The following is a 115,343-nucleotide window of genomic DNA, read 5'->3' as shown; positions in this document are numbered from 1 at the left end:
CTGAGATGTTCTGATCTCCTCCACCCATGCATCAATGCTTTCATCCAGCAATTGGTGGCTGATATTTTTCAAAGGCAGGCTGCTGATCACAGCACCTTCTTTCTGGAATGCATTCAGGGTATCGTACTCGCAGTTTGTTCCCGGAAATACAGGAGCAAATACTTTCGGCTTGGCAATTCCGTGTTTTTTAATGACAATATTTCTTGGATGGATTGAGTTTGATTTCTCATCAATTTCAACCGTCAGTTTTTCTTTTTCCTTGGTTGGGAAAAGGTTTTCGAATGTTCCGGTATACGCTGCCAGAAGATCCAGGATAGGAGATTCCATACCATTTATCATTAAAATACCTGAGTCTTTTACTTCACCGATCTGCTGAAGAGAAGCATTACTCAACTCTTCTTTTGCTTCGATGATTAGGCTACCGATATTCTTAGCCAGTAAAGCATTTTCGTCAATACTGATTTCTGCTCCAAGCCTGTTTCCAAAGCTCATTTTGGCTAAAGCTACCGCAGCACCTCCTTCTTTAACAGTTTTTACCGAAACAATTTTTCCGGCTTTGATGTTTTCAAAAATAAATTCGAAAATTCCTTTTAAGCTTTCATAATGAGGAAGTCCGTTTTCCTGGGGAATATGGTTGAAGAAATATATTTTGTTTCCAGCCTGTTTGAATTCCGGTGAAATTACATTTTTCTTTTCACCGTTGGCACAGGCAAATGAAATCAAAGTCGGCGGAACATTCAGATCCTGATACGTACCGCTCATAGAATCTTTTCCTCCGATTGCCGCAAGACCTAAATTGATCTGGGCATCATAAGCTCCTAAAAGAGAAGCTAAAGGTTTGCCCCATTTCTCTGGATTCTGGCCCAGTTTTTCGAAATATTCCTGGAAGCTTAACCTGATATTTTTGTAATCACCTCCCATGGCAGCAATTTTAGCAACACTTTCTACTACGGCATAAGAGGCTCCCAGCAATGAATTTTGTTTTGAAATTCCGGTATCGAATCCCCAGCTTGCGAAGGAAACAGTTTCAATATCTTTTGCTCCTAAGATTGGTAGCGTCTGAGCACTCCCTTCCATCAACGTCTGCTGGTATTTTCCACCTAAAGGCATCGCAACAGTAGTTGCACCGATGGATGAATCAAACATTTCCAGCAATCCTTTCTGGGAAGCTACATTTTTATCGCTTAATATTTTAAGGAAGTTCTCTTTTGTAAAAGATGCTTCTTCTTCTTTTACTTCTTCAAGATGAGTAATTTTTACATCCTGTGATTTTGAACATCCGTTGGTATCTAAGAATTCTCTTGAAAGATCAACAATTTTATCGCCTTTCCAGAACATCTGCATTCTACCTGAATCCGTCACTTTTGCTACTTCTACAGCCACAATGTTTTCATCTTCACAGAATTTGATAAATTGCTCTTTATCTTTCGGATCAACTACAACCGCCATTCTTTCCTGAGATTCGGAAATAGCAAGCTCAGTTCCGTTTAATCCTTCATATTTTAAAGGTAAAACATCAAGATTCACTTCTAAAGAATCTGCAATTTCACCGATGGCTACAGAAACACCTCCTGCTCCGAAATCATTAGATTTTTTGATGAGTTTTGTTACAGCAGGATCTCTGAACAGTCTCTGGATTTTACGTTCTTCAACGGCATTTCCTTTCTGAACTTCAGAGCTCATCGTATGAATAGAGGTTTCGTCCTGCTCTTTTGAGCTTCCGCTTGCCCCGCCAACACCGTCACGACCTGTTGCACCTCCTAAAATAATGATGGAATCACCATTTGCTGGCTTCTCACGTCTCACCCAATCAATAGGAACTGCTCCGGTAACGAAGCCTACTTCCATTCTTTTGGCTTTGTAACCTTCATCATAGATTTCCGAAACCATTGTAGTGGCCAGACCAATCTGGTTTCCGTAAGAGGAATATCCGTTGGCAGCCTGTTTTGTAATGGTTTTCTGAGGAAGTTTTCCCGGTAAGGTTTTATCAACCGGTTCTAAAACATTGGCAGCACCAGTCAATCTCATCGCCTGGAATACATATGATCTTCCGGACAAAGGATCTCTGATAGCACCTCCCAAACATGTTGAAGCACCTCCAAAAGGTTCAATTTCCGTAGGGTGATTGTGGGTTTCGTTTTTGAATAATAAATACCACGGCTCTTTTTTACCGTCGTACTCAGCTTCGATCTGGATGGTACATGCATTGATCTCGTCTGAAACAACAAGATTCTCCAGGTTACCTGTTTTATGGAAATATCTTCCGCATACTGTTGCCAGATCCATTAAAGAGATCGGCTTCAGCTCACGGCCTAAGAATTTTCTTTTTTCAATATAGTCATTGAAAATGGTTTCCAATGTATGTTTAAAATCTCCTTCAAACTGGATGTCTGACAATTCTGTTTCAAAGGTGGTATGACGGCAGTGGTCACTCCAATAGGTGTCTAAAACTTTCAGTTCCGTTTCGGTAGGATTTCTTTTTTCTGTTTTAAAGTATTCCTGAATAAATTTCAGGTCATCCAATCCTAATGCAAAACCGTGATTATTGTAAAAATTTTCAAGCTCAGCATCATCGAAACTGATGAAATTTTCGTGGATCAAAACTTTTGTCGGAATTTCATCTGCAGGAATATTTAAGGTAGAAAGATCTTTTTCCTGAGACTCCACTTTATTGATCAGAAGATCCTTGATTTTTACAAGCTCTGCTTCAGAAACTCCTTCAAACCGGATCAGTTTTCCGCTTCTTACTTTAGACTTTTCATTCTCCGTCAATAAAGCAATACACTGTTGTGCAGAATCTGCACGCTGGTCATATTGGCCCGGCAAAAACTCCATGGCAAAATAAATTCCTTCGGCAGGATTTTCTTCATGTAAAATATCAGTAACCGGATCTACGAAAGTGCTGTTGACCACCTTTTCGAATTCACCATCATTCAAATTGAAAATATCGTACACATTGTACACTTTCACACTTTTGATTGACGGCACAACCGCTTTTACTTCATCAAAAATTTTTGGACTTTCTACATCGAAAATACCTCTTTTTTCTACGAAAATTCTTTTGTTATTAGACATTAGATGTCAGATTTTAAATATTAGATTTATTACTTTCTTTTTAGTTTTTCAGAACCAAATACATGATTCTTTATATTTTATAACTTTAACGTCAGATTATTGTCATCCGCTTTATTTCCCTTTCCTTTATCTATTTCCCCAAAATGTTTTGTATACATTTATTCTCTTTCCCTATTCCGACCGATATGGAATAAGCCCCTGATTTTTCTTTTAATTTTCCACATTAGCCATCCATGATGGCGTATATCTCTTTCTGGTTTTCAAAAACTTTTCACAGACAGAAAAATCAATAAAAAATCGAAAGTTTTTTCATTATAATGACGTTCATTTATAATTTATTTGGGTTATCGAGATGTTCTTTCTGAAACTGTTCGGCCTTTTCTGTCTCATCTTTCAGCCATTTCTGAAAAGGAATTTTTTCATTTTCAAATTCAAGTGCAAAAATATTTTTACCGTCTTCTGAAACTATAAACTTAAAATCCGATATTCCTGCTTCCGTTTTTCTATAATCATACGTATTTACCTGATAGAATGGAAAATTTTCTTTTGGTCTCTCTACAATTTCAAAAAATAATTTCTTTTCATTATCAGAGAGTTTTGTATAATGATTTACATAATAGATTTCTGAAAGCTTTTTGTTTTGTGCATTGAAAAACTGAAGAATGGTCTTCTCTTTTTCATTATAATTAAATGGGTTTGGAAAATATTTCCCTCCAACTTCTACTGCATTTTCTGATTTTGAAACGGGCTTTACAATTTTCCCTTTGAAATCCATTACTCCCCATGTTCCGCCAACGATTGCTTTGTGCTCATCTTCTTTTTTTTCCCAGTCACAGCCGTCGCAAAAAGCAGCGTAGCCATACTTGAAAGGCGATGCAAAATCATGACTTGGTTCTATAACAACTTTTCCATTTCTGTCTGCAAAACCTACTTTTCCATTTTTAACGAATCTTCTTAAACCTTCGGAAAAATAATCTGCTCCATTGTCGTAAAAGAAAGGCCTGTAAAGGAAATTCCCTTTTTTATCATAGACATATCCCCATGCATTTTTCTCTTTTGCTTCTCCTGTTTTAAACCCATCAAAATAAATGGTCTCCCCTTCAACTAATTCTCCATTTTCAATGTTTGAAAAAATTTTAAACTGGGCCGGAACAATAATTTCATCTTTCTGATTTTTAACTCCAACCAAAGAATCTTTTGAAATAAAATATTTTAAGACCTCTTTCTTCTGGGAAAAAGAAAGGATGGGTATCAGGGAAATGAGTAGAAGAGTTTTTTTCATGTTGAATATAAAATAAAAAATGCAGCCCAAAAGGACTGCATATGTTTATACTTTAAGATCAGCCTCCAATCCTATCAGGTCTTTATTTCTATCCAGAATCGGCTGAACTTCATTACTGATGAACTCCTCTGTCTGGATCGGTGCGAAACCTATAAAGTTTTTAGGATCTAAAACTTCTTTTAATTTTGATTTATCTAATTTTAAAGAATCATCATTTAAGATTCTTTCAATAAGGTCATTTTCTTTTCCTTCTTCTTTCACTTTTTTAGAAGCTTCCATAGAATGAACTCTGATCACTTCGTGAATTTCCTGACGGTCACCACCAGCCTTCACTTCTTCCATGATAATGTATTCCGTTGCCATGAAAGGAAGCTCTTCCATAATATGCTTGTTGATTCTGTTCGGATATACAACAATTCCGTTCATGATATTATTCCAGATCAATAGAATAGCATCAACAGCAAGAAATGCCTGAGGAATCGTCAGCCTCTTGTTGGCAGAATCATCCAGTGTTCTTTCAAACCATTGGGTAGAAGCTACCATCGCAGAACTTGTCGTCAAAGACATTACATATTTTGCCAATGCTCCGATTCTTTCACTTCTCATTGGATTACGTTTGTAAGCCATTGCTGATGAACCGATCTGGTTTTTCTCGAACGGCTCTTCAATTTCTTTAAGGTTTTGAAGAAGACGTAAATCGTTGGTGAATTTATGAGCAGACTGAGCAATATTCCCTAATAAAGCGACTACTTTAGCATCAATTTTTCTGTCGTAAGTCTGACCAGAAACACCGAATACTTTTTCAAAACCGAATCTTTTTGAAAGCTCTTTATCTAAATGTTTTACTTTGGAATAGTCACCATTGAAAAGTTCTAAAAAACTTGCAGCAGTTCCTGTAGTTCCTTTTACTCCTCTGAAACGAAGTGTTTCCAGGAAGAAATCCAGTTCTTCAATATCAAGAACCAAGCTCTGCAACCAAAGTGTAGCCCTTTTTCCAACAGTCGTCAGCTGAGCTGGTTGGAAATGAGTAAATCCTAAGGTAGGAAGATCTTTATACTGAATGGAGAAATCAGCTAAGTTTTTCATGACGTTAACCAGCTTTTTCTTTAAGATTAAAAGCCCGTCACGGATCTGAATAAGGTCTGTATTGTCACCTACAAAAGCTGAAGTAGCTCCCAAATGGATAATTCCTTTTGCTGAAGGCGCCACATCACCATAGGTATGAACGTGAGCCATTACATCATGGCGGAATTTTTTTTCATACTCAGCTGCTTTATCATAATCGATATTTTCAGCATTAGCTTTCAGCTCAGCAATCTGCCCGTCTGTAATATCAAGACCTAAGTCTTTTTCAATTTCAGCCAAAGCGATCCAAAGCTTTCTCCAGGTACGGAATTTGTTATTATGTGAGAAATTAAACAACATTTCTTCACTGGAATAGCGCTCTTCCAATGGATTTTTGTAGGAATTCATTCTTTCTTTTACTTTTTAGATGTACAAAAATAAGGATTTTCAGTGAGAGATGAAAATTGTGGATGCTGTTTTAAATTTTAGTTAAAGTTAGTCATTTTATCCTGCATTTTTAAGCAAATTAAAGCCTATTTCTAAAGATCATTTTTTAAAGTAACATGCTTAAATTTAAATCACTTATAATAGCAAAAACCGTTCTTCCGAACGGCTTTTCTTTTGTTTACAGAAGCAAAGAGTGATTACTATAGAGCAAGTCCACACTCTGTCCCTACAGGTATGCATTTTTTCACAAATGAACACCAGAAATAGCCTGGCAAGCACATAGGAATACCTCCCTGAACTGTTTTCAATTCTTGTTTTGTAAGTTTTTTTAGATTTTTCATATAGTATTTTTTACACTTTCCTACTCTATAAGCTTTTCGGATTCCGCTATGATTTGGTCACAGCAATATACATTTTTTAGTTGAAAGTGTAATTTAATATTTATTATTTATTTTTTTCAAATTATCAAAGAGTATTTTTAATTGACAGACAAGTCAAAATCCACCCTGGTTTCATAAAAAAAGCCACTCTTTTCCGAGTGGCTTTTGTGTATTAAAATTGGATCACTGATAAATCACAACATTATCTTTTTTAAGCTGATATCCTTTTTTCTTAAAAGGAACCAAAACATAAGCTTCTTTAATATAGCTTCCACTTTTCCACATTTTGCTTTTTCCTTCTCTGGTAAGGATGATGCTTTTTGCGTTTCCGTCCGGGATGAAAATTTCAGCCCTTTTCATATCTTTACTGAAAATAACAGCTGTCATAGAAGTGTAACTTTTATCTGAGCTCACTTCCTTTAATTTGATTTTCTGTTCAAAAACCCTCACACAATCATTTTTGATCTGTGAATACGTATAGCCTGCTGAACCTATACAGCCATGAACATCTCTATCACCTCCTAAAACTGGAGATTTTTGTTGGGTAAAGGCTAAAGAACTGACGAATATTGCGCCCAATAAAATAGTTTTTCTCATAGTAAAATATTAATGGTTTTAGTTTTATACAATAACAATAGTAACAAGGTATTAGCTAACCTAAGATACAAAAAAAACACTTATTTTGAAGGGTTTACAAAATATATTATTTAGTTATGTATTTCCTAGATATTATATCACCAGAGCTGGTTCCGATCATATTATACAATTCTCCAGGCTCCTAGTAGAAAATATATGTTCGTAGAATCACACTCTGTATTCAATTAAAAAAAAGAGACTGCCTTAACGGACAGTCTCAATTGTATTTTATAAATCTGGATTTACTGATAAATCACAACATTGTCTTTTTTAAGCTGATACCCATTCTTTTTGAAAGGAACCAATGCATATCCATCTTTTTTCCAGATTTTACCTTTTCCTGCTCTTGTAAGAATCAGGCTCTCTCCATCCGTATCCGGAACAAAAACTTCGGCTTTCTTCAAATCTTTACTAAAAATCACGGCAGCCATTGAAGTAGAGCTTCCTTTAGGGGCAACTTCTGTTAATTTAATCTTCTGCTCAAATACTCTTACACAATCTTTTTTGATCTGGGAATAGGTATATCCTGCAGAACCGATGCATCCATGTGCATCTCGATCACCACCTTTGATCTGTGCGAATATAAAAGAACCCAAAAACATTGCGCCAAGTAAAATCGTTTTTTTCATAATTATTATCTTAAAGTTATAACTGTGCTATTAAAAATCATGCCAAAAAAAGGGAAAAAGCCATTCAAAAGAATGGCTTTGGTTATATTATTTAGTCCAGTTGATCTTTGAATGTTTCACATCATCAGAATTGGTTCCGATCATGATATCAAATTCTCCCGGTTCCCAGTCAAATTTCAATTCTCCATTGTAGAATTTCAAGCTTTCTGGTGTAATATCGAAAGTTACTTTTTTAGATTCTCCTTTTTTTAGGAAAATTTTCTGGAATCCTTTCAGTTCCTTTACCGGTCTGGTAATGCTGCCTACCAGGTCTCTGATATACAACTGCACCACTTCAGCCCCGTCATAATTTCCGGAATTAGTAACCGTTACTGAAGCCTGAATCGTTTGATTTCCTTTTGGATTCGGGTTTGAAACTGACATATCGGAATAGCTGAATTTAGAATAACTCAGACCGTAACCGAATGGATATAGTGGTGTATTACACTCATCCATATAATTGGAACGGAATCTTTCATATACACATTTATCGACTTTATCCTGACTTAACGGGCGTCCAGTATTTTTTGCATTATAATAAATAGGAACCTGCCCTAAGCTTCTCGGGAAGGTCATCGGAAGTTTCCCTGAAGGATTTACTTTCCCGAATAAAACGTCTGAAATAGCATTTCCTGCTTCTGATCCGGCAAACCATGCGTTCAGGATAGCATCAGGTGTATCTTTTACATTGGTTAAAGCTAACGGTCGTCCTGTGTAAAGTACCATCGCGATCGGCTTTCCGGTCTTTTTCAGTTCATTTAATAAATCAACCTGTGACTGGGGAATGGTAATTTCTGTTCTTGATGAAGACTCTCCGCTCATTTCGGCAGATTCTCCAATTGCCAGAACGATAACGTCTGCTTTGTTGGCTACGTCAACTGCTTCTTTCAATAATTCTTCTTTAGAACGATTATCCCTGTCTGTTTTTTTACCGTGAGCTGCATAGATATCTTCTAATTTAGCATCGTAATCAATATTAGCACCTTTTGCGGAAAGGAATTTCACTTCTTTTCCATAATTAGCCTGAAGACCCTGCATTAATGAAACTGAGGCAGCATGTTTTGTGGCAACACTCCATGTTCCCGCCATATTCAGTGAGTTATTAACCAATGGTCCGATTACGGCTACTGTACCGGATTTTTTCAGTGGCAATACACTATTCTCATTTTTTAATAAAACCATAGACTGGGCTGCTGCACTTCTTGCTATGTTACGGTTTTCCATATTGTAAACCTCTTTTGCAGCCAGTTTTGCATCACCGTAACGGTAAGGATCATCGAATAATCCAAGATCGTATTTTGCTTCAAGAATTCTCCTTGCAGCCATATCGATCTCAGCTTGCGTAACTTTTCCTTCGTCAAGGGATTTTTTCAGGGTTGTTAAAAATCCTTCTCCTACCATATCCATATCTACTCCGGCCTTCAGGGCTAAAGCAGATACCTGCTGAAGGTCTCCCATTCCGTGTTCTGTCATTTCATTGATCCCGGTATAATCGGTCACTACGAAACCTTTGAAGTTCCACATTTTTCTCAGAACATCAGTCTGCAGCCATCTATTTCCGGTTGCCGGAACTCCGTCCACTTCATTGAAAGAAGCCATTACAGAAGCCACTCCTGCATCTACCGCTGCTTTATATGGAGGAAAATATTCGTTGAACATTCTCACATGACTCATGTCCACCGTATTGTAATCACGTCCGGCTTCTCCCGCTCCGTATAGTGCGAAATGCTTTACACAGGCTAAAATGGTATTACCGGCGGAAAGATCTTTTCCCTGATAGCCATAGACCATATTTTTAGAAACTTCGCTGCCTAAATAAGGATCTTCTCCGGAACCTTCGGAAACCCTTCCCCATCTCGGCTCACGGGAAATATCTACCATCGGCGAGAAAGTCCAGTTGATCCCGTCTGAAGAAGCTTCTTTCGCAGCAACTCTTGCAGACTGCTGTACCAGGTTCATATCCCATGAAGCAGCAAGGCCTAATGGAATCGGGAAAGTGGTTTCGTAACCATGGATGACATCCATTCCGAAGATCAAAGGAATTTTCAGACGGCTTTTTTCTATAGCAACCTTCTGAACAGCTTTGATTTTATCAGCTCCTTTTATATTAAATAATCCTCCTACTAATCCCTGCTCTACTTTTTTTCCGATATCTGAACTTTGAGCCTGTCCGGTTGTAAAATCTCCGGAGGTAGGCAGGTTGAGCTGGCCAATCTTTTCATCTAAAGTCATCTTAGACAAAAGATTCTCTACGAAAGCTTTTCTTTTCGCCTGATATTGGGCTGTCTGGTAAGACTGCACCGGCTTGGTTACCATTTCCTGTGCGGAAAACACAGGTGAAAGTGCTAAAGCTGCGAGTACAATTAACTTTTTCATAAATCTATCTTCTTAAATTATAGTTCTAATTTTATTTTATTGTTTAACCGTGAGGTCTTTTTTTGTTGGATAATGCAAAGGCGCTATTTTTTTAAGCTTTATGTTTTTTAGGTGCAAGGATTTTATCTGCGATAAAATTGATCATATTATTATCTCCCCCTTTTCTTTAAACATTTTTGATTTTTGGTTCTGCATTATTCACTAAAAGCTCTATTCTCCTTTTTTCTTAGACAACATCCATTCGTACAGTTTAGGGTCTGAATAGGTGGAATCCCATGAATTGTGATTGTCATTAGGGAAAATAATCAATTCTGCTGACGGGTTTACCGGATGTAATCTCTGGTAGAAGTTAAATGCATTTTCAGGCAGAACGATATCATCCATTCCTCCATGAAAAATCTTCATATTCAAATCTTTATATTGGTTGATATTTGCATACATGATCATATCTGTAGGTGCACAAACCGGCACTACTGCTGCAAACATTTCAGGATGTTCCATGGCGAGTTTCAAAGTTCCCCAGCCTCCCAGGGAAAGTCCTGTAAGGTAAATTCTTGAAGCATCAATTTTATATTTTTTCTGAATTTCTTGGATCAGGTTATAAATTGTCACTGTATCCCACCATGAATCTGCAGGACACTGCGGCGCTAAAATGGCTACAGGTTCTTTGATCAGGCTTTTATATGTAAACGGACTGTGTACCTTGACTGCTTCAAGATTGTTACCTCTTTCTCCTGATCCATGAAGGAACACGATCAGCGGAACATTTCCTTTTACCTTTTGAGGGTAATCGAGAATATAAGATATCTTTTCTGTTCTTTTAATTTCTTTATTGAGTTCTGCTTTTATTTCCTGAGCATTCACGTGTAATGAAAGCGGAAGGAGTAAAAGTGGAAGGTGTTTTAGTTTTAATTTCATATTGTTAATCAGGGTTTGGTTAAAGCCGTTTGGTGTGTTACTTTGTATTTGAACGGACTAAAGTCTGTTTCTATTCATGAAAATCCTGCTGAAGGTAAGATTTATAATTATTTAATGCCATATTTTTCAGACTGAAAACTTAATTTCTTGAGTCCCTGTTGAATTTCAGGGGCATTCATAAATAATTTCCAAAGGAATCCGGTCCTGTAGTTTTCAATCATAGGTGCTATTGTGCCCTGATCTATGGCTAAATATCTTGGTGTAAACCAATTGTTGTAATTCACTGAAGTAGCATCATATGGTCCTGCCGAGCCAATAAACTCCGGTTTCTCAGTATATAGGAATCTCAAAAAGTTCATCGATTCTTTTGGAGTATACGGGAAGCTGCTCAGTGCTGCTGTAGGTGTGATCACTCCGTTGTCATTGCCAGGCATGTGGGCAGTGTATCCTGTACTTCCGTCTTCATTTCTTGTATATCCGGCTGTCAGACCCCAGTAATTTGGCCCGTAACCTTTCCACTGTTTTGGATTTTCAACACAGTATTTATAGTCGATAAGGACTTGATTTTTGTTTAAGTCAAAATAGTTTTTCACCAGCTTGTCAGAAAGTCCGGTAGGATCCAGACCGATGTAGGAATATTGTGACCAGAAAAGCGGCCCGCCGTATTCTTCGGCATAATTGTGTTTTACATATAGAGGAAGTCCATATTTTGTTTTATCTGTAAGGTATTTTCCATTTCTCGTCCAGCCTTTGTAATAGGTTTCAGCATCGATTGGATGGGTAGGCGATGAAGCGGCTAAAATGTAGGTGATAAGACATTCGTTATACCCTTCCAGCGGAAAGTTCATTTCCCACTGATACTCTGGTGACCAATGCCAGTAAAGGACTTTTTCGCCTCCTTTTGTGTACCAGTTCCACTGAATTCCTTTCCAAAGCTCATCGCATTTTGCAGCAAGGGCTTTTTCTTCGGCATTTCCGTTTTTAAAGTATTCACGGACCATCAGAATTCCGGAAGTAAGAAATGCGGTTTCAACCAGATCTCCACCGTTATCTTTTTTTCCGAAAGGAACAGTTTTTCCTGTTTCTCCATTGATCCAGTGGGACCAGGCACCTTTATGACGGTCTGCTTTAGCAAGAAAATCCATCATATGGGTCAGCCTTTTTACCGCGTCCTGTCTTGGAATGAATCCTCTTTCCACTCCTACCAGAAGCGTTGCCAATCCAAATCCTGAGCCGCCCGTTGTCACTACATACTTATCATTATCCGGATAGATATTGTCTTCATGGTAACGCTCTCTTCCCAGCATGGATTTGGGTTCCGCATAGTCCCAAAAATATTTTAATGCATCTTTCTGAACTCTGTCCATAAGCTGTTCATCAGTAATGTTGCTTTTCACGGCTTCATTTTGAGTAATTTCCTGTTTCGGAGATTTGGAGTTTTTGCAAGAGTATGCAAAGAATAAAGAGGTTACAGCAATTGATAATACGGTCCTTTTCATGAAATCTTTTTTACCTGTTTTTACTAAAAGAAGAGGAGAACTTTCATTCTCCTCTAAGTTTTTATGGCTGATTTTAATAGCCTGGGTTTTGGGTTAAAACTCCATTACTTTGTCCTATTTCTATAAAAGGAATCGGGAAAAGTTCGTTCTTTCCAGCTTTGAATCCATAAGGAGCCAGCACTGTAGCAGCCTGTCCTGTTCTTACTAGATCCACAAAACGGTCACCCTCCATAGCAAGTTCAACTCTTCTTTCATGCCAGATCGCTGTTCTTAAAGCAGATTGAGAAGATGCTGTAGTATTTGGCAACTGGGCTCTTGTTCTTACTTTATTAAGATTTGTAATTGCTGTTGCGGTATTTCCCAGTTCATTTGCAGCTTCTGCATTGATTAACAAGACTTCAGCAAAGCGTAAAACCCTGATATTTTGAACAGACCCATCGTCACAAGCTGTATTTTGCTGACTTTTAGGAACATAAGCTTTTTGATTATACGTATTAACGGACGTTGGATTGGCATTAATAAGATCACCTTCCGGTGTAATTTCTCCATTTCTCAGAATTGTTAATTCTTTACGAATATCACCAGGCTCAAAAGCATTCTCCAGTGCTTGGGAAGGGGTAAAAAAGCCCCAGCCAAACTGATCTTTTGCCCCCTGCACCTGTGAATACTGGCTTCCTTTGTACTGCCCTGTACAAGCACAGTCAATTTCGAAAACCGATTCAGTACCAAACTCTCCTGCCACTCTAAATAAATGGTTGAAATTGGCATCTAATGAATAGCCCATTGCAATCACCTGGTTAGAAGTATCATAAGCCTTCTGCCAGTCTTTTTTATATAAAAATACTTTTGACAACATACCTAATGCAGCACCCTTAGTTGCTCTACCTAGATCTGAAGCACCATATGACTGGGGTAAAACCTGCGAAGCCGCTGTTAAATCAGAAATAATAAAGTTATAGACTTCATCTGTTGTATTTCTGGGAATATTATAATTTTCCTGAAGACCATCAAAAATCGGAACGCCTCCATATATTCTTACTAAGTTGAAGTAAAAATAGGCACGTAAAAATTTCGCTTCGGCTAAAAGCCTGTCTTTTAGAGCAGTATTCATTTCAATAGCAGGAACTTTTGAAATTACCTGGTTACAACGCGCAATTGCCTGCCATTGGCCAGCCCAGTATCCTCTAACGCCTTCATCACTGGAAGTAAAAGTAAACTGATCATATGCGTTAATGAAAGAAGCATCTCCAGGGTTTGAGCCTTTTAATACATCATCAGCCGGCACTCCAAAAAGATATTGGTATGGAAATGCTGAATTATCCCAGCTTCTTAAAAAATTATAAATTGCATTGGTAGCCTGTATAGCATCACTTTCTGTTTTAAAGAATTCTGAAGCATCAGTTCTTCCTTCAACAGGTATATCTAGATAATCACTCTTACAGCTTAAAACTGCAGAAAGCATGAATATGGAAAATATGATTTTTTTCATGATAAAATTAAATTAAAAAGTTACGTTAACCCCAACCGTATATATTGCAGATATAGGATAAATATTATTGTCTATACCCATTTGTACTCTATCCGTATTCAAAATTTCCGGTGAGAAACCATGATATTTAAAGCTTGTCCAAGGGTTTTGAGCACTTGCATAAAAACGTAACTTCTGGATTGCTGTCCCTAAAACATCTTTTGGAATATTATACCCTATCTGAATATTTCTGATTCTGAAAAAGCTTCCGTTTTCTACATAAAAACTGCTTGGAACAATAACTCCCTGGTCATTGGTGGTCATAGCATATGTATTTGAAGTGCCTTCTCCATGCCATCTGTTATTGTAGAAATCTAGATCCCAGCTTTCATTACCAAATCTCTGTTCTCTGTTATAGTTATAAATTTTGTTTCCGGATACTCCCTGGAAATCCATTGCCAGATCAAAATCATAGATATTCACATTAAATCCAAATCCATAAGTAAATTTCGGAATCGGACTTCCTAAAAATGTTTTATCATTAGCATCTATCACACCGTTTCCATCTCTGTCTTCAAACATAAAACCTCCCACAGTTTTTTTCACAGACGAATAAGTAGGTGCTGCAGCTACCTGCGCATCGTTTTGGAATACTCCGATTACATTATATCCATAGTATGAGCCTACAGCCTGCCCTTTTTCAAGTCTTATGATAGGATTTCCAAATAAGCTTACTCCAGGCTGATTGTATGAATCTGCATACACACTTGTAATTTTGTTATCCAAAGTAGTAATATTTCCAAAAACGCTGAACTTAATATGTTCGTTCACTCTTGCATCATAACTAACAGATCCTTCAAATCCTTTATTGTTGAAAGAATAGGCATTTGTTACAAAATTATTAGCATTACTGGCCCCTGACGTCGTTGGCTGATTAATTCCGTAAACTACATCTTTAGAATCTTTGTCAAAATAAGTTGCTTCAATTTTTAGTTTATTATTAAGCAAAGCCATTTCAATCCCTAAATCACGACCAGTAGTAGTTTCCCATGTAATAGTTGGGTCTACAATTCTAGTAACAGTTTGTGCAGGATTGCCAATCCCACCAAAATAAGCCCCACCTGTAAGAATACTAGTAAGATTATCATAATCTCTCGAAACTTCCGGATTACCAAGTTTGCCCCAGCTTGCTCTTAACTTCAGTAAATTAAATACATTCTGATTACTCATAAATCCTTCTTTCGAGATTACCCAACCTATACTTACTGCTGGAAATACTTTATATCTGTCATCAGAAGAGAACCCTGTTGCTCCATCCCTACGAACCGAAGCATTTAAAAGATATTTACCTGCGTAATCATAATTAAGTCTTCCAAATGTCGATTCAATTCTTTTTTTATAAGGAGTAACAGCACGAGGATCATCGGGTGGGCTTATAGTAGTTCCATAGATTTCATTTCCTGAGGAAATATCAAGACTACTATCTTTACCATTAAATACAATATCTCTGGCTTCCAGATAATTTTCACGATAATAATTTTGAGTACGTGAAAAACCGGCAAGTAATTCAATATTATGAAGACCTAGTTTTTTCTTCCAGGACAATGTGTTATCCCACACATAATCTCTGTTTCTGGAATCTCTTGTTACCAAAAGAGACCTGTTTGGTAGAGGAATATAGGTTGCAGTAGGAGTAAATTCATACTTACTGGTATTTGTATTATCAGAAGTATAGCTCACTCTCAATGTAAAGTCTTTAAGAAACTTATACTCAGCCCAAATATTATTCAGCATACGTTGCTGCCTAGTTTTTGAGCGAAACAAATCAAGCATTGCTCTTGGATTCGTTACACTCACTAAAGTAATATAATCATAATTATTGGTAGTAGGATCAATCGGATAGAATACTGGTGGAGCATTATAAGCTGTCAATAATGGATTGTTTGCATTATTATTATGAATATCAGCCCAGGTAAAGTTATCCCCAATCGTTAAATTATCAGTAATCTTATAGGAAAGATTAATTCTAGTATTTAATCTTCCAAAATCATTTCCCGAGTTCATACCACGTCCGGCTTCTAAAGTTCCCTCATCTTTTAAGTAACCTAAACTTAAGAAATAATTCAATTTACCTAGATTACCTGAAGCAGAAATATCAGATGAGCTGATAATTCCTTGTGATAACACTTCATCGAACCAGTTTGTATCTGCCGGAAATTGGGATCTTGATATAATTTTTGTAGGATCGAATGTCTGTCCACCAACACGTATATCATTCATATACTTTTCATTATATAACTCAACGTATTGGTCGCCATTAACCATTTTCGGAACGTTAGTTACCTTTTTAACTCCAAGATATGAGTTGAAATTAAAGGTTGGTTTTTTACCCTTACCCGTTTTTGTTTTAATAATGACTGCTCCATTGGATGCTTTAGCTCCAAAAATGGCTAAACTGGATGGATCTTTCAATATGCTCATTGATTCAATATCCTGCGGATTCAAAAATGAGATATCATCTGTAATCATTCCGTCTACAATAAATACCGTTTTCCCAGTTATGGATCCAATACCTCGAATATCTACTCTTGGTGATGCCCCAGGTGCACCGGAGTTAAGAATCTGAACACCAGATACTTTACCTTGGATAGAACTGATGGGATTTGAGTTAGGTCTGTCTGATATGTCCTTAGCACTAATTGTAGCAATGCTTCCGGTCACATTCTCTTTTTTCTGAGAGCCATATCCTATCAAAACCACTTCCTCGATCTTCTGCTCTTTGAGAGTGTCCTTCGGTGTAGTCTGCGCATTGACGTTCATACCGAAGTACAAAACCGCAATGAGGCATGAATACTTTAAATCACGTTGTTTCATATAGTTCAATTTTATTCGTACAATCTAATTTTAAAAACATGTCCTTCTTAGTGGAGTTATTTAAATTCTCAAAAAAAGACATTACTCAAAAATAGAAAAAAAATCGAACAATGTTAACATATTGTAAAAATTTAAAAAACTCAGATGAATCTTATACAGAAAGCTAAATAATTCACATTAGAATAACTAAATTACATTATAAATATGAATTTACAACAAAATACCTAATCGAAAACCTTTTACTTTTAACAAAAAAATCCCCAAATACGTAATAAGAATTTAATATTTTGTTAATACGGTTATAGTGTTTACCTTTGGCGCAATATTTGGAAAAATAAGAAAAAGATCAATGAAAAAATACATTATAACAGCAGCATTATTAATTGGAACCGGTACATTAATTTTTACCAGTGTTCAATCCTGCACAACCATGGCGACATCCGACCTTGGATTATCTATTATTAAAAGAGTTTTACTGAACGGTATAGATAAAGGAATGGGGATTTACAGCAACAAGGAAGCTTTCCTTCAAAATAATATGGTGGATAAGGCTCTTCCAAAAGAGCTGAGAGACATTAATTCTACCCTTGAAAAAATTGCTCCTTCCCTGGTAGCTAAGGAAAGAGATTTTATTGCACAGGCAGCAGCATATACCGTTAACACATCAAAGCCTATTCTACAAGGGGCTGTAAACAGTTTGAATGCACAGGATGTGACAAGAATTATTCAGGGTACAACAGCAACACAGATCTTAAAGGAGAAGACCTCTCAGCAGCTCGTTGCTGCCATTGCTCCCAAAGTGGATGAGAAACTGAATGAATATGGAATTGCAAAAACAATCAATACCGCTCTTTCAGGAAATAATCTTTTGGGAAGCCTTCTTGGTGGAAGCAACAGTAATGTAAACACCGGTGGCTTGAGCAGACTTGCCTCTGAACAACTGGTGAACGGACTGTTCAATATCATTGAAGATTACGAGCATCAGAACTCTAAAGCACTGCTTGGACCACTTGGAAAATAGAAAAATTTTCGCTATATTTATATATAACTTAACAACTGCAGATGGACATATTACAAGGAAACCAACACGCTAACCCTGAGGATTTTTATAATTCTCTGAAGGAGAAACTGGAAGGTCACCATGACTTTCCTGAAGATTATTTATTTAAATTTATCATTCCCACAGATCAGGCAAAACTTACTGAAATTTATAAAGTTTTTGATGGCATCAAGTTTACATTGGGAAACCGCGAAAGCAAAAACGGAAAATATACTGCATGTAATATCAATGCATTTGTTCTGGATGCAGATCAGGTGGTGAATATTTATAAAGATGTCGCTAAAATAGAAGGCGTCATTCTATTGTAAAAGAAAAGTCAGCTAAAAGCTGACTTTTTTTATTATTATTTTTCAATAAAGAATTTTACATTCTCAATAGGTCTCCCCAGCATGGCAACAGATCCTTTGATCAGGATAGGCCTCTGTATCAGGGAAGGATTCTCAGACAGGATTTTAATCCATTCTTCTTCAGAATAATTTTTATCAGCATAATTTTCCATATACAGCTTATCTGCTTTACGGATCATATGAAATACACTCTGATTCAGCTTTTTCAATACTGTTTTGATTTCCAGGACGCTCAACGGATCTTCCATGATGTTGATGATCTCGAAAGGCACACCGTTTTCATCAAGATACTCAAGTACAGCATTTGATTTAGAGCAGTTCCCGTTATGTAAAACCTTAACCATCATAATGTTACTATTTAAAATTGAACTTTCTCCTTAAAGTTAGGAAGAATAAACGGAGAGCTTCTCTTAAATTCTGATAAAAATTTGTTAAAATAAGCCGTTCAGTTCTGCTTCTATCTTTTCAAGAATAAACCCAAAGTCTTCGGGCTTTTCTACAAAATCCAGGTCATCCACTTCGATTACCAGAAGTTTTCCTTCAGTATAATCGGAGATCCATTTTTCGTATTTCTGATTGAGTTTTGACAGGTATTCAATACTGATCGATGCTTCATATTCCCTTCCTCTTTTGTAGATCTTTTTCACAAGATTCGGAACATCAGATTTAAGATAAATTAACAGATCCGGAGCAGAGACGAAAGACTTCATCAGACCGAAAACAGATACATAGTTATTGAAATCCCTGTCTGAAAGAAGTTTCATGTCATTTAGGTTTTCAGCAAAAATATGGGCATCTTCATAGATCGTACGGTCCTGTATAATATTCTTACCGCTTTCTCTGATCTCTTTAACCTGACGAAATCTGCTTCCCAAAAAGTAAATCTGAAGTGCAAAACTCCATTTGCTCATATCCGCATAAAAATCTTCGAGGTAAGGGTTGTGATCTACATCTTCAAACTGTGCATCCCATCCGTAATGCTTGGCAAGCATCGTAGTTAATGTTGTTTTACCGGCACCAATATTTCCTGTAACTGCAATATGCATTCTCCTTAATATTTTTTATTTAATCCTGACTAAACACCTGCAGCCTGAACCTCGGATGTGTCTTCCATCAGCTTTTGTAGAGTATTATCCGGAGCTTTTTTATCAGATTCCGTCTTTTCTACATCAGTTTTTTCCACTTCTGTTCCAACTGGCTGTTCAGATGGTGGTTCTGGAGCTGGCGGAGCAACCTGCTTGGTTTCGGGTTCTGTCTGCAGTTTAGTTTCCTTTATTTTTTCAAGGCTGTAAAGATAGAGTTTGTTCGCTTTGATTTCAAAATAAGAAAGGATGTTTTTATCCACAATTTGTGCGTCTTTATCTTCAAAAATTTTAATCATCCCTTTTTCCGGGTCATATTTCAGGATCGAATTGTCCGCGACCACCAAAATAACATCATTCTCCCGTCTGAATCTTTTCCCGTTTTCAAGTGGAGCTTCAAAGAGCTTTTCAAATTTCAGCGAGTATATCCGGATATGTTTCCGGGTTAAAATATAGACCTTATTTTCAAATACAAGCAGATCCATCATATCATCAAAACTGATATCAAAAGGATAAGAATTAATTGTTGTATCGTTTCTGAAGTTATACTGAATCAGTCGTTTCGTACTGTCATCCAGAAGCCACAGCTGCTGAAGATCTTCGGCATAGGCCATTTTGATAAACCCGAACTTCTGTCTGAAATCTATTTTCTGGATCTCGTTCATATTCTGATCGACAAATTTCATTTCCTGGGCATTTTCTGAGAATAATGCCAGGCTCAGCGGGTTCTGCACAGACTGTACTTTATATGGCACCGTAAGCATCATTTTTCCAAGCTGTTTTCCTAAAGAATCGTATTTGGTAAAACTGAAATCTTTGTTTTTATAGATATAGAGATTGCCGTAGTCGTCCGCCAGCATATCTTTAGCTTCCTTCAGCTTTAATGTATCTAAAGGAAGGGACTTCTGTGCGTTTACTGTACAGAAAAAGAAGATAAATATGATGTAAAATAATTTCAAAATCTATTTTGGTAAAGATAATTTTCCTATGCGGAACGTCGGCAATTTACACACTTTTATTTAAATTTTAAAAATGAATTATTAATAGTAATCTTATCCATTTTAGCTAGTCTTTTAGTTAAAAACAGCGCTCCTGAGGAACGCTGTTTTTTATAGATAAATCTTCATTCAGATTATTTGATCTGAACTTCATAGATTTTAGGCCAGTTTTTACCGGTTACGAGCATATTGTCACCTTTGAAAGCAATACCGTTCAATACGTCATCACTTCCTTTGGTATTCTGTTTTGCAATATCTGTAAAGTCAAATGTACCTACTACTTCTCCCGTTGCAGGATTGATCTTTAATACGACAGGTTTCTGCCATACATTCGCATAGATAAATCCGTTGTGGTATTCCAGTTCATTCAGCTGGTCATAGATCTGGGAACTTCCTGCTACTGCAACATATTTGATCAGTTTTGAAGGATTGTTGGCATCCAGGAAGTATAAAAGCTTGCTTCCATCCGATGCAATCAGGTTTTTTCCGTCATACGTAAGTCCCCAACCTTCGCCCAAAACATTCGGGTAAGCAAATTCTGAAAGCAGTTTCAAAGAGCTTTTATCATAAATATAGCCTTTTTTGCTCTGCCACGTCAGCTGATATACTTTATCACCTACAATAGTGCTTCCTTCAGAGAAATCTTCCTGAGCCTGCTTTGTAGAGGCAAGCGGGGTTGTAGTTCCTAATGTATATTTAAGGATCTGTGAAGAGCCGTTCTGCCCGTCACTTTCATAGATTGTATTTCCTTCGATCTGGAAACCCTGAACAAAATTCTTTGGATCGTGCGGATATTCAGCTATGATCTGATATGCCATGGTTTTTTCAGGATTTTTTGCAAATACATTGATGGTTGCATCCTGATTAAGGGTTTTTCCGCCTTTTGTTTTGATATTAAAAGTAACAGCATTATCACCTAATGTAAAGAATTTAGGGTCAACAGTTAAGCTTGAAGTTTCTTTATCTCCAAAACTGATACTGATGCTTTCGGCATTTTCCGTCACCTCTTTCGGAAGTTCAAGTTTATCCCCAAAATGATATCCTTTTTCTACCATTGAATTATTATACTCATTCAAAGTGTTCAGGATTTTCTCATCTTTATTACAAGACGCCAACATCATAACCACCGCCAAACCAACTATTATATTCTTTTTCATTGAATTTCTAAATATTTCCCCAAAAATAGCAAATTTTATTCCGTATTGCCAATATTATCCACAGGCTATCCAAATTGTACTATATAACCGTTGTGGTCATACACCGTAAACTCCCTCCTATTCTATTCAAAAGTCCTGATCTTACAACAGATTTTACTTTTGTTTTAAATCTTTTAGGAACGCAGCGCAGTAAATGTTGTCATTATTCCAGGGATTCAAAAGTATCCGTATTAATTTTCATATTAATAGAAATCCATAGCTCGTTATCGATGCTGACTTCGCTCATGACACCCGGATCAATCTCAAATCCTACTTTTTTATAGCATTCAATGGCTCCGGTATTCCAGTCGTATACATTCAGCTCAGCTGTTTTTCTATCTAAATGACTGAAGCCATATTTCAGCAGCTCCTTTACAATTTTCTTTCCATAACCTTTTCCCCGATTGTTTTCATCCCAGATCAGGATTCTTCCAAGCAGGAAAGTATGGTTTTTCAAAAAGATTTGAGCATGACCGATCACATTGTGCTCTGATGTATCAAAAACCCTGAACATAAATCGGTTTTCGTTTTTCAGATCATCTTCCAGCTGTTCTTTTGTAAGAGGAAAATGATAAGCAGGACCGGCAAACTGAAGAAGTGATCTTTTGTCTTTTATTTTAGAAATCAGTTCAGGAGCATCTTCTGCTTTAAAAATCTGCAGCTCAATCATATTCTTATTTTTCCAGGTATTCTTTCATACTTTTTCCGATAATTCCGTTCCAGCCTTCGGTAAAACTTTTCTTTGAAAAATTTTCGCCCAAACTATCGAAACCTTCAATATCATCATGAGTCAATGTTACCAACGTTCCGGTGTCTTCTTTCTGAAGATCCCATGTTACGGTAGTTACAGCATCAGAAAGTTCAGGATATGACCATGTATGTTTTAATTTTTGATTGGGAATAATTTCCAGAATACGGCACTGATGGTGATATTTCTTAGCTTCACCCGGCTCATAGAAATTAAATTCTTTTCCTGCTTCCAAAGTAAAATCATGGATATCAAAATACCAGGATTTCATTTCATTTTTATCAGTTAATGCTTTCCAGACTTTTTCTGCCGGAGCATTTATTTTGTACTGAACAGTGATTGGGTTGTTCATATCTTTATTTTTTAATTAAAAAAATTTAAATACTTGAATTCAATTTTTCCAATATCTTTTCTTTTTCCATTTTCCAGCGTTCTGATAACTCTAAAATCAATTCATCTGAAAATCTTATTTTCACATCATCGCCACCAAACCTTTCCTGATGTATTTTAAAGCTTTTAATAGCTTCCTCAAACGGTTCATCGTCTACAACCTCAACAGTACAGTTTTCGATTTCTAAAATATTTTTGGCAAATGAACCTACTGCCGTCTCAATTGTTCTGAGGTCAATTTCTTCATCAGGATGCCAAATATCTATGAAACGCGGTTTTACTCCTTTTTCATTTTTGGGAGCATCATAAGATACTTCCTGGAAATCTTCATCCTCAGGCTCGTCATAATAGAACCAATAATGACAGGCATTATCTGATAAATATTTCTGGACTGCATCAAAGAATTCTTTTTCGCTTTCCTTGTTTGATAAATTTCTTAAATATCCTTTTGTATTTAAACAAACTGCTCCAATTCTCTCGCCAGATTCATAAAATAGTTCCAGATCTTCCCAACCGGCCTTATCACAAAGCCCATAAATTCCCCACCATAAATTGGAAGATTCTGTTTTTACAATAATTTTTTTCGCATCCATTGTCTAAATTATAGCTTACCCATGAGAAAATCCGGTAATTTTCGCTTCATCAAAATCCAGCTGCATCTCAATGGTTCTCATGACATGGTCATCAAAAATTTTCTCCTTCTTCATCCGGTGCAGCTCATTTCTCTGTGCCTGGATGATCTGGCGGAGCACATCTTTATTTTCATTGATCGCATTAACGTAATCTCCTGTAGAAGCCATACACTGGGCTTTATCTGCCATCAGCATCATTTCGGTTTCCAGCTTATGTTTCTGGTGGCGAACCAAAGTATTTTTTTCTGCCAGCTCAGAAAAATCATTTTCCATTTTGTGCAGTGCTGTTTCTTTAAGCTTACGCATAAGGATCACTTCCTGTTTTTCTTCAGGCAGCTCACTTCCCGCATCATCTATTTTTAACCATTTTAAGATCGGAGTCAGAAGAAGCCCCTGTCCTACCAGCGTGATCAATATAATAACGAAAGTTACGAATAAAATAATGTTACGGTGCGGAAAAGCTTCTCCATTTGGCAAAAATGCCGGAATCGAGAGCGCTGCAGCCAGTGAAACAACTCCTCTCATAGCCGCAAAACTGATGATAAATGGTTCCCGCCAGTCCGGTTTGGGAACTTTTAACCTTAATTCTTTTGAACAGAGTCTCGGGAAATACATGACAGCATAGCTGTACAATATCCTTGTAAAAATAATAGCCCCTCCAATTACAACGCTGTAAAAGATTCCTTCTGAAATGGTGTAATCTTTCATAGCAGCAACGACCACCGGAAGCTCAAGACCAATAAGAATAAAAATAATAGTATTCATAAGGAATATAAGTACACTCCAAACATTTCCGGACTGTATTCTTGAGGTATGACTTAAGTAGCAGTGTGAATTATACGACATCAAAAGACCTCCGGCTACCACAGCCAATACTCCTGAAAAATGGAAGTGTTCTGCCCCTACATACATAATGTACGGAACAATCAGCGTAATCACCGTATCAATATTGGAGTTGGAAGGAATAATCCTCAACAAAGCCCCAAACAAGAGTCCTGTAGCTATACCTACTGCCACTCCACCTACTGCCATCAGAAAAAAGTCCTGAATAGCATCTCTCCATATAAACTGTCCCGAAATAACAGCCGCTAAGGCAAATTTAAAGACAATTAAACTGGAAGCATCGTTGATGAGACTTTCGCCTTCCAGAATACTCGTAATCTTTTTAGGGATTTTCATGTGTTTCAATACGGAAGTGGCTGCTACTGCATCGGGTGGGGAATTCACCCCTCCAAGAAGGAATCCCATTGCAACAGTAAGTCCCGGGATAATGGAAGATGAAAGATAGGCCACTACAACTGAAGTTAAAAATACAAGCCCAAAAGCCATTGAGAAGATCTGCTTTCTCCACTTGTGAAAATCCTGCCATGAAGTAAACCATGCCGCTTCAAAAAGAATTGGAGGAAGGAAGATCAGAAATACAAGATCCGGCTCTATTTCAATATGTGGCATTCCGGGGATTAAACTGATCAGAAGACCGGCAATAACCAGGAAGATGGGATAAGCTACTTTCAGCTTTTGCCCTATCATCACCAATATCATTACAGACAAAAGGACTGCAATGGATATGATAACATAACTGTGAATCATTTTGATTTGTTTTTTTAGTTGTTTTTTGATTTTGAGGTTGACTAAATACGGATACGCTAAGTTTTTAAAAACCTTGCTTTTAGGCGCAAAAGTATGACACTTAACTAAGGCTGGCTTTTAAAGTCTATCTTTTTTAAAACCTTATAAGTTGTGGAAACCTATAAGGTTGGAAGTTCTGTTTTTATTTAAAATTCTATCGACTGATTAGCAGTATATATTCAATCTACCCTTTATTTTAAAGTACAATATTGTTCTTTGGAGTAATGGCTGGCGGAAGTTCAGTTTCATCCAGCATATCTCTCATATCAATCTCTATGGTACGGCTGATCTGGGTGATTGGCACGTCATTCGGGCTTCCTTCAAAAGGGTTTACCGAAGCTTCACCTACACTGTCCAGTGTATGGAAACACCAGGTAACCATCAATGAAAATGGAATATTAAACCATATGGTCCAGCCTTCCAAAACGGTTCCTTCACCTAATTTATCCAGTTCTTTCAGTAGTCCAAAAGGTACGAAAAGAATAAACAGCAGTAAAAGATACGTGGTAATGGATGAGAAGTTTCTCGGGTAAGGAAAGTTCTTAATCCTTTCTGCTTTTCCCTGGTCATCTGTAAATTTTACCAGCTGCTGGTTGATCTGTGTCCATTGAAAATCATTGATATCTCCTTTTGCATAAGCTTCGGATAATTCTTTGCTCTGGCTGGCCATCAGCTGTGTTGCCCTGTTTTTTTTGCTTAAAATGTATTGAAGTTCGGTTTCGGAAATATACTTTTTCAGCTCATCGTCCAGCTGGGTCAGTCTTTCCGGTATATCATATTTTTTAGCATATTCATCATATTGTGCGGTTCCCATATTCTCCCAGGCTCTGGGCTCTCTCAGTTGGAAACGGAGTGCTGTAAGCCATGCATAATGACGGGAAAACATTTCTTTTACTTTTTTCGGATCTTTTGCAGAAAGGGAGTCTCTCAGAATGTATCCGAAGCTACGGCTGTCATTGATGATGGCACCGTAAATCTGCCTGGCTTCCCAAAGCCTGCTGTAGCTGGCATTGTTTTTAAAACCAACAATAAAAGCCACTGCAGTTCCCAAAATAGCAATGGGCTGCCAGGGAACGGAAACAAATTTCCAGCCTAAAAAGTACAATACAGTAGGTATTGCCGATAATATCGTTAGAACATAGATACTTCGTCTTGTCCAGGTAGCGAACTCAAGCGCACCAAATCTTTTTCCTGAATGCATATGTGTTATTTATTTTTGATCTGTTGATTCTATTTTCTAAACTAACAGTTTTTTTCTTCATCAAGGCATCCGGCAAGGACTGTTAATATTAATTTTTGTTAAAAGGAATATTATTATAAAAACCGATCTGGATCTGCCCCCGGTTTCTGTTTTCCTGGATCTGATTCATATAACCGGCTTCTATCCGCATATTTTTATTGATAACATATCCTAAAGCTCCATATACTCTGTTCCTGTCGAAAACCGGACTGTCAAAATGCAGAAAGATCTCATTATATACTGAAGCATAAAGAGATTTCGGGAGCATTTCTTTTTGGGTAATGGGTATATTCAGTCCGATCATATAGCGGAATCTCATCCTGAAATCATCCTGCAGAAAACGTTCTTCCAAACGATATCTGTGCTGCAGATTAAAACGTCCGAACTTCTGTTTCGTAATAAACTGCTGGAAAATCCTGTGCTCAATATTCTCTTTTTTCTCACCGTTTACATAAGGCCGGCTTAAAATAAAACCGTAACCCAGCAAAACGTTATTGTTATTTTCCGTCAGATCATACCCTATTCCCGTACGGATCAATAGCTGTTCGAGGTCTCCTACTGCATCAAAACTCCGGTACTGGACTTCGTTGTGCCAGTTCAGCTTCTTGCTGATCTTATTATTTCCAAAATACATGTACCATGCTCCTAAATCATTTTTCTGCGCAAATGTCGTTATCGACCCCAGACTTAATACTGTAAATACCAGCTTCGTGAAAATCTTTCTCATGTTATTCAATTACTATTATCTATCGTACAGAACAAAATTAATAATTTAAATCAATAATAGCAAACAATAATGAATGGAGAATTCAATTGAAGATATTTTAAATTAATATAGGTATAGTTCTTAATTAACCGGGAATTTGCCTTAGCAAAATCTCATTGCCTTCTGTATCAAAATAATGCATGTCATGACATTAAGATCCATTTTCCTGCCTTTTATTCCGATCTCTGAACAGTCTATTCCTCCTCTGGAATGGAAACCGTATACACCGAAACTCCAAAATTCTTTATGACCTGGATATACTTCGGAAAATCTGCTCCGCTTTTCACTTTTGGGTGCCGCTTTAATCTGTTCAATTGTAAATTTCATCACTGCTTTTTTATTTGTTTTAATTATCCATATCCCGATCTCTTCCTACACTCTAAATTATGTTTTTTGGAATGAAAATATAAAATAAAACCGGCAGATCTCTCTGCCGGTTATTTTTAAACTTTATTTCGTATAGAATCTTAAGGATGCTGTTGCATTTTCGCAGGATCATCATAGTTTACCATCCAGTTGATTCCGAATTTATCGGTAAACATTCCGAAGTATGCTCCCCAGAAAGTATCTGCCATAGGCATTGTCACCTGTCCTCCGGCAGAAAGTCCACCGAATAGCTTATCTGCTTCTTCTTTGGATTCTGCATTGATGGAAATAGCGAAATTATTTCCTGCTTTGAAATTGGAAGACCATTCACCACCTGTATCACTTCCCATTAAAATGGTTTCTTTAGATATTGGAAGAGAAACGTGCATAATTTTGTTTTTATCTTCTTCAGAAGTTTCTTTGCCTTCCATTGGAGGCATTTCCCCAAAAGTTCCGATGTAAGGATATTCTCCTCCGAAAACTGATTTATAGAAGTCGAATGCTTCTCTGCAGTTTCCATTAAATGTTAAATAAGTGTTTACTGATGCCATTGATTGTTTTTTATGAGTTAAGTTTTAATGAGTTTCTGTTTAAGGTTTTTCAGATAATTCTTTTAATCTCGAAAGTCCTTTCTGGTAATCTTTTCCAATAGCATCTTCCATATTCATAAACAATTTCATTACTGTAAAAGGATAAGGTATTTTTGAGGTAAGTCCCCAAGTGGCTTTGCTTCCACTGCCTTCCGGAACAATTTTTACATAAGCATTGGCCTCACTTTCATACGGTGTTAAAAATTTAATCTCCGTATCTATTCTTTTGCCTGCTGCATCCACTTTTTTTACTTTCTGACATCCTTTTCCGGCAGCATCTTTTTCACTGTCCCAGCATACTTTTTCACCGGGTTGCCCTGTAGTTCCGGTCCAGTCTTTTTTCATAGCCGGATCCAGATCATTCCAGGGGCTCCACTGATCCATAGCTCTTAATGTATTGGTCTGCTGCCATACTTTTTCAACGGGCGCATTAATCGTTATTGATTTTTCATAGACACAGTCTCCTGAAACCAGAGCAGCCACTACCATCCATAAGATAAGGATAGAAGCCAGGACAAGGATAATTCTTTTTAATATTTTCATAATTTGGTTTTTATCTGTGTTGGTCAATTAAGATCATGTTTCCGTCCGGGTCTTTCAGGAAAATGTGTTCAGGGCCAGAAGTGGTTTCATCTGCTGTTTTTTCAAGCGTCACTTCATTTTCTTTTAAATGTTTCTGAATGTCACGTACATCATCAAAAGATTCCAGGTTCCGGGCATTTTCATCCCATCCAGGATTGAAGGTAAGCATATTACCATCGAACATAGCCTGAAAAAGACCGATCAGGGTACTCCCATTCTTCATGATGAGATAATTCTGCTCCATACTTCCGCCCATAGCGGAGAAACCCAGTTTTTCATAAAAATCTTTAGACTTCTGAAGATCTTTTACACTTAAACTGATTGAGAATGCTCCTAATTTCATATGTGTTTTATTTTTTTAAAGCCAATTTACTTCCTACCAATACCAATCCCCACACAAAAATTCCTAAGATCCAAAACCAAACCGGAGTAGGCAGGGAGAACATCATATATATAGTTATGAACAGGAAAATAACTCCACAAACTATGGCAGAAGTATGTTTTCCATTGCTAGCCACTTTTGAGGCTGTGAATCCTGAAACGAAAGCTGCCAGCGCATATCCGATAATTACAAAGAAAAGCGCCATAAAGGGAGCATGGGCAACATATTCTTTCATGGCTACCATATCACCACTTGCAGCTCCGGCAGGAGGCGGATACAGCTGATGCCCTATTTTTTCAATGATGGTAATGCAGATAATACCTGCAATGAGCCCAGCCGGAACGGCCAGTATTCTTCTTAACATGGTTATTGATTTTTTAAACGGGTTTTAAAGTCCAGTTTTCCATCATAACTTTTCCAATCTCCAATTAATTCTATATACTGTCCTTCTATTTTTTCAGTTTTTTTATTCCACTTGAAGGTATAAATAAATTTACCTTTAAAAATACCGATATGCTTACCTGTGGGTTCTTCCGCCAGTTCATAATCTCCAAATACTACACCTTTTCTTTTGGTGTCCCTATATTTTGTAATGGTTATTTTACCTTCATATTTTGCATAGCTATCATTCACAAGAGAATAGCCGGAAATAAAGTATTCCTGGTCATTTTTCTTATTCTGTTCGGAAATATTGACCTTGATTTTCAGTTCCTGTCCGCGGTCTCCTATTGTTCCTGTATAAGGTTTGCTGTTGTTCAGCCAAACTGTTGAAATATCCGGCATCTGCCCCCATGCAAAATTGCAGGCAAGAATGAGGAACCATAAAAGTTTTTTCATAATGTGTAATGTTTAAACGCCAAATTGGGAAAGATGATGGTTCAGATGCTTGGCAAACATATTGTTCCATTGCTGCGAAGTTAATTTACCAAAAGAAAATGATTCTTTTCCATCGAAAGCTTCTGCCCCCAACTGCTGTGTTTTTTGGATAAAACCGATCAGCCTTTTCTTCTCTTCGTCAAAGTTTTCCCTTCCGGTAATTAAGAACTGGGGAGCTGTAGGGGAATCTCTTGGATAAGCCTTTTCTCCAACTACTTTAGGTTTTACAAAAGTCTTTAAAATAAATTTTGCAATGGAGCCCGGTTTTTTATGTTTTTCAGGTTCATATACCATTTCATAGGATACGCTGCAGTGGGCAAGCATCTGATCAACCGTCATTTTTCCCCACAAACCGTGGGTATCCTCTACCAGCTTATTTATCCTATCAATATAGTTCTGAGCATCTTTTGCATCAAATACATTTTCCATAATATGTCTAATTATCTGAAAGCAAATATATCAGTTTTTTCTTTTGATTTTACAGGATAATGAAAAAAACGGTGTCGTATTTTCGGAATGTGTTTTTTAAATTCGGAATGTAGGTTTTAGCATAAGGTTGCCCGTTGTAAGCTGCTGGTTACGATGTCAATTGTTGAAAAAAGCTGTCGTTTAATAAATATTTTGACCTTATTCTCAATAATTCTTATCCCTCTCAAACACTCTCAGCTTCCTTCTTTGCCGTATTTTTAAAAATAACCCAAAGCTTAATCTTTAAGGCAATCCAGCCAAGAACAGCATAAACCAGAAGTAGAATACTTAAATGCTTTAAATAGGGAAATGTAAGCTCTACAGAGCCTTTCTGGATCAGTAAAATTTTAAAGGCCTGCAGAAAGGGAGTCAGGGGAATAATATTGGCGATATATTGAACAAAAGCAGGCATTGCGCTTAACGGCCATGTAAATCCGCTGATGATGAATGCCGGTGAGGCAATAACCATTAAAATCTGTGTTGCCTTCAAAGCATCCGGGATCAATATACTGATGAAAACGCCTAGAAACGAAGCGGAACCAACAAATACTGCAGTCAGAAGAATAAAATTAAGTATTCCTTCGGGCATCGGAACCCGGAAAATCATATGCATAAAGTAATAGACCCCGACAATAAGAATGGAGAAAACCCATATCGGGATGACTTTGATCAGCATGGTCGGGAAAGCCCATTTTTTCATTTTAATGTATTCTTTTGCAAAGGAGCCTCTTTCAAACTCAGCAGCAAAACTTACCGCCATTGCCAGGAGAATAACCTGCTGAAGAACTACAGCCAGCATTGCGGGCCACATAAAGATCAGATAATTTCCTGTGGTGTTGAAAAGTGTGATATAGTTGGCCTTGAATGGCTCATATTGCGTTGCAGCCTTTGTAGCGGGCATTCCGGCTTTCTGCAAAGCTTTGATTGATGCTCCGGCAGAGAAAGTTCCTATGGTAAGCTGAAGTGCTTTGGACGCAAAATTGGCAGTAAGAACATTTCCTGTATTAACGTACACATTCAGTTCGGGATATTTTTTCTGGAGCATATCAGCTTCAAACCTTGACGGAATAATCACAACAGCCGCTGCTTCATGCCGGATTACCTCGTCTTTTATGCTTAAAGGTTCCTGAGCATATTTAATGATGCTGATGCTTTTATTATCATCCAGCATATCGGTCAGCTGGCTGGACAAAGGTGTATTATCCCTATCAATAACAAGTACCGGGGTATTTTCTACTTTTCCGCTTTTGTAGACGAAACCCAGCAATGTAGCATAAAATACCGGAGCCAGAAAAAATACGGTCCTCAGGGTAGAATTGCCGATAAAAAGCTTGAATTCCCGTTTTAAAAGCCGAAAAAATTCTTTCATGATTATTTCAGGATAACGTTAGCATTTACCAATATACTTTTAGCCTTATTCATGTCTGCAGGCTTTACTTTGATCTCGTAAACAGCATCCTGCAACTGGTAATCAGGATAAGCGGTTGTAATATCCGCATATCTTGTAAGCTGTTTGATGTATACAACTGTTCCGGTGAGGATTTCCTTATTATAAACGACCTGCATACTTACCTCCTGCCCTTTCTTGTATCTGGCAATAGCACTTTCAGGAACTGTAAATCTGAAATAGGTGCTTTCGGGGATATATCCGTTAAACAATGCAAAACCAGCTGTGGCCAACTCACCTGTATTCAGGCTGATGGTTTCTATTTCCATATCATTGGTGGCAATAATATATCTTTCGGAATAGGCTACATTAGCTTCCTGAAGGGCACCTTTGGCCTGTGAGGCCTGTCCTGCCGCCATTTCCACTTTTTCGAAGCGGGTTCCTCTTTTTACATCATCCAGTTCAGCGACAACGGCATCATACTGCGCTTTAGCACCCTGAAGCTTGGCATATACCTCATCATATGCCTGGGGAGACATGAGACTGTCACGGTACATATTATTAGCTCTTTTAAAAGATTTTTGGGCAAATTCATACTGCTCCTTCAAGCCTTTATATTTAGCCTGAAGCTGCCTTAGTTGATCCGCCGTAGCTCCGTTTTTTGCCATCTGTTCCTGAGCTGTTGCAGCACTTACTGCTCCCTGAGCCTGTGCAATTTTTGCGGAAACCTCCGGGACATCAAGTAAGGCAAGGGTATCTCCTTTTTTCACAGTCTGGCCTTCCGTTACATATATTTTGAGGATTCTTCCGGTGACTTTAGGTGCAAAAGAGATCACATCTTTTTTGGTCTTTCCTTCGGAATCATTCAGATTTTCTTTTTTTTCGCTGCAGCTCCCTACTAGAAAAAGAACAGCAAAGAGTATGAGTATATTTTTATGCATCATTTTAATGGTAAGGATTAATACAATTTAGTGATATCAAGCTCCTGAGTCGATCTCATCAGCTCTATTCCGGCTCTTCTCTGGTTGAAAAGGGCATTTTGGTATTCAAGCTCTGCAACCTCCAGATCATTTTCAGCATCAATAAGCTGTGAAGATTTGCTCATTCCGTATCTGAATTCTTTTTCAGCCTGAACCAGAGCATTTTTGGCCAATTCTTTTTCTTTGGCTTTTAAAGCAATCTGGGCAGTGGCAATATCATAGTTGGTCTGATTGTTAGCCAGATTCAGGGTTAATTTTTTTAAGGCATCTTCTTTTTTATTCTGCAGGACTTCTTTTCCGACTTTTGCGGTTTCTTCTGCGTGTTTTCCTTCTTTTCCGTCAAAGATCTCCCATTTAAAGCCCACTCCAGCCGTCAATAATGGAAGTATATTGATATTGGTAGGTCTCCAGTCCAGTTTTGCGCCTTCATAACCCAAGGCAGGAACTGCAGGAATTACATTTTCGGAAGTTTTGATACGGCTCCCGTAAAGCCCGATATAGTATGCAGAGGCCATCAGCTGTACTTTCGGGATCATCCAGGTTCTTTCGGCTTTTATTTTGTAATCTGCTGCTGTTATTCCATGTTCCAGGGCACGAACCTCAGCTCTTTCCTCTATTCCTTTTTCTGAAGATAAAAGTTCTACGGGAGAAAGCACAGGGTCAATCATTCTGAGACGTTCTTTACTGATACCTGTCAGAATATAAAGCTGGGTAAGAAGAAGCTCTTTTTTGCCTTCGTATTCCACCATTTTAGCATTCAAAGTGGCCTGTGCCAGTTCTATTTTTTTATGGTCGTATGGCGTAATCAGGCCATAACCGAGAGCTTTATCTGCTGTTTTCCGGTTAATTTCCAGTCTTTTTTTACTTTCATCCAATACTTTTTTAGACTGATGAATCAATGCCAGCTGATCGTATGCCTTGGAAATATTAGCCACCACATCATCTTTGGTTTTTTCAAGGAGAATATCTTCAGAAATTTTCTTTTCTTCATTGGCTTTTTTCAGGTATTTTACTTTTCCGCCTGAATAGAGAAGCATTTTGGCATCTGCTTTAGCAATTCCTGAAAAGCCTGAGACATTGAGATTATTATTGAAACTTCCTTCGGGAATATTGATAAAAGGTGCAAGGTTAATTTCTGGCGACGTTAATCTTGTGGTCGCATTCAGATATCCTACCTGCCCGCTTACTTCCAGAGTGGGAAGAAAGATGTCTTTCAGTTTGTGTCCGTCAAGGTCTGTGAGTTTGTTCTGCGTTATCTGCATTTTGAGATCGGAATCCCGGACCATAGCGCTGTCTAAAAGTTCTTTAAAGTCCGGCGCAGACTGTGCCCAGCAAAAAGCAGGAAAAGCCAAAAAACTAAACGTAAAAATCAATAAATTGTTTTTCATGGTTTATGTTTACAACAAATATAATGCAAAAATTTGTTAAATCCACGAAGATAATTCGTCAGTATAGTGAATTTAAAGTATGTTTAAAAAGCGTTTAGTTTTAATCCTCTATTTTTGATGATTATAACGGAGCCGTTTAAGTTTAATTTGAGGGATGTTTTAATTGAAAAAAGTTGAATTTTCTTTTATTCATGGGGATTTGCCTTTCTAATTTTATTAAAATTCTTTTTTTAAACCTTCACTCATCTTAATGGTTCAAAGCTTTCAACATATCTGTGATAAAAAGCTCTCGTTTACAGCATCATACCTGTTGTCACAAACAAAAACTCCCCACAAATGTGAGGAGTTGTTATTTAAAAATCATTCAGATTATCTCTGAACCGCTGATTTCATTTTAGCATCAGGACGTAAAATTCTGTAACGAACTTCAAGGTCTTTCGGCACGTAGAATACCAAAGGCAGCTTGCTGTTGTATCTTACGATTTCAGGCTTAAGCGTTACAAACTTCTTAGTTTTCTTCTGATCCGGGCAGGCCATTAATGTACCTCCTGCTTCACCGTTGGACTCTACTTCATAATAGTTGTAGCCCCAACCCTGAAGATCCTGTGTTTTCACTTCTCCCATCAGGAAATATTTATTACAGTCCAGCATCTTTTCAGCGCCTACAAAAAACTCAACTTTTAAATCGTTTTCGTTTTTTGCAACAGGCAGCTGAATATATACCTGCTTAAATCCTTCTTTAGCTTTTGGGAACATCTCAATTTCCAGCTTCTCAAACTTTTCTGCCTTCTTTTGTGCGAAAGCATTTACACCTGCAAACATAATCAGTCCCGTCATTAAAGTTTTTGAAAATCTCATCTTATTTTATTTTAAAAATTTTTACTACTTCCCTATAGCCAAAAATCATTCCAAAATCTGAACCTGGGTTCCTTTTGTATGAGCATTCATCTGCGGAGCATAGTAATTCTGCATCGTAGTGATCCCGTTGGAGAACTTACCGGCTGCATTGGAAACAAGGTCATATTCAAAAACATATTTTCCTTTCGGCATGTACTGGATATAGAAATTCGTGGAAGCATCTTTGGTAGACTGATAATAACCTAAGCTGTTTTTCCACTGGTATCCTGACATCGCATCAGTTGGTTCAAATCCTGCCGCACGCATATCTTTAATATGAATAAATTCCATAGCTCTATCTGTATTCAGGATCATTCTTACGGTTACTTTATCGCCTACTTTTAAAGGCGTATCCGCTGAAATTTTCTGAAGTTCTTCTCCATTCACTGTTTTCACTTTTTTGTAAAGTTCCTTGGTGATAGAGATATAGTTTTCAGAAGATTTAATCTTGTCTAAATCTTCATAATACTGCCAGAATAATCCACCCTGAACAATTCCCGGCCCCGGTTTGGTAACGGTAACAGTTCCTAAATTCTTATTTACTGCATCAGTTTTCACTGTTGATTTCACATAACCTGTAGCCTGGGTTTGTGGCACCAATTCTTTTCCACCCCAAACGATCGTTGCTTTATCACTTTCAGCGCTTGTCCATGATTTTCCTGAGTTTAAGATCGTAAAGATCACTTCTGAAGTTCCTCTTGAGCTTCCCCATGAATTCACTTCTTTCTGTGTGATCAGCCAGACCTTCATGTCTTCAATGAACTTCTGATCATTGGATTTTAATGTATTGAATGCTTCTAAAGCTCCTGCATGATTTACCACTTTAGATCCGAACCAACCCCAGTCGTTAAGGTTCTGTTTCCAGTAAACGCCCTGAGTTTTGGTATCGGTAGAGGTTTCTTTTAGGTAGTTCATTAGTTTATCTGAAACGTCTTTTAAGCCGTAATTATTCATCAGTAAAGCAGTACGGTGAAGTCCGAAGAAAGTGAAATCCGTGATTTTAGCCGTTTTTGCTTTCTGTTTTACCAGTGTTTTCAAAGAGGCTCCTTTTCCTTTAAGAGGATATTCTTTTTCCCAATAGTTTCGGGTATCAAGATAATCAATGGCCCAGTTGTTCCAGATATTATCCTTTTTCACATCCCAGTATTTGTCGATCTCGTTGTCTACATACTTAACCAGTTTGGTTACAAACTCTTTCTGTTCTGTTCCCTGATAATCTTTAGCATTATCTTTTAACCATTTGTTGATCTTACCCAGGTTTTTAAGGATGTACAGTGATGTTCCGTAAGAACTTGGATATCCGGGATACCATGAGAAGCCTCCATCAGGATTCTGAAGCTTTCTAAGATCATCCCAGTCCTGACTGATTGAATTTCTCATTGTATTGGCATCAAATAACAGAGCCAGTTTCTGCATCTGCTCGTCTTCATTTTTACTTTCCAGCACCCAAGGAGTCTCTTCCAGTAAAAGCTGTTTCAGTTCCTGATTTTTTTCAAGATTTGAATTCAGCAGTCCTTTATTCTGATATTCTTCGAAAACAGTTTTCATTTTCGGATTGGCTTTGAATATCTCAGAAGCCAGTACATCTGCGAACCATTTGTTGAAGATCACATCAGCTGAGCTGTTCTGATCATTTTTCAGACTTGGTAATGCAAACATGATTTCCCAGATCGGATTGGTGGTCAGTTCCAGGGTATTGGAAACATTCGTGATGGTCGCAGAGTTTGTATTGGTGAGGTTATCCAGAACAAATGTCTTGGTTTCGCCTTCTTTCACAAACACAGGTACCGCATCTGTTACCAGCATTCTGTTCGGAAGTACAGCAACCGCCTGCTGCTCTCCATCTGAGTAAGCTCCTGCTTTAGCCACCACTTTTAAAATGATAGAAGACACATTATTCGGAACTTTAAGTTTCCATGTTAATGCACTGTTTCCTTTTTCATTTAAATTAAAATTCTGCGTTCCTGCACTGATTCCAAATTTAGACGAAATATTTTCATTCGTAAAAGCATCCAGGATCTGAAGTTCTGCTGACCCGCTTAATTTTTTATCGGTAAGATTAGAAAGTTTTGACTGAAGATTCAGCTCATCGCCTTCTCTTAGGAATCTCGGATAATTTGGTGTTACGGAGAATTCTTTCTGTGTCACTACCTGCTTTTCCAATACTGCTACTCTGGCATCTTTGGTGTGAGCTAAGAACATCAGTTTCCATTTCGTTAATGCTTCCGGAGAGGTGAATTCAAAGCTTACATTTCCTTCTGCATCTGTTTTCAGATCGGGATAGAAGAATGCGGTTTCGTTCAGGTTTTGACGTACTGGAACTTTTTCCAGGTTTTCTTTTGAACCTTCTTTATCTAAGGCTTGATCAGCCTCAGTATCCTGAATTCCAGCAGCATTAGATTTCATCACTTTTTTGGCCTTATATCCTACTGCCACCACCTCTTCAATGCTTGCTGCTCTTGCATTAGCAACCGGAGCTGGCATTGCCGTACTTTCTAACTGTATTCCTGCCGCTCTTCCTCTCAGGCCATAGCTGTCAAAATCACCATCAAACCAGTTAAAGTTCGGTATCTCTACATATTTTCCATTGTAATATTTCAGCCTTTTCTGATAGTATTGCTGAAGCAGATATTGCCTGATATCGTAAGATGTAACAATAGAATATGGCGTATATAAATTCTGCCAGCTAAAACTATTCACAGCAAACTGATCCAATGACATATCGTACATATTGGCCAATACTTCAGCATTGATTTTTTCTTTATCGTTTCCTGAAACTTTCACCGTCCATTTTTCCTTTGAGTTCGGCTCCAGCTTATCTCTGAAAGTAACGGTTTCAATTTTTAAAGGCTGCTCAGTATTTTTTATTTTTAAAGTAACAGTTTGGGTCTGCACATCATTGAATGCCGCAATCTGGAACTGGATATTCAGTGCTGTCACGCCCTTGTCTTTCGGAATATCTGTTGTGTACTCTAAAACTCCGTTTTTCAGAGGGTGTACTTCAGAAACTGTTTTTCCTGAACCGTCCTGAACAAATACATTGACAAGCGCATCCGGAATTGCAGAATACACATACACTTTAGCCTTCTCTCCTCTTGAAAATTGATTTTTAGGTTCAATAACCGTCAGGAAGGTTTTTTGTGAAGGTTTTAAAGCTCCTTTATCCCAGATACTAAAATTCTGAGAAGATTTTATCGTGTCTTTTCCTTCGATATTATACAGTTCTAGCTGGTAATCTCCTGCTTCCAGTTTTCCAAGGTCTAATTCTGTAGAAGGCTGCTGTTGTTTTTCAGAAAGTACTTTCTCTGTTTTCCAATTTTTCGTTTCGTCATTTTTATCAAACAGGTCGTGCGGAAATTTGCTGATGAATTCTTCTTTGGAATATTTTGGAAGATTCTGAACTTCTGCAGCAAAGTTATCCCTGAAAATCCTGTTCGGTACCGCCAGTTTTGACAGTTTTACGTTGTATGATTTTTTAAGATCCTGCTCATTGTAATTCAGGGTTTCTACTTTTAATTTTACATTTTCATCACTGAATGTATTCTTGATTCCTTCAGCTTTAATAAAGTGAGAAACTGAAGCTACTTTCAGTTGGGTATTGGCAGACTGTGTTTCCCCATTGATATCCGTTACCGAAGCATTGATTTCATAGTTATCAATCTGGATTCCTTCCAGTTTTTCATCTTTTTTAAGATCAAGACGGATCACAAATTCTCCTTTCTCATTGGTTTTAGTTTCTCCAAGAATGGAATTTTCATTATCGTCACCCTGAGGGTACCACCAGAAATACCTCCACCTGATATTGTGCTTCCTGATCTCGTAGTTAACGGTTGTATTACTAAGAGCTACTCCTGAGAACATAGTTGCTTTTCCTTTCAGCTCTATGGTTTGTCCGTATTTGTACTCTTCTTTTACCGGATCAAAAGTCACTTCAAATTTCGGTCTCTTGTATTCTTCAACCCTGATGTCTTTATACCCTTGGGATCCCTCGTCTGTTCTCAGGTAAAAAACTCCGTTCAGCTGACCTTTAGGAAGGATAAAGCTTCCATGGTAAGAACCGAATTCATTGGTTGAAAAATTCTGAGAAGAAACTTCCTGACTGTTGGCATCCAGAAGTGTGATTTTCTGTTTTAAACCTGAAATTACAGCTTCTGTTTCTTTATCTATCTTAGTATTGATTACTTTGAAATAAACAGTCTGTCCCGGTCTGTAGATCGCTCTGTCTGTAAAGATCTGTGCCAGGGTGCGGGTCTGCTTGTTTGGGTTATAATCTTCTGCATTTCCGTTATTTCCATACACCTGCATGATCTGGAAATCGTTGGTCTTTGGCTGACGGATCAGGAAAGTTCTGTAATATTCTTTGCTGTCCGTGGAAGGAAATTTGAAAACGCCGTTAGCATCAGTTTTTTCGTCAACTTTATTTAAAGTTTTATTAGCAACAAATTCATAGAAAGTAAGACTTTCATTCGCTGCAGGTTTACCGTTTTCACTATTGACCAGCTTCAGCGTATTAGAAAGCTGGTTTCTGTCTGTTTTTGTCTGGTAAATTATTCTGTTTCCGGAAACCAAGAAGTAGAAATTCTGTCTTGAATCACTGTCTTTCACCTCAGATCCTGCAACAGCATATTCCACAACGTAAATTCCAGAAGGCAAAGGTTTGATCTCCAACGAAGTTTTATGAACCTGATAGTCTTTGGAATCGCCAAGTTGAAAGGTTTCTTTCCTTATCAGACTTTTTTTAACCTTTCCAAAGGTATTATTGTAAGAATTCTGTACATACTGCATTAATGTTGTAAAATCTTCTTTTACTTCATAGATATTCAGTGAAAATTCTGCCACGTTTTTATGGTCCGCTACAAAATGGATCGGTACATTATTTTGAGTCTGTTGCTCATATTTAATGGTAAGAAACGGATTGGTAATCTGGTTTTCTTTATTTTTTATGTTCTCGATGAATGAAGATTTCGGATACTGATTCTTGGCCTGGGCTGCAATGGCCAAAGCCTCTTTATCTTTCTTTTTAGCAATAAGTTCATTCATAACATCTTCCATAATGAGCACTTTATAATCTCCTTCTGTATCAGACTTTAAAAGGCTCTGAAGCTGTTCAAGCTTATCTTTACACTGACTGTAGTTACAGTTTTCAGTAAGTTTTTCCCTCATAAAAAACAGCTTGGGATTTCCGCTGTTCTGCGCAATCAGTTCATCAAAAGTAGCATTGATCTGTGTTCTGTTCTCAGTAAGTTCATTTTTAGTAAAAAGTCCATTTTCAGACAGGAAACCGATCTTTTTCATAGAATACCATTCAAGTAAAGTCGGGAAATAAGTAATATCCTTGACCTCTGTAAAAATATTTTTGTACTTCACCAGAGCGATTTTCTTCATATCCGGTTTCTGCTGATCAAGAGTCTGATAGCTTTTTGTCAGATAATTTTTGAAATCCAGTTTGCTCCAGGTTTCTATTTGAGACAGATCCTGAGAATTAACATTCGTTCGCCCCTGTATTTCCCAAGAATTCTGGTTGTAATAATCCATAAAGAATCCGTTCAGAAGAACGTCGTACACGAGTCTTTCTTCGCCTTTAAGCTTAGTTTGGGCATCTTTAAGTTTGGTGAAAAACTGAGAGGCTGCATCATTTTTATCGTCATCTCCGGTGAGATTCACAATACTGAATTCTGCCTTCAGGGAACGGATAAGCTGGATCGCATTATTTTCTTTCATTGCGTGGTTTTGGATGTCTAAAATAATGGGTAGATTAGATTTATAAGCACCTTTGGTACTATTTTCACCGACTTTCTTCCATTGGTCGTCATAATATTTCTGTGCGGAGACCGCCGAAAAGCTCAGCATTAGAAGCAAAAGCATAAAAATCTTGGAAAATCTTTTCATAAATGTTATTTTTGATAAATGAACTTCTTAAAAATACTGAAAAAAACTGTCATTGACAGCCAAATTTATGTCTCCATTATGGGAACTTTATTTGCAGTATTTTTCATGAAAGAGCAAAACACATTCCGTTTCCCCACTATCTTGTTAATTTTCATCACTTATTTCAGCGGTTATCTTTACACGAAATACCAGTATACCAGACACTTTTTTAAAATACTGATTCTGAATGCAGCAGCAGGCATTGTCTGTGCTTTTCTCATCATTCATAATCATAATGAAATAAGACTTCTGAAATGGTTTATTATTGTGGTCCTGGGATTACTTTACAACAGTTTTTTCCTGGAGGTGTATATCCGGAAGATTCCATTGCTGAAAGTATTTTATGTTGGTCTGGTCTGGGCATTGGTCAACTGCTGGCTTACACTGCCGGAATTCAGTTTTCCTATTTTTCTGATCAGCTTCTTTTTTATAACAGCACTCGTCCTGCCTTTCGATATCCGGGACATGGAAAGTGATACGGTACAGACTTTTCCAAAGCTGATAGGCGTTCAGAATACAAAATACATTGCCTACGTGCTTGTCTTTATCAGCATGCTTATTGCCACATTTTACCTTAGACCGGTTTACGGGACTGCATTTTTTCTATCGGGAATCATGACCTTTATTTTGATCTATTTCTCTGAAAATAAAAGAGATGACGCATATTTTTCTTTCGGGATAGAAACCTGTTCTGCACTTCCTTTTTTATTTTTACTAATAATGGAGTATTTTTGACGAATGATTATCAAAAAGCTTTCCCTTTACAATTTCAAAAACCATTCGGAGAAGAAGTTTGAATTTTCTCCGCAAATCAACTGTTTTGTGGGAAACAACGGCGCAGGAAAGACCAATATCCTGGATGCGCTGCATTATTTATCGGTAGGCAAGAGTTTTTTAGGGAATACTGATTCTAACAACATCAAAAGAGAAGAAGATTTTTTCACTATTGATGCTGAAGTCCAGAATGAGGACAGTGAAGATACTATCAAGATCTCTCAGCCCAAAGAGGCTAAAAAGATCATTAAAAAGAATGATAAAAGCTATGACAGGCTTGCAGACCATATCGGCTATCTGCCAAGTGTAATGATCTCACCATATGATTCCAACCTGATTTCAGATTCGGGGGAAAGCCGGAGAAGATTTCTGGATTCTATGATATCCCAAACCGATTCGGAATATCTTTTTGACCTGATTCAATATCAGAAAACGGTACAGCAGAGAAATGCACTGTTAAAATATTTCGCAAAAAACAGAACCTGGGACAAGGATTCTCTGGAAATCTATGATGCCCCGATCTCAAAATTCGGGACCAATATTTTTGAGAAAAGAAGAAATTTTGTCGAGAAACTGGGGCCTATTGTTCAGAATTTTTATAAAATTATTTCCGGAGGAAAAGAAATGGTTTCTGTTTACTATCAGTCTGATTTAAGTGAAGGCTTTGACTCCGCTCAGCCTGAGAAAGCTTTTCAGACACTTTTAATGGAAAGCCTTGAAAGAGACCGGATGCTGACTTATACTTCAAAGGGAATTCACAAAGATGATCTTCTGTTTGAAATGGATCATGTGCTGATCAAAAAAATAGGTTCACAGGGACAGCAAAAATCTTTCCTGATCTCTTTAAAGCTGGCACAAATGAGTCTTGTGAAAGAATTGACAAAAAAAACTCCGATCCTTCTTCTTGATGATATTTTCGATAAGCTTGATGACACACGTGTTTCCCAGTTGATTGAGCTGGTTAATCAGGAAAGTTTCGGGCAGATTTTTATTACAGATACACACAGGGAACGTACCGAAAGTGTGGTGAAGAAAATTAATGAGGAAAGTATAATTTTTGAGGTTTGATAAAGTTTTAAGATTATTTCTCGAATATCAGATGCCAAGCCCCAAACCCAGAAAATCACCCTATGAAGAAGAATAAAAAACGTGAATTTCAATCCTCAGAACTTGTAAAATCTTTTGCAAGAATTCATGGTTTTGAACATAAACTGATCGCTTTTGAAATTAAGGATTTTTTGGAAGATTATCTGGATGAAAGCCTTTTTAAGGAGATCAAGAGCGTTAATATTGAAGATAAATGTATTATGATCAGGATTGATTCTCCTTTGCTTAAACATGACTTTCAGATGCGGAAAAGTTTTTATCTTAAAAAGTTTCAGGATAAGTTTGGAGAGGATAAATTCAATGATATTCGCATTTTATAGGTTATTTACCAAAAATATAATTAGAACAACCCGCTAACTTTAGAGCATTTGCTGTGCATGCTGGACACAACTTCCAACAAAGTGTCCAAGATGCTTTAGTCAAAAAAATTAGTGTTCTTCCGGTTTATTAGCAATGGTATTGCTCATCAAATCATCTGCTTTTTTATCCAATCCTGAACTTAAAGGTAAGAAAAACTTAAACGGATGCTTTACAAAATACCTGAAAATCTCCCTGTAAATTTCACTCACCTGTCCAAAGTTCATTTTCCTTGATCTGAACGCTAAAAACATAGACAAACTAAAGCTTACCAGAAAATTGAAGAATCCAATCAGGAAAACGGTGAAGAACGATATCCAGAAGGTATAGGAATCCACTGAAAAGTCTTTTCCGTAAAGTCCTAAAGCAAAATTTCCGGCAGCAAAAGTAATATGCCTGATATCAAGGTCCAATCCGAAAAATAACCCCACCGGAGCTGTTGCCCCTAAAAATACCCCAAACCAGAAGTTGGAAACGATTCCCGGCCAGTTTTTAGCATAATATTTAGATAAGCTTTTCGCAAATTTCTTTCCTAAAAAGCTTCTGATAGAGAGGTTTTTTGCAATTCTTTCCGGAATCTGGTAAAACACGGAATTGTTTCCTATATTCCCTGAAATGATCCCTGAAATAAACAGGTAAAATCCAGCAATACTGGCATGTAATATAGCTTTTGACTTAAACGGATCAAGGTCTTTTAATAATTTATCTGATCGTTCTACAGCTAAATTCTGAGAGAAAAAAACATCCAACCCATAAATGATCGCCAGCGCAATCGGAAATGAGAGAAGCACGTTGCCCACAAAGGCAATGAACTGGCTCCTGAAAAGCTTTGATACAAGATGGGCAAATTCAGTATTATTACGTTTGCTGTTGCCCTCTTCTGACAAGACTTTGGTCATCGTAGCAGCAGTCATTGCGGGCTGTTTTGTTGCCAGCGTAAAACCCATCAGATAGATCATGATGAACCCCATAGCGTAGTTCATCGAATATAAAAATGCATGTGAAAAATCGCTTCCGGGAATATAACCGTAAAGCATTTTCAAAACACAAAGCGCACCAACAATAATTCCACCTCCACTGGCTTTATAAAACATGGTCATATACTCCTTCCGGGTAGATGTAATGTAATGGGTACCGGTTTCTGCCGTATGATTGGTAATAAGATGCGAGAGCAGACGTGTGCTGTCGTTAATCAGGTCTGCAATATTATTTTTATGGGATTTGTAGTTAAGTATATTAAAGATCAGCTGTTTAGATTTTATAGTAATATCCTGTTCATTATCAATCACTAAAAGCTGTACGATCTCATAGATCCTTTCGGTCTGCTGACGGATCTTCAGCAGCGACTGATTGATCTTTCCGGAAATCCCGTATTTAGCAGAATTTTTAAAAGCAATATTAACAAATTCATGACAGTGCTCTGTATAGATCTTGATCTGCTTGTAGCGGCTGTCTTTGGAATGAAGCTGCAGCCCCGGATCATTTTTAAGGTCTTCGGTGAGTGCTTCCAGCTCATTCTGAAGTGCCAGAAAAGGATTATCCAGATTTCTGTACTGGGGCGCCATTCTTACGACCTCAACTTCCATAGCCATCCCTGTAACACGCCAGGAAAGAATGCTCATAGAGAAGATCAGTTCTTTCTTGACATTCGGTTTAATGATAAAATCTGTAGCTCCAAGAAGATTTAAAAACTCATCAATTTCATTCTCCGGAAGGTTGTGTAGATATTTCAGATCGCTTTTGGGCCTGAAACTCACGTTATCAATCATGTACCACACCGTTTTTTCATTTTCTACGGGCGGAAGTATTTTATTAAGGATTCTTTTTTTAAGTTCCGGAAAGAAAGCATTTTCTGACAGAATATTGGCTTCAGTAAGGGAAAGGTTAAAAGGTCTTCCTTTGAAAATATTATGGATGTAGTGTTTAAAATTCTCAGCAAAATCCGGATTATTTTTCAGAAAATTAAGGACATCTGTAAAATCTGCCCTTTTAATGCTCTCTAAAAACTCGGCAAATGGTTCTAAAGAAATAGTCTCGTTCTTAAAAGAGAAATATTTTTTAAGAACTGACTCAAAATTTGTGCTGGAATTAAAAAATTTCATTGGGGCAAAGATACTATTTCAAACTCACATTCCTCATCTGTCTCATGATCCAATTGTGTTTCTTTCTTAAATAAGGGGATGGATTTTTAGGATCATATTTCTTTGGATTAGGCAATACGGCAGCAATCCATGCTGCATCCGAAGCACTTAAATCTTTGGATGATTTTCCAAAATAATACTGAGCCGCAGCTTCTACTCCAAATACGCCCTGTCCCATTTCGATGGAATTCAGGTATCTTTCTAAAATGATATCCTTACTCCATACTTTCTCGATAATGAAGGTATAAACAGCCTCCAGCCCTTTTCTGAACCAGCTTCTTCCCTGCCAAAGGAAAATATTCTTTGCAGTCTGCTGAGAAATGGTGCTTCCGCCACGGATCTTCTTTCCTTTCTCGTTATTCTTCATTGCCTTCTCAATGGCTGTATAGTCAAAGCCGTTATGAGTAAAGAATTTCTGGTCTTCTGAAGCAATGACCGCTTTTTTAACATTATTCCCCATTTCATCATAGGAAATATAATCCCTGTGCAGCTTTCCAAATTCAAAAAGACCTCCAATCTGCGTGATGGTAACCGGCGGATTAAAGAATCTGCCCCAAATAATAAAAACCACATTCAGGACAAGAATAATAAAGATAGCCTGTTTAACTTTTTTCCACATAATTTTGTTTAAAAAGAACTGCAAAAATAAGCAATTCGCCCGAGTTATTGAAGCTCTTTCATATAGGTTAACTGATATTCCGGAAGAAGTTCGGGATGGAAGATTCTGATGTAATCTTTCAGGACAAGATCGGCCCGTACAGCACCTCTTTCGAAAAAGTCATTGGCTTTCAGTTTTTCTTTTCCGGCAACGGTATAGATTTTTCCTTTGTTGAATACCTCCAGCTTTCCGTAGAAAGGATTGCCGGCCAACATTTCTTTTTTTGAAGTGTGATTACCTGCATTTATCCAATACTGTACCTGGCCTGATTTGGCATATACTTCTTCAAAGCTCATCGTGAGAGACTTTTCTTCTTTATTATCTTTCATGATGTAGGAAGCATTGGCATCTGTAATATAGTTGGCCACGGAGGTTTTTCCGCCAGGAAGATACCATACATCTCCGTACATTTCATTGGCCAGCACCACAGGTTTTTCTTTTGCTTTCAGTGCCAGCTGCTTCAGGTGATTATAATTCTTTTCAATTTCCTCATATTTAGCTTGAGCTTCTTTTTCTTTTCCGAAAAATTCTCCAAAAATCTTGATATAGGCTGCTTTTTCTAACGGAAGCTGCTCCATATATTCATCCAGAAAAACCACCTGAATGCCATTATTTTTCAGGAGTTGATAGGCGTTGTCAAAACTTGCGATATAATTGGTGAAAACAGCATCCGGCTTCATGGAAATGATTTTTTCCACATCATATTTCTGTTCACTCCCTACATTCCGGATCTTACCCTCTTTTAACAGATTCTGAATTTTCTCTGAATAAATGTACTCCGGACTTGAGACTCCGACAATCAGATTTTCGGCTCCCAATTCAGAAATGTATCCTGCCATGCTCGCATTTAAAAGGATAATTCTCTTAAACGGAGTCTGACTTGATTTAAAATTATAGGTGAAATTTCCTGACTTCAACTCTAAAAGGCCGTCATGCTCTTTAAATTGGGTCCGACTGGATACGTTGGTCCAGTCCGAGGACGAATTTTTTTGTTCTCTTTTACAGGAGATTAGCGCTATAACCGTAAATAAAAGTAAAATTCTCTGTTTCATCTTTCAAAGAAAAGAAAAAAGTGCTATATTTGCAAACCTTAAAACATCAAGGAAACGACGGCCTCGTGGCGCAACTGAATAGCGCATCTGATTACGGCTCAGAAGGTTACAGGTTTGAATCCTGTCGAGGTCACAAGACGGGGATTTAGATTTTTTGAATTTAAATTCCCGTTTTTTTTGTTGAGATAATTCCCCTCTAATCAATAAGATAGCATGAACAAAAGGGTTAATTTTGGTAGTTTGAAAATAGCTTCCATTAAAAATTATCTTTTCAGGGTATATCAAACTCACGATCGCTCGTTTATCCATAGTGCTAGCTTTTATATATATACTTGATGCGGAGTTAGATTCTCATCTGGATAATGAAAAACCCAGATAGCTGTCCAGATAATCGGTTATGTCGGCTACTGTATAGCAATCTATAATTCCACATTCTGATTTAGGACTTATTTTCTGAAGTTTCGTTCTGTTGGCTCTATATTCTTTATTTTTCTTTAAATCAAGCTATCAAAAAATAGTATGTGGTCCGAAGTTACAAACTTTGCAAAGCTGTGAAATTTGTTTGATCAATATTCCAATTAATTTCATCTGTAATCAGCCAACTCACAATGTTATTCTTAAGAGCTATTCTGCAAGATATTTAGTCATCAAAGTAGTATTACCAGCCTAATTCATTTACAATTCAAAAACAGACTACCCACCCTTTCAATTTAATTGTATCCCATTCATGATTTAGTAGATTTGTTATTGCCCTAAATAAACAAAATAATTAGTGTTTAATGCTGCCGGCTGTATGTTGATAGGAGTTGCAGTTCCTCCGGTGCTCACCGTATAAGTATGATTATGTCCGATTGATGAAGAAGTTATATTATAGAATCCCCCGCCTCCGACAACCGTTCCTGCGAGCCAGTATACATGGATATTATTTCCGCCGCCAAACGCGGTAGTAGTTCTGATCCTTTGATAAGTCATTGTATGGGAATGCCCCGCTTCCGCATCGGCTGTATAGCTGAGGTTGACATTGGGTAGATTGGACCTGGTAAGAGTTGCCGTACTACTTCCTGAAACTGCACCGGGAGCTGCTGTGGTTCCCATAGAATATCGACCTGCCGCATTGGGCAGCAACGTGGTTATTCCTAATATATTTGATGCATTATTTTGGGCTGTTTCCGGAAGTGTGCTAATATTTCTTCCGTCCAGCAGATACCACCCATCATGATCGGCTGTAATCAATGAAGGTTTTACATCTCCCACATCAAAAAAGTCAGGATTATGCATAAGTACACCCTGCGCAGTAGATATAACACCGGCTACCTTGTTAAGAGTTTGAATTCTGACAGTACCGTCTACATCAATGGTTTGAGTGGGAGAAGTAGTAAGTACTCCCATAGTAGAAGAGGTTCCATCCAGATAAAGGAATCCCGGACCTATATTAAGTTGTTTTCCATCCTGATTGACTTGCCGGTTTGATGTTAAAATCCCGTTTACAGTATAAATGTTTTCATTATTACTCCCGTCTCCTGTAAGAGGAAACCAGGTTCCTGAACGAAAATACCAAAATCCCTTTCTGGTAATTATCACTCCGTTATCTGTTAACGAATAAGCCAGCTCTGATTCATCAGGATTTTGCATGCTTTCAATCTGAAAAGCGGCTTGACGGGGAATTAAGATTCCGTTATTAGTGGAAACTATATCCAATACTGTTCGAGGATTAGCCGTTCCTATTCCAATTAATGGCTTTTGCGCTAGAGAAGGTATAGATAATCCTAAAGAAAAAATAAATAGTATAATTATTCTTTTCATTGATTTAATTTTATTGTCCTAAGTAAATAAAGTAGCTGTATGATATATTTTGCGGCACAATAGTAAGGGGAGTTCCGCTTCCGCCCGTATTAACAGTGCCGGTGTGGCTGTGTGCACCGGCAGCAGGTAAGGTTATCGTTGTAGTTCCGGACACCGTTCCCCTTCCCGCTCTAAAGACATACGCGTTACCAGCTGCATTTTGAGCAAAATTGTATCCGCCGGCAGTTAACGAATGCGAATGTGCTGCTGCTGTCGATGTTACTCCTGTTAAATTAACATTAGGAAGGTTAGCTCTGGTCAGTGTTGTCGTATCAGAACCTCCTGCAGTAAATGGAGTTCCTTGTTTCATAAGTCTTCCATTGGTATTTACCAACGTACTGCCAAGTCCTATTGCTGAAGCATTACTTTGTGCAATGGCTGGGAGTGTCGTTACAGCCCGGCCGTCAAGTTTATACCAGCCATTGTGGTCATTTAAACGCAGAGATTCTTTAACAGTGCCATAAGCTACTTTAGGGCCAACAGATAAAGTTCCGTCTGAGAGAGCTTTTACATTTCCGCCTGTAAGACTTCTAACACGCATATCTCCATTTACATCTACCGTGTAACCCGGAGTATTGTTTCCAATTCCTATTCTCTGTTCCACAGAGTGAATCGAAAGCTTATCTGTATCAAATGATAAATTGCGCCCGTTCATTGTTACGGTACGATCGGAAGTCAGAGTGCCATTATTATTATAAATGTTGATAACTGGCTGAGAGCTTCCTCCCAAGGGACGCCATACTGTATTGTCATAATACCAGAAGCCTGTTTTATTAATAACAATACCGTTGTTTGTAGTTACGTAAACCAATTCTCCTGTAGCAGGCGTTGTAATGGATTCCGCCTGTAGGGCAGTCATTCTGGGGATGAGTATGCCTTGTGTAGTGGAGCTGACATCCAATGCTGCATTGGGATTGGCTGTACCAACACCTACACGCTGTGCACTGGCCGGAAGAAAAAAAAGAAGATTGAGTATAGATATAATATTAATCGAAGTTTTACTAAACATAATTTAATTTTTAAATTCCTAAATAAATAAAGTAATTAAGCTGTATGTAGTCAGGATTCAGCGCGATAGCAGCTCCAGTTCCTCCGGTAGGTATAGTGACGGTGTGATTGTGTGCTCCCGATGCTGAACTTGTATAAGTTCCCTCAGAAAGTATTGATCCCACTATTGCCCCTCCCGCCAATTCCCATGAATTGGCATTACCATTAACAGTTTGTAGAATATCCGTTCCTCTTACTTGTGCTGCACCCGGGCTTACCAGAGGATGAGTATGATACAAAGTTGTTGTATTTCCGCTAAGAACAAAATTGGGTAAATTAGCTCGGGAAAGAACTACGCTTGCCGCTCCGCTCAGTGTTCCGGGAGGACCTTGTTTAATATATCTTCCTGTAGCATTGGGAAGACTTCCTGCAAGCCCAAGAGCTGTAGCTCTTGATTGAACACTTACTGGTAATGTAGAAAGTGCTCTGCCATTAAGCAAATACCAACCTTCATGATCTGTAGGAAGATAGGAATATTGGATATCCCCATAATGGTTAATCAACCCTATATCAAAAGACAGTAAACCATCTCCCTGGGTGATCACATTTCCTTTAAACAGACTACGGATTCTCATTCCTCCGTTAACGTCTAATTTTTCTGTTGGAAGATTGGTGTTAACTCCAATATTACCTGTACTTCCGGATATAAACAGTTTGTCGGGTCCGATATTCATATCATGATTGTCGAGACCGACAATTCTGTTACCTGCAAGGCTGCCATCAGAATTATAAATATTCTCACCTATTGAATTATTGGCGGTAATGGGGTTCCAGGTAGTGCCGTCAAAATACCAAAATCCGATAGTATTAACCACACTACCCGTATTAGTTGTACTGAAAACCAGCTCCCCTTCAGTTGGTGTATTGATTTGTTCTATTTGAGCGGCAGTCATTCTGGGAATTAAAACTCCACTTTTATCCGACACAATATCTAAGGCCGCATTGGGCTTATCTGTGTTGATTCCTATTTGAGCGGAAATCAGGGATGCAGTAAGCACTCCTAAAGTGGTCAATAATTTTTTCATGCCTTAATGTTAGTTTTATGTATACTTATTTTTGTAATTGTTTTATTACCTGAAATAAAAAAAGGGTAAATAAAATGCATGATTACAAAACGGTTTTGTTGATTATTTAAAATTGCTGAGTATGCAGATAAAATAAAATATGGACAAAAGTAGAAAAGTATAGGGCTGGTAAAAAGATAATATCTTGTCTTTTTCGGGAATAAGTTAAAATATAATAAATATATAAGTATTTGTTTTGTAATGTGTTATATTAAAAAATAACTTTTGTAACAAAAGCTTTTTACAAAGTTACTTTAAGATAAATTTAATGATTGACTAAGACAAAACATTCCTGAAAACAGAATTTTGAAATTACTTCTTTGTTGCGAGGATCTTTCCAACCATTTACGGAACTAATTCAGAAGAATTATAAGTGCAATCTATTGCAAATCAATATTATTATAGCAAAAAAACAAATGGTCATTTTCCTGAAAATGACCATTTGTTATATTTCTGCATAACATAATGAAAACTACTTTTGTGATCTTTAGTAGGAAATCTTTCAAATGAAATTACAATTTATTTCATTCTGATTTTTTAAGAGGAATGCTATCTATAGCGCAAGTAGATATTCATAGTATTAATCAGGAAAATAAGTAAAATATCATGTTTAATACAGTGAAATCAGATGTTTTCGCAGCAAATAAGAAATTCAACTTCATATAAATAGTATAATTATTAGTTTTTAGGTTATTATGAAAAACAACATTCTCCTTTTAATGTTTCTGGTTGCAGGCAATCTGTTTGTAACAGCTCAGGTCGGTATTCTGACCTCAAACCCACAAGGCCCTTTACATGTTGATGGTGCAAAAGATAATCCTGCTACAGGAACTCCGACTACCATTCAGCAGGTAAATGATGTAATAATAACTCCGGAAGGAAGTCTAGGTGTGGGTACCATTGCTCCAGATTCCTCCTCCTCTGTGGAGGTTAACACAACCAGTAAGGGGTTTCTTCCTCCACGAATGACTAATACTCAAAGAGATGCTATCGCTTTACCGGCAACGGGATTAATGATCTATTCAACTACCAGCAAATGTCTGCAGACAAATATTGGTACCCCTGCTTCTCCCAATTGGGGATGTGTAGCGGTACAAGGCAGTACAGGTGCCCCGGTTGTACAAGTAAATTCTTATACTCCTAATACACCGGCTGGATCTGCGGCAAGTGAAACCTGTCTTGGAAGTCTCTGTGTGAGACACAATGGTAACGCAAGTGAAGGAAGTATTTTGTTAAGAAGTAATACGGGTGCATCAATTCCTAATTCAAGTATAGCAGGATTTCAGGTTGCTACCAGCGGGATTAACATGGGGGATACTGAAATTGTAAGTTTAACTACATCTTATACCCAATTCTACAGGGGAGGCGCCAGTGGTGGCGAATTTATCAACTATCAGGTGTGCACAGGTACTGGTGAGAATTATAGAATTTTTTTGACAATGGTGGCACCGGTACTTAATCCAGGTGCAGGAAACGGAATGTATCTTCTCAATCTTGAAAAAGTAAGATAATACCACATAAAGCATTCTTAAAGTCGGTCTTTACGATAATTGGCAGATGTGAAACCAATATGATAAAACGCACCTGCTTATCAGGTGCTTTTTTAGCAAAGTAATTCTTGGTGGCATCTAAAATTTTTTTTATTCTCAATAGAGAGTAGTTTATAGCTGTTATCTCAAACAAAAGCTGGTTGTTGCATAAGATAAAGCCTTATGACTGTTAATTTTGTTGAATCAATACTACCTTTGGTTTTTGATCAAAGGCTGATTATCTAACTTTTTGTATTTTCTCTGAATCAATATGGATATTAACTTTATTTAAAAAGAAAATCAAGTTACTTGTGATAGCAGAACTCTGCATATTTATTCACACTTTCTACATATCCAACGACATACCACCTGTAATATCAAAGTTTATATATTCTCTTCCATCGTGTAAGAGTATTCCTGCTGAGCTTAAAGTGCCGGGCTACCTGGCTGTTGTTGAGGCTGTTTTTATCCTGATACTCTAATATTTCCAGAATTACTTTTTCATTGTATGATCTGTGTGCCTGATTAAAATGATCAAACTCTTTTTCTATACTTTTAAAAAGAATTTTTTCAAGGTTAATAACATCCAATGGCGAAAGATTGTCCTTTGACAGTATTGTTTGGCATTTCCATTTCTTTTCAGGATATTTTAGTTCAATAAGATCTGTATATATTTTTATATAGTCTGGGTTACCTTGTTTTTCCAATAAAAATAATTTTAAGTATTATCAATTTTTTTGTATTTGCTGATCCATTTATAAAGGGTAGTTTTTGGGATTTTATATTCGTCAATGACCTGCCGTATTGTTTTTTGTTCTGTACTGATAAGTTCCAGAATAAAATCAATCATTACTTTGGTATAAATATTTTTGCGGAATTGAGGGAGTTCAGATTTTCGGTCCGGCTCTTCCTTATCAGGTGAAACAGGAGGTGAAAAAAGCATCAGATGTTGGGTATAGATGCGGAAAAAATCATATTTCAGCAATTTGCTCCATTTTAGAAGAATACCTGTATTCATATCTTTTTGTTTATACATTTCTTCGATATCTTTCTCAATACAATCAAAAAAATTGCATATGCGGGATACTTTTATATTGCATTCCGATACTCTTTTTTCAATAAGGTTACCGATGTGTATGTTTTTATAAATGATTGACATAGAACTCTTTTTTTAAAGGATCATTTTTTATTGATAGAATTATGCTGAGATATTATTTAAGTAATGTCAATGTAAAGCTATTCTGAGAAAAAGAACCTCTTGAGGTGTTTGTAGTACAGCCTGGAGAAGAAGACCCTCTTACTTGCATATAATATGTTCCGGCTGTCAGGTAAGCGATATTCGAAGTATAAATAAAGTCATAACTACTAGAACCGGTAGGTACATGGATATCCTGCGCAGGAAATGCAACATTTACTGCTGCCGTTGAGCTTTTGCTCAAATTATAGGCAAGAAAAGCTCCACAACCCGCTGGGCTTTTATCGGTAATAAGACGCGGTGAAACAATATAATACCCTGGAGTAGTAACAACGGCGTTTGCTCCAAGGTAGGTCATAGCCGCAGGGATATTTACACTGGTACCTGTTGTAGAGTTAATAACAAGTGCAGAACCCGTAGTGTCACGCCAAGTGGCTACACCACTCGCATCAGAAACCAGAACTTTACCTTCAGCCTGTGTTCCATCTACAATTTTTATTGCTCCCGGAGTACTTCCGTTGTCAATATCTAATCTTGTAGCAGGAGCTGTCGTTCCCAATCCTACTCTGTTATTTAGGGCATCGATATTGAAAGTAGTATTGTCTACCTGAAAATGACTGGTTCCTGCAGTGGCAGAAGAAGTAAAAGAAAGAGTTTTGTCGCTCATCGTTACCACTCTGTTTGATTCAAGTGTTCCATTGTTTTTGTAAATGTTGGTGTCCTGATTTATTTTTTGCCAAATATTTCCATCGAAAAAGTAATATCCCTCTTCTGTAATGTTTATTGTCTTTGGTGATACTATACTTACGGCCGAGGTAGCATAGATGATGTTCCCTTTTTGATCCATCGTATATTGTGCATCTCCGGCTTTGATCTGATCTCCAGCAAGTCTTGGTGCAAGAAGTCCTTCCGGTCTGCTGCCATCAGTTGTTTTTGCCGTTACATCGAAGGTTGATTTTGAATTGCTTGTGTTGATCCCTATTTGGGAGAATAACAATTGAGTACATAGGAAACATAATAGTAGATTGATTTTTTTCATTCTATAAAATTTAAATATGATGTATGAATCTGATAACGACCTGGATATGCTTATTAAAAACGATGTAAAAGTAGATGAATAGTGTATTATCGAAAAAACAATATCTTATTGTTTTCAGGAAAATGACAAGACATAAAAATGGTATAAATGTAAATATATCAATACTTTGTAATTCATTTTTAAATTTATCATAAGCGCTGTTTCTACAAAAAAGAGAAAATGATTTAAGATGAATTTTAATGAGTAACAAGAACATAAACATGGCCGGTTCTTCGGCCATGTGAGTAACCTGCAGATAAAATTGAGGGATGTTCTGCATCGTTAAAAATCATATGTGCTTTCAGAATCATCAAAGAAGTTAATCCGTTAGTTCATAGATAGGAATTTTCAAAAATTTATGAGCTTATTGTTTTGATGTCTTGCTTAACGCCTAACAATAATCAGTTGTTGTGTTGTTAATCCTAATAAGAATAATATATTATCTTTGAAATTCTACAAAAATATATCCTAGTGCTCCAAAGCCAAGTCCATCTCCATCTGCTATATGAAAACTTACTCTATAGAAGGTTTTATCTACATAAGAAAAGAATGTAAACTCTGCGTGGCCATCCTGCGTACAATTGATAGGAATCAAAGCTGGATTAGGATTGCTTGGTATTCCGGCTCCTATATTCGCAAATGCCGGAGTTATGGTTAAGGGAACACTGTTAATAAATCCGGAACCATTTTGTGCAGTTCGAGATATTCCGTGGATAATCCCCGTATTATTGGTTCCTGTTGTTGTTCTTACCTGCATATAAGAATCCGTATTTGTACAGGTCGTAGATGGATATCGAAATTCTAAAGATCCTATAGCCACAGAAGAACTTGTGGGAGTCGTTGCATTAATATTAAACGACCTGAATGAGGTGGTTATGGAGCTCTGTACCACAACATTACCATTAGCATCAATTCCCAGTGGTGACGTATTTGATGAAGGTGTAGTTGTATTGTTCATATTGGTAAATTTCAATCCTGAAGATCCGTCTACACCAGATTCAATTTCCATTTTTGCCGTTGGCGTGCTGGTTCCTATTCCTACCCTGTTATTGGCAGCATCCACAGAGAAAGTGGCGCCGTTTACAGAGAAGGCATTGGTAGATGTCCCGTTAAAAGCCAGGGTGTGATCCGCTTGTGTCACTGTTCTGTTTCCTGTAAGTGCTCCGTCTGAACTATAAATATTAGCATTGAGTTTCGTCCAAGTTGTTCCATTGAAAAAGTAAAAGCCCGTATTATCAATATTAACGGCATTCCCGGTTTGTGTTCCGGTTGATATATCATTAACATAAATAAGGGCTGAGGTTGGGATGCCGGTCATACTCTGGGCTCTTTGCCTGTTGATCCTCGGAATCAGCATTCCGTCTACTGTTGTTATTGTTCCTGTTGCTTCTTTTGCTGCAACTTCAAAAGTTGCAGAAGGAGTTGATGTATTGATGCCGACCTGGGCAAAAATTCCGTAAGGAACTAAAAAAAGCAATAGTAGTTTTTTCATTTTTTTACTCTGGATTTAATTAAAAATGTTTGGGAAATGAGATCAACTTAATTTATGCAATAGCTTTTATCTCAACCAGGATATTAATAGAGTGATTGTTTTTCCTGATTGTGTGGCAAAAGTATCCCGTCAATTGTTAGGGAAAAAGAAAATACCTTGCTTTTTTCAGGAAAAAGACAAGGTATATTTGTGTAGTAAAATTCTGATTAATAATACTTAATCTTCTTTTTCTTGAGTTTCTTCCTGCAGGTATTTTATAAATAGCGAAGGAGATAAAGAAGTCACTTTCTTGAATATTTTGCTGAATTTGCTATGCGAAGAAAATCCCACCTCATCTGCTAATGAGGCCAATTTAAAGTTCCGGTATTGAGGATCATTTTTGAGTTTTTCAATAATGTAATTAATCCTCAGCTCATTAATATAATTATTAAAGTCTTTCTCTTTATGAGTATTGATAACATAAGAAAGATATTTGGTATTGGTTTCAAAACGGCCTGCTAAAAAGGGAAGGGAAATATTTTTATTATTAAAGAGATTTGTTTTTTCAAATTTATTCAATTTTGCAAGCAGTTTTTCTTCTGTTTCTGAACTCATTAATACAACGGCCTCATTATTTCCTGCTTGATGAACCGATATATCAATTTTTTCTGAGGCGATAAGACTATCAGTACTGTTTTTTATATTGGATTTTCGAAGTATCTGTTTAAATTTTTCAATATTTTTCCTTTGTTGTATTTTAGATCTTATATATAATGTAAGGATAAGAATAAGCAGAAGTCCGGTAATGAATATAAGATAGTTTTTCTGAATACTTTTTTTCTCTGTCTTTATTATTTTTTTGTCAAGTTTGGTATAGGATTCATCGATAAACTGACGAGTTTTTGACTCTATTTTCTTCTCTAACGTGTCTTTTCGTTGGTCTGTAACCTTTAGTTTTTCAATATTTTCAGTCTGTAAATAATATTGTTTCTCTGTAGTGTAAATCTCTTTTTTTTGTTCAAGGTTTTCTGTTTTTTCAGATACTTTTTTGGCGAGATCCAGATATTGTTTAGCTTTTGACAGATTTTTTTTTTCTAAATATACATTAGCAAGGCCAATGTAAATATAGCTCGTAGTTTCATTTTCGGGAAAATCTTTAACTAAGTTTAGAGCCTTCTTATAATGATATAAAGAAGCATTAATATTTTTCAGATTGTAATAATTAGACCCAAGCATCTGTTCGTTATCAGTAGTAAAAAAATCTTTTTCTTTTATAACATTGAAATGAAGCTGAGATTGTTGAATATACTGATTGGATTTCTTGTATTTTTTTTGATCCATTTCGTAATAGGCCATTTCCTGCAGAATTAATCCCTGGATTTTATGTGCTATTAACGTATCCTTAATCATTTTAGCTGTTTTGAGAGTTTTTTGAGCGTATTTTTTTGACTGGCTGTAGAGTTCAACACCACGATATTGGCCAGCTAAAAAAAGAGAAATCCGTGCTTGCCAGTTTAAATTATCCGTATTCTCAATAATTGTTTCAGCTTTTTCAGCATACGATAAGGCTCTGTTAAAATCTTTCGCATCTCTGCAAAGGTTAGCAGAAAGCATTAAACTTTTTGCCTGAAGGGTCGGTGTTCCAGAAATCTTATATAAAGAATCAGCAATATAGAGTGCTTTTTTGAAATCTTTGGAAGCGGTTTCTAAATAGGTTTTGTTATATAATTTATTATATGCATCTAAATCCTGGGCATTAACAAGCGCACACGCCACAAGATACAGAAGAACTAATTTTTTTTTCATTGATTATTTTTTCTTTAAGGAATTCCGATAGTATATAAAAGTGAATTATAAAGTTCTTTTTATCCAAAATAGCAAAGACATAGAATAGTTAGTTGACATACTTTAAAATATTAAAAAAAATAAAGATTAAAGAATATGGTTAAATTATATTTCAAAAATGAAGAATAAAATTCATATTTCAATATATAGATTAACAATAATTTTCGCGTCACAAAATTATAATTTTTGGAATCATGATAAAAGCTATTATTACTGATAGATCCAAGCAGGATTATAAACGGTAAATTTATTATGACCCAATTATTGAATATTGCTGAAACCTTCAAAATATTTAGCCAGACGATAAAATTTGCCACTATTGAGGTATATAATCTATGATTATAGTCACTAAGTTGTGAAAATTTATTTCTTAACTTGATTTTCTTTCAAATAGAAATCAACACAGATAAGCCAATGTAACCTTGGACAGTGTATGAGATAAAAGCGGAATTCTAATTCCCAGAAGATGCTGCTCAAATAGAACATATAATTCCCATAACTGATCTGGCTATGGGGATATGTGTTCTAAAAGTATTTTTGGATAGTGGACAAGAAAAACGACGCATAAATCACAGAAATAAAGCAAAGCATTCATTGATATTGAGTAGAACAATTCAGTAATGTCTGCCTTTTTTAAGGCTAGGGTTAATTAAAAAACAGGTCAGGATCCATTTTGTGATATTATAATCATTTCAAAAAAGTGAAATCGATCATTCTTTTTATAATTTCGCTGTTGATAAGCGGTGCAGCGGGTGTTCCTGTATTTAATGATATTCCTTCCCTTAGATTCGCTGCGTTAGGATTAGAATTATATACGATAAGTCCGGTTGCCGGATTTGTTATTGTCAATGCGTCAGTACGGGAAGTAAGATTAACCCGAGGTGGTAAAAATCCTGCCGGTTTATCTGGTTTTGCCTGTATATCCAATGCTGCTGAGGTGTCTGGACTGCTTGTATTTATACCTACTTGTGCTTCAGTATATATTATGCTACTGAATAATAGCATAAAAAAGATTTTAGCTTCCATTTTTTTAATTTTTTCTTATCAAAGTATTTGTTGAATGAGAGTAATGATATCTCTGTAATTTTTCAATACACAGCTGTTATAAAGTCCAAATGATATTGAATATCTTGTCCTTTATTTTTACCGCCGCAAGGTATATTTAAAATCAGGCGGTGTAAAGCATTTGGCTGATCGTATTCAGGAATATGACAACACTGATTGACTGGAAAAATGCATCAAACTAATGGTATATGTTTGGCCCTAATCAATGTAAATTAGTGAGTCCGGCTTGACAATTCTGAGCAAGTTAAATCTGTAGAAATTCTCATCTTTAATATTTGATAGCAATGTATTGTTCTTAAATTATGGGAAGATCTCTGTTATTGAGATTGAGTTGCTTCCATAAAAACATTAGTGTATATTTAAGAATCTCATTCATCGATCATAAAAAAAACTATCATGAAACACATTTTAGCCCTATTTATAATATCATCTATATTATCTTGCGAAAGCAAAGAACAAAAAAAAGAGAGAATTTTAAAGGAATTCGAGAAAGAAGCTAAAGAGTTACAAAAAAATCAGATTGATTTTTCACTCAATGCAAGGCCCAGATATTTTTCAGCTAAAACAACTAATGGTACTGTATTCAATTCACAGAATTATAAAGACAAAAATCTCGTGGTTTTCATATATGACAAGTCTTATTTAAAAAAGAGCGAGTCTTATGATATGGCAGAAGAGTTCAATACTCTATATACGAAGTATAAAAATGACGCTTATTTTATTGGTATTGTAGAAGGTTTTATAGAAGATGAAAAAGAGCTAAAGGATTATCTAAGTCATTCACAAGTTCTGTTTGAGCAGATCGACAATACCAAATCTTACAGTAAATCAGAAAAATTAAATTACAATCTATTTTGTAGTCCTGCAAAGGTTCTTATTGGTACTAATGGAAAGGTTATACACTCTTCTTGTGGCGGTGGCAACAATATGATGATCGAACAGAAGCTCGACAGTATAAGGGCTATTGTAAAATAGTTAAAATATTGCCTATGTTATAATATGATTGCAATTGTAGGAAATTTGCTTTTCAAATAATTAAATTAGACCATAAAATCAAAACTGTCGGCAGAAATTCTGCTGACAGTTTTTTGAAAGTAAAAAATGTAAAATTAATATCCCTCGTTCTGAACCAGATATCCAGGAACACTTGATGCTCCGTCAATTGTCGATTGCGGAATCGGGAAAAGCCTTTTTCGTACATCAGTATTTGTTTTAGATGTATAGGTATCTTCATAATGACCAAAACGAATCATATCTGTTCTTCTGGAATATTCCCAGTAAAACTCAAAACCTCTTTCTCTGTATAAAAGATCCAGATTCATTGTTGTCAGTGCGGGAGGGGTAACGTTAGGTCTGGCTGTTCTAGATGCTCTAACGAGATTAACATCCGCTAAAGCTGCTCCTGCATTTCCTTTTCTTAGCTGGGCTTCTGCTCTCATCAGATAAATGTCCGCTAAGCGTAAAAGGACAATGTCTGCATTTCCTCTGTTTCTTCCTGTATCTGAAGTTCTGCTGAACTGGTATTTTGAAACTCGATATCCATCGGTGTAATCTTTATTGTTGGGATTTTCTAAATCGATATCCAGCGTGTGATTTACGTAGCTTACAAATCCATTTCTCTGCTCTATGATAGGATAAATTTTATATTGTCCGTTCAGAGTTTGGAAGGGCTGTCCATTTGATGCATTTCGCAACCCCCACTGAACTCCTCTCTGAATTCCTCTGTTAATTTCATAAGTAGCACCATTCACAAGGAAATAATGATTCCCATCATTTGCAGGAGTCACTCCAGTCAAATCCTGTAGATTTGCCGGAACACTAAAGTTTTCTTTATAAAATCTGGCATCTGCCTGAGCCGGATCAGTGCTTCCATAAGCCTGAACCCATGTCTTATAAAAATCAGAAGTTATCGCTGGGCCATCTGTTCCGTTGGCTTTAGGAAATGCAGCCAAAGGATATTGACTTCCTGACAAAGACCAATAACCTAATCTGTTGTGTGATGTGTTAAGGTCCTGACGCTGGTCAATTGCAAAAATTAATTCTTTATTTGAATGGTTATTGTCGTCAAATATGGCAAAATATTCCGCAGATAAACTAAATAACCCGCTATTGATAACTTTGTTAGTATATTCAATTACCTTATCCATATCTCCCGCTGCAAAAGAAGGAGTTCCGTAAGGGTTTCTGTAAACCGCTGCATTAAGGTAAAGCTGTGCTAAAAATCCGTTTACTGCTGCTTGAGAAACTCTTCCCGGACCTTTCGTGTTGTCTAGGCTATTTACAACAGCTAAAAACTCACTTTCAATATAAGAAACAGCTTCCTGCCTTCTTAGAACTTCAGAATTTTGCCCCGTGTTATCTTTTTTGAATGCAATTCCCCAATAATCAAGTATCAACATATTGTAGTAAGCTCTCAAAGCACGCATTTCGGCAACAGCTTTAGCTGCATTGGGATCTGTTGCAGCAATGGGTTGTAGCTTTTCGATTGCTGTTACAGTTCTTGAAAGCATTAATCTCATTGCATCCCAGGTTTGCTGTACAACAACGTTTGTAGTTGTAGTGGTGTGCTGATGAAGTTCGATGTATTTTCCGCCATCATACCAGTCGTTCCCACTTCCTCTTGGAGGTAGAATGGCTTGGTCTGAACTGATCAGCTGAAGCCCATAATTTTTGGTATGGGTAAATGCATCTGGAAGCGGGCCGTAAGCCGGAGCGATGAAAGATTCAACAGGCGTTGTTGTTTGTGCATCAAGTGATTCGTCGATAACCGATTCTTCAAGATCTGTACATCCTACAAGTGCCAAAACACTTAGACTAAAAATAGAGGTTAAAAATTTATTTTTCATTTTTTTTCTTTTAAATATTAATTAAAATGCTACGTTTACACCAAATACAAAGCTTCTGGCTTTAGGATAAGTAACATAATCAATTCCGAAAGACTGAATTCCGCCCTGAGATAAACCGGTATTGATTTCAGGATCGAAACCTGAATATTTGGTAATCACGAATAAATTCTGAGCCGTTACTGAGAATCTGATGTTTCTGATATGCTCACCAATTCCAAGGATTTTCGGATTCAGATTGTAACCTAAAGTGGCATTATTCAATCTGAAAAAGTCTCCCTTTTCAAGGTATCTTGTTGAAATTACATTGGTATTGTTTACACTTTCATTAGGAAATTGTGTTGCAGCATCTGTTGTGTTGTGAGATAATCCCAATCTTCCTCTCGAAAATAACGTAGAAGCAGTATTGTTATAAATCATATTGCCTGAAACTCCGTTGAAATTTAATCCTAAATCGAAGTTTTTGTAAGCTGCCTTCAGGTAAAGATTATAAGTAAAATCCGGTAAAGCGCTTCCTGCAGCAACTCTGTCATTGTCTGTAATAATTCCATCTCCGTTTACATCTCTGAAGATATTGGTGCCGTTTTCGCTTAATCCTAGAAATTCTCTTACGTAGAAAGTTCCGATTGGTTCATTATTAATGTATCCATTGATAACAGCATTAGTTGTTCCCGGTCCCTGTGCCTCTCCTGTGGAAATTACTTTGTATGGAGAATTTTTTACTTCATTTTTAATAAAAGAAGCATTTCCTCCAATGCCATATGTAAATGCTTTATTCGGATCGCTGTTGTAGTTTAATGAAATTTCCCAACCCGTATTGTTGATCTGCATATTCGGGATATTCTTCCACATTGTTGGAGCTGGTTCTATAGGATCCACAGTATTTATTACCGAAATAATGTTATCAGAAATTTTTCTGAAGAAATCGACAGTACCCGTTAATCTATTATTTAAAATTCCAAAGTCTAATCCAATATTGGTTTGCGTCGTTACTTCCCATTGTAGATCCGGATTGTCGGCTCTTACCAAATACACTCCTATAGGATAATTTCCACTGTCATTTAGAGGATAAGTGGCTTGTGCAGTTCCGCTAGCATCGGCTTGGTAGCTTTTTTTTGTTACCTTACCCGGGATTTCCTGATTTCCTGTTTTACCCCAGCTTGCTCTTAATTTCAGATTGTTGATCTGCTCTACATCCGAAAGAAATTTTTCTTTGCTGATGTTCCATCCTGCAGCGACTGACGGAAATATTCCGTATTTGTTATTTGCTCCGAACTTAGAAGATCCATCGGCTCTTAAAGTTGCTGTTAAAAGATATTTATCCTGAAAATCATAATTTACCCTTCCAAACCAGGACTGTAATTCATTTTTATTAGCAATAACAGACGTTGTTTGATTCGTTGCCCCTGCAGCAGGAATCTGATATTGCGGCTCGATTCCGTTGATTGGGAAGTTCTGATAATACCATCCTCTCGATGTCAACATTAACTTTTGATAAGAATGTCCTGCCATTACATTAAAATCGTGACTGTTGATTTTAAATTTATACGTTAAAGTATTTTCTAAAAGAGTATTGTTATTTGAATAATTGCTTAGGTTTAAAGTTCCGATCTCCAGAGGAATAGCATGCGGAATATTCTGGATAACTCTTTCCGCTGTAGAATAATCAACCCCTAAATTCAGCTTATAAGTCAATCCTTTAATAATTTCCACAGAAGGAGAAATGTTGGCTAAAATTCTGTTATTTGTTGTGAAATCCTTGTAAATCTCGCGACGAATTAATGGGTTAAAAGCCCCATTATTAAAGACAGTAGTTGGTACCCCATCGGTATATGCAGGATACGTCGGATTCCATGTAAGCATATTGGAAACTACATCTGTTGAATTCGGTCTGTTATTTTCGGTTCTTGTTCCGTTTAAATTGAAGTTTATGCTTACTCTTCCGTTAAACGCTTTTTGTGAAGCATTGATACGACCGGAATATCTTTTTAGATTACTGTTGTGAAGAATTCCTTCCTGATCTTCATATCCTAAAGCAGCATAATAATTTGAAGTATCTGTCGCTCCTGCTGCTGAAAAATTTACATTTTTAGAAACAGCTGTCCTGGTCAACTCATCCTGCCAATCGGTATTTCCTCCCATATCATCCAATTTTCCTCCGGCTGCAGTTACCTGCCTTCTGAATTCGTCTGCTCCAAAAACATTCATTTTGTTCGCAAGATTGGAAATTGTAAGATTGGAAGAAAGACTCATCTGAGTTCTACCTTTTTTACCTTTTTTAGTCGTGATGATAATCACTCCATTGGCTCCTCTTGCCCCATAGATTGCAGCTGCAGAAGCATCTTTTAAAATATCCAATGATTCAATATCATCAGGATTAATAAAGTTCATGGGGTTGTTAGCTGTTCCGGTGTTGCTGTTATCGATTACAAACCCATCGATAACGTAAAGTGGTGTTGTGCCGGAACGTAAACTTCCGACTCCTCTGATGATAATATTTTGGTTAGCTCCCGGTTCACCACTTACATTCGCAACATTTACTCCGGCAACTTTTCCCTGAAGCAATTGCCCAACATTAGCAACCATTCCTTTATTAAAATCTTCGCTTTTTACAGAACCTACAGCTCCGGTTACATCAGATTTTTTTTGACTCCCGTATCCTATCATTACCACTTCTTCAATGTCTGTCAATTTGTTCTCATCCTTGAGCGTGTCGGATTCTTTTTTTTGTGCAAATGTTAAGCTGACACAACTCATCAAAACTGTCGGCACGAGATAAATACGTTTCATTCCTTATTATTTTCGTGCAAAATTAGCTCGATAAAATGCCGAAAACTGTTAATTTAACATTAAGTAACCGGTTTTTAAAATTAATAAAACGTAAATATTTTTGTCAAAAATTAAATTTATGAAAACTTTATGTAAACAAACTTTTTTAAAGTTCTTAAATTCAATTATTTCCCTGTTAACATTGGATTTATAGTTTATTATTGAAATTTTTGAAATGATATTATATCTAATTTCGCAGCTTATTTCATACTTATAAAATTATTAAAAATCCAATCATTATGAATTATTTCTGTAAAAATGTTAATTTCAAGGCAATCGCAGCTTTCTCGTTGCTTCTTTTTGTAGCCATGTTATCAGCTCAAAAAAAACAAAAGCCTCTTAACGTCATTTTTATGATTGGTGATGGAATGGGCGTTTCACAGGTTACTTCTGCATTCTATTTTGGAAATTCAGAACCCAATTTTCAAAAATTTAAAATTGTAGGTCTGTCTGAAACATCTTCAACCAGCGATTGGGTTACAGATTCTGCTGCCGGGGCAACCGCTTTATCAACAGGTGAAAAAACTTACAAACGTGCGATTGGCGTAAATAGAGATTCGATAGCACTTCCAACGATATTAGAACAGCTGCAGAAAAAAAATTACCAAACCGGGTTGGTTAGTTTAACGAGTATTACTCATGCAACACCTGCTTCTTACTACGCTCATGTAAAAGACAGAGATCTTCATGAAGATATTGCGCTTGACCTTGTAAAAGCAAACGTTAATTTTTTAGCAGGCGGAGGTTTAAAATTCTTCAATAAAAGAAAAGATGGAAAAAATCTTCTGAATGAATTTAAAAAGCTCAATTATAATATAGACACGCTGAAACTTTCAAAACCCATTCAAAATAAAAACAACTTTTATCTTTTGGCGCAGGACGAGCTCCCGAATAAAGTTCAGGGAAGAGGAGATTTTCTTCCCGAAGCCACACAAGCCGCTCTAGATTACTTATCTAAAAACAAAAAGCCATTCTTTTTGATGGTGGAAGGCTCATTTATAGATTGGGGCGGTCATGCTAAAGATGGCGAAATGATGGTAAAAGAAGTTTTAGATTTTGACAAAACCATCGGTGTGGTGATGGAGTTCATCAAAGAAAACCCGAATACACTGTTGGTAGTCACAGCAGATCACGAGACAGGCGGTGCAAGCATCGGAAAATTCATGGAAAAAGATTCAACAGGAAAAGAGAAGAACATCAAAGACAAAGTACAGGTGAATTTCATCGACAATCAACACACTGCGGCTTTAGTTCCCGTTTTTGCAATGGGAAAAAACCAGGAGCTTTTCTCTGGCGTATACCCCAACAACACCATCTATCATAAGCTTGCTGAAGCTTTGAAAAAAAGTGGAATCACTATTAAATAATTTGAATTTTACTAAATCTTATGCGCTTACATTTAAAAAAAATTACAGGCTTTATCACTCTGCTTTTTGTTGCAACTGTTTTTGGTCAAACTACAAGAGTACACTCTCATAATGATTATGAACAGAAAATCCCATTTTGGTATGCCTTAGGTTCTGATGCAAATTCAATTGAAGTAGATGTTTTTCTTGAAAACAACGAACTTTTTGTAGCCCACAACAAAAAAGACATTACCCATGAACGAACATTTGAAAGTTTATATCTGAATCCTATTGATAAGGCATTAGGAATGAATATGATTAAACAGGAATCTCTACAGATTCTGATTGATATTAAAACAGATGCTAAAACAACTTTAAAGCAGATTGTAAAAACAATTCAGAAATATCCGGCCATTACAGCTCAAAAAAAAGTACGTTTTGTTATTTCAGGGAATCAGCCAAAACCGGAAGAATATACTTCTTATCCCGAATTTATTTTTTTTGATTATCAAAAACTGGATAATTTAACAACAGATCAATGGAATAAAGTTGCTTTGCTTAGCTTAAGCTTTCCGCAATATTCTAAATGGAACGGTAAAGGAGGCTTAACGGAAGAAGATTTACCTAAAGTAACCGAAGTCATCAAAAAAGCAAAATCATTTGGGAAACCATTCAGATTCTGGGCGATTCCCGACGGGAAAACTTCCTGGGAGTTTTTTGCAAACAACGGTGTTGATTTTATTAATACAGACCATCCGAAAGAATGTGTAGAATATGTAAATTCTTTGCAGAAAAGAACTTTTAAAAATAATCTGTTTTCAGAAGTTTATCAGCCTAAATTTTCCTATCTGAATAAAAATGTTCCCGTGAAAAATGTTATTTTATTAATCGGTGACGGAAATGGTCTTTCACAAATTTCTTCATCCGTTTTAGCCAATAAAGGACAATTAACGTTAACACAATTGAAAAATATTGGTTTAATTAAAACTTCTTCGACTGATAATTTCACCACAGATTCTGCAGCAGGAGCAACTGCTTTTGCAACAGGAAAAAAAACAAAAAACAGATTTATCGGAGTAAGTTCTGAGGGGCAAAAAACGGCAAATCTTACTGAAATTCTATCAGAAAAAGGTTTCAGCACCGGAATTATTACAACTGACGAAATTGTAGGAGCAACACCTTCTGCATTTTATGCTCATCAAAAAGACCGTGGTATGGAAAAGGAAATTGCCAAAGATTTACCAAAATCAAAACTTAACTTTTTTGCAGCGGGCGGAAAATCTAAAATTTCCGGCCTGCATGATTTTAAATTAGCCGAAAACCCAATGGAGGTTGCAGAAAGTAAAGCCAACCGTTTGGCGTACTATCTTTCCGATAACGGTGTTCCGCAAGTTTTGAAAGGTCGCGGGAATCTTTTGGCTGAAACTGTAGAAAGTGGACTGCAATTTTTAAAAAGCAAGAGAAAACCATTCTTCATCATGATTGAGGCAGCGCAAATTGACAGTGGCGGCCACAGCAATAATGTAGGAACCATCGTTACTGAAGGTATTGATTTCGACAGAGCAATTACAAAAGCAGTACAGTTTGCTGATCAGAACCCCGGGACTTTGGTGATAATTACTGCAGATCACGAGACAGGAGGTTTTAGTATTCCTCATGGCGATCTGGAAACAAGCACTATAGAAGGTGATTTTACGACAGACGATCACTCAGCTACATTAATTCCTGTGTTTTCCTACGGCTCAGGCTCAGAAATTTTTACGGGAGTATACGAGAATAATGAAATTTTCCATAAAATATTGAAAGCTTTGAAAGTAAATTAGTTTTACAATTATTTTTTCTAAAATACATACAGCTTTGAAAAAACATTTTTCTATTCATCTATTGATCGCTTTACTGCTTTCGTTAAACGTATTTGCGCAACATAAAGCCATTCAAATAGCATTTTTGGCAGATGTTCATTTTCAGGATCTTTACGGAAATTTTTCAGATAACGCATTCAGAGGAGTAAAAAATCCAAAAACCCAAAAGAAAACCTTATTGAGAACAATGGATTCGCAGCTCCACTCGACAAGAATTTTTAATGAAAATTATTTTGCTTTTCTGGCGGCTTTGGATGATGTGGCAAAACGGGGGATTAAAATCGTCGCACTTCCCGGTGATTATACTGATGACGGACAAGCCTACAATTTGAGAGGATTGAAAAAGATTTTAGATGAGTACCAAAAAAAACATGGAATAAGGTTTTTTATTACCACAGGAAATCATGATCCGGTAAGCCCGTTTCTGAAAGACGGCGGGAAATCTGATTTTTTAGGCGAAAATGGAAGCCCTGTTAACATTTTTAGTAATAAAATTTCAGTTGAAGATAATGGTCAGGAAACTTTCATTACCAAAGATATTGCGATGTCTGGCTATTTTGAAATTATGAAAGAGTTTAAAGAATTTGGATTTTGCCCTTCTGAAAAAGATCTGTTTTGGGAGACTCCGTTTAATCATAGTTCTTTTGAAAATTATAGTTTTAAAAAGGCTTTAAAAAGTTCAGAATATTCCAACAGAATGTATGAAGTCAGTCCGGGATTTACTGTTCCTGATTTGAGTTATCTGGTAGAACCCGTAAATGGAATTTGGCTTTTGGCAATTGACGGAAATACCTATTTGCCAAAAAATATTAATGGAAATCCAATAGATCCAGATAATTTTCATAGTGCTTCCGTTGGATACAATAATGTGCTTTCAAATAAAAAACATTTGATTGATTGGGTGAAAAACATTTCAAAAGAAGCAGAAAAAAAACACAAAGTTCTCATTGCATTTACGCATTATCCGATGCTTGATTACAATGACGGTGCTTCTGAAGATATTAAAAATTTATTAGGCAAAAATAAATGGCAGCTCGACAGAGTGCCAGATGATCACGTTGCTAAGGTTTTTGCAGATGCAGGGGTGAAACTTCATTTTGCGGGCCATATGCACATCAACGACACCGGAATCAAAAAGTTTGAAAACGGAAAAATGCTCGTCAATATTCAGGTTCCTTCGTTGGCAGCTTATCTTCCGGGATATAAAATTCTGACAGTGAATTCTCCCGCTGATTTTGATGTCGAAACGGTTTCTATTACTGATGTGCCACGTTTTGATGAGCTATTCCCTTTGTATAAGAAAGAATTTGGAGTCTTAAAAAATCAGACCAGAAAAGATCTTTGGAACGTTGAAATTTTAAAAACAAAGAATTATCACGATTTTACATTATTTCATTTAAAAGAATTGGTAAGGCTAAGATTTGTTCCTTCAGATTGGCCTAAAGATTTTATAGAAAAAGCCAGCCAACTTTCAGGAGAAGATTTACTTTATTTAAGTATTGACATGGACAATTCAACTGCAATAAATGCAGGAGAATTTAAAATATGGAATTTTGAAGATGCTTTATTGGATCTTTATCAATTACAGTCTGCAGACGAATTAGCAAAAAAAGATATTCCTGAAAAACGACTTTTGCAATTCAAATTTTTGCATGAAAATTTCGAAAAATTAAATACAAAAGATGAATTTCTAAATCAGCTGAAATTATTTTTCAGAGTTTTAGTTAAGCTCTCTTCGGGAGATCCTGCAGACCATTTCAAAATTGATTTTGAGAAAGGGGAAATTTTGAAATTGAAATAATTGCTGCTTTATCAAAAAAAATAATATTGTTCAAACAGAAATCTTAACAAATTCCTCCATCAAGAATACCAAAGCAACACTATTTTCAAAGATACTTCTGAAATACAAATCATTGCAGCTTTTTATTTAACTTTCAAAATATTTCGAAAAATCAAAATGAATTTTGACATAAACTTGAGAATTTCCAGAAGAACAAAAAACTAAAGCATTAATCAAACAGCAGGAATTGGATTGGTGACTGGAATTTACAATAGTAATCTGTGATACAATATCAAAATTTTAAGCAAAAAATCCCGGTTAATCCGGGATTTTAATTTCTCATATTTACATTTATTTTATCTCTACAGGAACTGAGATTTTATCCCAATCCATTGTGAATCCATTATTGTTTATTTTATAAACTAAAGTTTCCTGTGTTGCTGGTAAAGCCTTGGTTTTTACATCAACACGTAAAGCATCTTTTGCTTGTTCGTATTTATAAGCTCCCCACTGTTTTGGCTCTTTGTTAAAAATTGCAGTCCAGGTTCCAGACTCTTTTGGGATTAAGAAAAAGCTATATTTACCGGCAGGTAGTGATTTACCCTGAACGGTAATATTTTTATCGGTTTCGAAAGTAGTTGCTTCATTGGCACCTGCACGCCAAACTTTGTCATAAGCTTCTAAACCACCCCAGATCGTACGCCCTTTTACAGAAGGACTGCTATAAGCTATAGTAATGGTTGCATCTTTAATTTTTCCCGTAGCAGTAGCCGGAGGGCTGGCAGGTTTTTTAGTGTCCTGTGCAAAGGCATTCATGGAGATTGTCATTGTCGCAACAAGTACGGCAGCAGATTTAATGATGGTTTTCATAATATTTTTGTTTGTATGTTTATTTTGTCTGTTTACGAATTTACTGCTTTCTGTTTATAAAACAGTAATCCGATTGCTGAAAATATAATGACTGCTGCTGCCCCAATGACGTTAAGCCAAAGGAAAGAAACAATATCAAAATTATAAACGGCAATAACCACAATTTCTGATAAAATGGCAGCAATAAATACATTGGAACCGGTGATTTTTTTATAGTAAAATGCAACAAGAAAAATCCCCAATATCGGGCCGTAGAAGAGAGAACCTAATACATTAACCGCTTCAATAAGGGAACCCATTTGAGTGGCAAACATGGCTACCCCAATTGAAAAAATACCCCAGGCTAAAGTATGCAGGCGACTGTACTTCAATTCGGTTGCATCATCAGGAATTTCTTTTTTAAATATCAAATGAACATCTTTTAATGAGCAGGCGGCAAGGGAATTCAGTGCTGCAGAAATTGAACCCCAGCTGGCCAGAAAAATGACGGCAAACAGTAAGCCGATCATTCCTACAGGCAAGGTATTTTTTACGAAATACAGGAAAATGTAATTCGTATCCGTTTTCTCCGCATTATAGTTTGAATGATTGATCGCTTCCTCTACCCTTCCGTGCAGTGCTTTTACCTGTGTTTGTGTGTTTTTAAAATCCTGAATTGTTTTTTTGAGCTGAGGAGAATGAGTTTCTTTCAGTTTTAGAATTTCTTTCGATTCTGCATTAAATTTTAGTTGTAAATCCTGATGTTCTTTTTCAAAAACCGCAGCCTGTTCAGGTTTTGTTTCCTTTAAATGTTGATAAGAACGTTCGTTAAAATAAATCGGAGCCGGTTTTAGAGAAAAGAAAGCGAAAAGCAAGGCACCGATCAGGAGAATAGCAAACTGCATCGGAATTTTAACCAATCCGTTCAACAGCAAGCCCATTTTTGCATTGGTATTGTCTTTTGCAGTAATATACCTCCCGACCTGGCTCTGGTCTGTACCAAAGTAAGAAAGGGCCAGAAAAAAACCACCAATCAGCCCGCTCCAAATATTGTATTTATCTTTCCAATCGAATTCTGTGGTGATTACATTAAGCTTTCCGGATTTCCCCGCCAGATAAAGCGCATCGTTAAAACCAATTCCATTCGGCATATTCTGAATAAGTAGGTAACCTGCAAAAGCCATGGTTCCCATAATAATGAGAAACTGTAATTTTTGGGTGTGAGCGATCGCTTTTGCACCGCCAACATAGGTGTAAATCAACAGAATACCCCCTGTTAAAACATTAGTTAAATAAATATTCCAGTTTAAAACGCTTGATAAGATGATACTCGGAGCGTAAATGCTGATTCCTGTTGATAAGCCTCTGGAAAAAAGAAAAAGTAGTGAAGTGAGTACCCTTGTTTTTTTATCAAATCGGTTTTCCAAATATTCATAAGCCGTGTACACATTTAAGCGCTGAAAAATCGGGATGAAAGTGATACAGATAACAATCATCGCCAAAGGCAAACCAAAGTAATACTGAACGAAACGCATGCCATCTGTATAAGCCTGACCCGGTGCCGAAAGAAATGTAATGGCACTTGCCTGCGTGGCCATAATCCCTATCAGCACAATGTACCAGGGCATTTTATTATCTGCTTTCAGGTAGGATTCGTTGCTTTTTTGGCCACGGCCGATGAATACGCCGTAAACCACCACTGCAACAAGTGTAAAAATAAGAACTGTCCAATCTATAGTACTCATGCCCAGAATTTAGTAAACAAATAATAAAATGCGATCTGCAATACTAATGCAGCTGCTAATAGTATGTACCAGGTATTCCAATTTTTAAGTGGTTTGTTCATCAGTTTTTCTGTGCAGATAAAAAGTTAAAAAATAAACGTGCCGCCCCCACATTTCCCGCAGGCAGCTGTCTGAAAAATGCCAACGGTGTGTAGATAAAATTACCCTTCCCATATTTAGCATATAAAGTTGATCCCTGGAGTGGCTCTTCATCTGTGTCGTGCATTTCAAAAAGCGGTTCATACGCTGCATCCCATTGAGCAGGGAAATAGGCGCCGCGCTCCTGCACCCAGCCTTTAAAATCATCCGCAGTAATTTTGTTCGGAAAGTTCAGTAATTTATGATTTGGATTTAAAAATGTAACCGCTGCATTTTCTTCGGTAACACGCTTATTGGCAATACTGAAATTGTACATCCCCAATTTGTCAACGGTTGTATCCTGGTTGGTGTTATACTGCATCACCAAATTACCTCCGGCTTTTGCATAAGACCATAAAAAAGGCATCCAGCGACTCAACTTTTTCTCTGTATTATTGGCACGAACGCCAAGTACGATGGCATCATATTGCAATAGCTTGTTTTGACTGCCGTTTCCAGCAGATTCATCTAAGTTGCCATAAAAATCTTCGTCTTTCAAAACATCTACCTGAATACCTGCAATGCGTAGGAACTCAGGAATGAAATCGCCCGCACCTTCTATGTAACCCACTTTTTGAACCTTCGCCTGAATATCGCCTTTCATTACGATGGCAGTTGCAGGTGAAAAATATTGTAAGGAAGGTAAATGCGGGTACTGAATTAATATTTGCTTTTTATTATAAGTGACTCCATCTGCAACAAAATTGGCATCTAATTGCAAACGAGATGAATGTATTGCGGCAAGCTTAGTTTTTGGAATAACGTAATCGATGGTAGCATCTTTTCCATTGAGCGAACTTACATCAGCACCACCTAATCGTTCTCCGTTATACATCAGGTTTACTTTACCGTTACTGTACTGTCTGTTAGAATTAACCTTAACATTTAAACTCAAATGTAAATCTTCATTTTCCTTGACCTGATAAAGGGGTTGTGTAAATTTCAGTTCCAATGCAGGAACAATGCGCAGAGCTTCGACTACATCACCACGCACCGGATCTAATTTCTTGAAAGATAAAGGAAGTTTAACCTGAAACTTTTCCGAACCGATTCTTAAACCAAGCAAAACATTCAGTGGCGATTCTGCCTCTGGCAAACCGATTAAAGTATCATTCGGAACAGAGAAAGTTGCTGCGTTCGTGGGAGATTTTGCCAACCAGTAAGGTTCTGTGAGTGCTGCATCTGCAGGAATCTGAATGTCATGCTGAATGGTAATTAAAGAATCTTTTGATAGTTCTCTGTTGAAGCTTTCTGATTGACTTAACCATTTTACATCTTCTAAAACGACAGGATTTTCAGCTCTTGAAATCAAATTTAACCTGAAATTGTAATTGTCTCCGGCAACAGCTTCAGCCTGATTGGTCACTACCTCGCCCATAAATCCGGCACAGCTTAAAATGATATTGTCAAGAGATTTAATTTTATCCTTTTTTAGATCTCCATCCTGAAGAGCCACAACCTTTTTTCGCAAAGCAAGCAAGGCAGGTAAGCTGAGATCAGGTTGATTAAAATTAAAAGAGGAAATAATTTTATCTAATGATTGGTCAATATCAGCGCTTCCTTGTGAAGTCCAGGTTTTAGTTATTCCGTCAAAAAGTGTTGCTTTTGCAGGCTCGCCAATAACGTGGGCAAAATATTCAGTTCTGATGCCGGCTACAGACTGTGTTCCCGCACCCTGGCTTTTATGTAAACTTCTGCTTAATCCTGCCAATTCACCATAGCCCATGCCCAGTTGCGCATCATATTGCCCAACGGTAACTTTCAATTGATTTTCAGCTGTCGTATTGACCCCACCAAAGCGGAAAGTATTCCACAATACGCGTTTTGGTTGCCATGCATTAACATATTTTAGTTGATCTGGGAAAGCCGTTTTATCGCCTGCCAGCTTAAAAGCTTTTTCCGCAACCACAGCCGAAGCTGCATGTTGTCCGTGGCCTGCAGCAGCATTAGGAGGAAAACGACAAATGATAACATCAGGACGGAATTTACGGATGACCCAAACTACATCCGCTGTAATGCTATCTGCATCCCATTGTTTAAAGGTGTCGGTCGTATTTTTAGAGAACCCGAAATCAATCGCCCGGGTAAAAAACTGTTGGGCGCCGTCTAACTTTCTTGCTTCTAAAAGCTCATGCGTTCTGATTAAACCCAATGCAGCACCCTGCTCAGTACCTAATAAATTCTGACCACCATCACCTCTGGTTAAAGACAAATAGCCCGTTTCTACATTTTGATCGTTGATTAGCCAGGAAAGTAATCCTGTGTTTTCATCATCAGGATGAGCCGCAAGGTATAAAACTTTAGGCAGCTGTTTAAGGGTTTTGAGTTCACGGTAAATTTCAGATGATTTGGAAGGCCGGACCTGTTGGGCCGAACAAAAAACCGTATAAAAGCCAAGGATACATACAGTGCTTACTTTTTTGAACATTTAGATTTGCTTTGCGAGCAAATATAAGTAAATCGTTTTTTCTTTTAAACTTAAATTAGCAACTCCAAAAATTGTATTATATTCTTCGTAAAATCTTTGTGTGAAGGTAAAAGGAACCAAAGGCTTGATAATCATGTATACATTTTTTTCAAATAAAATTTAAACAGGTATTTATGTTTTTCTAATCGTATTCCGCGTAAGATAGATATAATTAAACATGCAAAATGTGGCTACCGCCCCAAAAGTATGCCATAAAAAGTGTGTTCCGAAACTCAACCATTCCCGTTTATCAATGATCCGGAAAGTGAGTGCGAGCGCAAACGACAATAAAGCAAAGCCTACCCATTTGCCAGCTTTCCATTGGGTATAAATTAAATAACGTAATACCGAAAAAAGGACAAATGAAGCCATGATTGCATAATTTACGTTGATAAAGAGAGAAGTGTTATCTGTCAAAATCCAATTTCTCAAGCCCAACATAAGTACCAGATATGCAAGAACCATTACAACAGCATAGTACCATCTGGTGCTCTGAGCTACAAAATAAAATCCGGCAGACAAACAGAGCAGCATAATGGGCATCCAATCCATCATGATAAATACCGGCCATTGTCTGAATGCATGGTAAACAGTTCCCCCAATGGCACCAATATATAACAACATTAAGCAGTAGGTTAAAAAAGGATATTCTTTAAAATTACCCTTCATTTTAAGGGTCCAAAAAATAGCTATAGCTAAAAATAACAGAGCAGTTATTGCATTGAATGGCTCAGGGAAAAACTGGGCCATATCTGTTTCTTTATATAACATGCCTCCGTCCGGAGGTATTCGGTTTATTGGCATTCTCTTTTTTTATATTATATTTATATACCTGTTCTAAATATAGAAAAATTATGGTATTAAATAGACTGGCAAAACTCTATACAATGGACGCTCAAAAAACAGGCACGAAAATCTCGTACAATCCTTTTGGATTATAATATAAACTGAAATATGAGAATTGCAATAATCGGCGCTCACAAAGTCGGTAAAACTACATTGGCAGAAGAACTTCTGGAGAACCTTCCCGGGTACACCCTTGAAATAGAACCCTACTACCAGATGGAGTCTTCAGGGTATGAATTTTCAGAAGAACCTCATCCTGACGATTTTCTTGAACAATTTAATTATTCAGCCAAACTGGTCTTCAAAAGCGGAGATGATGTCATATTTGACAGATGTGTCATTGATATCTTAGCTTATCTTCATGTTCTTGATTCAGGTCGAAATATCCAGTTTCTCTTTGAAAAAGTTCAAACCATCATCGATGAAATTGATGTTTTTGTTTTTGTCCCTATTGAAGAACCCGATCTGATATCCAAACATCAAATAGAGCTGCCAAAACTCAGGCATAAGGTTAATGAGTTACTTTATGACTGGATTGAGGATCTTGGAATAAAGGTCATTAAAGTAAGCGGAACTTCATCGAACCGAAAAGATCAGGTGCTGACCGGAATTTTATCCTAGGATCTGAGGTGGGTAACTTCTGTAAGGCTTTAAAAAGGTTACAGGTTTGAATTCTGGCATTATGCTCAACTTTCTTATCCTGAATTGGTATCAGCCATCTCCTTTTCTCTCCTTCTTTGAAGAATAAGGTGTGCGGCATCCAGCATTTTAACCGTATGAATGTAGGGCATAACGATATTCCTTTCCGGTAAATTTTCATAGACGCCCATGGAGAAATAGACGATTCCGGACATAAAATAATCAAATTCTTTGATGCTGTATTCCCTGAATGCTTTTATGAAAACCAGCAGAGGATTCCGGTATTCCTTCTCCGAAAGCAGGCCAAGAACCCACGGGGAAATCTTTTCTTGTTGGGTATCGACAGTCCATTTCTTTTCCTTCAGCATGATGAGATACCCTGCCCGGATCAGCGACCTCATCGACTGATGAAACTGAAAGATCACCGCCGGATCTTCATTGATCCAGCTATTCCTCTTTACTGCATAATTCATAATGTTGCTGAGCCTTTCTTTGGAAACATCCAGCTCATTGAACTGAAAGAAAGTTTCCATCAGCTGCAAGCCGGAGCGCTTCTTACCTGCCCGAAACCAAGTATCAAAATCTGTTTTTATCTTTTTCATTGTTTGTATTTTTTATTGTTGAAATTTTTCTGAACCATTAAGATTTTTTAAGGCTTTAAGAGTTATTAAGAACATAGCTAAAGCTATTTTTTAAGCGAGATGCTTCTTCCATCTTTGATGGAACTTAACTTATCTTATTATCTTCATTCTTCTTAATGGTTTATATAAAACCGCCAGCCTACCGATGTACGCTGAGTTTTATGGTAAATGATGAATAGAAATAAAATCTGTGTTCCCGTGAAAGCCCTGAAGCCGCAATGGATTGTACACTCCATTGTATCCTATCATGATACTTTATGTAGTGAAGCAGCTTAGAAAAAGATGATTGTAGAAAAGCAGAACAGCATAAAATAAAAACGGCATGGGACTCTACAATATCCGATCTGAGGTACTGGTATACCTTACGTACAGATAAGAGAGCCCACGCCTAGGTCGTGAGCTTCCTGCTTATCGTCTCGTACGTTTAAAAATTACCAGTTTTCAGATCGAGATTCTAAGCAATAACTTCTATTATTCTTTGAAGTATCGCAAAATTACTTTAATAAGTAATCTTTTCCAAATATAAGAAATTTTCATTTTGTTACAAGATCTTATAACAAAATTTGCAAAAAAAATTACGCACTTTGTACAAAGCACTCATAAATGGACGTTTTGCAAGATGAAATACTAAAAAAATTTGGAGAACACATCAAAGAATTAAGACTTAAATCTGGGCTTACCCAAGATGATATTGTACTAAATAGTTCCAAAATGACTAAAGCTACAGTAAGTGATATAGAAAATGGAAAAAGGAACTTTGCATTTACTACATTGATTGACTTAGCTAGAGGTCTAAATTTGCCACCTAAAGATTTATTGAATTTCAAAATTGATTAAAAATCCTAATATAATAAGTTTTACAATGAATAGTATTTTATCTAAAAATTTTTTAAATATATAACTTCCGATTTATTAAATTGCATCTCGTCAAAGCTTATATTTTTTGTACCTTGCAAAGTTAATTTAAAGTACATATTTAGTTAAATGGATATTAAAGATATTGCTGTTGTGGATTTGTTCTGTGGAATAGGTGGATTAGCCCATGGTTTTCTTAAAGAAGGATTCAATGTTGTTGCAGGTATTGATATTGATGAGGCATGTAAATACGCTTTTGAAACAAACAATAAGTCAAAGTTTATATCAAAAAGTATAACTGACATTTCTGGCTCTGAACTTAATGTTTTATTTGGAGATTCCAAGATAAAAATATTAATTGGTTGTGCACCATGTCAGCCATTTTCTTCTTATACTTTTAAAGATCCAGAAAAAAAAGATAATGAAAAATGGAAACTTTTGTATGAGTTTCAGAGATTAATATTAGAAACAAAACCTGATATAATATCAATGGAAAATGTTTCACAATTAATTAATTTCAAAAAAGCTCCTGTTTTTGATGATTTCATTAAAACTTTAAAGAAAGAAGGTTATTTCATTCACTTTGAAATCGTTAATTGTATTGAATATGGTATTCCGCAAAATAGAAAAAGACTTGTTTTAGTAGCATCAAAATTAGGACATATTGATTTAATTCCTAAAACTCATAGTAAGAATAATTTTGTAACTGTTAAGGATGCTATTGGAAAATTGCCTCCAATTGAAGATGGTGAATCCCATCCTAAGGACAAATTACATTTTGCACGAAAACTTTCTCCAAAAAATAAATTGAGAATTATGAATACTCCCTATGGTGGAGGTTGGAAAGATTGGCCAGAAGAATTAATTCTTGAATGTCATAAAAAAGACTCAGGCAAATCGTATTCTAGTGTTTATGGAAGAATGAAATGGGATGAACCATCACCAACTATGACAACTCATTGCATAGGTTATGGCAATGGTAGGTTCGGTCATCCAGAACAAAACAGAGGAATTTCTCTTAGAGAAGCAGCATTACTTCAATCTTTTCCAAAAACATACAAATTCTTTAATAAAGAAAATGAAATATCAATAGTGGCAATAGCCAAACAAATAGGAAATGCAGTACCTGTTAAATTAGGGGAGGTAATAGCAAAAAGCATAAAAAAACATTTATATAACTATGAGTAAAACTCCTGAACAGTTAGAATTAGCTGAAAATCAAATCAAAGATATTCAGCTTGATTATAATTATAGAATAGCAGATTTTTCAATTGGAGAATTGTTAAAAAAGTTTGTAAAAAAAGGTGAAGAACCTAATTTTGAAGATGAATCTATTTCTGGGCTATTTGTTCCAACTTACCAAAGGGATTTTATTTGGTTAGAAACAATGCAATCAAGGTTTATAGAGTCTATTTTTATGGGGGTACCTATTCAGCCATTATTTGCATTTGAATTAGATGAAGATGGGAATTTAGAACTTTTAGACGGAGTCCAAAGATTGTCATCGATAAAATCATTTGCAGACAATGAACTGATTTTAGTTGGGTTAGATGAATTATATGCACTAAATGGATTTACATTTAATGATCTTGGAACAGCTAGGAAAAGGAAATTTCTAAATACTCAATTAAAGTTGTATATAATTAATGAAAATACCGATGAAGGAATACGAGCAGACATATTTAGACGAGTTAATGAAGGTGGTAAAAGATTGGAGCCTGCAGAAATCAGAAAAGGTAAATTTATTGGTAATGTCTTATATGATTTTATACTAAATATGTCAAATACAAATGAATTCAATTCATTATTTAGTTCAACAAAAGAAACAGATAAATTAAGAGGAGAAAAAGAAGAATTAGTTTCAAGATTTTTTGCTTTATCAAATAATTATCAAGATTTCGTACATTCTGTAAAAGGATTTATGGATGATTATATCATTGAAGCAAACAAAACATTCGATAACGAAAGTGCTATTTTATTTCAATCAGAATTATTCAATACTTTAAGTTTTGTTCAGAAAAACTTTCCCAGTGGATTTAAAAAATCAACAGCTGCGAAATCAATTCCAAGAGTAAGGTTTGAAGCAATAGCAGTTGGGACAAATTTAGCTTTAAGACAAAATCCAGATTTAACAATTTCAAATGTTGATTGGCTTGAATCTAATGAATTCAAAAAATGGACAACATCTGATGCTGCAAATAGTAAAAATAAAGTTGTTGGACGTATTGAATTTGTAAGAGACTGTCTTCTTGGTATTACTGACCCAAATAGTTTAAATTATGACAATTAGAGATGAATTTAATAATAGGGTTAATGAAGTTAATTCGTTTTATGAGATACTTGCGATTGTTGAACTTGAAAGTCCTAAAATTATAGCTTATGATTTAGTGGAAAGTAAAGATAAAGTTGTGAATATTAATTCGTCTAAAATTGATACATTAAGATCAACCGCTTACCTGCTATTGTACAATTTAATTGAGTCAACTATATATAATACCATAACTACAATCTTCGACGAAATTAAAGATTCGGGATTAAAATATTCTGATGTTATTGACGATGTCCAAAAATATTGGTTAAATAATATTTATAAACATAATGATAACAAAAAGAAAGAAACAATTATTGAGACGATAATCAATATATCTAATAAAATTTCAAACGAAATAGTAGAGTTAGCTTCTAATGAAATTAATTATGGAGGTTCTTTAGACGCACAAAAAATTTTTGCTACAGCCAAATCAATGAAAATTGACATAAATAATGTACATATCATATATGACAAAACAAAACATGGCGAAAGTTTAGTTGATGTGAAGAAAAAAAGAAATTGGTTAGCACATGGTGAAAAATCATTTATTGAGGTTGGTGGCTCATCAACTTATTCACAGCTAAATGATTCTAAAACTCACATATGTGATTTTTTAAATGAATTTATAAAGTCTGTTGAGAACTACATACTGCATAAACATTTTCAAATAGCTACTGTTTAATACAACAATCAACCCGCTCTCCAAAATCTCCCGACTTTGTAGCAAGCTTAAAGAAAATAATCTTCTTTACCAGCCCAAAGTTGGGAGACCTTCCACACCAGAGCCCAATATTTTAAAAATGATGATTGACCATCATTTCTCTTTATCACTTATATCTTATTTTTACAAAAAGATTCAATGGACAAATTAAGTTTTCTGGAAGTTATTGTTGCGATTGCTGTTTTTGTATCGCTGCTGCTTGCCGTATTTTTGTTAACGGTAAAAACAGAAAGAAAACTGGAAAACAGATTATTTGCAGCGTTCCTTATCATTAATGCCATTGATATCAGCGGGCTTTTTATGCGTCGAGATCACTAAAAGCCAAATGGGGCTACTTATTAAGACAAGTAGCCCCATTTTTATTTGTTTCGATAGCACTATTTACTGGATTAATGTCTTTTTACAGTCTTTAAGAAATCACCCCTTTGCAGCCAGATTCTTTTTAATTTTCATCATTAAAAAATCCGGAGTTACGCGTGGAATATTAGACAGGAACCAGTTCATAAAACCGACAATTTTCTTACCTTTTCCATGTAAAAGAAGTTTTACGCCTTCTTTTGCAACCACTTCAGGTTTAACAGGTTTATTGCTTTTCATCATATTGGCTTGTAACATTTCTTCATTGTAGAAGCCTGTATCAATCGGCCCGGGACATAATGCTGTTACAACTACGCCCGTTCCTTCCAGTTCGGAAGCGAGGGTTTCGGTAAAAGCCAGAACAAAAGTTTTCGTTGCAGAATAAACCGAATAATAAGGGAATGGCAAGAATGCCATCAGAGATGAGATATTCATAATCCTGCCTGATTTTCTGGCCACCATATCTTTGACAAACAATTTGTTAAGTGCCACGAGACTGGAAATATTCAAATCGATCATTTTTAATTCTTCTTCCAATGATGTTTTTGTAAATTTTCCGTAAGTTCCTACGCCAGCATTATTAACCAATCCGGTTACAAGCAGATTTCTGTCCTGAACTTCACGGTATAGTGCAATGGCATTTTCAACAACAGACAAATCTTTGACGATATATTCCACGGAAATTCCGTATGTAGCAGTGAGTTCTGATGCAAGTTTCTTGAGCTTATCTTCGCTTCGGGCTACCAAAATCAGATCTTTCTTTAATTCAGCTAACTGAACGGCCATATGGTAACCTATTCCGGATGATGCGCCTGTTATTAAAATGTATTCTTTCATTTTTATTCAATTTTAATATTCTTCTTTGTTTTCAATGTCCAGACTTGGAGGAATCAGTTTGTACATTACCGGCGTAACAATTCTGGAGAGAATCGTTGAGCTGATAAGTCCGCCAATCAATACGATGGCTAATGGAGCAATCAAAGGATTGGAGTTTAAAGCCAAAGGAATTAAACCGCAGATCGCCGTGATGGAAGTTAAAACTACAGGAAGAAAACGCGTTTCACCCGCAATAGCAATGGCCTCATCAATCGAATGGCCTTCCAATCTCAACTGGTTGGTAAAATCCACCAGCAACAGAGAATTTTTAACCTGAATTCCGGACAGTCCGATAAATCCGATGATTGCCACTAATGACATCGGGCTTCCATCAATCAGCAACAAAATGACACCGCCCAAAATCCCCAATGGAATAATCGACAATACAATGATAATTCCTTTAAAAGTTTTGAACTGAAGCAACAGCACCGCAATGAAAAGAAAAGTGCTTAAGATAATGACAGAAATGAAATTTCCTCCTAATGCATCGCCTTCTGATTCTTTTTCTCCCGACAGTTTATAATAGTAGCCTTTTGGCATTTTCAGCTGATCCAATTGAGGAATAATGTCAACCAATAAATCATTGGCATAATATCCTTTTGCAGACATCGCCGAAACTTTTGCAAATCTTGATTTATTGAAATGGTTGATTGCCGTAGGAGATGTTTCAAATGAAACGGCAGCAATCTCATTGAGCGCAATTGGTACCCCTTGCACATTATTGACATACAGATTTTTCAGGGCGTCCAGATTAGAAAATTTTTCTCTCGGTAAAGTCAGCGTTACTGTTCTTGCATCGCCGCGGTCGTCGATGTAGTCTCCCACCGACAATCCGGCTACGGCAAGACGAATGACTTTATCCACCTCACTCGTCATCACTCCTAGAGTTCTCGCTTTTTCCTTGTTGATTTTTACTTTAACATCGGTTTTGTAGGTGTTTAGTTCATTGTTGATGTACACCGTTCCTTCTTGTTTTCTCAAAATATTTTCTACCTGAGAAGAAAGTTGTCTCAAAACAGCAGGATCTTCTCCAAATAAGCGCACGACAATATTGGCTTCAATCGGAGTTCCCTGTTCAAAATCTTTTACCTCAACTTTGGCGTAAGGCATTGTTTTGAATTTTTCCCTTAAAGTTTCAATCAGCGCTGTTTTCGTTTCAGGTTTTGCTTCGTCATCCAGCTGCACAAAGATCTGCGCAAAATCAGGCTTTCTGTCCTGTGGATGCACATTATAGTAAATCTGTGGATTCCCTTTTCCAACATTGGAAGTGTAATAGACAATTTCTTTGTGGTTCTTTAATTCCGATTCAACAATCCTGGCAACGCGGTCACTCTCTGAAATATTAGACTGAAGCGGTGTTTTGATATTGATCAGAAACATCGGTTTTTCTGAAGTCGGGAACAATTTAAAACCTGTTAAACTGAATAATCCAAATGCCAAAACACTTAATGCGATTGAAATTCCGATTGTTATTTTAGGATATTTCAAGGCTTTCGGCATAATTCCTTTGTAACTGTTGGTCAGAAATTTCTGAAGATACTGTAGGAAAATATTTCCACCTTCGTGGTCGTGGGTCTTCAGGAATCGGCTGCCTAAAAATGGAACGAGGGTTAGCGCAACCAGCATGGACGCCAAAACACTCGTAATTACAGCTACCGGAAGGCTCCGTATGAATTCCCCGGCGATATCAGGAAGGAATGCCAATGGTAAAAATGCAATGATCAATGTTGCGGTACATCCTACAACCGCCAAACCGATCTGTTTGGTCCCTTTAAGAACCGCATCTTTTTTAGAATGCCCTTCACGTAACCAGCGCTCTATATTTTCCACAACCACAATACTGTCATCAACCAATAATCCCAATGCTACAACCAATCCCACGATGCTCAACTGATTCAGTGAAAATCCTAGTGCATTCATCGCAATTAAACCTAATGCCAACGAAAGCGGAATTGAAATCATTACAATAACAGATGCTCTTGAACCTAAAGGCAGCAATGTAATGATAACCAAAACAATGGCCAATCCGAAGTCAAAACCTAAATGCCCCAGACGCTGGGAAACCATATCAGCCTGATCGAAGTTTTTGATCAACTTAATATTTTCAGGAAGATCTTTTGAGAATTCTTCCAAAATAGGAGCAAATTGTTTCTGAACATCGGTAATATTCACATTATCCTTCATTCCGGCACTTACAAGAATGCAACGATGGCCATTGATTCGGGTGATATGGTCAACGGTCTGCGATTTGTAACCAACCTCGGCAACGTCTTTCATATAGACAATCTTACCATTGGCATTGTAAATGACGGTGTTGGCAACATCCTGCTCATTTTTGAATTTACCGCTGGTTTTAACATTGAACACCTTGGTTCCCATATCGATACTTCCTCCGGGGATATCGGCTGCCTCACTCTGCAAACTTCCCATCACAACATTTAAGGGTATTCTCAGTTGTGCAAGCTTATCCAGTTTAAGATCAACCCTAATCTCCTGCTCTGGCATTCCTGAGTAGATGACATTTTTAAGATTCGTGATCTTTTCAAGTTTTGTTTTAAGCTTATCTGCCTCATCTCGAAGTTTTTTCTCGGAAGCACTCTCAGAAACCAGGGCAACCTGCAGAATTTTCACATCAGAAGATGATATCTTTTCTGTTTTGATCTGATAAATATCTTTCGGAAGCTCACTGTTTTTTAAGGCATTAATCTCAGTTGAAATTTCCTGATACTTATTATCGACATCAACACCATATTTAAATTTAACCTGAAAAGCGGCAACGCCGTCTTCTACAGTCGTCAGTATTTTATCAATATTTTCCAGCCCGTAGATTTTATTTTCGATGGGCTTTACCACCTGCTCTTCCATATCTTTCGGGCTTGTTCCGGGATAAATCACGGTGATCAGGTATTGTGGCGGATGCGTGGATGGATCTTCGGATCTTGGCATTGTGAAGAGCGTTAAGAAACCGACCACCGCAACAAGAAGAAATATGATCAGCGTAAACTGATAATTTTTAACGGCAAAATTTGTAATCTTCATCGTTTCTTAATTAATAATTTTAATGGTTGATTGCTCATTCAGATAAGCACTGTTGGAGATCACAATTTTATTGTTCTTTTGAAGTCCGTCCTTTACAAACACTTTATCATTTTCAAATCTGGCAATCGTAATAGGTCTTTTCTTCACTTTGTTATTTTCAACCACAAAAACGAAAGCTTTATTCCCGTCAGCTTCAATTAAGGAATTGTAGGGAACCATTATAAAATCTTCCGAATGATCAGTCTTAATCTCGGCTTTTCCAAACATTCCTACTGCGGGCTTGCTGTCATTCATCGTCAGTTTAAGCTCCACCTGAAAAGAGCCAAGCGCCATATCAGCTGCCTGCGACTTCCTGAAAATAAAGGCATCGAAACTTTTGCCGGGATAGCCATCCAATGTAACCACTGCTTTTTGGCCGATCTTTACAGAAGCCCATTCGGTATCGGTAAGTCCTACTTTCAATAGATAATTATTATTGTTGGAAGTTTCATTAATCATGAGAACCGGTGAGCCTGGCCCTACAATCTCACCTTTACCGGCCACTTTTTGGGAAACGAAACCGTCCGCAGCTGCATAAATTTTTGCATATCTGGCGTTGAATGCAACCGCATCTTTCTGTTTACGGGCGATATCCAGTCCGGTCTTGGTGTTCTGAACCTGCTCCAAGGTATACACGCTGTCTTTATATAAGTTGGTGGCGCGTCTGTAATCACGTTCGTATTTCTGCACATTTAAATCCGACTGATTGAGGCCTGAACGAATCTCTGTCTCGTCCAAAGTGGCCAGTAGCTGACCTTTTCTGAAAAACTGTCCTTCCTCCACAAAAATTCCGTTCACGACTCCTCCTATTTTAAAGGAATAGGTGGTTTCATTTTCTGTGGTTACCAAACCGGAGGCATTGATGTTTGAAGCAAGAGCCAATGATCCTACAGACGCTGTTTTTACAGCAATTATATCAGCTGTTTCAAATGGTTTTGACTCTTTTTTTTCTTCTTTGCAGGAAGCTGTCAGCAAGATTGAAAGCAGGGATATGGTTATGGTTTTATTCATAATAACTGTGTTGATTTTATTGATTAAGATTGAAAGTGGCATTGGCTCTTTCCAGCTCTGCGAAGGCAATCCATGAATTGTAAAGGGCAATGTTGGTATTAAGCTGTGTGTTGACGACCTGATTTTGGGCATCCAGCAATTCGATGTAGATCGCTAAACCTTCTTTGTATAATTTGGTGACATCATCATTGTATTTTGTAGCGGTCTCTTTCTGTTTACTGTCAGATTCATACTGTTCCAAAGCGGATTTTAAATTATTTTGAGAAACCTGAAACTGGAGTAACAACTGCTGTTTGGCATTATTGATCTGAGAATCTAATTTTTTACTTTCTTCATCTACCTGTTTCAGTTTGTATTTGTTTTTATTACCTGAAAAAATATTCCATTCCAGGCTCAGACCTGCAAAATAATAGCGTGAAGTCTTATCAACCCTGAAATCAAAATCCTGAAAACCGAGATCTGCGAAGCCGCTTAGTTTTGGAAACCAATTGGATCTTGTCAGCTGATACACATTTTCATTGATCTCTTTAGCTTGATTCAGCTTCTGCAATTCTTCCCTGTTTTCTGTATTTTCCGAGAGCAATTCTGTCGGAATTTCTATAATTTCATCGGTTTCAATCTCAGTATCCAGCTTCTGATTCAACAGAAAATTAAAGTAAGCCTGGGCATTTTTGCTTGTATTGATGGCGGTTTCGAGATTAGCCTGAATTCTTGTTACTTCATTATCACTTCTCAGTACTGCTGTACGATTGATTTTGTCATTCTTAAAAAGCGCTCTGTTCACTCTCTGATTTTCCTTCACCATCGATAAAGCATTCTGATAAATTCTGATACCTTCTAAAGATTGCAAGTATTTATAGTATGCAATCTTGATATCCTTTACCAATTCGCGCCGGTAAATTTCCAATTCAATTTTTTGTAAACCCGCTTGCTGTGTTTTAATCTTTTTGTTGTAAATAATCTCATAATTCAAAAGCGGCATTGTCGTATGAAGCTTTATGTCATAGAAATTATTAGGATTAATCAGCACCGACTGATTCTCCAGCGAAGGAAAAGCGTTGGAATTGGTGATCTGATTCAAGGTGCTGTACACAGGATTCATCATATCTCCGATGGGAATATCAATCGTTCTTCCGCCGTCAGCAATCGTGTAATTGGCTACTACTGCGACCGAAGGTGAAAACAGTGACTTAGCTTCCTGTAAAGCATACAGGCTTTTATTGATATCAAAATTTATTTGTTTGATAACTTCATTATTTTCAAGACCGATTTCGATGTATCGATCAAGGTTAGTTTGGGAATATGTGATGCATCCTAAACAAATCAGTAATAACATTGACAGTTTTTTCATTTAAATACATTGTTTATAATTTGAACATTGTTCATTTTTTAGACAAAAAAATTTATAGCTTTTCCAGCATTTTCAAAAATTCGTTATACCCTTCAGCCATAATGGTGTCCGGACTGCTGAATTTTACACCTTTTGTTCTCTGACGAATTTCCAGACAGCACATACCGTGCACAAGGCTCCAGATCAAAAAAGATAATGCTTCTGAGTTATGCTCCTTAAAATGACCTTCTTGCATACAATCTTCCACCGTTTTTTTAACATACCCAAAAGTTTCATTTCCTTCTGACCACAGCTGATTTTTCTGTGTTTCAAGATAATCCATTGGTGCTCTCAGGTTGAACATAAGATCATACATTTCAGAATTTTCCATCGCAAACTTCATGTAGACAAATCCCATTTTTCGAAGCCTCAATAACGGATCTTCTTCACTGATTAAATCTCTGAAGTATCCACCCAGTTCCTGAAATCCTATGGAATGCAGATCATGAAAAATAGCATTCTTATCTTTAAAATAAACGTAAACGGTACCTACACTGTAATTTATTTCATCAGCAATATTTCTAATGGTGGTATATTCTATTCCTTTTTCCACAAAAAGTCTTTTTGCACCATTAAGAATGAGTAATCTTAAAGCTTCCTTTTCTTTTTGTTTTCTTTCACTTATGCTCATAAAATAATTTTATTATGCAAAGATATAATTATTTTTTGAACGTTGTTCATTTTAATTATACTTATCGGTATTTTTGTTCGTCTTATTAAATTCAAATATCTAAAAAGTGTTTGAAGATACGCTCATCTTGGTCACTAAAAGCCAAATGGCGCTACTTATTAAGACAAGTGGCGCCATTTTTATTTATTTCGATCACACTATTTGCTATGCAATAACATACCCATATCTTCAGTTCTTTCAATGTTTTTAAAAACCAAACATACCACCGGAAACACTTATTTGCTCTCCTGTAATCCAGGCTGCATCATCAGAAGCCAAAAATACGGCAGCTTTCGCAATATCTTCCGGCTGACCTCTACGGCCAAGTGGTGTATTGGCAACAAACATTTTTTCATAATCACTGCCTTTGGTAACACCAGCACTAATGGCACCTTCTGTTTCTGTAGCGCCTGGCAAAATAGAATTAATACGAACGTTTTTTACACCCAGTTCTTTCGACAAAGAAATCGTTATCGCATCTAATGCTGCTTTTGTTGAAGAATATAACGATACTCCCGCCATTGGCGATTTGCTTGCACCCGAACTGATATTAATGATATTGCCGCCTTTATCTCCAAACAGCTTTAAAGATGCTTGGATAGTCAATACAGAACCCAAAACATTGACGTTAAAATGCTTATGAAAAGCTTCTGCCGATACCTGTTCGATAGGTAAAAATTGTTGAAACACCGCGTTGTTTACCAAAATATCTAAGGTTCCGAAAGTTTTTTTAGTTTCTTCAAACAACCTGTTCACATCATCTTCATTAGATACATCGGCCTGTACTGCAATGGCTATGCCTCCATGATCTGTTATCTCCTTTACTACACTATCCGCTGCTTCTTTGCTTGAAGCATAATTTACAACGACCTTTGCGCCTTCATGGGCAAAGTACTTTGCGATTGAAGCACCTATTCCTTTTGCTGCACCAGTTACTACTGCTACTTTATTTTTTAATTTACTCATTACTTTTTATTACTTTTTTGTCTGTTAATATTCTTCATATTCTCGTTTTGAAGCTTGTACAAAGATGCAACCCTGTGATGAAGCGTTGGTTGACATACATCATTAAATAAGCTTGATATGGGTCAAGTCAGGTTGATGATCCAAATCAAATTAAGCTCATAACCAATTGTAATACTGTAAATTAAAATATTATTAAAAACACCCGGGAAACAAAACCAGTCAAGATCAAAACGGCATAAAATCCTTTTTAGCCTTATTTTTTATTCGAGCAAAATATTTTTTAAAGTAGGAAATTTGCTGAGAAAACAAATTGAAAAACCACTAGGTTTAATATGAAAACCCAAGTAATATGATTTGATCAATGATGAATTGAGAATTGTTATATTTTACGGGACTTCCTAGCTGATTATTATGAAAAGTTCTCCTTCAGGGAAAAAGCTGATGTATAATCTTTAATTTTATTAGCCGGCATTCGTCATGAATTATACAGTTAACATAAAAAGAAATTATTTTAAAAAGTTTTTCTTTATCCTGCTCAAAGTTTCTGGCGATAAACCCAGGTATGAAGCGATCATGTTTTGCGGAAACCGTTGCAGGAAATGAGGATAACTTCTGATCAGTTCTTCATAACGTTCTTCAGCCGTATAGCTATTTGAGGCCAACATTCTTTTTTGAGCTGCAATAGCGTAATTTTGATTGATTACATTCGTCATCGCTGAAAAGGCGGGAATATGCTTTAGAAACTGTTCAATTTCAGCATGAGTTGACTGTAGTATCTCAAGTGGCTCCAGTGCTTCAATATTAAAACGGCTTGGAGTCAACAGAAAAAAGCTTTCAAAATCGGCCAGCCACCAATTTTCCACAGATAGTTTCAGTATATGTTCATGCCCCTTATCATCTACCGCAAAGGTTCTGGCAGATCCTTTCACAATAAACCCAATGTATTTGCATACATCTCCTTCCTGTAAAAAATACTGTCTTTTTCGAAGTTTTTTGGGTTTGAAATGGACCATCAACAAATGCTTATCGTCTTCTGAAAGCTGTTTGCCTGATATTTTTTCTATGTAATCGAAAAACACTGGAAAATCAGACATCGTTTAAATAATTTATTGCAATTTACTTAAACTATCCGATAAACTAAAAGATAAGTATTCTAAAGTTTGAGGTACACTATCATAAATTTACAAGTAATAAATGTCATTTAATACCTTCAAAATCTTATCTATAGTTGTTAATAAAAGATTTGAATAGAGCCCGGTTATCAGCATGGAGAAATGCCTTGGTTTTGCGGACAAAAGCCTAAAAAACTTGGCGTAGAAATTTTAAATAAGGAAATTGCAGGAGATTGCCACGTTGATAGAAAACTGGTTACAGGAGATAGCCCACTTGCAGCCAATAAATTTGATAAAGTTTGTATAAAGGAACTTCTTGTCAATGAAAAATCAAAATTGAAGTACAGTTTGTAAAATTATTTTTCACAACGATGTATCAAAAATCTATTGAATTAAATCCGGATCATGAAAATGGACAACAGATGCTGTTGAACATTGAAAAAGAATAAACAATAAAACAGAAGATATTAAAAAAATCAGTCATTGATGTAATAAAACTTACTTGTGAATCGTCTTTATATTGAAATAGATAACCAGGAATAAAAATGAAAAAACTACATCTAGTCTTAATGCTGTCTTTAACCTTGAATATTTTTGCACAAAATGTAAAGGATAAAATAAAATCATTCGAAGACAATATGCTCAGTTGGGATAAATCGAAAACTAAGAAATGGACTTTAAAAGACAGGATGGCTTTCTATAATATGAATGCAGTAAGCATCGCAGTCATTAAAGATTACAAAGTAGAATGGGCTAAAGCTTATGGTTATGCAGATGTTGCTGAAAACAGACCAGCGAGCGTTCACACATTATTTCAGGCTGCATCTATCAGTAAATCCATTAATAGCTTAGGACAATTAAAGTTGGCTGAACAAGGAAAATTAAGCTTGGATGATGATATCAATAATTATTTGAAAAGCTGGAAATTCCCATACGATTCGATTTCAAAAGGAAAAAAAATTTCTATTGCGAACCTCTTAAGTCATAAAGCAGGTTTGTCTGTTCATGGTTTCGGAGGCTATCAAAGAGGAAAAGAACTCCCTACAATAATACAAATTCTTGATGGACTGAAACCATCAAATTCTATTGCGGTTCGGTCTGTGTTTGAGCCCAACCTTAAATTCCAGTATTCGGGTGGAGGAACAACTATTTCACAGTTAATCCTTGAAAATACAACAGGAGAAAAGTATGAAGATTATATGTTGAAAAATGTTTTGAAGCCATTAGGAATGAATGAAAGTTCTTATAATCAGCCTCCCTCTCCAGATAAAGAATTATTACTTGCAACAGCTTATAATAACGGAAAAGAGGTAAATGGAAAATATCATATTTATCCCGAAAAAGCCGCAGCCGGTTTATGGACCAATCCCAGTGATCTGGCAAAATATATCATCGAAACACAATTGTCATTATTAGGCAAATCAAATAAAATTTTGTCCAAAGAAATGTCTGTAAGGAGAATTGAGAATAATTACGGTGTATTTCTAAGTGATTTCAAAGGCACAAAATATTTTGCACACAGCGGAGGGAATGAAGGGTTTGTATGCTACTATATTGGAAGTGTTGAAGATGGAAACGGTTTAGCAGTAATGACTAATGGTAATAATTTTAAGCTGATAGAAGAAATCCTTTTAAGCATTGCCAGTTTAAACCAATGGAAAAACTACCCTATCGAGCCACAAAAGGAATCTATTGGCTTAACCATCAGAAAAGAATGCTTGAAAAATATTGATAAAGGAATTGCATTATATAAAGACCTTAAGAAAAACAAGCCAAATGACTACAATTTCTCCAACGAAAATGAATTGAATGAACTTGGTTATGAGTTTCTAAAAGATAATCAATTAGACGCAGCGCTTAAGATTTTTGATTTAAATGTCAATGAATTTCCAAAATCAGGAAATGTCTATGACAGTCGAGGCGAAGCTTATTTTAACAAAAAAGAATATACATTATCAAAAAGCGATTATCAGAAATCATTAGAATTAGACCCAACCAATAATAATGCGAAGGAAATGATTTTGAAAATCAATCAAATTTTTTCCACCAAAAATTAAATTGTTTTATAAAATGAGTGATGTAGTTCTTGCTTAATTTCACTTAAATGAACCAATTATCGATAAAAGTTTGAAGATAATATGTCTTGATCATATACAGTTAAACGGCACCACTTCTCTTAAAGTGGCGCCGTTTTTATTCTTTGGGATATCAGACTCAATCAGATTAATACTTTTTAAATATTCAGATAAGCATTCTGCTTAAGAAATATCTCTATTTCAGAATTTTCTATCTTAGGATTTGCACCGGAGTAGCTCGCTACCAAGGCACCGACAGCGCTTGCAAAATTTAAAGCATCAACAGGATTTTGATCGGACAGCAATTTCGCAATAAGGCTTGCCAAAAAAGAATCTCCTGCTCCTACTGTATCTGCCACTTTTACAGGATAACCTTCGTGTCTATAAAACTGATCATTCCATAGTAAGATAGATCCGTGTTTTCCTAAAGTTACACATATCGCTTTAGTGTTTGTTTTTTCTGATATGAATTTTATATTGGACTCAAGATCATCGGATTCAAAGCCCATTCCGGCAGCAATTTCCAGTATTTCCTCATCATTAAATTTGATAAAGTCTGCCCTGTTCATAAGCTTTTCAAGAAGCTGAATATTGTAAAAGGGCTTTCTTAGATTCACATCGAAAACTTTAAACATTTTATCGTTGGAATCCAATATGGAGAAAAGTGTTTTTTGGGAAACCTCATTTCTGCAGGCAAGGCTTCCATAGAAAAAGACATCGGCTTCTTTTACGGTATCTATTATTTTTTCGTCAACACTGATAAAATCCCACGCAGAAGGAAACTTGATCTCATACGTGGCAGAGCCGCGCTCATTTAAAGAGACCTGAACAATTCCTGTTTCATATTCCGGAGAAACAATAATTCCGGCGGTTTCAAGAGTATTTTCTTTGCCATAATCCAGAATTACTTTTCCGTCTTCATCATTTCCTACTGCACTGATCATTGTTACCGGAAAGCCATATGAAGCTGTTCTGAGAGCCAGATTAAGAGGAGCTCCCCCAATTTTTTTCTCTTCTCCAAAAACGTCGAAAAGTACTTCTCCAAAACTTATTACATTAATTTTCTTATTGATAAACATTAATTGGATTTTTGATATTGATATTATTGAATGAACTCTCTGAAGAGCTAAAAATACTCCATTTTTTATTAATAGATAAGATACTCCGAACCGGAATTCATTCCATAATCCGCAATTCTGTTTTTGAATATCGTTTTCATTAGCATTTTGTTTTAGTATCCGTTATTTTGTTTGTACAGTCCTTGGCTGAAATTGATCTGTGCCAAAGGAATCGGGCAGTATTCTTCAATTCCGTGGTCAAACCCCGCCTGCGAATAGTAAGATCTTTTAGTTTTTTCGACAGAATAATAGCTGTTCATCGTTCCTGCTGTAACGCCCCATCTTACGAGGTCAAAGAAACGGCTTCCTTCCATGGCAAACTCCATTCTTCTCTCCCATCGCAACGCTTTTCTTGCAAAATCCTGGTTCCATGTGCAGTTCACTCCCGGCTCATATTTACTGATCAGGTTGTTGGTGGTATAACTTCCTGTAAGCACCGTACTATTGGCAGCCCGCTGTCTCACCTGATTGATCAGTGGCAAAGCATCGTTATATTGTCCAAGTTCTATCAGCGCTTCAGCTTTCATCAGCAAAACATCGGAATATCTTATGATAATTCTGTTTTTGGAATTTCCGTAGAAAGGGTCAACATTCACGGTACAGCCACATCCTACAGGCACATTTTCCTTTAATGAAGAATAATACCCGTAAGTCCCGGGACTTCTGCTCCAGCTTTCCTGAAAAATTTTGTTTTCGTCGTATTTCCAAGGCAGTCCGGGCAAGGCAACGGTGTGATATAATCTGGGATCTACTTTGTAACTGTTCAGCTGGTTGTAATTCAGATCCACATCATTAAAAGTATCGAACATCGGTAATCCCTGCGGTGTCGTTTTGAATGCGTTCACCAGATTCTGGCTTGGCTTATGAAAATCACAGCATCCCAAACCTTGTGGTACAGAAAGCATATCTCCGAAATTGAGCCTTCCGAAAAGCGTACCGTCATTATCAGAATATTGAATGGAAAAGACTGCCTCCGGGCCGTTTTCGTGTGTTCCCGGCAGGAAATTGTACCCGAAATCCGGTTCCAATGTATAATTTCCGATCACCTGATTGGCAGCATCAATAGATTTCTGAAGGGTGACAGGATTTACCTGCGTTACTGTATAGTTATCATCCTGCTCATACGCCTGATACAGCCTTACTTTAGCAAGATAAGCATAGGCAGCGCTTTTCTTTGGTCTTCCCACTTCCGACTGTGTTGCAGGCAGATTAGCGGCTGCAAATTCAAAATTAGAGGCAATAGCTTCCCATAACTGCTGGTCTGTCTTTGCCCTGTTTGAGATTTTCGGATACTCATCAAGCGGTGTATTTTCATCTACATAAGGCACATATTTAAATAACGTTTTCAGTAAAAAGTAGTAATGTCCTCTTACGAAGCTCATCTCGGCAATCCGCTTTTGCTTGTTCGGATATTCGGAATCTGAAAGTTGCTTAAGTGCGGCAATCGCTTTGTTACATCTGGAAATTCCTACATAATTGAGATACCATAATCTGTCTAACTCACCAAAATCCGAACGGACGTTATTTGAAATTTCAAAAAAGTGGAATGTCTGGATATCATTGGTTCCGCTTCCTCCTTTGTACGCATCATCAGAACGAACGTTCCCATAGGGCCAAAGGCTGAAAGGGGTATCATAATGGTCGTTTCCAAGAGATGCATAGGCTGCAACCACAAAACCATCCACATTCTGAGGCGTTACCACGTCGGCTTCCGACAGGACACCTCTCGGCTCATTGTCCAGAAAATCGTTGCAGGAAGTAGTTCCCAGCAGAAAAGCAAAAGCTATTGTTAAAAGTATATTCTTTTTCATTTTTTATTATTTAAAAATTATAGGGAAAAATTAACTCCAAAATTGAATGTCAGCGGTAACGGATAACCGAATGCCGGTGTTTCGGGATCTACTCCTGTAAAGCTTTTCGATTTTATCGTCCAAAGATTCTGAACACTTGCATACATCCTGAAATTGACAATATTATAATGCTCCATTAAAGATTTCGGAAACGTATAGCCCAACTGTAAAACCCTCAGCTTCAGATAACTTCCGCTTTCTACATAATATGATGAGAATCTGGATTCTGCATTACTGTCCACTGTCGTAAGCGCAGGAATATCCGAATTGGGATTTTGCGGCGACCACGCATTCAGAAGCCTTGTCCCTTTATTGGAACCGACATCATCCACACTCCAGAAATCAGTCTGGTATTTTTTTGAATTAATGACATCTACATCACCGATGCCCTGCCAGAATGTTGAAAGATCAAAGTTTTTATATGAAAAGTTAAGGTTGATACCATACATAAATCCCGGATTCGGATTGCCAATCCACGTTCTGTCTTTGTCGTCAATCATTCCATCACCATTTAGATCTGCATAGCGGATTCTTCCCAAACCTTTACCTGACTGACTGGCAGAATTATCCACTTCTGCCTGCGTCCTGAAAAGTCCGTCGGCAACATAACCGTACATTGAATTAATGGGGCGTCCCAGAATATTATCCGTTGTTCCGTTTCCACCGTAATTATTGATAACTGATTGCGGAAGTTCGGTAATTTTGTTACGGTTCATCGAGATGTTCCCTGAAACTTCGTAACGGAAACCGCCTGCTGTTTCATTCTGATAGGACAATGCAACCTCGATCCCTTTGTTTTCCATAGATGCCCCATTGATCCATCGATCTCCTCCTTCTCCGATCACCCCAAGATAAGGTGGTAATACCAAGATGTCTTTTGTTGCTTTTTTATATACATCGATACTCCCTGTCAGTTTTTGATTAAAAAATCCGAAATCCAGACCGAGATTGGTTTGTGTGGTGGTTTCCCATCTCAAGTCGTCATTTTTTGTCTGAGTTGCGATAAATCCTGATGGTAATAACCCACTTCCGACACCGGAAATATCGTAGGCTGTGCCATAAGATGTTGCCCACGTTGGATTTCCTCCCGCATAATTTGCTATATAAAGGGAATAAACCGCCGAATTGCTGATTTCCTGGTTTCCGGTCTGTCCCCAACCTGCTCTTAATCTCAAATCTGAGAAAAACGGAATAAGATGTTCCGCAAAATGTTCTTTATTGATTCTCCATCCTGCCGAAAATGCAGGGAATGTTCCGAAACGGTTGTTTTTACCGAATCTTGAAGAGCCGTCGTAACGCATTGTTGCAGAAAAAAGGTATCGGTTGTCATAATCGTAAGAGAATTTTCCGAAGTAGGACAACAGGCTGTAATACGTGGAGCTTCCACCGTTGAAAGCATCTCCTGTACCCGCATCTGGATACATATAATCCGGTGTTTCTATCAGGAATCCTTCTTTTCTAAGCCACGTATTTTTAAATGTATCCTTGTACATTTCCATTCCGCCCAACACATCAAAATGGTGTTTTCCTGCTTTTGCGGTGTATTGTGCTGTATTGGACCACGTCCATTTCTCAGTGTCTGACTGGTCGATGTTCACTGCATTGGTTTTGTTTTGCAGATAACCCGAAACATAGCTTCTTTGCAGCATTCTTTTGTAATAATTGGAAAGATCGATTCCGAAGCTGGATTTTAAGGTCAGATTTTTCACAGGCTGCAATTCGGCATAAACATTTCCGAAGAATCTTTGATATTGGTAGCCATTGTCTTTATTGTATTCCAAAAGTCTGACAGGATTTTGCCGGTCATTCATTCCGCCAACCGGACCGCCCCACCCGATTCCGTCTACAGTATGAACGGGAATGATGGGCAAAGCACGTAATGCGGGATCCAAAACGCCCGGATCCATAAGCTCATTGGTTTTATTAAAGGTGAAATTTTCTCCGATTTTCAGTTTTCCGTCAAAAAAGTTGTAAGAGGTATTGACGCGGGCAGACAATCTTTTGAAATTGGTAAGCTTCACGATTCCATCATTGTTATAATATCCCAAAGAGAAAAAGTAAGAACCTTTGTCCGAAGCGCTAGAAGCAGAAACATCCAGCGAATTGGCAACACCTGTCTGCGAAACCTCATCATACCAGTTGGTATCGGCTGACTTTATGGTTTTTGCGGCATCCAGATATTCAGGAACATTGCTGTTATATAAGGTCGGAACACCATTCTGAACACCCCAGTCGAAATTGTAGCTTAAATTGTTGCTATTAGGGTTCAGTCCGTCATTGATGTTGGCCTGCCAAAGCACCTGTCCGAATTGTTTGGCATTCAGAACCTCTGTTTTTTTAGTATACTGTGAATACGCCGTATAATAATTAAGGTCGATTCTCATCTTCCCTTTTTTACCTTTTTTGGTAGTGATAATGATAACACCATTAGCAGCCCTGGAACCGTAGATACTTGCCGAAGATGCATCTTTCAGCACCTGCATCGTTTCGATATCGCTTGGGTTGAGTTCGTTCATTCCGGCTTTTGTGGGAACACCGTCAATCACATAAAGTGGATCTGTATTATTTAACGTTCCCACACCACGAATCAGCACTTTGGTATTACTGCCGGAAGGAGATCCGTCGGCTGTGATATTAACACCTGCTACTCGTCCCTGCAAAGATTTAATTGGATTCGGTTCGGTCTGCTTGTTCAGGTCTTTCATATCCACCACGGAAACCGCACCGGTAATGTCTGCTTTTTTCTGCTTAGTATATCCGGTTACGATGACCTCATCTATACTTTCTATTTTCTCTGCAGCTAAAACGATGTTAAGAATCGTCTTTTCATCTACAACCACTTCACGGGTGGAATAATCGGGATAAGTGAAAATTAAAGTATTCCCTTTTTGCAGATCATTAATCTGAAATGCACCACTACTGTCTGTGGTGGTATTGGCTCCTGTTTCCGAAACGGTTACAATAACCCCGCTCAGCGGTTTCTGATTTGAGGAAACTACCTTACCTTTAATGACTTCCTGCGCAAATACATACGAAAAAGGCAGAAGGCAAAAGGCGATGGCTATTTTGTATTTCTTCATAGTATAGTTTTTATTTGATATTAATCTGATGTGCATTGATGCTCAGAGTACTTCCTTTTGTATCTGTGGATAAGCTCAGTTCCGAAAAGCTTTCATTAGGGAAGAAGATTTCGGTCATTACCTTTTCGCCATTATTGAAGAAAATTTCGATGGAAGTTTTATCCAGGACAATTTTGAACGCTGCATTTTGGTAGTTTTTTGCTAATGGAGCTTTTGAAACCCTGTCTGCAAAATTGCCCTTAAAATCGGTTTTCCCGGATTGGGTACGGTCAATAAACAGCTCTTGCTTGTTATTATCAATTCCGAAAATCACCTGTTCTCCCAATGAATTTTTCAAAGCAAAAGTGTAAACTCCTTTGGTCATTTTTTTGAGATCAACATCTAACACTGCTTTGGAAAGATCTATTTCTCCTTTGCCGATGAGCTTTTTATCAGAAACAAGGCTAATTTCTTTTCTGATTGTTTTTCCTTCATAATTTTTGAGTTGGGAAACAGGATTATTTTTCAAAATATAACCTTCTTTAGTCCGTTTTAAAGTTACTTCACGAGGAATAGTAGAACTTCCTCTCCATTTTTCCGTAGGCACATTCGGTGAATAATCCCAGTTTGACATCCATCCGATAATCACTCTTTTATTATCCGGAACATTATCAAAAGAAACGCTCGCATAATTATCGCGCCCCCAATCCAGCCAGACCACTTTTTCTTTTTCGAGCTGCTTTGTAAAAATATCATCCATTTTGAAGGTTTTTCCGTCAAAATCACCTACAAAATACTGGGCAGCAGAGCCACCGTTTGGGCCACCCGGATTGATGTTAACGATAAGCACCCATTTTTCTTCATTGGTTCCTTCTATCTTTATGGGGAAAAGATCCGGACACTCCCAAACACCACCGTGTCCGCCGGAATCTTTACCAAATTCTGAAAGGAAGGTCCAGTCTTTCAGGTTTTTTGAGGCATAAAAATGCTGCCTGTTCTGTACCGCCAATCCCATTACCCATTGTTTTCTTTTGGCATCCCAGAAAACTTTCGGATCTCTGAAATCTTTTATTCCGGGATTTTTCAATACAGGATTGTTACTGTATTTGGTCCAGGTTTTTCCATTATCCAAAGAATAAGCGATTGCCTGAGACTGTGCGTCAATTTCTCCGGCTTTCTCTTTCTTCATATCGTGATAGGTAAAAATTGCCACCAACGGAACATTCTTCCCATCACCAAAACCTGATGTATTATCCTTATCCACAACTGCACTTCCTGAGAATATCGCACCTTTTTCATCATAGGCAATGGCAGGAGCCAGTTCTTCCCATTTTATAAGATCTTTGCTGATGGCGTGTCCCCAATGCATCTTACCAAAATCCGGCACGCTCTGAAACGGCGTATACTGGAAAAATAAATGATAAGTTCCGTTGAGATAAAACAGACCGTTTGGATCATTCATCCAGCCCTTTTGAGGCGTGAAGTGGTAATTGGGTCTGTAAAGCTGCTCTTCGGACGTTTTCAAATCCGACTGTGCGTTGAGCCCGGAATAAAACGTTGCAGCAATGATTAAAGTTGATATGATTCTCTTCATTATGATTATTTAATAGGAATTTTTTGAATTATTTTAAAAACACTTTATTCAATTTATAGAGGTGTTCTTTCTGATGATTATATTGATTTGTACATCTATTTCGTCAGTGTTTTGCTTAATTTTTCCAGAGATATACCCTTTGTTTCCGGCATCATAAACATCACGAATAATAATTGGAATACCATTGCAATGGTAAAGACTAAAAACACAGTCCCTGCTCCGATAGTAGAAAATAATGTAGGAATCAGTGATGGAATAATCGCTGCCAGAAGCCAGTGTGTGGAACTTCCGAAAGCCTGCCCCGATGCCCTAAGATGATTCGGAAAAATCTCCGAGATAAATACCCAAATCACCGTTCCCTGACCAATAGCGTGAGAAGCAATGAAGAGGAACAGGAAAATAGGAATCGCCAATCCCGACCAGTGGAAATAAAACGCCATAGAAACCAATCCCAGAGAAATGATATACCCTACGGAACCTAAATACATCAGTGTTCTTCTCCCAACTTTATCAATGAGGTTGACCCCAACCAGAGTGAAAACCATATTCACAACACCGATCCCAATACTGCTGAGAAGTGCTGTTTTCTCGCCCAAACCTGCTTCGCCAAAAATCCTTGGTGCATAATACAGGAATGCGTTGATACCCGACATCTGATTAAAAAAGGCTACTAGAAAAGCCAACATCAGCGGAAAACGGTATTTTTTCATAAAGATATTTTCCTTTGGTGATTCTGCGTGGTCATCTTCCATCTGCGTGATCAAAGTTTCAGAATCCTGATCCGGACTCAGGATTTTCATCACTTTTTTCGCTTCTTCTATTCTGGAATGGGAAACCAGCCATCTCGGACTTTCCGGAATGGTGAATACACATAATGTATAAATGGCTGCAGGAATTGCCTGTACACCAAGCATCCATCTCCAGTCGTTATCGCCGATACCGCTTAATAAATAATTTGATAAAAATGCAATTAAAATCCCCAGAACAATATTAAACTGATACAGTGAAACCATCCTTCCGCGGTCTTTTGCAGGTGCAATCTCTGAAATATAAGCCGGTGCAGCAATCGTAGAAGCACCTACTCCTAAACCACCCATAAACCTGAAAAATGCAAACAGATAAGGATCATTGGAAAGTGCAGTTCCTATGGCAGAAAATGCATATAAGACACCAATGATCAAGAGCGTTTTTTTCCGTCCTAATGTATTGGTCGGGATTCCGCCGAAAATAGCCCCTATCACTGTACCCCATAATGCCATCCCCATCACAACCGCTCCGTGAAATGCATCTGAGCTGTTCCAGAGTGTCTGCAATTTTTTGTCTGCGCCGGAAATCACTACCACGTCAAATCCAAAAAGAAATCCTGCCAAAGCTGCCGTAATAGACCACATAAGAATTTTATTCATTCTTTAAAATATTTATTTGTTTGTGGCTAATATATCCCGGGGCGGTAATCCGAAGGTCTAATTATGTAACTAAATATTTCGGCAAGGTTAATTATTTGTTAAGTAATTTCAACAAACTGAAATTCAATAATTTACTGAAAAATAAATTTATTAAAGTTTAATCAGGTTTCAAAAATGTAACATTGTTTTATAAAAATGTTACGTGACTTTTGGTGTTTATAAGATTTATAACCATTTACTATTATGAAAATTTCATCCAAAAAATGAGTCAAGGCATGTGGTTTTTGGGGTCAGGAACTTTTAGAAATTATAATTCGTATGGAAAGCTGTTTATTCGTCCGGATGAAGGTGCATTATTCAGAACGTATAATAAAAAAGCAGCAGTTTGATTTTCTGCTGCTGGATATGATAAAAATAGTATATGTGAAAATTGATATTAAATATAAGTTAAGCTTTAGGTTTTGTTATTACAATATTACATTCAAATAGGTAACCATTTGATTTTACAAACTTTTTTATCACTCCTTCCCTGCAGACTTTCTAAAAGCATTCGGCGATACGCCAAATTTATTTTTAAAAACAGTGGAGAAATAATTCGGGGAAGAAAACCCGGTTTTGTATGCAATCTCAGAAATAGTCAGTTCAGGATTTTGAAGCATCGATTTGGCCTGTTCCAGGCGGAAATTGTTGATATAATCACTCACATTCACATCAAACATCGCTTTTATCTTTCTATAAAGTTGAATTCTGGAAATATTGAGCAGGTCTGCAAGATTTTCTACTGAGAAATCGGGATTATCGATATTGGTTTTGATAAGTTGATTCAGATTATTCACAAATGTTTGCTCCATGCTTCCGAACGATTTACTGTCCACAATTCTGCCGATATTATTTGTATAGTAATAACGCAGTTTTTCGCGGTTGTAAAGCAGCGCACGCAGTGACTGTATCAGAATAGGGTAACTGAAAGGTTTTGTGAGGTAAAGGTCAACGCCGGATTTCAGTCCCTGCAGGTAGGATTCTTTATTATCCAAAGCAGTCAGAAGAATAACCGGAATATGTGATGTACGAAGATCATTTTTTAGGATTTCGCAGATTTCAAAACCGTTTTTGTCCGGAAGATTGACGTCACAGACGATAATATCCGGAATTTCACTCAATGCCTTATCAATTGCATCCGTACCGTCAGAAACCATTACTTCAAACTCATTCTGAAGCTTTTTGCTTAGAAAGAAGGATAAATCCGAATTATCCTCTACCAAAAGCAGCGAATAACGTTCGCCCTGAAACTCCTGATTTTGGGTAATCGTCTCGTCTTCCAATCCTGTAAAAACAGTATCTTTTGCCAGACTTTCAGCATCTGCGAGACTGGGTTCTTTCACCATTTGGTCTTCGTTGAAATGCTTGTTTCCCTTGTAAAGGCTGATGGTAAATTCCGTTCCCTGAAAAGAGTGCACTTCTATCTTCCCGAGATGAAGCTCTATGAACTGCCTGCTAAGATGAAGCCCGATTCCTGAACTGTTTTTTCTGTTGTTGGAACCTTTGAAATAAGCTTCAAAGACATTGCTGACCTCTTTTTCGGGGATTCCGATTCCGTTATCTTTAAAGCTGATGACCGCCTGATTGCCTTTTTCCTGAATCGTGATTTCAATCTTTCCATTGTCTGGCGTAAATTTGAAAGCATTCGATAAAAGGTTGAAATAGACTTTATCCATCAGATTTCTGTCGATATAAAGCTCAAGGTTTTTATTTTGTGAATGAATTTCAAATTTGATATTTCTTTTCTTAGCTTCATTTTCAAAATCACGAAAAATCGCATAGGTAAAATCATAAATATTCGTCTTGGAAACTCTTAGGTTAAAAGTTTGATTTTCTATTTTCCTAAAATCTAATAAATTATCAACTAATCGCAATAATCGGTTAGAGTTTTTATTGATCAGCTCCAACTCATAGGATGGTTTTGCACCTTTAGTTTTACCGGAATCCATCAAAGATTCCAATGAACTGAGAATAAGCGTGATGGGTGTTTTAAATTCATGAGACAATCCCGTGAAAAAATTAACCCTTGCCTCATTACTGTCTTTCAACTCATTGGCAATGGTTTCAATCTGGTTTCTTTGAATAGTAATTCTCTCGTTGGTAAGGGTAAGCTGCTTATTTTTTATCTTGATCGCATAAATAAGGTAAATAGAATAAGCAACCAGGCAAAACATCAATATCAACAATATGATAGACCAGCGGAACAATTCTTTTTGCGAAGAATAAAGCTCGAACTGCTTTTTAACTGCCTGTACCTGATTTTCTATAATCCCTTGTTGCTCAATGATTTTATCAAACTGATTACGCATAATTTCCGCATTCATTCTGTCGATGATCGTTGTGCTGAGCTTGATTCGTTTGGGAACGGCAACACCGTTATGAATTTTAATTGCAGTCTCAATGGCTTCGGCCCCACCTGTCGGATACAATAAAGTGGCGTTCAGCTTTCCATCTAACACCAATTGTATTCCGCCGTCTTTCGTATTCAGTCCGTCAATGCCGATAAATTTGATTTGATTTTCCAAACCTTTATTCCTTGCAGCCTGCCACGCAATGGCGGCAAGCTCATCATTAAAAGCAAAAACATACAGACTTTGATTTCCCAAGGAATCAAGTGTTTTCCGGAAAGCGTCTACAGGAAGACCTTTAAAGGTTTTTATCAGATCTGTGTTGGGATTGTTTTTGATGATTTCCTGAAAGCCGAGACTTCTTTCTATGGTTGGAGAGGAATTGTCATCGCCACTTATTTCGATAACTTTTTTATAATTTTTGGAATCTGAAAGAATGTAACTGGCCGCTTCTTTACCAATCTCCAAGTTGTCTGCACCTATATAGGTTGTATATTGTTCTGAATTGATTTTCCTGTCGAGCAAAATAACCGGAATATTTTTGGCAGCCGCTTTTTCCACTACAGGAATCAAGGATTCTGGATCAATCGGTGAGATAATAATCACATCCACCTTACGATCGATCATTTTTTGTATGTCCTGAACCTGCTTGCTAACCGAATTTTCTGCTTTCTGTATATTCAGCTCTACTTCGGAATGGAGTGATGCCTGTATCTCCATAGCATGGTTCATTGTCAATCTCCAGGGATGATTTCCCAACCCCTGTGAAAATCCGATACTTATTTTGTCTGAAGTTTTCTGAGATTCTTTACAAGAAGAAAAAACAAGGAAAAACAGAAGAAATAACATTCTATAAGCCTGAGGAAAACCAAAAACTTTCAAAAATTTTATTGTTGACATATGAACACAATATTAATGAAGTTGTTGCAGACAGGCAATTTTTAATTACAGTATTTTGTATTCAATCTTCTCTATTTATTATATACATATTTGATTTGATTCATAAGGTGACAGAAATTCTGACTAATTTTAGCAGTATTGTCAAGTTTAATCAATAGTTCTTGCTGGTTCATAGTACAGTATGACCGAGCCTCCGCTAAAGGTTTGCGTTCTTAAGAGCTTAAGAATAATCCTGCTATTTATGTTTTCAAATAACGGCAGACCATTTCCAACAACAACAGGGTAAACACATAGCTGGAATTCGTCTATCAGATTAAGTTTCATTAATTGGATAATCAGGCTTCGGCTTCCTACTAAAATATCTTTACCTGTTTGCTGTTTTAATTTCAGGACCTCTTCTTTCAACTCCCCAGCGGCTAACTTTGCACTTTCCCATTCTATATTTTTCAGACTGTTGGAAAATACGATTTTAGGGATTTTATCAATTGCCTGTGCAAAATCGTCCATTGATTTTTCACCTGAGGGATTCTTTACATAAGGTCGCCAATATTCCATAAGCTGATAGGTTATTCTACCATATAAAATAACATCTGCCTGGTTTAACAGATCAGTATAATGCTTATGTATTTCTTCATCGGGAATACCTGCCGTATGATCACAAAATCCATCAAGTGTCATATTAAATGCCGCAATTATTTTTCTCATATCGGTCTAATGATTTTATTTGATCATTAAATTTAAAAATTTACATTTTATCGGGGCTTTGCATAGGACAAGAAAAATGTTCAAAGAATAATTTTGAATTCTTTGTCAGTTACTAAAAGGACTATACTCAGAATGCACATTAGCAGTGAATTGTAATAGTGTTCATATTCATTATGTGACATGTGTGTTGTAAAAGCACCTACTGCAAAAGGAAAAAGTATTAATACAGCAAGATTCTTTATTGGTGGTTTAAACAATCCAATTATCAATAGCACAACGCCAATTAACTCGCCAATGCCGATTAATATTGTCCACGTTTTATTAAATCCTAAGTTCTGCATATTCTGCATCATAGTCTGTTTTTGAAATACTTTAAATAACGAAGCGTATCCAAATACATACAGATAGTAGGCATATGCACTCCAATGAATTAATGTTTTAATTACCGTCATTTTGTTGATTTTAGAATTAAGACAAATTTATTTTTTAACTTTCAGAATTAAAAGAACTGACAAAATTGTATGGTACTAATAAAAAAGTATGTATGAATAAAAGGAAAATAAACTCTACAAATCATATTAACGAAGTTCAGATAAATGAGAATTGTGGAATTGCTTACACATTATCATTAATAGGAGGAAGATGGAAAATTAATATTCTTTCTTATTTACTAAACGAAAATAGGTTACGTTACAATGAATTATTAAAACGTCTGCCAGGAATTTCAGAACGCATGCTTATTGCAAAATTGAAAGAGTTGGAAAATGATAATTTGATAAATAGAATTGTTTATCAACAAGTTCCTCCAAAGGTTGAATATGAGTTAACGGATTTAGGGAAGTCATTATCGGATATAATGAAATTAATGGACAGTTGGGGAGAAAAACAATTAAAAATGTAAAATGACAAGCAAGTTTGCGTCAGACGGACAGATTTATAAAACCCAACTTTTTTTTATAAATTTGGTTCAATTCAAGGTTTAACGTTTGTGCGCAATTTCCCACCCGAATGCCAGGCTGCGAACCTTTAGCGATCATTGTAAAAAGATAACCCATTCAAATTTAAAAGCATGATAAACGACAATAAACATTTAAAGGACTTTGAAAATTTTATGCAAGTAAGACTTAAAGCCTCAGGAGATTTTGTAGAAGGAAAATTTGAACCTTTAGAGAAAATATCTGTAAAAAAATCTCCTGCAACAATTTTCCCACCACCAGGAATCTGTATTCAAGGTGCCAGCGAAGTAAATACTTTCAATAAAGAAGGTGCGACCAATTTCCTACCCGGTGCCAAAAATAAATTTGAGGTAATGCATCAGGATGCGGATGAGCATTTGGCATATTGGACAGGTATTCAACGTTCGACAGTGAAAATGAAAGGGCAAGACAATGACGTTATATTTAATTTAAGAGTGACAGAGATATTTCGAAAAGAGAACGACGAATGGAAATTAATGCATCGCCATGCAGACAAACTAACAGAATAATAAAAGGCAATGATATACTAAAATGCACCCAAAATTTTTGTTTCTTCAAAACAGTAAAAGAAGGTATATGACAGTATATTGAAGTATTGTGAGTAGCCTAGTTTATACTGGTACATTTAAGTATTAACATCTTAATTTATATTAACTAGGATTCTGCTGCATCTCAGTCCATCTGATGCAAAAAAATTGTTGACGATAATTCTTTCTACTTACCTTTTAAGGAAGTTAGACAGTTTTTGTACGTATCTATCAAAGCTTCTGCTACAATTTTGGGATCTTGTTGGTGTATTCCATGGCTGTAACGCGGCAACAAGATCAACCGGCTATTACTGTTATTTTTTATCATTTCTGCATAATGATTTATTCTTAATTCATCCAATTCTTTCCACCACGGAATTAAATTGATCCCTAATTTCAGATTTTCGTTCATCTTTGTTTCATAATGTTCAATATGCTTGTTGTATGAAATCATTACGGTTACAGGAATGTCTTTAAGAGGCTGTAAGGATTTGTATCTTTTAAAGAATTCCGGTGAGCTTTCATTCAGTTCTCTCTTTGCCTCATTTCGAAAACCATCTGATGTTAAGGTATCATTTATAATGTTTTTAAGATTTATCACAAATAATTCCCTATAGCCTGTAGAGCTTGATGTATTAATTTTCACTTTGTTGTCTTCGTCTTTTGTAAGCATAAAATCTGTAGGATCTATAAAAAACAGGCCGCAAATTTCATTTGGATACATTGAGGCATACAGACGTATAAACGGTCCGCCTATAGAATGTCCTGCCAATAGATAAGGCGGATTTATTTTTAAGGCTGCTAGCAAATCATGAAGTCTTTTGATAACATCTTCATCTGTTTTTATGGAAGTATCGATTTCTGACTCTCCAATTCCATTTCTGTCATAAACTACCCCTGCAAAACTTTTTTGAATGAAAGGAAACAAACTTCCATACCCTCCACCTCCTGAACCGAGACCACTTTCAAAGATTACTATTGGCTCATTAGCTTTTCTTTCATCAAGTCCAAAAGTTTTATATGCTATTTGCTTATTGTTAATGGATACAAATTTTCTTTCAGAAGTCTGCGAAAAAAATAATGTTATTGAAAAGAAAGTAATAAATACAGTTATTTTTATGGATTTCATCTTTTTTGATTTAGTATAAGTAGCAGGTCTTAAAATTACGTTAACTCAAAACACATTCAATTTGCATTCTGAATATTTTAAACAATATTAATGAATTTTAAGCCACAATATACTTTAATGCATGATTTAACCCCAGCATTGCTTTTAAGCAAAACATAAGGAGATGTATTCCACACAAAACCCTCCATACCAATTTCATAACATCAATTGCCGGCACATTAAAACAAAAAAACACCAAATAATTGATTTTCAAACATATAAAACCAATACATTTTCAATCATGGCGAGTTTTAACAAGATTCTCCAAATCCGCATCGCCTTTTCTGTTGAGCTTCGCACGCATACTGGCGATTATTTTCCGTTACGAAGAATCTCCGGTATAATTCAAAAAAGTTCAAAAACCGTTATTTTAATCGTCTTACAGAAACTTGCGTGACAGGACCTGAACCCGTTGAGCCGGAGCTTGCATACTTGAGCGTGTAATCTTGTGTATTTATAGCCCTAAACGAATAGGTATTTGCAGCCTGCATCGGAATCGAAGTAATTAAGGTATATGTTTGTAATCCGCCGGTCGGCGCTGCATATGTGTCATTTACTCTGGCTACCCACAACCCGGTGTTATTATTCCATATACCAATAACCGGTGAAGTTCCGTTGGCAGTGGAAATCTGTACATTCATATTAATCTGATAAACCCCGTCAGCAGACACTTTAAAAGAATTGGTTGTAGCCGTACCTGTATAAAGATTTTCGTTATCGATAATTTCATTGTTCAGATTGCCAATGGGATTGGCTACCGTAGCGCCCGGAGCACCTGCGCCACTCGTATCTGCAGTCATTTGAACAGTAATTTCCTGCGCAACTAAAAACTGTCCATTAACAACTATTACTGTTCCTGTTGATGTAGGAACGCCGGCTAAAGTTTGCCATGAAGGTGCAGCACCTGGTCCATTTGATTTCAGTACCTGGCCTATTGCACCTGCTGAACCTGCAGTATTACTATTCCCCCCGACATTAAGTTCATTCGTAACTTGTAACGAACCATTCACATGAAGATTTTTTTGAGGTGTTGAAGTACCGATACCCACTTGAGCAGAAATTGCCGCACATATCGAAAAGGTCAATAAAAAAAGTGTTTTTTTCATACTTAGCATGTTTAAAAATAAAGTTAAAAAGCAGCCTCTTCTTGCGATTCCAGGGATCAGAGAGAATGGAGAGGAGGCTGAATATAGTGTTCATTTGTGTTTTTAGAATCCGAAAATCCTTAGCTACATTCTAATATGGTATTTTGGCTCCATTAATTACTGAAATGGATTACCATCTTTACTCATAGTTTTATAGCAAATAAATATTTTATAAACTAAAAGCTCTTTAAATAATTATCTTATTACAAAATTACCAACATTCGATGTAAATTATAAAGAATTCGCATCGACATATATCGATAAACGCATAGATGTTTATAGCTAATAATCTACTATCGCTAAGTTTGAAACTTTTTCCTGGGCTAATTATTGAGTACAGTTAGTGCTCTTAAACTTACTATGTAAGAATTAGTACAGTTAACAGATTAATATCATTGGAACTAAGATATCATTGATGCAGATATTGCGGATAGTCAGCAATATTTATGTAAATAGTATGGAAATATAGAAGGTTATCTAAAAGATATTCGACTTAACGCCGAGACGGCTGTAAAACTGGAAACTTATTGGTATTTCTAAATGTTACTTTGAATCAGAAGTAACGATCTTTCTATCAATAAAAAAATGTAGTCCATCAACTTCACATCATTACTAATTAAACCTGGCCAATTTTTTCAAACAGTTCAGGGTACTTCTCAACAAAGCCGTTATGATCAACTGTTAGTATTGCTTTAAAATCAGAGTCTGTGTTTTCATAAGAAAAACTGAGCGTATCAAGTTTTGTGTACCTCTGCTTTACTGGTTTTATATGCCCCTGTAAAATATCTATGTAAATAACATCAATATCCTGTGGCACCTTTTCCTTAAAGACCAGATTGTTTATAGGTAATGAATTTGTGAAAGGACTAAGGGAAATATCAATATAGTGTATGTTCGCCAATTCAGGTTCAGGTGGTTCAGGTATATTATTAATTTCCCAGGCACAATTTCTTTTTTTTCCGGTATAAGAAGTTGTGATAGAGTTTATTTCAGTAACTATTGTAAACTCATTAATAAACCAATTATCGTCAATTAGCAAATGATAAGTGACTGCGAAAACTGTATCTTCCTGAATACCAAGAATTTTTGAATTAACCTTTAACGACCCTTCTTTTTTTTCGATTTTAAAATATTCAAGAGACTGATTGGCGAGTCCTTTCCAAAGAATTATTTTCATAAGGTAAATATTGTTTTGTTCATCAAATATCGAATGACCAGCATATTAGGAGCTTAAAATATTACAGAGCATCTTTAAAACATAATAGTTCCAAGCCAAATTTTGATAAAGACTCTTGACCTCTTAAACTATATTACCAAAGTGCTAGTGATTTCTTGGTTTAAGTTGTGCCATTTGTCAGAAACTTAATAGTGATGCCTATTTGTCCCAGATGATAAAAATCGTGATGTATCAGTCCAGTGGCTAGATATTGGTAATTATGCGGGAAAGATGCATCCGCATATGGATATGGGCTGTATAAATAGGAGTCATCTTTTTCTGCCAGAAATGATATCAGCTGTTGTTGGCTGGTATAAAAACCATTTAGAAGATTTTCCCATCCCATTTCTTTAAGCTCTTCATTACTCCGCCAATTTGCGGCATCACTCATTTCAAGACCTCTTGGATTTCCTTGAAGTCTGCTTAAAACCTCCTTGCGCCATTCGGTTAAATGAGAGATAAGCTCCGCAACACTATGCAGATTGGCAATAGGACGTTCAAAAGCGGTTTCATCATTAACTTTTAAAAGTTTCTTCTTAAAATTTTCGTCAATCCATAGATCTGCATTCTCAACGTCCTTCAGTTGTTGAATTAAATCCATGATCAAAATATTTTCCATTTAGTTAGCATTAAGAAGTTTGACTTATTATTTTTAGTTTCAACTTAAGAATTCCATACCATTGCCTACCCTAAGCTTGAATTCATTACCGGTTTTGTCTCCAGCAATTTTCCATTAATTTATTTCCATACTTTTTACAAAATATAGGTATTTTGAAGAAAAATTGAAATGCATAAAGGAGGAATTACCAGGAATGTTCTTCAATTCGGGAATGCAATATTTTTCTTTAACTTATAGTTATGCTTCATCTCTTGTATTCTTTACAAGACCTATTCCGGAGAAAAAGAAGATCAAACCGATCACTCCAACTACAGATAATGTAGTATATGCGGAACTTTTGTTGATCAATTCGTATCCGGTATAAATCATACCTGCAATTCCAAGGATTGTAAGTATTGCTCCAAATGTGCGTTTTACGTTCATAATATTTTTGATTAAGTGGGTTATGATTTTTATTTTACAAAAATCACACCGTTTCTTTTCATTATTTTTTTTGCCAAGCAGTCCTCAAATTAATCCCTCTCAGGACTGCAATATCTCCTATCCTATTTTACCATTTCGCCCCAATTCTGATGAGGAATTATTGGTTGGTCTCAGTCACACGATTGAAAATGGAAAAGATGTTTCCGAAATGTGCCTCAAATCCTTTGCAGAACTGGAAGCCGTTGTCATCAGGGTTCCCTATAACGAAACATTGGAAATTACCGAGGAACATCTCAAAATCAGAGAAATCAGGAACAGAGCAGTATTGATTCATACAGGCTGGGATGAGCACTGGAGTACAGAACGCTATTATAATAATCATCCTTATCTGACAGAATCCGCACCAGAATACCTTAACCCGCCCGGTACATTCTATCTTACGGGGTGCGCAAATACTCATCGTAGAACATCTGAGCAATTTGGAGCTGCTGCCTGATCAAAATTTCACCTTTACAGCTGCACCTCCAAAATTCAAAGGCGTGGGAGCATTCCCTGTCAGGGCTTTTGCTTCCATAAAAAAATCTATGGAGAGGTCTTAAGAAAAAAAACATTGCCATAGCAAACAATATTAAAAAAATGGATTTGCCAGACTGGAACTTCCTCAATTTCCAAAACTTAAGCAGGATTTTTTAGTCAATCGTAGTTTTACTACAATTTTGAAGATTTAATGAAATTTTACATTTAATAGTCTATTTTTATCTAACTTAGGTGACATAATACCAAAAAAAACGCACCAAATATTATGAAAAACACCTCAAATTCTGATAAAGTTTCAGAAAACCATATTTCGGGAATCAACCGTGTGGTAAAACTGGACATTGTGGTTGAGGGCAAGGCTGTCAATCACTTTAAACACTTTCGTTTACAACAAAGTGCAAGAAGACACCATGATTTTGAGCTGGTATTGGCTTATGACTCTTTAGGCGAGGCACAAAATCACAATCTTGAACAGGCCCAAAAGTTTTTAGGAAAAAGAATCACCATTGTTTTTAAATATAAAGATGCCGAAACTGAAAGCCCCGAAAGAACATTTGTGGGTCTCATTACCAAAGTAGCATTCAGTCAGGAAAAAATGAGTCTGGGAAATATTATTTTAAAAGGAAAAAGCCCCACTATTCTCATGGATTCCGCTCCACATACCCAAAGTTTCGGAGGAAGCCAGGAGGTGAATACCAATATTATTGCCAACCGGATCATCAAGGAGACATTAGGGGCAAATAAATTTGATTTCAGGATAGATACCCAAAACAAAAGTTATATCAGTTACAGCTCACAATACAACGAAACCCATTACAATTACCTTACAAGGATTGCGGAAGCCTATGGAGAACAGTTCTATTATGACGGTGAGATTCTTCATTTCGGGAAGCTCCCCTCTTCTGAAAAACCTATCCTGCTGGTGTACGGAAGCAATGTAAATGATGTAAATGTTGAGTTGAAAGCCGTTCACACCAAACCGGAATACTTTGGCTATAACAGCAGCAGTCATACTAAAATGGTAGGTGCTGATGATCGTATACAACATTTGGGAGAATTATCTTCCAAAGCCTACGAACTGAATGATACTATTTTCACAACCCGGTCATTGACTCCTACTCCCATCAATGCCAATATGTTCCGTGATGTAGATGATTCCCAAAAAAGCGCAAGAGGAAGTAAAGCAGTAGAGGTTTTTACTGTTTCAGGACAAACAACAGTTCCATTCCTGTATATTGGCTGTGTTGCAGACTTAGCCATGAGAAAGACCGGCAGCAATGAAACCTCACATTTTACAACGCTGATGATTACAGAGGTGACCCACGAAGTTGATGCAAGAGGATATTATACAGGAAGTTTTGAAGCCATTGCTGAAGGCACTGGTTTCATGCCAAAGCCTGATTTTGAAATGCCCAAAGCTGAACCGCAGGTGGCAACCGTTATATCCAATGTAGATCCACTGAATCAAGGCAGAATACAGGTCCGATTTGACTGGCAGTTAAATGATACGACCCACTTTATCAGAATGATGAGCCCAGATGCAGGCGGAACAGATGCTATTACACAAAACAGAGGTTTCGTAGCCGTTCCGGAAATTGGCGATCAGGTTATGGTGGGATTTGAATATCACAACCCTGATTTTCCATTTGCTATGGGCGGAATGTTTCACGGGAAAGTAGGCCTGGGCGGTGGCGTGGACAATCATTTGAAATCTATACAGACGAGAAGTGGTATTAAGGTGTTAATGAATGACGCGGAAAAAAGTGTAACCATTAAGGATCCAAGCGGAAATACTTATTTTATGGATGGCCAGGGTAATATTCATGTTACTGCGCCCAAGAATATGACCTTTACTGCAGGGGAAGATATGCAGATTTCCGTGGGAAGGAATATGACCACTAAGATTGGACAGGACAGCACCATGCATATTGGAAATGACCATACCGAATCCATTACAAAGAGATACACTCAGACCTCTGAAAATAAAAGCGTTACCGTTAAACAAGATCAAACAGAAAGCACCGGTAATAAGTTTAAAAGTATTTCCGGAGAAGCAGATATACAGACCTCTAAAGGCGATTTAAAACTAAGAGGAACATCATTGGCTGTATTCCAGGGCGGAAAAGACGTTAAAGTAAGTAAAGGCTAAATCTATCACGGATGATGAAAGTAAATTTTCATTGGTTACCAACAAATGCGATTCCGGTTTCAACAATTGAATCAAATCCAAAATTTTAACACATGGAAAATCAGAATACTTCAGCGCATGATCGTAAGCTTTCTGAAAAAAGAGCAGAAAAACAAAAAAAAGCCAACGAAGATTCTCCTTCAGAAAAAAGAGAAATGGTTATCCATGGAGCCAAGTTGAAATGTCCCTATGCTCAGGCGCCCGGAGAACTGAAAGTTACCTCTAATGAAATAAACCTTCAGGATAAGCTATTTGCAACAGAAGGCGATGGAAACAATATGGTCAACCTTCAGTTTAAAGGAACTTGCGGGCACCCGAAATGGCCTGCAAGAAACATGTCTCCCCCACCCTGTATGAGCGTTATAAAGTTAAGTCCGTGGCAAAACCTGGGAACCTCCATTATACAAGAACAAACTGTTTTGGTAAAAGAATCCTATATTAATTGTGACCCTGAGTTTAATGCAGCCACTGCAACACCGATTCCGCAGGCAGCAAGTATAAAAAGTGAGATTCAAAACAATGAAATTCCTAAAATTATTGATGCTTACTTTGTGAAGTGGATTTCAGAGAAAGGCACTCCTGTTGAAAAAGAAGAGGAAGTCTACAACAAGAAACTGGGCAAGAAAGTTTCTGTAAAAAAGAAAATAGATACTACGAAAATATCTACAGAAAGAATATCAGAGCGGGGATTAAGTTATCAGGTTGCTTTAATTGTTGAAACTGAAGGACTTTCTGGAAAAAAAGTAAAGGTTAAGATTAAAAGCGGTAAAAATAAAGTTTTAACAGATGTTGATGCTGAGCTGAGTTTAATTGATCTAAAAGAGGTAGAAAAAGTTACAGATGCTGCAAAATATGCAGGCATAAAAGCAAAAAGTGAATTTGAAATAGAAGTTGATAATTTTGCAAATGATCCCACAATAGAAAATTCAAGCCAATTCAAAAACAAAGCGGTACTCAAACTAATGCTCAATCAACGTGCTGATGATTTATCATTTAATTTGGCAAAACTAATAACAGCAAGTCCTGACAAAGAAGCATCGGTATATATAGAAGTGACTTCTGATGAACCAAAAATTGAATATCTTGGCAAAGAAGGAAGCAGCAGCTTAAAAAATACCTTTTTAAATGAATTAGGGAAATATTTCAAAATAAAATATCTGGAACAGCCATGGGTTGTTAAAGCCCGAGAAGAACAGGAACTGGGCGTTTCAGAGTCCACCCATTGCTCAAAGA

95 protein-coding genes and 1 tRNA gene (2 of these 96 only partly in view) are annotated in these 115,343 nt (G+C 36.8%); 24 read left to right on the top strand and 72 right to left on the bottom strand.

Going from position 1 to position 115,343, the window contains the following annotated elements:
• The 11 genes from LC418_RS11150 to LC418_RS11105 all read right to left on the bottom strand — a co-directional run.
• Positions 1-3,075 carry the 5' portion of a phosphoribosylformylglycinamidine synthase gene (locus LC418_RS11150; RefSeq protein ID WP_223559176.1) on the bottom strand. The gene continues 621 nt to the left of window position 1, outside the view, so 3,075 of the gene's 3,696 nt are visible here — the first part of the coding sequence; the start codon lies at positions 3,073-3,075; the stop codon falls past the left edge of the window.
• Positions 3,076-3,403: 328 nt separating this feature from the next.
• Positions 3,404-4,357, bottom strand: coding sequence for a WG repeat-containing protein (locus LC418_RS11145; protein ID WP_223559175.1), 954 nt, complete (start codon positions 4,355-4,357; stop codon positions 3,404-3,406).
• Between the two features lie 45 nt (positions 4,358-4,402).
• Entirely contained in the window at positions 4,403-5,830 is a 1,428-nt protein-coding gene (gene purB / locus LC418_RS11140; RefSeq protein WP_223559174.1) for an adenylosuccinate lyase, read from the bottom strand.
• Between the two features lie 239 nt (positions 5,831-6,069).
• Positions 6,070-6,210: a bacteriocin-like protein gene (locus tag LC418_RS21130; RefSeq protein ID WP_146897008.1), complete on the bottom strand. Its 141-nt coding sequence runs from the start codon at positions 6,208-6,210 to the stop codon at positions 6,070-6,072.
• Positions 6,211-6,432: 222 nt separating this feature from the next.
• The gene (locus tag LC418_RS11135) at positions 6,433-6,846 is read right to left on the bottom strand and encodes a hypothetical protein (RefSeq protein ID WP_223559173.1); all 414 of its coding nucleotides are present in this window, start codon (positions 6,844-6,846) and stop codon (positions 6,433-6,435) included.
• 281 nt (positions 6,847-7,127) lie between these two features.
• Complete coding sequence (locus LC418_RS11130) at positions 7,128-7,514, bottom strand: hypothetical protein (protein WP_223559172.1); 387 nt, start codon at positions 7,512-7,514, stop codon at positions 7,128-7,130.
• A gap of 87 nt (positions 7,515-7,601) precedes the next feature.
• Entirely contained in the window at positions 7,602-9,929 is a 2,328-nt protein-coding gene (bglX, locus tag LC418_RS11125) for a beta-glucosidase BglX (protein WP_223559171.1), read from the bottom strand.
• A gap of 210 nt (positions 9,930-10,139) precedes the next feature.
• Positions 10,140-10,847 (bottom strand): carboxylesterase family protein, encoded by a 708-nt coding sequence (locus LC418_RS11120; protein WP_223559170.1) that lies wholly within the window; start codon positions 10,845-10,847, stop codon positions 10,140-10,142.
• Positions 10,848-10,954: 107 nt separating this feature from the next.
• A complete protein-coding gene (locus LC418_RS11115; protein WP_223559169.1) occupies positions 10,955-12,346 on the bottom strand; it encodes a glucoamylase family protein in 1,392 nt (463 codons plus the stop codon).
• 73 nt (positions 12,347-12,419) lie between these two features.
• Complete coding sequence (locus tag LC418_RS11110) at positions 12,420-13,835, bottom strand: RagB/SusD family nutrient uptake outer membrane protein (RefSeq protein ID WP_223559168.1); 1,416 nt, start codon at positions 13,833-13,835, stop codon at positions 12,420-12,422.
• A 12-nt stretch (positions 13,836-13,847) separates the two neighbouring features.
• Positions 13,848-16,688 carry a SusC/RagA family TonB-linked outer membrane protein gene (locus LC418_RS11105; RefSeq protein WP_223559167.1) on the bottom strand — a complete coding sequence of 947 codons (2,841 nt, stop codon included), beginning with the start codon at positions 16,686-16,688 and terminating at the stop codon, positions 13,848-13,850.
• Positions 16,689-17,037: 349 nt separating this feature from the next.
• On the opposite strand from LC418_RS11105, the gene LC418_RS11100 reads away from it, so the two are divergent.
• A complete protein-coding gene (locus tag LC418_RS11100) occupies positions 17,038-17,709 on the top strand; it encodes a DUF4197 family protein (protein WP_223559166.1) in 672 nt (223 codons plus the stop codon).
• A gap of 41 nt (positions 17,710-17,750) precedes the next feature.
• Positions 17,751-18,056, top strand: coding sequence for a DUF493 family protein (locus LC418_RS11095; protein ID WP_111954775.1), 306 nt, complete (start codon positions 17,751-17,753; stop codon positions 18,054-18,056).
• A 35-nt stretch (positions 18,057-18,091) separates the two neighbouring features.
• Here LC418_RS11095 and LC418_RS11090 read toward each other — a convergent pair whose 3' ends face one another.
• The 22 genes from LC418_RS11090 to LC418_RS10985 form a co-directional block, all read right to left on the bottom strand.
• Entirely contained in the window at positions 18,092-18,442 is a 351-nt protein-coding gene (locus tag LC418_RS11090; protein WP_111954773.1) for an arsenate reductase family protein, read from the bottom strand.
• 84 nt (positions 18,443-18,526) lie between these two features.
• A complete protein-coding gene (locus LC418_RS11085) occupies positions 18,527-19,141 on the bottom strand; it encodes a deoxynucleoside kinase (protein WP_034705905.1) in 615 nt (204 codons plus the stop codon).
• 29 nt (positions 19,142-19,170) lie between these two features.
• Complete coding sequence (locus LC418_RS11080) at positions 19,171-20,136, bottom strand: hypothetical protein (protein WP_111954771.1); 966 nt, start codon at positions 20,134-20,136, stop codon at positions 19,171-19,173.
• A 173-nt stretch (positions 20,137-20,309) separates the two neighbouring features.
• Positions 20,310-21,332, bottom strand: a complete 1,023-nt coding sequence (locus LC418_RS11075; RefSeq protein WP_223559165.1) for a glutaminyl-peptide cyclotransferase — start codon at positions 21,330-21,332, stop codon at positions 20,310-20,312.
• A gap of 202 nt (positions 21,333-21,534) precedes the next feature.
• Positions 21,535-22,041, bottom strand: coding sequence for a GNAT family N-acetyltransferase (locus LC418_RS11070; protein WP_223559164.1), 507 nt, complete (start codon positions 22,039-22,041; stop codon positions 21,535-21,537).
• A 4-nt stretch (positions 22,042-22,045) separates the two neighbouring features.
• Entirely contained in the window at positions 22,046-22,471 is a 426-nt protein-coding gene (locus tag LC418_RS11065) for an SRPBCC family protein (protein WP_111954765.1), read from the bottom strand.
• Between the two features lie 25 nt (positions 22,472-22,496).
• Complete coding sequence (locus LC418_RS11060) at positions 22,497-23,102, bottom strand: hypothetical protein (protein WP_111954763.1); 606 nt, start codon at positions 23,100-23,102, stop codon at positions 22,497-22,499.
• 15 nt (positions 23,103-23,117) lie between these two features.
• On the bottom strand, positions 23,118-24,731 hold the full coding sequence (locus LC418_RS11055) for a Na+/H+ antiporter (protein ID WP_111955075.1): 1,614 nt from the start codon (positions 24,729-24,731) through the stop codon (positions 23,118-23,120).
• Positions 24,732-24,966: 235 nt separating this feature from the next.
• Positions 24,967-25,971: a bestrophin family protein gene (locus LC418_RS11050; RefSeq protein WP_223559163.1), complete on the bottom strand. Its 1,005-nt coding sequence runs from the start codon at positions 25,969-25,971 to the stop codon at positions 24,967-24,969.
• 88 nt (positions 25,972-26,059) lie between these two features.
• Positions 26,060-26,737, bottom strand: coding sequence for a DUF2490 domain-containing protein (locus tag LC418_RS11045; RefSeq protein WP_223559162.1), 678 nt, complete (start codon positions 26,735-26,737; stop codon positions 26,060-26,062).
• 141 nt (positions 26,738-26,878) lie between these two features.
• Entirely contained in the window at positions 26,879-27,103 is a 225-nt protein-coding gene (locus tag LC418_RS21195) for a hypothetical protein (protein ID WP_476727396.1), read from the bottom strand.
• Between the two features lie 140 nt (positions 27,104-27,243).
• Positions 27,244-27,693 (bottom strand): VOC family protein, encoded by a 450-nt coding sequence (locus LC418_RS11035; RefSeq protein ID WP_111954755.1) that lies wholly within the window; start codon positions 27,691-27,693, stop codon positions 27,244-27,246.
• Positions 27,694-27,732: 39 nt separating this feature from the next.
• On the bottom strand, positions 27,733-28,275 hold the full coding sequence (locus LC418_RS11030) for an SRPBCC family protein (protein WP_223559161.1): 543 nt from the start codon (positions 28,273-28,275) through the stop codon (positions 27,733-27,735).
• A 10-nt stretch (positions 28,276-28,285) separates the two neighbouring features.
• Positions 28,286-28,657: a VOC family protein gene (locus LC418_RS11025; RefSeq protein ID WP_223559159.1), complete on the bottom strand. Its 372-nt coding sequence runs from the start codon at positions 28,655-28,657 to the stop codon at positions 28,286-28,288.
• Between the two features lie 7 nt (positions 28,658-28,664).
• Positions 28,665-29,060: a hypothetical protein gene (locus LC418_RS11020; RefSeq protein ID WP_223559158.1), complete on the bottom strand. Its 396-nt coding sequence runs from the start codon at positions 29,058-29,060 to the stop codon at positions 28,665-28,667.
• Positions 29,061-29,062: 2 nt separating this feature from the next.
• Positions 29,063-29,533: a hypothetical protein gene (locus tag LC418_RS11015; RefSeq protein WP_111954749.1), complete on the bottom strand. Its 471-nt coding sequence runs from the start codon at positions 29,531-29,533 to the stop codon at positions 29,063-29,065.
• Positions 29,534-29,545: 12 nt separating this feature from the next.
• Positions 29,546-30,001 carry a DUF1569 domain-containing protein gene (locus LC418_RS11010; protein WP_223559157.1) on the bottom strand — a complete coding sequence of 152 codons (456 nt, stop codon included), beginning with the start codon at positions 29,999-30,001 and terminating at the stop codon, positions 29,546-29,548.
• Between the two features lie 223 nt (positions 30,002-30,224).
• A complete protein-coding gene (locus LC418_RS11005; protein WP_223559155.1) occupies positions 30,225-31,409 on the bottom strand; it encodes an ABC transporter permease in 1,185 nt (394 codons plus the stop codon).
• 2 nt (positions 31,410-31,411) lie between these two features.
• Positions 31,412-32,368, bottom strand: coding sequence for an HlyD family secretion protein (locus tag LC418_RS11000; RefSeq protein ID WP_111955071.1), 957 nt, complete (start codon positions 32,366-32,368; stop codon positions 31,412-31,414).
• Positions 32,369-32,385: 17 nt separating this feature from the next.
• Positions 32,386-33,795 carry a TolC family protein gene (locus tag LC418_RS10995; protein WP_111954743.1) on the bottom strand — a complete coding sequence of 470 codons (1,410 nt, stop codon included), beginning with the start codon at positions 33,793-33,795 and terminating at the stop codon, positions 32,386-32,388.
• Positions 33,796-34,164: 369 nt separating this feature from the next.
• Positions 34,165-34,653 (bottom strand): serine protease inhibitor ecotin, encoded by a 489-nt coding sequence (eco, locus tag LC418_RS10990; protein ID WP_111954741.1) that lies wholly within the window; start codon positions 34,651-34,653, stop codon positions 34,165-34,167.
• Between the two features lie 45 nt (positions 34,654-34,698).
• Positions 34,699-40,581 carry an alpha-2-macroglobulin family protein gene (locus LC418_RS10985; RefSeq protein WP_223559154.1) on the bottom strand — a complete coding sequence of 1,961 codons (5,883 nt, stop codon included), beginning with the start codon at positions 40,579-40,581 and terminating at the stop codon, positions 34,699-34,701.
• Positions 40,582-40,659: 78 nt separating this feature from the next.
• Here LC418_RS10985 and LC418_RS10980 point away from each other — a divergent pair, with 78 nt between their 5' ends.
• The 3 genes from LC418_RS10980 to LC418_RS10970 all read left to right on the top strand — a co-directional run bounded on the left by LC418_RS10980 (position 40,660) and on the right by LC418_RS10970 (position 42,821).
• A complete protein-coding gene (locus tag LC418_RS10980) occupies positions 40,660-41,355 on the top strand; it encodes a UbiA prenyltransferase family protein (protein WP_307724881.1) in 696 nt (231 codons plus the stop codon).
• 3 nt (positions 41,356-41,358) lie between these two features.
• Entirely contained in the window at positions 41,359-42,462 is a 1,104-nt protein-coding gene (gene recF / locus LC418_RS10975) for a DNA replication/repair protein RecF (protein ID WP_223559152.1), read from the top strand.
• 62 nt (positions 42,463-42,524) lie between these two features.
• Positions 42,525-42,821 (top strand): DciA family protein, encoded by a 297-nt coding sequence (locus tag LC418_RS10970; protein ID WP_111954733.1) that lies wholly within the window; start codon positions 42,525-42,527, stop codon positions 42,819-42,821.
• A 108-nt stretch (positions 42,822-42,929) separates the two neighbouring features.
• Here LC418_RS10970 and LC418_RS10965 read toward each other — a convergent pair whose 3' ends face one another.
• Genes LC418_RS10965 through LC418_RS10955 form a run of 3 tightly spaced genes read right to left on the bottom strand, consistent with a single transcriptional unit; the run spans position 42,930 to position 46,709 of the window.
• Positions 42,930-44,960 carry a recombinase gene (locus tag LC418_RS10965; protein ID WP_111954731.1) on the bottom strand — a complete coding sequence of 677 codons (2,031 nt, stop codon included), beginning with the start codon at positions 44,958-44,960 and terminating at the stop codon, positions 42,930-42,932.
• 13 nt (positions 44,961-44,973) lie between these two features.
• Entirely contained in the window at positions 44,974-45,618 is a 645-nt protein-coding gene (gene mtgA, locus LC418_RS10960) for a monofunctional biosynthetic peptidoglycan transglycosylase (protein WP_223559151.1), read from the bottom strand.
• Between the two features lie 44 nt (positions 45,619-45,662).
• Positions 45,663-46,709: an ABC transporter substrate-binding protein gene (locus tag LC418_RS10955; protein WP_223559149.1), complete on the bottom strand. Its 1,047-nt coding sequence runs from the start codon at positions 46,707-46,709 to the stop codon at positions 45,663-45,665.
• 59 nt (positions 46,710-46,768) lie between these two features.
• Here LC418_RS10955 and LC418_RS10950 point away from each other — a divergent pair.
• Positions 46,769-46,842, top strand: a tRNA-Arg gene (locus LC418_RS10950).
• A 611-nt stretch (positions 46,843-47,453) separates the two neighbouring features.
• On the opposite strand, the gene LC418_RS10945 is transcribed toward LC418_RS10950, so the two are convergent.
• Genes LC418_RS10945 through LC418_RS10935 form a run of 3 tightly spaced genes read right to left on the bottom strand, consistent with a single transcriptional unit; the run spans position 47,454 to position 50,623 of the window.
• Positions 47,454-48,512: a hypothetical protein gene (locus tag LC418_RS10945; protein ID WP_223559148.1), complete on the bottom strand. Its 1,059-nt coding sequence runs from the start codon at positions 48,510-48,512 to the stop codon at positions 47,454-47,456.
• A gap of 10 nt (positions 48,513-48,522) precedes the next feature.
• Complete coding sequence (locus tag LC418_RS10940; protein WP_223559146.1) at positions 48,523-49,560, bottom strand: hypothetical protein; 1,038 nt, start codon at positions 49,558-49,560, stop codon at positions 48,523-48,525.
• Between the two features lie 10 nt (positions 49,561-49,570).
• Positions 49,571-50,623: a hypothetical protein gene (locus LC418_RS10935; protein WP_223559144.1), complete on the bottom strand. Its 1,053-nt coding sequence runs from the start codon at positions 50,621-50,623 to the stop codon at positions 49,571-49,573.
• 734 nt (positions 50,624-51,357) lie between these two features.
• On the opposite strand from LC418_RS10935, the gene LC418_RS10930 reads away from it, so the two are divergent.
• Positions 51,358-52,173 (top strand): hypothetical protein, encoded by an 816-nt coding sequence (locus LC418_RS10930; protein ID WP_223559143.1) that lies wholly within the window; start codon positions 51,358-51,360, stop codon positions 52,171-52,173.
• Between the two features lie 395 nt (positions 52,174-52,568).
• On the opposite strand, the gene LC418_RS10925 is transcribed toward LC418_RS10930, so the two are convergent.
• The 6 genes from LC418_RS10925 to LC418_RS10900 form a co-directional block, all read right to left on the bottom strand.
• Positions 52,569-52,898, bottom strand: coding sequence for a helix-turn-helix domain-containing protein (locus LC418_RS10925; RefSeq protein ID WP_111954717.1), 330 nt, complete (start codon positions 52,896-52,898; stop codon positions 52,569-52,571).
• 11 nt (positions 52,899-52,909) lie between these two features.
• A complete protein-coding gene (locus LC418_RS10920; protein ID WP_262901785.1) occupies positions 52,910-53,350 on the bottom strand; it encodes a transposase in 441 nt (146 codons plus the stop codon).
• A 52-nt stretch (positions 53,351-53,402) separates the two neighbouring features.
• On the bottom strand, positions 53,403-54,425 hold the full coding sequence (locus tag LC418_RS10915; RefSeq protein ID WP_223559141.1) for a hypothetical protein: 1,023 nt from the start codon (positions 54,423-54,425) through the stop codon (positions 53,403-53,405).
• Between the two features lie 478 nt (positions 54,426-54,903).
• Complete coding sequence (locus tag LC418_RS10910) at positions 54,904-55,956, bottom strand: hypothetical protein (protein WP_223559139.1); 1,053 nt, start codon at positions 55,954-55,956, stop codon at positions 54,904-54,906.
• A gap of 216 nt (positions 55,957-56,172) precedes the next feature.
• Positions 56,173-57,741, bottom strand: coding sequence for a helix-turn-helix domain-containing protein (locus LC418_RS10905; RefSeq protein WP_223559137.1), 1,569 nt, complete (start codon positions 57,739-57,741; stop codon positions 56,173-56,175).
• A 726-nt stretch (positions 57,742-58,467) separates the two neighbouring features.
• Entirely contained in the window at positions 58,468-58,785 is a 318-nt protein-coding gene (locus LC418_RS10900) for a hypothetical protein (RefSeq protein WP_146897002.1), read from the bottom strand.
• Between the two features lie 456 nt (positions 58,786-59,241).
• Here LC418_RS10900 and LC418_RS10895 point away from each other — a divergent pair, with 456 nt between their 5' ends.
• On the top strand, positions 59,242-59,820 hold the full coding sequence (locus LC418_RS10895; protein ID WP_223559135.1) for a peroxiredoxin family protein: 579 nt from the start codon (positions 59,242-59,244) through the stop codon (positions 59,818-59,820).
• Between the two features lie 134 nt (positions 59,821-59,954).
• Here the strand turns inward: LC418_RS10895 and LC418_RS10890 are convergent, their stop codons facing one another.
• The gene (locus tag LC418_RS10890; protein ID WP_223559134.1) at positions 59,955-61,691 is read right to left on the bottom strand and encodes a RagB/SusD family nutrient uptake outer membrane protein; all 1,737 of its coding nucleotides are present in this window, start codon (positions 61,689-61,691) and stop codon (positions 59,955-59,957) included.
• Between the two features lie 21 nt (positions 61,692-61,712).
• Positions 61,713-64,478: a SusC/RagA family TonB-linked outer membrane protein gene (locus tag LC418_RS10885; RefSeq protein WP_223559133.1), complete on the bottom strand. Its 2,766-nt coding sequence runs from the start codon at positions 64,476-64,478 to the stop codon at positions 61,713-61,715.
• Between the two features lie 278 nt (positions 64,479-64,756).
• Between LC418_RS10885 and LC418_RS10880 the strand changes: the two genes are divergently transcribed.
• From LC418_RS10880 to LC418_RS10870, 3 genes are read left to right on the top strand one after another with little or no spacing between them, the layout of a single operon-like run.
• Complete coding sequence (locus tag LC418_RS10880; protein WP_223559131.1) at positions 64,757-65,884, top strand: alkaline phosphatase; 1,128 nt, start codon at positions 64,757-64,759, stop codon at positions 65,882-65,884.
• A 20-nt stretch (positions 65,885-65,904) separates the two neighbouring features.
• Entirely contained in the window at positions 65,905-67,686 is a 1,782-nt protein-coding gene (locus LC418_RS10875) for an alkaline phosphatase (protein ID WP_223559129.1), read from the top strand.
• A 34-nt stretch (positions 67,687-67,720) separates the two neighbouring features.
• Complete coding sequence (locus LC418_RS10870; protein ID WP_223559128.1) at positions 67,721-69,526, top strand: metallophosphoesterase family protein; 1,806 nt, start codon at positions 67,721-67,723, stop codon at positions 69,524-69,526.
• Between the two features lie 330 nt (positions 69,527-69,856).
• Here the strand turns inward: LC418_RS10870 and LC418_RS10865 are convergent, their stop codons facing one another.
• From LC418_RS10865 to LC418_RS10850, 4 genes are all read right to left on the bottom strand, one after another.
• Positions 69,857-70,375, bottom strand: coding sequence for a DUF2911 domain-containing protein (locus tag LC418_RS10865; protein ID WP_111954695.1), 519 nt, complete (start codon positions 70,373-70,375; stop codon positions 69,857-69,859).
• Positions 70,376-70,407: 32 nt separating this feature from the next.
• Positions 70,408-72,099, bottom strand: a complete 1,692-nt coding sequence (locus LC418_RS10860) for a sodium:solute symporter family protein (protein WP_223559127.1) — start codon at positions 72,097-72,099, stop codon at positions 70,408-70,410.
• 100 nt (positions 72,100-72,199) lie between these two features.
• Positions 72,200-74,704, bottom strand: a complete 2,505-nt coding sequence (locus LC418_RS10855) for a PIG-L family deacetylase (protein WP_223559125.1) — start codon at positions 74,702-74,704, stop codon at positions 72,200-72,202.
• 171 nt (positions 74,705-74,875) lie between these two features.
• Positions 74,876-75,547, bottom strand: coding sequence for a hypothetical protein (locus LC418_RS10850; protein WP_223559124.1), 672 nt, complete (start codon positions 75,545-75,547; stop codon positions 74,876-74,878).
• A gap of 150 nt (positions 75,548-75,697) precedes the next feature.
• On the opposite strand from LC418_RS10850, the gene LC418_RS10845 reads away from it, so the two are divergent.
• A complete protein-coding gene (locus LC418_RS10845) occupies positions 75,698-76,210 on the top strand; it encodes an AAA family ATPase (RefSeq protein WP_213279966.1) in 513 nt (170 codons plus the stop codon).
• A gap of 74 nt (positions 76,211-76,284) precedes the next feature.
• Here LC418_RS10845 and LC418_RS10840 read toward each other — a convergent pair whose 3' ends face one another.
• Complete coding sequence (locus LC418_RS10840) at positions 76,285-76,830, bottom strand: hypothetical protein (RefSeq protein ID WP_223559122.1); 546 nt, start codon at positions 76,828-76,830, stop codon at positions 76,285-76,287.
• A gap of 642 nt (positions 76,831-77,472) precedes the next feature.
• On the opposite strand from LC418_RS10840, the gene LC418_RS10835 reads away from it, so the two are divergent.
• The 5 genes from LC418_RS10835 (at position 77,473) to LC418_RS10815 (ending at position 81,074) form a co-directional block, all read left to right on the top strand.
• Entirely contained in the window at positions 77,473-77,706 is a 234-nt protein-coding gene (locus tag LC418_RS10835) for a helix-turn-helix domain-containing protein (RefSeq protein WP_223559121.1), read from the top strand.
• 147 nt (positions 77,707-77,853) lie between these two features.
• Positions 77,854-78,912 carry a DNA cytosine methyltransferase gene (locus LC418_RS10830; RefSeq protein ID WP_223559120.1) on the top strand — a complete coding sequence of 353 codons (1,059 nt, stop codon included), beginning with the start codon at positions 77,854-77,856 and terminating at the stop codon, positions 78,910-78,912.
• A complete protein-coding gene (locus LC418_RS10825; protein ID WP_223559118.1) occupies positions 78,905-80,014 on the top strand; it encodes a DUF262 domain-containing protein in 1,110 nt (369 codons plus the stop codon). The genes LC418_RS10830 and LC418_RS10825 overlap by 8 nt, the downstream gene beginning before the upstream one ends.
• Positions 80,004-80,717: an MAE_28990/MAE_18760 family HEPN-like nuclease gene (locus LC418_RS10820; RefSeq protein ID WP_223559117.1), complete on the top strand. Its 714-nt coding sequence runs from the start codon at positions 80,004-80,006 to the stop codon at positions 80,715-80,717. The genes LC418_RS10825 and LC418_RS10820 overlap by 11 nt, the downstream gene beginning before the upstream one ends.
• Before the next feature lie 177 nt (positions 80,718-80,894).
• Positions 80,895-81,074 carry a hypothetical protein gene (locus LC418_RS10815; protein ID WP_223559115.1) on the top strand — a complete coding sequence of 60 codons (180 nt, stop codon included), beginning with the start codon at positions 80,895-80,897 and terminating at the stop codon, positions 81,072-81,074.
• 99 nt (positions 81,075-81,173) lie between these two features.
• On the opposite strand, the gene LC418_RS10810 is transcribed toward LC418_RS10815, so the two are convergent.
• The 7 genes from LC418_RS10810 to LC418_RS10780 all read right to left on the bottom strand — a co-directional run bounded on the left by LC418_RS10810 (position 81,174) and on the right by LC418_RS10780 (position 90,198).
• Positions 81,174-81,950 carry an SDR family NAD(P)-dependent oxidoreductase gene (locus tag LC418_RS10810; RefSeq protein ID WP_223559113.1) on the bottom strand — a complete coding sequence of 259 codons (777 nt, stop codon included), beginning with the start codon at positions 81,948-81,950 and terminating at the stop codon, positions 81,174-81,176.
• 12 nt (positions 81,951-81,962) lie between these two features.
• The gene (locus LC418_RS10805; protein ID WP_223559112.1) at positions 81,963-85,028 is read right to left on the bottom strand and encodes an efflux RND transporter permease subunit; all 3,066 of its coding nucleotides are present in this window, start codon (positions 85,026-85,028) and stop codon (positions 81,963-81,965) included.
• Positions 85,029-85,034: 6 nt separating this feature from the next.
• The gene (locus tag LC418_RS10800; protein ID WP_223559111.1) at positions 85,035-86,078 is read right to left on the bottom strand and encodes an efflux RND transporter periplasmic adaptor subunit; all 1,044 of its coding nucleotides are present in this window, start codon (positions 86,076-86,078) and stop codon (positions 85,035-85,037) included.
• A gap of 16 nt (positions 86,079-86,094) precedes the next feature.
• Positions 86,095-87,429 (bottom strand): TolC family protein, encoded by a 1,335-nt coding sequence (locus LC418_RS10795; protein WP_223559109.1) that lies wholly within the window; start codon positions 87,427-87,429, stop codon positions 86,095-86,097.
• 52 nt (positions 87,430-87,481) lie between these two features.
• Entirely contained in the window at positions 87,482-88,099 is a 618-nt protein-coding gene (locus LC418_RS10790; RefSeq protein WP_111954665.1) for a TetR/AcrR family transcriptional regulator, read from the bottom strand.
• Between the two features lie 246 nt (positions 88,100-88,345).
• Entirely contained in the window at positions 88,346-89,104 is a 759-nt protein-coding gene (locus LC418_RS10785) for an SDR family NAD(P)-dependent oxidoreductase (RefSeq protein WP_223559108.1), read from the bottom strand.
• 506 nt (positions 89,105-89,610) lie between these two features.
• Positions 89,611-90,198: a Crp/Fnr family transcriptional regulator gene (locus LC418_RS10780; protein ID WP_223559107.1), complete on the bottom strand. Its 588-nt coding sequence runs from the start codon at positions 90,196-90,198 to the stop codon at positions 89,611-89,613.
• A gap of 563 nt (positions 90,199-90,761) precedes the next feature.
• Here LC418_RS10780 and LC418_RS10775 point away from each other — a divergent pair.
• Entirely contained in the window at positions 90,762-92,273 is a 1,512-nt protein-coding gene (locus LC418_RS10775) for a serine hydrolase (protein WP_223559105.1), read from the top strand.
• Positions 92,274-92,449: 176 nt separating this feature from the next.
• Here the strand turns inward: LC418_RS10775 and LC418_RS10770 are convergent, their stop codons facing one another.
• The 5 genes from LC418_RS10770 to LC418_RS10750 all read right to left on the bottom strand — a co-directional run bounded on the left by LC418_RS10770 (position 92,450) and on the right by LC418_RS10750 (position 101,318).
• On the bottom strand, positions 92,450-93,370 hold the full coding sequence (locus LC418_RS10770) for a carbohydrate kinase family protein (protein ID WP_223559104.1): 921 nt from the start codon (positions 93,368-93,370) through the stop codon (positions 92,450-92,452).
• Positions 93,371-93,522: 152 nt separating this feature from the next.
• A complete protein-coding gene (locus LC418_RS10765) occupies positions 93,523-95,220 on the bottom strand; it encodes a RagB/SusD family nutrient uptake outer membrane protein (RefSeq protein WP_111954655.1) in 1,698 nt (565 codons plus the stop codon).
• Between the two features lie 17 nt (positions 95,221-95,237).
• Positions 95,238-98,339 carry a SusC/RagA family TonB-linked outer membrane protein gene (locus LC418_RS10760; RefSeq protein WP_223559102.1) on the bottom strand — a complete coding sequence of 1,034 codons (3,102 nt, stop codon included), beginning with the start codon at positions 98,337-98,339 and terminating at the stop codon, positions 95,238-95,240.
• Positions 98,340-98,349: 10 nt separating this feature from the next.
• Positions 98,350-99,912: a glycoside hydrolase family 32 protein gene (locus LC418_RS10755; protein WP_223559101.1), complete on the bottom strand. Its 1,563-nt coding sequence runs from the start codon at positions 99,910-99,912 to the stop codon at positions 98,350-98,352.
• A 95-nt stretch (positions 99,913-100,007) separates the two neighbouring features.
• Positions 100,008-101,318, bottom strand: coding sequence for a sugar porter family MFS transporter (locus LC418_RS10750; RefSeq protein ID WP_111954651.1), 1,311 nt, complete (start codon positions 101,316-101,318; stop codon positions 100,008-100,010).
• Positions 101,319-101,581: 263 nt separating this feature from the next.
• Here LC418_RS10750 and LC418_RS20910 point away from each other — a divergent pair, with 263 nt between their 5' ends.
• A complete protein-coding gene (locus LC418_RS20910) occupies positions 101,582-101,707 on the top strand; it encodes a hypothetical protein (protein ID WP_262901784.1) in 126 nt (41 codons plus the stop codon).
• 129 nt (positions 101,708-101,836) lie between these two features.
• Here the strand turns inward: LC418_RS20910 and LC418_RS10745 are convergent, their stop codons facing one another.
• The 3 genes from LC418_RS10745 to LC418_RS21125 all read right to left on the bottom strand — a co-directional run bounded on the left by LC418_RS10745 (position 101,837) and on the right by LC418_RS21125 (position 105,762).
• On the bottom strand, positions 101,837-104,605 hold the full coding sequence (locus tag LC418_RS10745; protein ID WP_223559099.1) for a substrate-binding domain-containing protein: 2,769 nt from the start codon (positions 104,603-104,605) through the stop codon (positions 101,837-101,839).
• A 147-nt stretch (positions 104,606-104,752) separates the two neighbouring features.
• Entirely contained in the window at positions 104,753-105,310 is a 558-nt protein-coding gene (locus LC418_RS10740) for a dihydrofolate reductase family protein (RefSeq protein ID WP_223559098.1), read from the bottom strand.
• Positions 105,311-105,390: 80 nt separating this feature from the next.
• Entirely contained in the window at positions 105,391-105,762 is a 372-nt protein-coding gene (locus LC418_RS21125; RefSeq protein ID WP_111954645.1) for a DoxX family protein, read from the bottom strand.
• A gap of 92 nt (positions 105,763-105,854) precedes the next feature.
• Here LC418_RS21125 and LC418_RS10730 point away from each other — a divergent pair, with 92 nt between their 5' ends.
• The gene (locus LC418_RS10730) at positions 105,855-106,211 is read left to right on the top strand and encodes a winged helix-turn-helix transcriptional regulator (RefSeq protein ID WP_111954643.1); all 357 of its coding nucleotides are present in this window, start codon (positions 105,855-105,857) and stop codon (positions 106,209-106,211) included.
• Between the two features lie 168 nt (positions 106,212-106,379).
• Positions 106,380-106,796, top strand: a complete 417-nt coding sequence (locus LC418_RS10725; protein WP_223559096.1) for a Cif family virulence factor — start codon at positions 106,380-106,382, stop codon at positions 106,794-106,796.
• A 205-nt stretch (positions 106,797-107,001) separates the two neighbouring features.
• Here the strand turns inward: LC418_RS10725 and LC418_RS10720 are convergent, their stop codons facing one another.
• The 5 genes from LC418_RS10720 to LC418_RS10700 form a co-directional block, all read right to left on the bottom strand.
• Complete coding sequence (locus LC418_RS10720; protein WP_223559094.1) at positions 107,002-107,943, bottom strand: alpha/beta fold hydrolase; 942 nt, start codon at positions 107,941-107,943, stop codon at positions 107,002-107,004.
• 404 nt (positions 107,944-108,347) lie between these two features.
• Entirely contained in the window at positions 108,348-108,992 is a 645-nt protein-coding gene (locus LC418_RS10715; RefSeq protein WP_223559093.1) for a hypothetical protein, read from the bottom strand.
• A gap of 751 nt (positions 108,993-109,743) precedes the next feature.
• The gene (locus tag LC418_RS10710; RefSeq protein WP_223559091.1) at positions 109,744-110,304 is read right to left on the bottom strand and encodes a putative glycolipid-binding domain-containing protein; all 561 of its coding nucleotides are present in this window, start codon (positions 110,302-110,304) and stop codon (positions 109,744-109,746) included.
• A 160-nt stretch (positions 110,305-110,464) separates the two neighbouring features.
• A complete protein-coding gene (locus tag LC418_RS10705; protein WP_223559089.1) occupies positions 110,465-110,944 on the bottom strand; it encodes a DinB family protein in 480 nt (159 codons plus the stop codon).
• Between the two features lie 255 nt (positions 110,945-111,199).
• Complete coding sequence (locus tag LC418_RS10700) at positions 111,200-111,385, bottom strand: hypothetical protein (protein WP_223559088.1); 186 nt, start codon at positions 111,383-111,385, stop codon at positions 111,200-111,202.
• Between the two features lie 22 nt (positions 111,386-111,407).
• On the opposite strand from LC418_RS10700, the gene LC418_RS10695 reads away from it, so the two are divergent.
• From LC418_RS10695 to LC418_RS10685, 3 genes are all read left to right on the top strand, one after another.
• Entirely contained in the window at positions 111,408-111,881 is a 474-nt protein-coding gene (locus tag LC418_RS10695; protein ID WP_223559087.1) for a cyclase family protein, read from the top strand.
• 306 nt (positions 111,882-112,187) lie between these two features.
• Complete coding sequence (locus tag LC418_RS10690) at positions 112,188-114,071, top strand: type VI secretion system Vgr family protein (protein WP_223559086.1); 1,884 nt, start codon at positions 112,188-112,190, stop codon at positions 114,069-114,071.
• 92 nt (positions 114,072-114,163) lie between these two features.
• On the top strand, positions 114,164-115,343 hold the 5' portion of the coding sequence (locus LC418_RS10685; protein ID WP_223559085.1) for a PAAR-like protein. It continues 500 nt past the right edge of the window; 1,180 of the gene's 1,680 nt are visible here — the first part of the coding sequence; it begins with the start codon at positions 114,164-114,166; the stop codon falls past the right edge of the window.

The sequence above is a fragment of the Chryseobacterium lathyri genome (assembly GCF_019970085.1).
In the GTDB taxonomy this organism is placed as follows: domain Bacteria; phylum Bacteroidota; class Bacteroidia; order Flavobacteriales; family Weeksellaceae; genus Chryseobacterium; species Chryseobacterium lathyri.
This window is presented reverse-complemented; position numbering and strand designations above follow the sequence as displayed.

Excerpts from the sequence above, each read along its gene's own strand:
- LC418_RS10995 (WP_111954743.1), bottom strand. The coding sequence starts at position 33,795 with ATGAAAAACAATTTATTGATTTTTACGTTTAGTTTTTTGGCTTTTCCT.
- LC418_RS10865 (WP_111954695.1), bottom strand. The coding sequence starts at position 70,375 with ATGAAAACCATCATTAAATCTGCTGCCGTACTTGTTGCGACAATGACA.
- LC418_RS11120 (WP_223559170.1), bottom strand. The coding sequence starts at position 10,847 with ATGAAATTAAAACTAAAACACCTTCCACTTTTACTCCTTCCGCTTTCA.
- LC418_RS10885 (WP_223559133.1), bottom strand. The coding sequence starts at position 64,478 with ATGAAACGTATTTATCTCGTGCCGACAGTTTTGATGAGTTGTGTCAGC.
- LC418_RS10845 (WP_213279966.1), top strand. The coding sequence starts at position 75,698 with ATGAGAATTGCAATAATCGGCGCTCACAAAGTCGGTAAAACTACATTG.
- LC418_RS10720 (WP_223559094.1), bottom strand. The coding sequence starts at position 107,943 with ATGAAATCCATAAAAATAACTGTATTTATTACTTTCTTTTCAATAACA.
- LC418_RS11055 (WP_111955075.1), bottom strand. The coding sequence starts at position 24,731 with ATGATTCACAGTTATGTTATCATATCCATTGCAGTCCTTTTGTCTGTA.
- LC418_RS10850 (WP_223559124.1), bottom strand. The coding sequence starts at position 75,547 with ATGCCAATAAACCGAATACCTCCGGACGGAGGCATGTTATATAAAGAA.
- LC418_RS10740 (WP_223559098.1), bottom strand. The coding sequence starts at position 105,310 with ATGAGAAAAATAATTGCGGCATTTAATATGACACTTGATGGATTTTGT.
- LC418_RS10895 (WP_223559135.1), top strand. The coding sequence starts at position 59,242 with ATGAAACACATTTTAGCCCTATTTATAATATCATCTATATTATCTTGC.
- LC418_RS10860 (WP_223559127.1), bottom strand. The coding sequence starts at position 72,099 with ATGAGTACTATAGATTGGACAGTTCTTATTTTTACACTTGTTGCAGTG.
- LC418_RS10805 (WP_223559112.1), bottom strand. The coding sequence starts at position 85,028 with ATGAAGATTACAAATTTTGCCGTTAAAAATTATCAGTTTACGCTGATC.
- LC418_RS10935 (WP_223559144.1), bottom strand. The coding sequence starts at position 50,623 with ATGAAAAAATTATTGACCACTTTAGGAGTGCTTACTGCATCCCTGATT.
- LC418_RS10880 (WP_223559131.1), top strand. The coding sequence starts at position 64,757 with ATGAATTATTTCTGTAAAAATGTTAATTTCAAGGCAATCGCAGCTTTC.
- LC418_RS10970 (WP_111954733.1), top strand. The coding sequence starts at position 42,525 with ATGAAGAAGAATAAAAAACGTGAATTTCAATCCTCAGAACTTGTAAAA.
- LC418_RS10830 (WP_223559120.1), top strand. The coding sequence starts at position 77,854 with ATGGATATTAAAGATATTGCTGTTGTGGATTTGTTCTGTGGAATAGGT.
- LC418_RS10910 (WP_223559139.1), bottom strand. The coding sequence starts at position 55,956 with ATGAAAAAACTACTATTGCTTTTTTTAGTTCCTTACGGAATTTTTGCC.
- LC418_RS10690 (WP_223559086.1), top strand. The coding sequence starts at position 112,188 with ATGAAAAACACCTCAAATTCTGATAAAGTTTCAGAAAACCATATTTCG.
- LC418_RS10940 (WP_223559146.1), bottom strand. The coding sequence starts at position 49,560 with ATGTTTAGTAAAACTTCGATTAATATTATATCTATACTCAATCTTCTT.
- LC418_RS20910 (WP_262901784.1), top strand. The coding sequence starts at position 101,582 with ATGAGTCAAGGCATGTGGTTTTTGGGGTCAGGAACTTTTAGAAATTAT.
- LC418_RS10700 (WP_223559088.1), bottom strand. The coding sequence starts at position 111,385 with ATGAACGTAAAACGCACATTTGGAGCAATACTTACAATCCTTGGAATT.
- LC418_RS10890 (WP_223559134.1), bottom strand. The coding sequence starts at position 61,691 with ATGAAAAATAAATTTTTAACCTCTATTTTTAGTCTAAGTGTTTTGGCA.
- LC418_RS21130 (WP_146897008.1), bottom strand. The coding sequence starts at position 6,210 with ATGAAAAATCTAAAAAAACTTACAAAACAAGAATTGAAAACAGTTCAG.
- LC418_RS11070 (WP_223559164.1), bottom strand. The coding sequence starts at position 22,041 with ATGATTGAGCTGCAGATTTTTAAAGCAGAAGATGCTCCTGAACTGATT.
- LC418_RS11030 (WP_223559161.1), bottom strand. The coding sequence starts at position 28,275 with ATGAAAATATTAAAAAGAATTATCCTTGTCCTGGCTTCTATCCTTATC.
- LC418_RS10750 (WP_111954651.1), bottom strand. The coding sequence starts at position 101,318 with ATGAATAAAATTCTTATGTGGTCTATTACGGCAGCTTTGGCAGGATTT.
- LC418_RS10905 (WP_223559137.1), bottom strand. The coding sequence starts at position 57,741 with ATGAAAAAAAAATTAGTTCTTCTGTATCTTGTGGCGTGTGCGCTTGTT.
- LC418_RS10755 (WP_223559101.1), bottom strand. The coding sequence starts at position 99,912 with ATGAAGAGAATCATATCAACTTTAATCATTGCTGCAACGTTTTATTCC.
- LC418_RS11095 (WP_111954775.1), top strand. The coding sequence starts at position 17,751 with ATGGACATATTACAAGGAAACCAACACGCTAACCCTGAGGATTTTTAT.
- LC418_RS10840 (WP_223559122.1), bottom strand. The coding sequence starts at position 76,830 with ATGAAAAAGATAAAAACAGATTTTGATACTTGGTTTCGGGCAGGTAAG.
- LC418_RS11020 (WP_223559158.1), bottom strand. The coding sequence starts at position 29,060 with ATGTTAAGAAGAATACTGGCCGTTCCGGCTGGGCTCATTGCAGGTATT.
- LC418_RS10810 (WP_223559113.1), bottom strand. The coding sequence starts at position 81,950 with ATGAAAGAATACATTTTAATAACAGGCGCATCATCCGGAATAGGTTAC.
- LC418_RS10705 (WP_223559089.1), bottom strand. The coding sequence starts at position 110,944 with ATGGATTTAATTCAACAACTGAAGGACGTTGAGAATGCAGATCTATGG.
- LC418_RS21125 (WP_111954645.1), bottom strand. The coding sequence starts at position 105,762 with ATGACGGTAATTAAAACATTAATTCATTGGAGTGCATATGCCTACTAT.
- LC418_RS10710 (WP_223559091.1), bottom strand. The coding sequence starts at position 110,304 with ATGAAAATAATTCTTTGGAAAGGACTCGCCAATCAGTCTCTTGAATAT.
- LC418_RS10775 (WP_223559105.1), top strand. The coding sequence starts at position 90,762 with ATGAAAAAACTACATCTAGTCTTAATGCTGTCTTTAACCTTGAATATT.
- LC418_RS10725 (WP_223559096.1), top strand. The coding sequence starts at position 106,380 with ATGATAAACGACAATAAACATTTAAAGGACTTTGAAAATTTTATGCAA.
- LC418_RS10930 (WP_223559143.1), top strand. The coding sequence starts at position 51,358 with ATGAAAAACAACATTCTCCTTTTAATGTTTCTGGTTGCAGGCAATCTG.
- LC418_RS10730 (WP_111954643.1), top strand. The coding sequence starts at position 105,855 with ATGAATAAAAGGAAAATAAACTCTACAAATCATATTAACGAAGTTCAG.
- LC418_RS11110 (WP_223559168.1), bottom strand. The coding sequence starts at position 13,835 with ATGAAAAAAATCATATTTTCCATATTCATGCTTTCTGCAGTTTTAAGC.
- LC418_RS11075 (WP_223559165.1), bottom strand. The coding sequence starts at position 21,332 with ATGAAAAAGAATATAATAGTTGGTTTGGCGGTGGTTATGATGTTGGCG.
- LC418_RS11035 (WP_111954755.1), bottom strand. The coding sequence starts at position 27,693 with ATGGCATCAGTAAACACTTATTTAACATTTAATGGAAACTGCAGAGAA.
- recF (WP_223559152.1), top strand. The coding sequence starts at position 41,359 with ATGATTATCAAAAAGCTTTCCCTTTACAATTTCAAAAACCATTCGGAG.
- LC418_RS10915 (WP_223559141.1), bottom strand. The coding sequence starts at position 54,425 with ATGAAAAAAATCAATCTACTATTATGTTTCCTATGTACTCAATTGTTA.
- LC418_RS10835 (WP_223559121.1), top strand. The coding sequence starts at position 77,473 with ATGGACGTTTTGCAAGATGAAATACTAAAAAAATTTGGAGAACACATC.
- LC418_RS11090 (WP_111954773.1), bottom strand. The coding sequence starts at position 18,442 with ATGATGGTTAAGGTTTTACATAACGGGAACTGCTCTAAATCAAATGCT.
- LC418_RS10980 (WP_307724881.1), top strand. The coding sequence starts at position 40,660 with ATGGGAACTTTATTTGCAGTATTTTTCATGAAAGAGCAAAACACATTC.
- LC418_RS11045 (WP_223559162.1), bottom strand. The coding sequence starts at position 26,737 with ATGAGAAAGATTTTCACGAAGCTGGTATTTACAGTATTAAGTCTGGGG.
- LC418_RS10770 (WP_223559104.1), bottom strand. The coding sequence starts at position 93,370 with ATGTTTATCAATAAGAAAATTAATGTAATAAGTTTTGGAGAAGTACTT.
- LC418_RS10795 (WP_223559109.1), bottom strand. The coding sequence starts at position 87,429 with ATGAAAAAACTGTCAATGTTATTACTGATTTGTTTAGGATGCATCACA.
- LC418_RS10900 (WP_146897002.1), bottom strand. The coding sequence starts at position 58,785 with ATGCTATTATTCAGTAGCATAATATATACTGAAGCACAAGTAGGTATA.
- bglX (WP_223559171.1), bottom strand. The coding sequence starts at position 9,929 with ATGAAAAAGTTAATTGTACTCGCAGCTTTAGCACTTTCACCTGTGTTT.
- LC418_RS10920 (WP_262901785.1), bottom strand. The coding sequence starts at position 53,350 with ATGTCAATCATTTATAAAAACATACACATCGGTAACCTTATTGAAAAA.
- LC418_RS11130 (WP_223559172.1), bottom strand. The coding sequence starts at position 7,514 with ATGAAAAAAACGATTTTACTTGGCGCAATGTTTTTGGGTTCTTTTATA.
- LC418_RS10785 (WP_223559108.1), bottom strand. The coding sequence starts at position 89,104 with ATGAGTAAATTAAAAAATAAAGTAGCAGTAGTAACTGGTGCAGCAAAA.
- LC418_RS11015 (WP_111954749.1), bottom strand. The coding sequence starts at position 29,533 with ATGAAAAAACTTTTATGGTTCCTCATTCTTGCCTGCAATTTTGCATGG.
- LC418_RS10965 (WP_111954731.1), bottom strand. The coding sequence starts at position 44,960 with ATGAAATTTTTTAATTCCAGCACAAATTTTGAGTCAGTTCTTAAAAAA.
- LC418_RS11060 (WP_111954763.1), bottom strand. The coding sequence starts at position 23,102 with ATGGATGCGAAAAAAATTATTGTAAAAACAGAATCTTCCAATTTATGG.
- LC418_RS11105 (WP_223559167.1), bottom strand. The coding sequence starts at position 16,688 with ATGAAACAACGTGATTTAAAGTATTCATGCCTCATTGCGGTTTTGTAC.
- LC418_RS10760 (WP_223559102.1), bottom strand. The coding sequence starts at position 98,339 with ATGAAGAAATACAAAATAGCCATCGCCTTTTGCCTTCTGCCTTTTTCG.
- LC418_RS11000 (WP_111955071.1), bottom strand. The coding sequence starts at position 32,368 with ATGCATAAAAATATACTCATACTCTTTGCTGTTCTTTTTCTAGTAGGG.
- LC418_RS11025 (WP_223559159.1), bottom strand. The coding sequence starts at position 28,657 with ATGAAATTAGGAGCATTCTCAATCAGTTTAAGTGTAAAAGATCTTCAG.
- LC418_RS11010 (WP_223559157.1), bottom strand. The coding sequence starts at position 30,001 with ATGGAAAATGTATTTGATGCAAAAGATGCTCAGAACTATATTGATAGG.
- eco (WP_111954741.1), bottom strand. The coding sequence starts at position 34,653 with ATGAGATTTTCAAAAACTTTAATGACGGGACTGATTATGTTTGCAGGT.
- LC418_RS10800 (WP_223559111.1), bottom strand. The coding sequence starts at position 86,078 with ATGAATAAAACCATAACCATATCCCTGCTTTCAATCTTGCTGACAGCT.
- LC418_RS10825 (WP_223559118.1), top strand. The coding sequence starts at position 78,905 with ATGAGTAAAACTCCTGAACAGTTAGAATTAGCTGAAAATCAAATCAAA.
- purB (WP_223559174.1), bottom strand. The coding sequence starts at position 5,830 with ATGAATTCCTACAAAAATCCATTGGAAGAGCGCTATTCCAGTGAAGAA.
- LC418_RS11145 (WP_223559175.1), bottom strand. The coding sequence starts at position 4,357 with ATGAAAAAAACTCTTCTACTCATTTCCCTGATACCCATCCTTTCTTTT.
- LC418_RS11005 (WP_223559155.1), bottom strand. The coding sequence starts at position 31,409 with ATGAAAGAATTTTTTCGGCTTTTAAAACGGGAATTCAAGCTTTTTATC.
- LC418_RS11050 (WP_223559163.1), bottom strand. The coding sequence starts at position 25,971 with ATGCATTCAGGAAAAAGATTTGGTGCGCTTGAGTTCGCTACCTGGACA.
- LC418_RS10955 (WP_223559149.1), bottom strand. The coding sequence starts at position 46,709 with ATGAAACAGAGAATTTTACTTTTATTTACGGTTATAGCGCTAATCTCC.
- LC418_RS10820 (WP_223559117.1), top strand. The coding sequence starts at position 80,004 with ATGACAATTAGAGATGAATTTAATAATAGGGTTAATGAAGTTAATTCG.
- LC418_RS10780 (WP_223559107.1), bottom strand. The coding sequence starts at position 90,198 with ATGTCTGATTTTCCAGTGTTTTTCGATTACATAGAAAAAATATCAGGC.
- LC418_RS10815 (WP_223559115.1), top strand. The coding sequence starts at position 80,895 with ATGGACAAATTAAGTTTTCTGGAAGTTATTGTTGCGATTGCTGTTTTT.
- LC418_RS10790 (WP_111954665.1), bottom strand. The coding sequence starts at position 88,099 with ATGAGCATAAGTGAAAGAAAACAAAAAGAAAAGGAAGCTTTAAGATTA.
- LC418_RS10765 (WP_111954655.1), bottom strand. The coding sequence starts at position 95,220 with ATGAAAAAGAATATACTTTTAACAATAGCTTTTGCTTTTCTGCTGGGA.
- LC418_RS11085 (WP_034705905.1), bottom strand. The coding sequence starts at position 19,141 with ATGCATATTGCAGTTACAGGAAATATTGGTGCCGGTAAAACAACATTA.
- LC418_RS11065 (WP_111954765.1), bottom strand. The coding sequence starts at position 22,471 with ATGAACAACCCAATCACTGTTCAGTACAAAATAAATGCTCCGGCAGAA.
- LC418_RS10855 (WP_223559125.1), bottom strand. The coding sequence starts at position 74,704 with ATGTTCAAAAAAGTAAGCACTGTATGTATCCTTGGCTTTTATACGGTT.
- LC418_RS21195 (WP_476727396.1), bottom strand. The coding sequence starts at position 27,103 with ATGAAATTTACAATTGAACAGATTAAAGCGGCACCCAAAAGTGAAAAG.
- LC418_RS10875 (WP_223559129.1), top strand. The coding sequence starts at position 65,905 with ATGCGCTTACATTTAAAAAAAATTACAGGCTTTATCACTCTGCTTTTT.
- LC418_RS11100 (WP_223559166.1), top strand. The coding sequence starts at position 17,038 with ATGAAAAAATACATTATAACAGCAGCATTATTAATTGGAACCGGTACA.
- LC418_RS11135 (WP_223559173.1), bottom strand. The coding sequence starts at position 6,846 with ATGAGAAAAACTATTTTATTGGGCGCAATATTCGTCAGTTCTTTAGCC.
- LC418_RS10945 (WP_223559148.1), bottom strand. The coding sequence starts at position 48,512 with ATGAAAAGAATAATTATACTATTTATTTTTTCTTTAGGATTATCTATA.
- LC418_RS11115 (WP_223559169.1), bottom strand. The coding sequence starts at position 12,346 with ATGAAAAGGACCGTATTATCAATTGCTGTAACCTCTTTATTCTTTGCA.
- mtgA (WP_223559151.1), bottom strand. The coding sequence starts at position 45,618 with ATGTGGAAAAAAGTTAAACAGGCTATCTTTATTATTCTTGTCCTGAAT.
- LC418_RS10695 (WP_223559087.1), top strand. The coding sequence starts at position 111,408 with ATGATTTTTATTTTACAAAAATCACACCGTTTCTTTTCATTATTTTTT.
- LC418_RS10985 (WP_223559154.1), bottom strand. The coding sequence starts at position 40,581 with ATGAAAAGATTTTCCAAGATTTTTATGCTTTTGCTTCTAATGCTGAGC.
- LC418_RS10745 (WP_223559099.1), bottom strand. The coding sequence starts at position 104,605 with ATGTCAACAATAAAATTTTTGAAAGTTTTTGGTTTTCCTCAGGCTTAT.